Annotated in this window: 106 protein-coding genes, 9 tRNA genes, 1 other RNA gene and 1 pseudogene (1 of these 117 running past the window's edge); 54 read left to right on the top strand and 63 right to left on the bottom strand. The window is 41.9% G+C overall.

What is annotated here, in order from left to right; genetic code table 11:
* Positions 1 to 1915 carry the 5' portion of a ribonucleoside-diphosphate reductase subunit alpha gene (locus FTV41_RS06270; protein WP_179993619.1) on the bottom strand. It extends 908 nt beyond the left edge of the window, so only the first 1915 of its 2823 coding nucleotides appear in the window; its start codon is at positions 1913 to 1915; the stop codon falls past the left edge of the window.
* 588 nt (positions 1916 to 2503) lie between these two features.
* Between FTV41_RS06270 and bfmR the strand changes: the two genes are divergently transcribed.
* A complete protein-coding gene (bfmR, locus tag FTV41_RS06265; protein ID WP_070152993.1) occupies positions 2504 to 3220 on the top strand; it encodes a response regulator transcription factor BfmR in 717 nt (238 codons plus the stop codon).
* 62 nt (positions 3221 to 3282) lie between these two features.
* Positions 3283 to 4950: a sensor histidine kinase BfmS gene (gene bfmS, locus FTV41_RS06260; RefSeq protein ID WP_208011914.1), complete on the top strand. Its 1668-nt coding sequence runs from the start codon at positions 3283 to 3285 to the stop codon at positions 4948 to 4950.
* A gap of 91 nt (positions 4951 to 5041) precedes the next feature.
* On the opposite strand, the gene putP is transcribed toward bfmS, so the two are convergent.
* The 5 genes from putP to FTV41_RS06235 all read right to left on the bottom strand — a co-directional run bounded on the left by putP (position 5042) and on the right by FTV41_RS06235 (position 9873).
* Positions 5042 to 6544: a sodium/proline symporter PutP gene (gene putP / locus FTV41_RS06255; protein WP_179989220.1), complete on the bottom strand. Its 1503-nt coding sequence runs from the start codon at positions 6542 to 6544 to the stop codon at positions 5042 to 5044.
* Positions 6545 to 6765: 221 nt separating this feature from the next.
* Positions 6766 to 7623: an SPFH domain-containing protein gene (locus tag FTV41_RS06250; RefSeq protein ID WP_004972306.1), complete on the bottom strand. Its 858-nt coding sequence runs from the start codon at positions 7621 to 7623 to the stop codon at positions 6766 to 6768.
* Between the two features lies 1 nt (position 7624).
* Entirely contained in the window at positions 7625 to 8110 is a 486-nt protein-coding gene (locus FTV41_RS06245; RefSeq protein ID WP_096902094.1) for an NfeD family protein, read from the bottom strand.
* A 129-nt stretch (positions 8111 to 8239) separates the two neighbouring features.
* Positions 8240 to 9157 carry a patatin-like phospholipase family protein gene (locus FTV41_RS06240; protein ID WP_096902052.1) on the bottom strand — a complete coding sequence of 306 codons (918 nt, stop codon included), beginning with the start codon at positions 9155 to 9157 and terminating at the stop codon, positions 8240 to 8242.
* 62 nt (positions 9158 to 9219) lie between these two features.
* Positions 9220 to 9873: a 1-acyl-sn-glycerol-3-phosphate acyltransferase gene (locus FTV41_RS06235; RefSeq protein WP_004972299.1), complete on the bottom strand. Its 654-nt coding sequence runs from the start codon at positions 9871 to 9873 to the stop codon at positions 9220 to 9222.
* Between the two features lie 227 nt (positions 9874 to 10100).
* Between FTV41_RS06235 and FTV41_RS06230 the strand changes: the two genes are divergently transcribed.
* Complete coding sequence (locus FTV41_RS06230) at positions 10101 to 11384, top strand: MFS transporter (RefSeq protein WP_179996290.1); 1284 nt, start codon at positions 10101 to 10103, stop codon at positions 11382 to 11384.
* Positions 11385 to 11654: 270 nt separating this feature from the next.
* On the opposite strand, the gene FTV41_RS06225 is transcribed toward FTV41_RS06230, so the two are convergent.
* Positions 11655 to 12332, bottom strand: a complete 678-nt coding sequence (locus FTV41_RS06225) for a YetF domain-containing protein (RefSeq protein WP_131260696.1) — start codon at positions 12330 to 12332, stop codon at positions 11655 to 11657.
* Positions 12333 to 12481: 149 nt separating this feature from the next.
* On the opposite strand from FTV41_RS06225, the pseudogene FTV41_RS06220 reads away from it, so the two are divergent.
* Positions 12482 to 12870 (top strand): annotated as a pseudogene (locus tag FTV41_RS06220) (endonuclease domain-containing protein).
* 148 nt (positions 12871 to 13018) lie between these two features.
* Here FTV41_RS06220 and FTV41_RS06215 read toward each other — a convergent pair.
* Together FTV41_RS06215 and FTV41_RS06210 are read right to left on the bottom strand one after the other, a co-directional pair.
* Positions 13019 to 13594: a hypothetical protein gene (locus tag FTV41_RS06215; protein WP_136144609.1), complete on the bottom strand. Its 576-nt coding sequence runs from the start codon at positions 13592 to 13594 to the stop codon at positions 13019 to 13021.
* Between the two features lie 64 nt (positions 13595 to 13658).
* Positions 13659 to 16553: a valine--tRNA ligase gene (locus FTV41_RS06210; protein ID WP_179996289.1), complete on the bottom strand. Its 2895-nt coding sequence runs from the start codon at positions 16551 to 16553 to the stop codon at positions 13659 to 13661.
* 251 nt (positions 16554 to 16804) lie between these two features.
* Between FTV41_RS06210 and FTV41_RS06205 the strand changes: the two genes are divergently transcribed.
* The 3 genes from FTV41_RS06205 (at position 16805) to FTV41_RS06195 (ending at position 19172) form a co-directional block, all read left to right on the top strand.
* Positions 16805 to 17473, top strand: coding sequence for a hypothetical protein (locus FTV41_RS06205; RefSeq protein ID WP_004972289.1), 669 nt, complete (start codon positions 16805 to 16807; stop codon positions 17471 to 17473).
* A 42-nt stretch (positions 17474 to 17515) separates the two neighbouring features.
* A complete protein-coding gene (locus FTV41_RS06200; protein ID WP_096902729.1) occupies positions 17516 to 18322 on the top strand; it encodes an SDR family NAD(P)-dependent oxidoreductase in 807 nt (268 codons plus the stop codon).
* 115 nt (positions 18323 to 18437) lie between these two features.
* Positions 18438 to 19172, top strand: a complete 735-nt coding sequence (locus FTV41_RS06195) for a hypothetical protein (RefSeq protein ID WP_096902728.1) — start codon at positions 18438 to 18440, stop codon at positions 19170 to 19172.
* Positions 19173 to 19199: 27 nt separating this feature from the next.
* Here FTV41_RS06195 and FTV41_RS06190 read toward each other — a convergent pair whose 3' ends face one another.
* The 8 genes from FTV41_RS06190 to sdsA form a co-directional block, all read right to left on the bottom strand.
* A complete protein-coding gene (locus tag FTV41_RS06190; protein ID WP_131260693.1) occupies positions 19200 to 19661 on the bottom strand; it encodes a YbjQ family protein in 462 nt (153 codons plus the stop codon).
* Positions 19662 to 19692: 31 nt separating this feature from the next.
* Entirely contained in the window at positions 19693 to 20049 is a 357-nt protein-coding gene (locus tag FTV41_RS06185; RefSeq protein WP_004972285.1) for a YbjQ family protein, read from the bottom strand.
* 141 nt (positions 20050 to 20190) lie between these two features.
* Positions 20191 to 21636, bottom strand: a complete 1446-nt coding sequence (gene adeK / locus FTV41_RS06180) for a multidrug efflux RND transporter AdeIJK outer membrane channel subunit AdeK (protein WP_179996311.1) — start codon at positions 21634 to 21636, stop codon at positions 20191 to 20193.
* Positions 21636 to 24815, bottom strand: a complete 3180-nt coding sequence (locus tag FTV41_RS06175) for an efflux RND transporter permease subunit (RefSeq protein WP_179996288.1) — start codon at positions 24813 to 24815, stop codon at positions 21636 to 21638. Before FTV41_RS06175 ends, adeK begins: the two co-directional genes overlap by 1 nt.
* Before the next feature lie 13 nt (positions 24816 to 24828).
* A complete protein-coding gene (locus FTV41_RS06170; protein ID WP_179996287.1) occupies positions 24829 to 26073 on the bottom strand; it encodes an efflux RND transporter periplasmic adaptor subunit in 1245 nt (414 codons plus the stop codon).
* Between the two features lie 21 nt (positions 26074 to 26094).
* Entirely contained in the window at positions 26095 to 26712 is a 618-nt protein-coding gene (locus FTV41_RS06165) for a phosphatase PAP2 family protein (protein ID WP_004972280.1), read from the bottom strand.
* Positions 26713 to 26854: 142 nt separating this feature from the next.
* Positions 26855 to 28915 carry a site-specific recombinase gene (locus tag FTV41_RS06160; protein ID WP_179996286.1) on the bottom strand — a complete coding sequence of 687 codons (2061 nt, stop codon included), beginning with the start codon at positions 28913 to 28915 and terminating at the stop codon, positions 26855 to 26857.
* A 12-nt stretch (positions 28916 to 28927) separates the two neighbouring features.
* Positions 28928 to 29905, bottom strand: a complete 978-nt coding sequence (gene sdsA, locus FTV41_RS06155; RefSeq protein WP_104853134.1) for an All-trans-nonaprenyl-diphosphate synthase — start codon at positions 29903 to 29905, stop codon at positions 28928 to 28930.
* Positions 29906 to 30377: 472 nt separating this feature from the next.
* Between sdsA and rplU the strand changes: the two genes are divergently transcribed.
* The 7 genes from rplU to FTV41_RS06120 all read left to right on the top strand — a co-directional run bounded on the left by rplU (position 30378) and on the right by FTV41_RS06120 (position 36547).
* Positions 30378 to 30689 carry a 50S ribosomal protein L21 gene (rplU, locus tag FTV41_RS06150; RefSeq protein ID WP_004972275.1) on the top strand — a complete coding sequence of 104 codons (312 nt, stop codon included), beginning with the start codon at positions 30378 to 30380 and terminating at the stop codon, positions 30687 to 30689.
* Positions 30690 to 30708: 19 nt separating this feature from the next.
* On the top strand, positions 30709 to 30963 hold the full coding sequence (rpmA, locus tag FTV41_RS06145) for a 50S ribosomal protein L27 (protein WP_004760935.1): 255 nt from the start codon (positions 30709 to 30711) through the stop codon (positions 30961 to 30963).
* Positions 30964 to 31193: 230 nt separating this feature from the next.
* Positions 31194 to 31892, top strand: a complete 699-nt coding sequence (gene lolA / locus FTV41_RS06140; protein ID WP_096902723.1) for an outer membrane lipoprotein chaperone LolA — start codon at positions 31194 to 31196, stop codon at positions 31890 to 31892.
* A gap of 459 nt (positions 31893 to 32351) precedes the next feature.
* Positions 32352 to 33149 (top strand): RsiV family protein, encoded by a 798-nt coding sequence (locus tag FTV41_RS06135; RefSeq protein ID WP_131260689.1) that lies wholly within the window; start codon positions 32352 to 32354, stop codon positions 33147 to 33149.
* A 120-nt stretch (positions 33150 to 33269) separates the two neighbouring features.
* On the top strand, positions 33270 to 34541 hold the full coding sequence (gene serS, locus FTV41_RS06130) for a serine--tRNA ligase (RefSeq protein ID WP_179996285.1): 1272 nt from the start codon (positions 33270 to 33272) through the stop codon (positions 34539 to 34541).
* Positions 34542 to 34604: 63 nt separating this feature from the next.
* Entirely contained in the window at positions 34605 to 35975 is a 1371-nt protein-coding gene (gene cysG / locus FTV41_RS06125) for a siroheme synthase CysG (RefSeq protein WP_004972262.1), read from the top strand.
* A 92-nt stretch (positions 35976 to 36067) separates the two neighbouring features.
* Positions 36068 to 36547, top strand: coding sequence for a tRNA (cytidine(34)-2'-O)-methyltransferase (locus FTV41_RS06120; RefSeq protein WP_136144597.1), 480 nt, complete (start codon positions 36068 to 36070; stop codon positions 36545 to 36547).
* Between the two features lie 194 nt (positions 36548 to 36741).
* Here FTV41_RS06120 and FTV41_RS06115 read toward each other — a convergent pair whose 3' ends face one another.
* From FTV41_RS06115 to rpoD, 6 genes are all read right to left on the bottom strand, one after another.
* The gene (locus FTV41_RS06115; protein ID WP_004972258.1) at positions 36742 to 38136 is read right to left on the bottom strand and encodes an APC family permease; all 1395 of its coding nucleotides are present in this window, start codon (positions 38134 to 38136) and stop codon (positions 36742 to 36744) included.
* Positions 38137 to 38403: 267 nt separating this feature from the next.
* Complete coding sequence (locus FTV41_RS06110) at positions 38404 to 39588, bottom strand: iron-containing alcohol dehydrogenase (RefSeq protein ID WP_096901030.1); 1185 nt, start codon at positions 39586 to 39588, stop codon at positions 38404 to 38406.
* 1 nt (position 39589) lies between these two features.
* A complete protein-coding gene (locus FTV41_RS06105) occupies positions 39590 to 40123 on the bottom strand; it encodes a hypothetical protein (protein ID WP_026438100.1) in 534 nt (177 codons plus the stop codon).
* 75 nt (positions 40124 to 40198) lie between these two features.
* A complete protein-coding gene (gene lipB, locus FTV41_RS06100; RefSeq protein WP_179996284.1) occupies positions 40199 to 40855 on the bottom strand; it encodes a lipoyl(octanoyl) transferase LipB in 657 nt (218 codons plus the stop codon).
* 152 nt (positions 40856 to 41007) lie between these two features.
* Entirely contained in the window at positions 41008 to 41301 is a 294-nt protein-coding gene (locus FTV41_RS06095; protein ID WP_004972250.1) for a YbeD family protein, read from the bottom strand.
* Positions 41302 to 41414: 113 nt separating this feature from the next.
* Positions 41415 to 43301 carry an RNA polymerase sigma factor RpoD gene (gene rpoD / locus FTV41_RS06090; protein WP_004972247.1) on the bottom strand — a complete coding sequence of 629 codons (1887 nt, stop codon included), beginning with the start codon at positions 43299 to 43301 and terminating at the stop codon, positions 41415 to 41417.
* Positions 43302 to 43674: 373 nt separating this feature from the next.
* Between rpoD and FTV41_RS06085 the strand changes: the two genes are divergently transcribed.
* Together FTV41_RS06085 and FTV41_RS06080 are read left to right on the top strand one after the other, a co-directional pair.
* Complete coding sequence (locus FTV41_RS06085; RefSeq protein ID WP_004972246.1) at positions 43675 to 43884, top strand: PA3496 family putative envelope integrity protein; 210 nt, start codon at positions 43675 to 43677, stop codon at positions 43882 to 43884.
* A gap of 68 nt (positions 43885 to 43952) precedes the next feature.
* Entirely contained in the window at positions 43953 to 44477 is a 525-nt protein-coding gene (locus FTV41_RS06080) for a YecA family protein (RefSeq protein ID WP_004972244.1), read from the top strand.
* A gap of 105 nt (positions 44478 to 44582) precedes the next feature.
* On the opposite strand, the gene FTV41_RS06075 is transcribed toward FTV41_RS06080, so the two are convergent.
* The 5 genes from FTV41_RS06075 to FTV41_RS06055 all read right to left on the bottom strand — a co-directional run bounded on the left by FTV41_RS06075 (position 44583) and on the right by FTV41_RS06055 (position 48068).
* Positions 44583 to 45125 (bottom strand): hypothetical protein, encoded by a 543-nt coding sequence (locus FTV41_RS06075; protein ID WP_096901027.1) that lies wholly within the window; start codon positions 45123 to 45125, stop codon positions 44583 to 44585.
* Between the two features lie 225 nt (positions 45126 to 45350).
* Complete coding sequence (locus FTV41_RS06070) at positions 45351 to 45767, bottom strand: ABZJ_00895 family protein (RefSeq protein ID WP_004972241.1); 417 nt, start codon at positions 45765 to 45767, stop codon at positions 45351 to 45353.
* A 48-nt stretch (positions 45768 to 45815) separates the two neighbouring features.
* Positions 45816 to 46430, bottom strand: a complete 615-nt coding sequence (locus tag FTV41_RS06065) for a DedA family protein (RefSeq protein WP_179996283.1) — start codon at positions 46428 to 46430, stop codon at positions 45816 to 45818.
* Between the two features lie 75 nt (positions 46431 to 46505).
* Positions 46506 to 46793: a hypothetical protein gene (locus FTV41_RS06060; protein ID WP_179996282.1), complete on the bottom strand. Its 288-nt coding sequence runs from the start codon at positions 46791 to 46793 to the stop codon at positions 46506 to 46508.
* Between the two features lie 342 nt (positions 46794 to 47135).
* Complete coding sequence (locus tag FTV41_RS06055; RefSeq protein ID WP_104853141.1) at positions 47136 to 48068, bottom strand: rhodanese-related sulfurtransferase; 933 nt, start codon at positions 48066 to 48068, stop codon at positions 47136 to 47138.
* A gap of 217 nt (positions 48069 to 48285) precedes the next feature.
* Here FTV41_RS06055 and FTV41_RS06050 point away from each other — a divergent pair, with 217 nt between their 5' ends.
* On the top strand, positions 48286 to 48771 hold the full coding sequence (locus FTV41_RS06050) for a DUF1289 domain-containing protein (protein WP_154320979.1): 486 nt from the start codon (positions 48286 to 48288) through the stop codon (positions 48769 to 48771).
* 95 nt (positions 48772 to 48866) lie between these two features.
* Here the strand turns inward: FTV41_RS06050 and panD are convergent, their stop codons facing one another.
* The 11 genes from panD to FTV41_RS05995 form a co-directional block, all read right to left on the bottom strand.
* Complete coding sequence (gene panD / locus FTV41_RS06045) at positions 48867 to 49247, bottom strand: aspartate 1-decarboxylase (protein ID WP_004972232.1); 381 nt, start codon at positions 49245 to 49247, stop codon at positions 48867 to 48869.
* Between the two features lie 146 nt (positions 49248 to 49393).
* Positions 49394 to 49975 carry an aminoacyl-tRNA hydrolase gene (gene pth / locus FTV41_RS06040; RefSeq protein ID WP_179996281.1) on the bottom strand — a complete coding sequence of 194 codons (582 nt, stop codon included), beginning with the start codon at positions 49973 to 49975 and terminating at the stop codon, positions 49394 to 49396.
* Between the two features lie 18 nt (positions 49976 to 49993).
* Positions 49994 to 50290: a 50S ribosomal protein L25 gene (gene rplY, locus FTV41_RS06035; RefSeq protein ID WP_168418024.1), complete on the bottom strand. Its 297-nt coding sequence runs from the start codon at positions 50288 to 50290 to the stop codon at positions 49994 to 49996.
* Positions 50291 to 50391: 101 nt separating this feature from the next.
* Entirely contained in the window at positions 50392 to 51345 is a 954-nt protein-coding gene (locus FTV41_RS06030; protein WP_004972226.1) for a ribose-phosphate pyrophosphokinase, read from the bottom strand.
* Positions 51346 to 51381: 36 nt separating this feature from the next.
* Positions 51382 to 51456 (bottom strand) — tRNA-Gln (locus tag FTV41_RS06025).
* 93 nt (positions 51457 to 51549) lie between these two features.
* A tRNA-Gln gene (locus FTV41_RS06020) sits at positions 51550 to 51624 on the bottom strand.
* 19 nt (positions 51625 to 51643) lie between these two features.
* Positions 51644 to 51718 (bottom strand) — tRNA-Gln (locus FTV41_RS06015).
* 27 nt (positions 51719 to 51745) lie between these two features.
* Positions 51746 to 51820 (bottom strand) — tRNA-Gln (locus tag FTV41_RS06010).
* Positions 51819 to 52649 carry a 4-(cytidine 5'-diphospho)-2-C-methyl-D-erythritol kinase gene (gene ispE / locus FTV41_RS06005; protein WP_131260682.1) on the bottom strand — a complete coding sequence of 277 codons (831 nt, stop codon included), beginning with the start codon at positions 52647 to 52649 and terminating at the stop codon, positions 51819 to 51821. The genes FTV41_RS06010 and ispE overlap by 2 nt, the downstream gene beginning before the upstream one ends.
* A 19-nt stretch (positions 52650 to 52668) precedes the next feature.
* On the bottom strand, positions 52669 to 53247 hold the full coding sequence (gene lolB, locus FTV41_RS06000) for a lipoprotein insertase outer membrane protein LolB (RefSeq protein WP_154320977.1): 579 nt from the start codon (positions 53245 to 53247) through the stop codon (positions 52669 to 52671).
* A gap of 8 nt (positions 53248 to 53255) precedes the next feature.
* A complete protein-coding gene (locus tag FTV41_RS05995; RefSeq protein ID WP_179989237.1) occupies positions 53256 to 54968 on the bottom strand; it encodes a tetratricopeptide repeat protein in 1713 nt (570 codons plus the stop codon).
* Between the two features lie 78 nt (positions 54969 to 55046).
* Between FTV41_RS05995 and hemA the strand changes: the two genes are divergently transcribed.
* The gene (hemA, locus tag FTV41_RS05990) at positions 55047 to 56321 is read left to right on the top strand and encodes a glutamyl-tRNA reductase (protein WP_179996280.1); all 1275 of its coding nucleotides are present in this window, start codon (positions 55047 to 55049) and stop codon (positions 56319 to 56321) included.
* A 63-nt stretch (positions 56322 to 56384) separates the two neighbouring features.
* Here hemA and FTV41_RS05985 read toward each other — a convergent pair whose 3' ends face one another.
* On the bottom strand, positions 56385 to 58340 hold the full coding sequence (locus tag FTV41_RS05985; RefSeq protein WP_131260678.1) for a DNA primase: 1956 nt from the start codon (positions 58338 to 58340) through the stop codon (positions 56385 to 56387).
* A gap of 198 nt (positions 58341 to 58538) precedes the next feature.
* On the bottom strand, positions 58539 to 59519 hold the full coding sequence (locus tag FTV41_RS05980; RefSeq protein ID WP_154320974.1) for an outer membrane protein assembly factor BamD: 981 nt from the start codon (positions 59517 to 59519) through the stop codon (positions 58539 to 58541).
* A 71-nt stretch (positions 59520 to 59590) separates the two neighbouring features.
* On the opposite strand from FTV41_RS05980, the gene rluD reads away from it, so the two are divergent.
* From rluD to FTV41_RS05965, 3 genes are all read left to right on the top strand, one after another.
* A complete protein-coding gene (gene rluD, locus FTV41_RS05975; RefSeq protein WP_004972212.1) occupies positions 59591 to 60643 on the top strand; it encodes a 23S rRNA pseudouridine(1911/1915/1917) synthase RluD in 1053 nt (350 codons plus the stop codon).
* 71 nt (positions 60644 to 60714) lie between these two features.
* Entirely contained in the window at positions 60715 to 61458 is a 744-nt protein-coding gene (gene pgeF / locus FTV41_RS05970; protein WP_167845845.1) for a peptidoglycan editing factor PgeF, read from the top strand.
* 39 nt (positions 61459 to 61497) lie between these two features.
* Positions 61498 to 62067 carry a flavodoxin family protein gene (locus FTV41_RS05965; protein ID WP_004972210.1) on the top strand — a complete coding sequence of 190 codons (570 nt, stop codon included), beginning with the start codon at positions 61498 to 61500 and terminating at the stop codon, positions 62065 to 62067.
* A 78-nt stretch (positions 62068 to 62145) separates the two neighbouring features.
* On the opposite strand, the gene smpB is transcribed toward FTV41_RS05965, so the two are convergent.
* On the bottom strand, positions 62146 to 62622 hold the full coding sequence (smpB, locus tag FTV41_RS05960) for an SsrA-binding protein SmpB (protein WP_004972209.1): 477 nt from the start codon (positions 62620 to 62622) through the stop codon (positions 62146 to 62148).
* A 179-nt stretch (positions 62623 to 62801) separates the two neighbouring features.
* Here smpB and coaD point away from each other — a divergent pair, with 179 nt between their 5' ends.
* The 4 genes from coaD (at position 62802) to FTV41_RS05940 (ending at position 64113) form a co-directional block, all read left to right on the top strand.
* Positions 62802 to 63293, top strand: coding sequence for a pantetheine-phosphate adenylyltransferase (gene coaD / locus FTV41_RS05955; protein WP_004972207.1), 492 nt, complete (start codon positions 62802 to 62804; stop codon positions 63291 to 63293).
* 1 nt (position 63294) lies between these two features.
* Complete coding sequence (locus tag FTV41_RS05950; RefSeq protein WP_004972206.1) at positions 63295 to 63558, top strand: YfhL family 4Fe-4S dicluster ferredoxin; 264 nt, start codon at positions 63295 to 63297, stop codon at positions 63556 to 63558.
* A gap of 27 nt (positions 63559 to 63585) precedes the next feature.
* An RNA gene (rnpB, locus tag FTV41_RS05945) (RNase P RNA component class A) lies at positions 63586 to 63963 on the top strand.
* A 73-nt stretch (positions 63964 to 64036) separates the two neighbouring features.
* A tRNA-Met gene (locus FTV41_RS05940) sits at positions 64037 to 64113 on the top strand.
* Positions 64114 to 64152: 39 nt separating this feature from the next.
* Here FTV41_RS05940 and FTV41_RS05935 read toward each other — a convergent pair.
* Positions 64153 to 64566: a hypothetical protein gene (locus tag FTV41_RS05935; RefSeq protein ID WP_179996279.1), complete on the bottom strand. Its 414-nt coding sequence runs from the start codon at positions 64564 to 64566 to the stop codon at positions 64153 to 64155.
* 193 nt (positions 64567 to 64759) lie between these two features.
* Between FTV41_RS05935 and FTV41_RS05930 the strand changes: the two genes are divergently transcribed.
* Positions 64760 to 64836, top strand: a tRNA-Met gene (locus FTV41_RS05930).
* Positions 64837 to 64979: 143 nt separating this feature from the next.
* Here FTV41_RS05930 and FTV41_RS05925 read toward each other — a convergent pair.
* The 3 genes from FTV41_RS05925 to gltA form a co-directional block, all read right to left on the bottom strand.
* Positions 64980 to 66605, bottom strand: a complete 1626-nt coding sequence (locus FTV41_RS05925) for an NAD+ synthase (RefSeq protein ID WP_004972204.1) — start codon at positions 66603 to 66605, stop codon at positions 64980 to 64982.
* Between the two features lie 355 nt (positions 66606 to 66960).
* Entirely contained in the window at positions 66961 to 67476 is a 516-nt protein-coding gene (locus FTV41_RS05920) for a hypothetical protein (protein WP_004972203.1), read from the bottom strand.
* A 196-nt stretch (positions 67477 to 67672) separates the two neighbouring features.
* Positions 67673 to 68947 carry a citrate synthase gene (gene gltA, locus FTV41_RS05915; RefSeq protein WP_004972202.1) on the bottom strand — a complete coding sequence of 425 codons (1275 nt, stop codon included), beginning with the start codon at positions 68945 to 68947 and terminating at the stop codon, positions 67673 to 67675.
* 1154 nt (positions 68948 to 70101) lie between these two features.
* Here gltA and sdhC point away from each other — a divergent pair.
* The 9 genes from sdhC (at position 70102) to sucD (ending at position 82179) form a co-directional block, all read left to right on the top strand.
* Positions 70102 to 70500, top strand: coding sequence for a succinate dehydrogenase, cytochrome b556 subunit (sdhC, locus tag FTV41_RS05910; RefSeq protein ID WP_026438062.1), 399 nt, complete (start codon positions 70102 to 70104; stop codon positions 70498 to 70500).
* Positions 70500 to 70865 carry a succinate dehydrogenase, hydrophobic membrane anchor protein gene (gene sdhD / locus FTV41_RS05905; protein ID WP_004972200.1) on the top strand — a complete coding sequence of 122 codons (366 nt, stop codon included), beginning with the start codon at positions 70500 to 70502 and terminating at the stop codon, positions 70863 to 70865. Before sdhC ends, sdhD begins: the two co-directional genes overlap by 1 nt.
* Before the next feature lie 12 nt (positions 70866 to 70877).
* The gene (locus FTV41_RS05900; protein ID WP_004972199.1) at positions 70878 to 72776 is read left to right on the top strand and encodes an FAD-binding protein; all 1899 of its coding nucleotides are present in this window, start codon (positions 70878 to 70880) and stop codon (positions 72774 to 72776) included.
* A gap of 14 nt (positions 72777 to 72790) precedes the next feature.
* Positions 72791 to 73501 (top strand): succinate dehydrogenase iron-sulfur subunit, encoded by a 711-nt coding sequence (locus tag FTV41_RS05895; protein WP_004972196.1) that lies wholly within the window; start codon positions 72791 to 72793, stop codon positions 73499 to 73501.
* An 883-nt stretch (positions 73502 to 74384) separates the two neighbouring features.
* Positions 74385 to 77207 (top strand): 2-oxoglutarate dehydrogenase E1 component, encoded by a 2823-nt coding sequence (locus tag FTV41_RS05890; RefSeq protein ID WP_179996278.1) that lies wholly within the window; start codon positions 74385 to 74387, stop codon positions 77205 to 77207.
* 16 nt (positions 77208 to 77223) lie between these two features.
* A complete protein-coding gene (gene odhB / locus FTV41_RS05885; RefSeq protein WP_004972191.1) occupies positions 77224 to 78438 on the top strand; it encodes a 2-oxoglutarate dehydrogenase complex dihydrolipoyllysine-residue succinyltransferase in 1215 nt (404 codons plus the stop codon).
* 60 nt (positions 78439 to 78498) lie between these two features.
* Complete coding sequence (lpdA, locus tag FTV41_RS05880; protein ID WP_131260672.1) at positions 78499 to 79932, top strand: dihydrolipoyl dehydrogenase; 1434 nt, start codon at positions 78499 to 78501, stop codon at positions 79930 to 79932.
* A 174-nt stretch (positions 79933 to 80106) separates the two neighbouring features.
* On the top strand, positions 80107 to 81273 hold the full coding sequence (gene sucC, locus FTV41_RS05875) for an ADP-forming succinate--CoA ligase subunit beta (RefSeq protein WP_168418044.1): 1167 nt from the start codon (positions 80107 to 80109) through the stop codon (positions 81271 to 81273).
* A gap of 12 nt (positions 81274 to 81285) precedes the next feature.
* Complete coding sequence (sucD, locus tag FTV41_RS05870) at positions 81286 to 82179, top strand: succinate--CoA ligase subunit alpha (RefSeq protein WP_179996277.1); 894 nt, start codon at positions 81286 to 81288, stop codon at positions 82177 to 82179.
* A gap of 593 nt (positions 82180 to 82772) precedes the next feature.
* Here the strand turns inward: sucD and trpS are convergent.
* A complete protein-coding gene (trpS, locus tag FTV41_RS05865) occupies positions 82773 to 83786 on the bottom strand; it encodes a tryptophan--tRNA ligase (protein WP_004972183.1) in 1014 nt (337 codons plus the stop codon).
* Between the two features lie 206 nt (positions 83787 to 83992).
* Between trpS and FTV41_RS05860 the strand changes: the two genes are divergently transcribed.
* The 3 genes from FTV41_RS05860 to FTV41_RS05850 all read left to right on the top strand — a co-directional run bounded on the left by FTV41_RS05860 (position 83993) and on the right by FTV41_RS05850 (position 86279).
* Positions 83993 to 84919 (top strand): DUF808 domain-containing protein, encoded by a 927-nt coding sequence (locus FTV41_RS05860; protein ID WP_004972181.1) that lies wholly within the window; start codon positions 83993 to 83995, stop codon positions 84917 to 84919.
* A gap of 34 nt (positions 84920 to 84953) precedes the next feature.
* The gene (locus FTV41_RS05855; RefSeq protein ID WP_179996276.1) at positions 84954 to 85859 is read left to right on the top strand and encodes a neutral zinc metallopeptidase; all 906 of its coding nucleotides are present in this window, start codon (positions 84954 to 84956) and stop codon (positions 85857 to 85859) included.
* Between the two features lie 84 nt (positions 85860 to 85943).
* Positions 85944 to 86279: an MGMT family protein gene (locus FTV41_RS05850; RefSeq protein ID WP_004972177.1), complete on the top strand. Its 336-nt coding sequence runs from the start codon at positions 85944 to 85946 to the stop codon at positions 86277 to 86279.
* Positions 86280 to 86434: 155 nt separating this feature from the next.
* Here the strand turns inward: FTV41_RS05850 and FTV41_RS05845 are convergent, their stop codons facing one another.
* Both FTV41_RS05845 and FTV41_RS05840 read right to left on the bottom strand, forming a co-directional pair.
* Entirely contained in the window at positions 86435 to 86875 is a 441-nt protein-coding gene (locus FTV41_RS05845; protein ID WP_004972175.1) for a universal stress protein, read from the bottom strand.
* A 189-nt stretch (positions 86876 to 87064) separates the two neighbouring features.
* Complete coding sequence (locus tag FTV41_RS05840) at positions 87065 to 87703, bottom strand: CatB-related O-acetyltransferase (protein WP_179996275.1); 639 nt, start codon at positions 87701 to 87703, stop codon at positions 87065 to 87067.
* A gap of 244 nt (positions 87704 to 87947) precedes the next feature.
* Here FTV41_RS05840 and FTV41_RS05835 point away from each other — a divergent pair, with 244 nt between their 5' ends.
* The gene (locus FTV41_RS05835; protein ID WP_171486376.1) at positions 87948 to 88097 is read left to right on the top strand and encodes a hypothetical protein; all 150 of its coding nucleotides are present in this window, start codon (positions 87948 to 87950) and stop codon (positions 88095 to 88097) included.
* Positions 88094 to 88831, top strand: a complete 738-nt coding sequence (locus FTV41_RS05830; RefSeq protein ID WP_179996274.1) for a hypothetical protein — start codon at positions 88094 to 88096, stop codon at positions 88829 to 88831. Before FTV41_RS05835 ends, FTV41_RS05830 begins: the two co-directional genes overlap by 4 nt.
* Before the next feature lie 11 nt (positions 88832 to 88842).
* On the opposite strand, the gene FTV41_RS05825 is transcribed toward FTV41_RS05830, so the two are convergent.
* From FTV41_RS05825 to carA, 4 genes are all read right to left on the bottom strand, one after another.
* On the bottom strand, positions 88843 to 89151 hold the full coding sequence (locus tag FTV41_RS05825; protein ID WP_257221921.1) for a hypothetical protein: 309 nt from the start codon (positions 89149 to 89151) through the stop codon (positions 88843 to 88845).
* A gap of 113 nt (positions 89152 to 89264) precedes the next feature.
* A complete protein-coding gene (greA, locus tag FTV41_RS05820; RefSeq protein ID WP_004972169.1) occupies positions 89265 to 89741 on the bottom strand; it encodes a transcription elongation factor GreA in 477 nt (158 codons plus the stop codon).
* 82 nt (positions 89742 to 89823) lie between these two features.
* The gene (gene carB / locus FTV41_RS05815) at positions 89824 to 93054 is read right to left on the bottom strand and encodes a carbamoyl-phosphate synthase large subunit (RefSeq protein WP_004972166.1); all 3231 of its coding nucleotides are present in this window, start codon (positions 93052 to 93054) and stop codon (positions 89824 to 89826) included.
* Positions 93055 to 93069: 15 nt separating this feature from the next.
* Complete coding sequence (gene carA, locus FTV41_RS05810; protein WP_096901001.1) at positions 93070 to 94209, bottom strand: glutamine-hydrolyzing carbamoyl-phosphate synthase small subunit; 1140 nt, start codon at positions 94207 to 94209, stop codon at positions 93070 to 93072.
* 323 nt (positions 94210 to 94532) lie between these two features.
* Between carA and FTV41_RS05805 the strand changes: the two genes are divergently transcribed.
* Positions 94533 to 95015 (top strand): hypothetical protein, encoded by a 483-nt coding sequence (locus FTV41_RS05805; protein ID WP_004972162.1) that lies wholly within the window; start codon positions 94533 to 94535, stop codon positions 95013 to 95015.
* A 125-nt stretch (positions 95016 to 95140) separates the two neighbouring features.
* On the opposite strand, the gene FTV41_RS05800 is transcribed toward FTV41_RS05805, so the two are convergent.
* Positions 95141 to 95680, bottom strand: a complete 540-nt coding sequence (locus FTV41_RS05800) for a DOMON-like domain-containing protein (protein WP_179996273.1) — start codon at positions 95678 to 95680, stop codon at positions 95141 to 95143.
* A 6-nt stretch (positions 95681 to 95686) separates the two neighbouring features.
* The gene (gene yhbY, locus FTV41_RS05795) at positions 95687 to 96010 is read right to left on the bottom strand and encodes a ribosome assembly RNA-binding protein YhbY (RefSeq protein ID WP_004972158.1); all 324 of its coding nucleotides are present in this window, start codon (positions 96008 to 96010) and stop codon (positions 95687 to 95689) included.
* A gap of 297 nt (positions 96011 to 96307) precedes the next feature.
* Here yhbY and rlmE point away from each other — a divergent pair, with 297 nt between their 5' ends.
* The 4 genes from rlmE to FTV41_RS05775 all read left to right on the top strand — a co-directional run bounded on the left by rlmE (position 96308) and on the right by FTV41_RS05775 (position 100418).
* Positions 96308 to 96958, top strand: coding sequence for a 23S rRNA (uridine(2552)-2'-O)-methyltransferase RlmE (rlmE, locus tag FTV41_RS05790; protein ID WP_004972157.1), 651 nt, complete (start codon positions 96308 to 96310; stop codon positions 96956 to 96958).
* A gap of 136 nt (positions 96959 to 97094) precedes the next feature.
* Positions 97095 to 98984: an ATP-dependent zinc metalloprotease FtsH gene (gene ftsH / locus FTV41_RS05785; RefSeq protein WP_004972155.1), complete on the top strand. Its 1890-nt coding sequence runs from the start codon at positions 97095 to 97097 to the stop codon at positions 98982 to 98984.
* Between the two features lie 174 nt (positions 98985 to 99158).
* Complete coding sequence (gene folP, locus FTV41_RS05780; RefSeq protein ID WP_218945154.1) at positions 99159 to 100013, top strand: dihydropteroate synthase; 855 nt, start codon at positions 99159 to 99161, stop codon at positions 100011 to 100013.
* Between the two features lie 90 nt (positions 100014 to 100103).
* Positions 100104 to 100418, top strand: a complete 315-nt coding sequence (locus tag FTV41_RS05775; RefSeq protein WP_131260668.1) for a DUF5713 family protein — start codon at positions 100104 to 100106, stop codon at positions 100416 to 100418.
* A gap of 25 nt (positions 100419 to 100443) precedes the next feature.
* On the opposite strand, the gene FTV41_RS05770 is transcribed toward FTV41_RS05775, so the two are convergent.
* Together FTV41_RS05770 and FTV41_RS05765 are read right to left on the bottom strand one after the other, a co-directional pair.
* The gene (locus tag FTV41_RS05770; protein ID WP_167845853.1) at positions 100444 to 100869 is read right to left on the bottom strand and encodes a hypothetical protein; all 426 of its coding nucleotides are present in this window, start codon (positions 100867 to 100869) and stop codon (positions 100444 to 100446) included.
* A 119-nt stretch (positions 100870 to 100988) separates the two neighbouring features.
* Positions 100989 to 101074, bottom strand: a tRNA-Leu gene (locus FTV41_RS05765).
* A gap of 209 nt (positions 101075 to 101283) precedes the next feature.
* On the opposite strand from FTV41_RS05765, the gene FTV41_RS05760 reads away from it, so the two are divergent.
* Complete coding sequence (locus FTV41_RS05760) at positions 101284 to 103056, top strand: alkaline phosphatase (protein ID WP_179988553.1); 1773 nt, start codon at positions 101284 to 101286, stop codon at positions 103054 to 103056.
* Positions 103057 to 103126: 70 nt separating this feature from the next.
* Here FTV41_RS05760 and FTV41_RS05755 read toward each other — a convergent pair whose 3' ends face one another.
* The 3 genes from FTV41_RS05755 to FTV41_RS05745 form a co-directional block, all read right to left on the bottom strand.
* Entirely contained in the window at positions 103127 to 103858 is a 732-nt protein-coding gene (locus FTV41_RS05755) for a hypothetical protein (protein ID WP_179988554.1), read from the bottom strand.
* A gap of 109 nt (positions 103859 to 103967) precedes the next feature.
* Positions 103968 to 104053, bottom strand: a tRNA-Leu gene (locus tag FTV41_RS05750).
* 15 nt (positions 104054 to 104068) lie between these two features.
* A tRNA-Cys gene (locus FTV41_RS05745) sits at positions 104069 to 104142 on the bottom strand.
* 152 nt (positions 104143 to 104294) lie between these two features.
* Between FTV41_RS05745 and folD the strand changes: the two genes are divergently transcribed.
* The 3 genes from folD (at position 104295) to FTV41_RS05730 (ending at position 106082) form a co-directional block, all read left to right on the top strand.
* On the top strand, positions 104295 to 105143 hold the full coding sequence (gene folD, locus FTV41_RS05740) for a bifunctional methylenetetrahydrofolate dehydrogenase/methenyltetrahydrofolate cyclohydrolase FolD (RefSeq protein ID WP_179996272.1): 849 nt from the start codon (positions 104295 to 104297) through the stop codon (positions 105141 to 105143).
* Positions 105144 to 105234: 91 nt separating this feature from the next.
* On the top strand, positions 105235 to 105417 hold the full coding sequence (locus tag FTV41_RS05735; RefSeq protein WP_096900994.1) for a hypothetical protein: 183 nt from the start codon (positions 105235 to 105237) through the stop codon (positions 105415 to 105417).
* Entirely contained in the window at positions 105414 to 106082 is a 669-nt protein-coding gene (locus tag FTV41_RS05730) for a methyltransferase (RefSeq protein ID WP_004972140.1), read from the top strand. Before FTV41_RS05735 ends, FTV41_RS05730 begins: the two co-directional genes overlap by 4 nt.
* A 39-nt stretch (positions 106083 to 106121) precedes the next feature.
* On the opposite strand, the gene FTV41_RS05725 is transcribed toward FTV41_RS05730, so the two are convergent.
* Together FTV41_RS05725 and FTV41_RS05720 are read right to left on the bottom strand one after the other, a co-directional pair.
* Positions 106122 to 106556, bottom strand: a complete 435-nt coding sequence (locus FTV41_RS05725; RefSeq protein ID WP_026438295.1) for a hypothetical protein — start codon at positions 106554 to 106556, stop codon at positions 106122 to 106124.
* A gap of 293 nt (positions 106557 to 106849) precedes the next feature.
* Entirely contained in the window at positions 106850 to 108679 is a 1830-nt protein-coding gene (locus tag FTV41_RS05720; protein WP_004972137.1) for a phosphoenolpyruvate carboxykinase (GTP), read from the bottom strand.
* A gap of 416 nt (positions 108680 to 109095) precedes the next feature.
* Between FTV41_RS05720 and FTV41_RS05715 the strand changes: the two genes are divergently transcribed.
* The 5 genes from FTV41_RS05715 to FTV41_RS05695 all read left to right on the top strand — a co-directional run bounded on the left by FTV41_RS05715 (position 109096) and on the right by FTV41_RS05695 (position 114368).
* Complete coding sequence (locus FTV41_RS05715) at positions 109096 to 110034, top strand: diacylglycerol kinase family protein (RefSeq protein WP_179996271.1); 939 nt, start codon at positions 109096 to 109098, stop codon at positions 110032 to 110034.
* Positions 110015 to 110788: a metallophosphoesterase gene (locus tag FTV41_RS05710; protein WP_179996270.1), complete on the top strand. Its 774-nt coding sequence runs from the start codon at positions 110015 to 110017 to the stop codon at positions 110786 to 110788. Before FTV41_RS05715 ends, FTV41_RS05710 begins: the two co-directional genes overlap by 20 nt.
* Before the next feature lie 185 nt (positions 110789 to 110973).
* Positions 110974 to 111264: a co-chaperone GroES gene (groES, locus tag FTV41_RS05705; RefSeq protein WP_004972131.1), complete on the top strand. Its 291-nt coding sequence runs from the start codon at positions 110974 to 110976 to the stop codon at positions 111262 to 111264.
* Positions 111265 to 111323: 59 nt separating this feature from the next.
* On the top strand, positions 111324 to 112958 hold the full coding sequence (groL, locus tag FTV41_RS05700; RefSeq protein WP_179996269.1) for a chaperonin GroEL: 1635 nt from the start codon (positions 111324 to 111326) through the stop codon (positions 112956 to 112958).
* Positions 112959 to 113216: 258 nt separating this feature from the next.
* Positions 113217 to 114368, top strand: coding sequence for a LuxR C-terminal-related transcriptional regulator (locus FTV41_RS05695; RefSeq protein ID WP_179996268.1), 1152 nt, complete (start codon positions 113217 to 113219; stop codon positions 114366 to 114368).
* 35 nt (positions 114369 to 114403) lie between these two features.
* On the opposite strand, the gene FTV41_RS05690 is transcribed toward FTV41_RS05695, so the two are convergent.
* A complete protein-coding gene (locus FTV41_RS05690) occupies positions 114404 to 115267 on the bottom strand; it encodes a hypothetical protein (protein ID WP_179996267.1) in 864 nt (287 codons plus the stop codon).
* Positions 115268 to 115343 lie beyond the last annotated feature (76 nt).

Here is a 115343-nt window from a genome sequence, read left to right as displayed (position 1 = left end):
TCATTTCATAAAGTGCATCTTGGAAGCCCATGATGCCCATGCCTACAGGACGATGTTTCAAGTTTGAATTACGTGCTTGTGGTACAGCGTAGTAGTTGATGTCGATGACGTTGTCGAGCATACGTACTGCAGTTTTAATAGTACGTGCCAATTTCTCACGGTCTAACACACCACCTTGAACGTGTTGTACAAGGTTGATAGAACCCAAGTTACATACCGCGATTTCATCTTGGTTCGTATTTAGGGTAATTTCAGTACACAAGTTAGATGAGTGCACTACACCAACGTGTTGTTGCGGTGAACGTAGGTTACATACGTCTTTGAATGTGATCCACGGGTGACCTGTTTCAAACAGCATTGACAACATTTTGCGCCATAAGTCCTTCGCACGAAGTTTCTTATGTAGCATGTTAGTTTCTTTGGCAATGCTTTCGTAATATGCATAACGCTCGGCAAAAGCTTCGCCTGTCAAGTCGTGCAAGTCTGGTGTTTCAGACGGCGTGAACAATGTCCATTCTGCATCTTCAAAGACACGTTGTATGAACAAGTCAGGCACCCAGTTGGCTGTGTTCATGTCATGGGTACGACGACGGTCATCCCCTGTGTTTTTACGCAGCTCGAGGAATTCTTCGATGTCTAAGTGCCAAGTTTCTAAGTAGGCACATACCGCACCTTTACGCTTACCACCTTGGTTGACCGCAACAGCAGTATCGTTCGCTACTTTTAGGAACGGAACAACACCTTGAGATTTACCGTTAGTTCCTTTGATGTATGAGTTCAAGGCACGTACTGGCGTCCAGTCATTGCCTAAACCACCTGCCCATTTAGACAGCATCGCATTGTCACGCATCGCGCCATAAATGTTGTAAAGGTCATCGGAAATTGTAGTTAAGTAACAGCTTGATAACTGTGGACGTAGCGTACCTGAGTTAAACAGGGTAGGCGTAGATGCCATGTAGTCGAAGCTAGACAATAAGTTATAGAACTCAATTGCACGAGCTTCACGGTCATCTTCATTGAGCGCCAGACCCATTGACACACGCATGAAGAACAATTGTGGAAGTTCAAAGCGTACGCCATTTGAGTGAATGAAATAACGGTCAAATAAAGTTTGCAGACCTAGATAGGTAAACTGGTTTGAGCGCTCAGGTTGAATCGCTGCAGCAAGTTTGGCAAGGTCAAACTCAAGTAAGTCTGCAGAAAGCAAATCAAGCTCAACACCTTTTTTCAGGAAAGTTTCTAATGCTTCGCCTTCAGGTGTATCTGTTGCTAAACCTAAAAACTCTAAACCTGTTGCCACCAAGTCATTACGCAATAAACGCGCAGTCACATAAGTATAGTTCGGCTCTTGCTCAATACGGGTACGGGTCGCCATCATCATGGTGGTTGAGATGTCAGACTCTTTTACACCGTTGTAGAGGTTTTTCACGGTTTCATCAATGATGGCATCTACATCAATGCCTTCTAAACCTTCTGCCGCTTTATTCACGGTTGCTTTTAAAGCACCTAAATCTAGTGGTTTAAGCTGACCGTTTGCGTCGGTCACTTGTAAAGTCGGGTGATGGTTTTCACCTGCTTGCTTACGTGCTTCTGAGCGTTGTTCACGGTAGATGACATAAGCACGAGCAACTTTTTGCTCGCCTGTACGCATAAGCGCAAGTTCAACTTGGTCTTGAATTTCTTCAATGTGAATGGTTCCGCCAGACGGTAAACGGCGGTTGAATGTGTTCAACACCATTTCAGTCAGTTGTTCGATCCGATCATGAATGCGGCTTGAATCGGCGCTTTGTTGACCTTCTACAGCCAGAAACGCTTTGCCAATTGCAACTGCAATTTTTTCAGCATCGAAAGCGGCAACATCACCAGTGCGTTTAATCACTTGTAATTGACCGGGGGTTGATGTGATTACGCTCATGTCAGCATAGCTCCATTGTCATCTATTGTTATGTTTATGGACCATTTAAACTGGGCAAAATTTAGGCCACAGCGTTTGAGGAATAAACACAAGACTTAGTGGTTTAAAATTGAATTGAACACAAGATACGGGAAAATTGAGGGTAGATCAATATTGACTTTTTTTTAAATTTTGACTTTTTCTGAATTAAAATTTATCTCAAAAATACCGAATTTTGTCCTATTGGCTATAAGCCTTATCAGACAAGGGCATAGCATAGCAAAGCTCGGAAAAACTGCTTATAGATAACCTTGTGGATAACTTGGAAAGTTAGGAGATAATTTTTCTAAATCAAGCAAGGGCTTGATCTAGTGCAAAAAATACCCATTTTGTAACTTAATATTTCTTAAATGTGCCCAAAAATCACTAAAACTAGAAAAATACTATAAATTCAATGCTTAATAAAAATACAACAAAATACTACGCAGATGTATCATTTTGGTGAACAGTATCTTGTTTACAATGTAAACGTGTGTATATTGCAAACTATATCAAGCCCTATCTCTCAGATTTTAAAAGGATAGGTTGAATCCAATAAAGGGACAGACTATGAGTCAAGAAGAAAAGTTAACAAAAATTTTAATTGTTGAAGATGATGAACGTCTTGCACGACTTACGCAGGAATACTTAATTCGTAATGGTTTAGAAGTTGGGGTAGAACCAGATGGCAACCGCGCGATTCGCCGTATTATTGCCGAGCAACCAGATCTTGTGGTGCTCGATGTGATGTTACCAGGTGCCGATGGTTTAACTATTTGCCGTGAAGTTCGTCCACATTATCACCAACCGATTTTGATGTTGACTGCACGTACCGAAGATATGGATCAGGTGCTAGGTTTGGAAATGGGTGCCGATGACTATGTTGCAAAACCTGTGCAGCCGCGCGTATTGTTGGCGCGTATTCGTGCTTTATTACGCCGTACCGACAATGTGACTGAAGATGAAGTCGCACAGCGCATTGAATTTGATGATTTAGTGATTGATAACGGTGGCCGTTCTGTGACTTTAAATGGTGAATTGGTTGATTTCACCAGCGCAGAATATGACTTATTATGGTTATTGGCTTCGAATGCAGGGCGTATTTTATCTCGTGAAGATATTTTTGAGCGTCTGCGCGGCATTGAATATGATGGTCAAGACCGTTCAATTGATGTGCGTATTTCGCGTATTCGTCCAAAAATTGGCGATGATCCTGAAAATCCAAAACGTATTAAAACGGTACGCAGTAAAGGTTATTTGTTCGTTAAAGAAACCAACGGCATGTAATACGCTTTTTTCTGAGTTTAATACCGACTCAAATATAAAATAAGTCACATAGGACGGGTTTTGTGCTTAAACACAGTATATTCTTGCGCATCTATGCAGGATTGGTGATCTTAGTTGCGGTAGTTGCCATTTTGGCTTACTTATTGGTGCAAATCATCAACTATCAGCGTGCGCAAGAATATCGTGAGTCTTTAACTGATGGTATGGCTTATATTATTAGTGAAGGGATTGCACGACAACAAAACGAACAGCAAAAGAAAGACTGGATTTCTGATGCATCGGATTTGCTAGAATTGCCCATGTATTATGTGCAGGCAGACAAAGTAGATTTGTCGCGCACAGAGCTTCGACGGATTAAAGAACGTAAAGCCGCTGTGCGCTTTGATGCCAAAAATATGATTGCCTATATTATTTTGGGCATGAAAGATGATCCAAGTCATTATTTATATATCAAGGCAGATAAAATCACAGAACGGCAAATGAAAGCATTGCCGATTTTTGTTTTAGATTATTTGGTGTATTACCCAGGTCAGGAAAAAGAATATCTGGCCAAAATTCAGCAGCACTTTTCTTATCCAGTCAATATTAAAAATATTCAGGAACTTCCACTCGATTCAGAACAGATTGGTAGTTTAAGACTCGATCAAAGCATTATTTTATATCGTGACAATGCCACTGTGCGTGGTACAACCATCTCGATTGTGTCACCGATGCCAAACTCCCCCTCAGAAGTTTTGGTTTTAGGGCCTGTACCGTTATTTGACTGGATGCCATTCCAGTTGGCAGCAGGTATTACCTTGCTCAGTATGTTTATGTTGAGTTTAGGGGTTTACGGTCTGATCTTGCCTATGCAGCGTAAAATTCGCCAAGTGAACTATGCCTTAGACCGTACCAAATCGGGCGATTTAAACATGCGTTTGCCTGTAGATGGCACAGATGAAATGGCAAGTTTAGCATCGAGCTATAACAGCATGTCCGACCATATTCAGCGTTTGATTGAGGCGCAGCGTGAACTGATGCGTGCTGTTTCGCATGAGCTGCGCACGCCTGTGGCACGTATCCGTTTTGGTATGGAAATGCTGGCAGAAGAAGATGATTATGAATACCGCTTACAGCAAGTCGAAATGATTGATAAAGATATCGAGGCTTTAAACACCTTGATTGATGAGATCCTGACCTATGCCAAGCTTGAACAGGGCATGCCATCTTTAGAGATTGAAAAAATTGTTTTGGTTGAAGTGCTAGAGCAGGTGGTTACGGAAACCGAAGCGCTGAAAACTCAAAAAGATATTCAGTTGCTTGCACCACCTGTAACGTTGGAAGTGGAAGCTGAACGCCGTTACCTGCACCGTGTGGTACAGAATTTGGTGGGCAATGCAGTCCGTTACTGTGAGCATAAAATTTTGATCAGTGGCGGCATTAACGAGCAAGGCATGGCCTATGTTTGTGTGGAAGATGATGGGCCAGGGATTCCTGAACAAGACCGTGCACGTGTATTTGAAGTCTTTGCCCGTTTGGATGACAGCCGTACCCGCGCTTCAGGTGGTTACGGTTTAGGATTACCTATTGTGAGCCGCATTGCTTATTGGTTTGGTGGGAAGGTTGAAGTCGATCAGAGTCCGAACTTGGGCGGTGCACGTTTTACGATGGTTTGGCCGGCCAAACGGTTTCGTAAGCCAAGAAAAAAAGCCGCAGCAGAGAAAGAAAAAACCACCGATTCATTGACTTGATTTGAGTGCATCAAAACTAATTTTAGACATAAAAAAACCAGTGCAATTCAAGGCACTGGTTTTTTTTATTGCTTTTTTATCTCTATGCAGATCAATCTACAGCTGATTGCGATTCTTTATATTGCTGATCGGCCTGTTCAAAACGGTCTGTCACTTCATGACTTGGTGCTTTGCCCAATAAACTCACCACCACAATCGCAATCCAAGAACACACAAAACCTGGAATAATTTCATAAATACCCGTATCTGCCCAAAGGTTTTTCCAAAGTATCACCATTAGTGCGCCAACAACCATCCCCGCCAATGCACCATTTAAAGTCATGCGTTTCCAGAACAAAGACAGAATAATCAGCGGGCCAAATGCTGCACCGAAGCCTGCCCAAGCATAAGAAACCAATCCCAAGACTTTCGATTCAGGATTACCCGCCATACAAATAGCAAGCAGTGCAATCATGAGAACCATGCCACGTCCGACCCAGACCAATTCATTTTGTGAAGCATTTTTGCGTAAGAAAGATTTGTAAAAATCTTCAGTTAAAGTACTTGAGCAGACCAAAAGTTGACAGCTTAGGGTACTCATCACAGCAGCTAAAATTGCCGCCAGTACCACACCTGCTACCCACGGGTTAAACAGAATTTTGGTAAGTTCCATAAATACTGTTTCAGGGTTGGCATTGACCACACCTGCCAGTTCAGGATGTTGTTGGAAGTAGGCGATACCAAAAAAGCCCGCAGCCACCGCACCGCCTAAACATAAGGTCATCCATGTCATGCCAATACGACGTGCATTCGGAATAGACTTGACTGAATCAACTGCCATAAAACGCACTAAAATATGTGGCTGTCCAAAATAGCCTAAGCCCCATGCCATGAGGGAAATGATCGCGACCCAGCTTAAATCTCCGACTAAATTCAGCGCCTGCGGACGAGCCGCTTCTAAAGCAAGTGTGACTTGGCTTAGGTCAGAAAAGCTGAGTAGGGTAATGATAGGGGTCAGCAAGAGCGCAAAAATCATCAAGCCAGCCTGAATGGTGTCCGTCCAGCTGACTGCCAAGAAACCACCAATAAACACATAGCTGATGGTGGCAATAGCACTAATCCACAATGCAGTGCTATAAGGCAGATCAAACATACTTTCAAATAAGCGCGCACCTGCAACCATGCCCGAAGCACAATAAATCGCAAAGAAAATTAGAATTACGCAGGCAGATACAATCCTTAAAATTTTTCTTTGATCATTAAAACGGTTAGAAAAATAATCAGGCAAAGTCAGTGCATTGTGCTGTACTTCGGTGTGTACTCGTAAACGACCTGCCACCAAAAGCCAGTTTAGCCATGCGCCAATAATCAGACCAACGGCAATCCACATTTCAGACAAACCTGAAAGATAAATGGCACCGGGTAAGCCCATCAGCAACCAGCCACTCATATCGGATGCGCCTGCAGAAAGTGCAGTGACAAAACTGCCAAGGCGACGACCACCTAAAATGTAGTCCGAGAAATTTCGAGTCGCGCGATAAGCTAATAAACCAATGACAATCATGGCGACAATATAAAACAGGAAAGTAATAATGGTGGGGTTGAGTGCGCTCATACAGTATCCATTTGGGTTTTGGACAGTCGATGAAAATACAGACTGCTGCTAGACGTGAGTCACTCAATTTTGTGAGTGCAGAGATCTCATCTGCGGTGCTGATTTCATCAAGAAACGCGAAATTTAACCATACATTAAAAAATATTTCAGATTTTTTTCTGAATGGGCATAAAATAGGCAGCTTGAAAGCTGCCTATCATCTTGATGTTTATCTGATTTGCTTATGGATTATTGCGACCCATAACACCACGAATGGTATTCAGGACATCTGCAGGTAAGACCACAGTTTTGGCATTGTTGGATTTCGCCATATCTTGCATGGCTTTTACATATTGCTCACCCAATAAGTACGCCACAGGAATTTCTTTATCACCTACCGCAGAGCTGACCATTTCAATGGCACGTTGAGAAGATTCTGCCAATACAACTTGCGCTTCTGCATCACGACGTGAAGCTTCCAAACGACCATCGGCTTCTAAAATAGCCGCTTGTTTTTCACCATCGGCTTTGGTTACGGTAGCACGACGCTGACGTTCTGCTGCAGCTTGTTCTTCCATAGCTGCCTGCATGGTATGCGATGGTTTAATATCCTGAATTTCTACAGTTTTAAGGGTAATTCCCCAGTCTGAAATATCATCAGAAATGGCTGCTTTGAGTTTGGCTTTGATGTGATCGCGCGAAGACAAGGCATCATCCAAATCCATTTCACCCACAATAGAACGCAATGAGGTTTGAACAAGGTTTTGAATCGCCCAAGTATAGTTTTCAATGCCATACACTGCTTTTTCAGGAGTCGTGAGATTAATGTACGCTACCGCATTCATGAGCAGAACTGCGTTGTCACGGGTAATGACTTCCTGAGATGGAATATCTAATACAATATCTTTGGTGGTGACTTTATAGGCCACTTCATCGACATAAGGAATGACGAAGTTAAGTCCCGGTGCAAGTGTGGTGTGGTATTTACCCAGACGTTGCACAATCCACTTATAACCTTGCGGAACAATTCGCACGCCTTTAAAAATGGTAATTCCAACAAAGGCTAAAATCGCTAAAACAATAATAGATCCACCAGACATTTTAATTTCTCACTTTTTCGTTGTCATGTGCGCTGTGATGCGGCTGCACCACCAAATCATTACCCAAAATATCAATCACGCGAATACGATCTCCCACTTGCACAGGGCTTGTGGTGCGGCAGTTCCATTCGTCTGAACCAAGTACGGGCATCGGGAAACGGACTTTAATTTGATCATGTTCCAAGTTGGTTTGAATAACCATGCCAATTTGTCCAATAGTGGCTTCGCGTGACAAGCCTGCTTTGGTTTTATCGGTAGATAAGGGTTTGATAAATTTAAACCACGCCAAGGTACACAGTACCGACAAGATAATCCACATCACCAATTGGGTGGTGGTACCCATCATGGGGAACATCCAGTATAAAATACCGACCATGACTGCCCCAATACCAAACCATAAAGCGGCAAACGCAGGCAAGACCAGTTCTGAAAGCATTAACAGAACGCCTAGTACAAACCAGTGCCAAGGTTCAAGAACGAATTCCATACATCTACTCGCGTATTTTTACGATTGGTTAATTCTAATTGCTTAGAGAAACGCATCGACTTAAAAAGATGCGCTCTCATCACTTTAACAGATCAATAAGTTTATGAATATTAAAAAAATCACTGAATCCTAAAATTTCGGACGCGGTGCAGGTTTCAGCGCGGCAGGTGATTTTTTAAAGTTATTGATGGCTTGCAGAATTGCTTTGACCTGTAATTGTGCGGCTTTTTCACCTTCTAAAATGGTTTGGTTACTGGCTTTTAAATCTAGAGTACCAATATGTCCAACTTTAGGTTGAATCACGATATTGGCCTGCGCCAATTCCTGATTGATGCTTTGCTGCCCCATAATATTGAGGGTTTGATCGAGTAAGCCCCACATGCTGACAGGTTGATTGCCTGTCGGACGTGCAGAAATATCCACTGCAATGACTAAGTCGGCACCCATCGCTTTAGCCGTCTGTACGGGAATTGGGCTGACCAAGCCGCCATCCACATATTGTGTTCCGCCAATGGTGGCAGGTACAAAAACATTCGGAATACTGCAAGAGGCACGTACGGCTTGACCAGCATTGCCTTTAATAAAGTCGGCTTTACGTCCATTATCTAAACGTGTGGCAACGGCAGCAAAACGAATTGGAAATTTTTCAATCGGTTTATTTGCCACGTGTTGATTGACAAAGTCTTGTAACTTTTGACCTGCAATAAAACCCTGACGGTTTAAGGTTAAATCACGAATGTCGGATTCTTTAAAGGTTAGGGCAATATGTTGGAGCTGATAAGGACTTTTACCACTGGCGTATAAACTGCCGACAAAGCTGCCTGCACTGGTGCCTGTGACAATTTTTGGTTTAATCCCGTGAGACTCTAAAACTTTAATGACGCCAATATGTGCAAAACCTTTAGCACCACCGCCACCCAGCGCCAGTGCAATTACAGGTTCACGTGCTTGGATAGGTGTGGTGCTTGGCGGTGTTTTTGTTGTTTTGTCGCAGCCAGCCAAAGTTAGAGCTAGTACGCCCACTAAAGAATAACGAATCAGTTGCATATCAAATCTAAATTTAGATCAAAGAATATTGCGCCCATCTGAACAAAAAATAGAAACTTTGACTAGCCCTTTTTCAAAAGCTTTTGTAACGGTTTTGCCAACCAATGTGGATTTTTAGCCGAAAACTTGCCGTGATATTGCGTATAAATTGCATCTAAATCTTGAGCATAATCGCCCGTAGGATGAAACACGCCCAAAATATGAATGGTTTTGTGTGCATAATCAAAAGAGAACATCACAATTGGGATATTGGCGCCGTAGGCAATATGGTAAAAGCCACTGCGGATATTTTCGGCTTGTTTACGTGTGCCTTCGGGCGCCATACCAATCCAGATTTTTTCTTTTTTTCGTACAATCTCAATAATATCTTGGGTATGTCCTTGAGGAGAATGGCGCACCACAGGAATTACCCCAATCCAGTTTAAAAGTGGCTTGAGTGGGGTTTCAAATAAAGTGTGCTTACCAAAAATAGTAATTTGAATACCTAAACCGAGTAGGGCGGTAAAACCATGCCACGCATCAATATTTGACGTATGCGGTGAGATAATAGCAACTGCTTTGGGCAAGTTGGGAAATTCGCCCACCATTTGCCAGCCTTGCGCCAAAAAAATATTTTTAAATAAAGCACGACTGCTGGCTGTTCCACGTTGTGGCACTTGGTCGGGTAACTGTGGAAATTGCCGTGCACTGCGTGCAAAAGGATTGGTGATTTTCATGAATGCGATGTCATCCTGACGTGCGTGATTAACAACAATAAATACCCAATATCATGACGCATGAATCTAAATCTATTCAAGATATTAGACTTTCGCTTTGTCTGATTCATTGGCAAAATAGTCGAAATCTGAATGTGAAAGTGATGAAAAATAACAATCCATTATTCAAAATTTTAGTGTAGTACTGCGTTTTTTTGATCTTTTGCCCATATCTAAATTGAGATGCTATGCCCAATTTGCGCCAAACTTATTTGTTGTTATTTTCTCTGTATTGGGCGCAGGGCTTGCCTGTTGGTTTTATGACCCATGCCTTGCCTGTGATTTTACGTGCGCAAGGTGTGTCTTTGGCACATATTGGCGGTTTCGGTTTGTTAATGCTGCCATGGTCAATCAAAGTGTTTTGGGCACCTTTGGTGGATCGCTTTGGACATTCATATTTTGGGCATTATCGTAGCTGGATTTTGCCGTGCCAGTGGCTGAGTGTTTTGGTGCTGATTGGGCTGTCCTTTTTACCGATTGAGTCCTTAAATCATCCTATATATTTGTGGGTGTTTTTTGTGGCTTTGCTCGGTATGAACTTGGTCGGTGCAACCCAAGATATTGCCACCGATGGTTTGGCGGTCAATATTTTACAAGCCAAACAGCAACATTGGGGTAATACCTTTCAGGTGGTTGGTTCACGACTGGGCTTTATTGTGGGTGGTGGTGCAATTCTGTGGGCATTGGATTGGCTAGATTGGCAAAAAACTTTCTTAATTTTAGCGGGATTGGTGTTTTTAAATACCTTGCCAATTTTAATGTTTAAAGAGCCACAACATGCTGCTAAACAAGTGCTTGTTCAAGCTCAAAGTAAAATGTCATTTCACGCACGTCTTGCTGCGATTCGTGAATATCTGCGCTATTTTGTGGAAACGCCTGTACTGTACGCATGGCTATGGGTGTTACTCAGCTTTAAAATTGCCGATGGTTTGGCTGGCCCTTTATTAAAACCTTTAATGGTAGATTTAGGCTTAAGCTTTTCTCAAATTGGCATTTATGTGACCATGTTGGGAGCAATGGCCGCTTTGTTGGGTGCTGGCATCGCAGGGTTGATGCTGAAATGGTGGTCTAGAGCGCATGCCCTCATCATTTTTTCTGTGCTTAAAATTTTGAGTTTAGTGGCCTATGCTTATTTGGCTGAATTGTATGAACAGCAAGTTGATGTGGCACACTGGCTGATTTATAGCATTAATGCTGCGGAAGATTTTTGCTCTGCCATGTTACTTGTAGTGATGCTAACCTTGATTATGCAGTACAGTCGTAAACAATATGCAGGGACTGATTTTACATTTCAGGTTGCGATTATGGCGACTGTGAGCGGGGTACTTTATACCCTGAGTGGAATCTTAGGCGATGCTTTAGGCTACGCGAATTATTTACTGTTGATTTGTATTGTTGCGATTCTATGCTTTGTACTGATCTGGAAATGGGCAAAGCTTGCGAAAAGCGTTCAATCATCAGCACTTGAATAACAAGGTAGATCATCAAGACAGGATGACAGACCTAAACCACGTTAAAAAGTCATTGCGTGGAAAAAATAAAAGCGACCTTTAAAGAGTCGCTGGAGTATAAAAGGTATCCACATTAAAGCCAATACCGACCTCGTTTTTGTATTTTCAAAAATTATTATTTGCGCTTTCAGTGCTTCTCTTCGGCAGCGCAGGCAGTATAACGTTAAATTATGACAATCCTGCGACAATTTAAGTCGCATAGAGGTGTGTTGCAGCTAAAATCAACATATTCTAGCTGCGATATGCAGTATTGATTGCCAGTGTCCATTGTTGGTGATTACAACGCGGACAGACTTCATTGGCGTGTTCAAGTAAACGGACATGCCCACAATACATGCAGGCATAATACGTGTTTGGAGTTGTGCGGTTCACGGGTTGGTAAGCTTTAGGGAATAAGGGTAAACCATAGCGTGTGGCACCGCCATGAAAAAACAACATGCTGAATTTTCCATCACTTTCTAGTAAGCCAACACGTACTTGCCCTAAATGCTCCACGCCTTGTTGGCGCATTTCGGCAAAGAATTCATCATGCGACATTTTACCGTACTTAATTTTTTCTAAGACCAATTCACCATCTTCTACAATATATAGCGATTTACCTTCAATCAAATCTTCAAAGGGTTGGTATTTCATCATGAGCCATGTGGTCAGGCGATACATCCCAATCACCACTGTCATCACCACCAAGGCATGTACCAAGGGTAAATCTTCAGTGAACATAGGGTCGCCCGCAATAGAACCGAGCGATAAAATAATGGCCAATTCAAAAATAGAAAGCTGGCGTACTCCGCGTTTTCCTGTGAGGCGTAAAAATAGAATAATCATGCCAAACATGAGTGCAGCACGAATCATTAATTCTGCAACAAATGTCCATGTGGTGTCGTGAATGAAGATGGTGAACCAATCCATAGATTGTCTATTTTGTTATTTTGATGCTTGATACTATGCTTAAATTGAGTGGGTAAAATAGTGGTTTTGAGTAAAGAACTGCAATTATTTTAGTGGTTTAGAAACATAGAAATTTGTTATATTGCCTAAAAACTATAAATACAAAAATAATGAATCAGAAGATGAATTCACAACTATTACAATTTGCCAAATCTATGCGTCATGCTGCTACGGATGCTGAAAATTTGCTGTGGCAACTACTTAGTGCAAACGCTTTATGGTGCTCAAATTTAGACGTCCGTAGATGATTGAACCGTATATTGTAGATTTTTACTGTCATGAGATTGGCTTGGTCATTGAGTTGAATGGCGGTCAGCACAATACGGAAAATGGTCAGGCTTATGATGTCGAGCGCACTCAGTTTTTAGAGACTTTGGGCTTAACTGTCGTGCAGTATTGGAATTCTGATGTGTTGGGAAGGGTGGATGTGGTGTTGGAGGATTTGTGGCAGGTGTGTTCTGAATTGAAAAATACCTCTTTTATTAAAGAGGTATTTTGAAAATTATCGACGATTGCTTGATTCAAAATCTACACGGGGATCAGCACTTTCCGTAGTTACTCTGTAATTTGACGGTAAATTAACAGAATCTTTAACCCATGTAGGTCTAGGACGGCTAGAAGCTGTTAGGGTTGTTAAAGTATTTTGATTATTTCTTGATGTAGAGTTTTGAGAGTTCTGTGTATGTCTGGACATTGCATTCTCCCGTTAACCATAAAATTAATAGATATAGACATAATATGCTAAAAATAGCTGCTGCACAATTAATCTCTGAATAAGCTTTTTCTAAAGCAATAACTTTGTCTTCAAGCATTTGGGCATTTCGAGAAATTAAATCCTGATAAATTTCTCCCATATACCACAGGCATGTTCTTTCGTCATTATCCATAAAAGTGTTAATTAAATTGGTGTCATCCAACGGAACTTTTTCTAGTGCAGAAAGACTAAGTACTTTTGCAATTTTATACCAACAGCTTAGAATTGCTATAAACAAGATTACACATAAAATATATAAAATCCATTTAGTTAATGAAGTGCAAGCATAAGCAGTAAAAGTTTCTAACTTGGTTAGTGCTGCTGAGTAGGCAACTATCACAATACCAACCATTGTTGAATATTTAATTGCTTTATCATCCAGTGATTTACTTCTATCGATCTCTAGTTGATATTCATGCTTGGAAACTTCAAATAGAATTTTATATTTATTGATGTCATCTTGGCTCATATTGAAAAACAAAGGGCTGAATAATCAGCCCTTTATACACAAATTAGATCAAGCTAACAACACATTAAAGCGCTGCAATCTGCTCCATATTCGCTTTAATTTTCGCTAACTGATCAGCAAACTCAGCAAGTTTCACTTTCTCGCCTTCAACCACAGCCGCAGGGGCTTTCGCCACAAAACCTTCATTTGCAAGTTTAGTTGCAATTTGGTCATGCTGCTTTTGAACCTTGTCTAAGTCTTTTTGTAGACGACCCAATTCTGCTTTCGGGTCAATCAAACCCTTCATTGGAACGAATACAGACACGTGACCGACTACAGAAGAAGAAGACAATGGTGGTTGTTCACCATCTGCCAAGAAGGTAATGCTTTCAACTTTCGCCAATGCTTTAAACAACGGTTCAATACGAGAAATTTGTGCTTTTTCTGCTTCAGTCGTGTTCTGTAAAAGTACAGGCAATAAACGTGCATTACCTAGACCCATTTCACCACGAATGTTACGCACCGCACCAATCAAACCTTGTAGCCATTGCATATCTGCTTCGGCTTGTTCGTTGATTTTGGCTTCATCTGCAACAGGGTAGTTTGCCAACATAATGGTTTCGCCACCCAAGCCAATCATTGGCGCAAGGGTTTGCCAAATTTCTTCAGTTAAGTACGGCATGATTGGATGAGCAAGACGTAAAGAAGCTTCCATCACCGCAAGCAATACACGACGAACTTCGGCTTTGCGTTCTTCAGAAACAGACTCATCATTCAGAACAGGTTTGGTTAGCTCTACATACCAGTCGCAGTATTCATTCCAAATAAAGTCATAAATCGCTTGCGCAGCCAAGTCTAAACGGTAAGTTGCAAACGCTTGATGAACAGCTTGCTCTGCCTTTTGTAAACGGCTCACAATCCACTGTTCAGGCAATTCCCAAAGGTCTTGACGTGCCTCTTGACCAACCGTTTGACCTTCAACATTCATCAATACAAAACGGGTAGCATTCCAAATTTTGTTGGCAAAGTTACGATAACCTTCCACACGTTTCATATCAAACTTGATGTCACGACCTGTATTTGCCAATGCGCAGAAGGTAAAACGAACCGCGTCTGTGCCATAAGCCTGAATCCCTTCTGGGAATTCTTTGCGGGTCGATTTTTCAATTTTCGCTGCTTGTTTCGGGTTCATCAAACCCGTCGTACGTTTCTGTACTAAAGTTTCAAGATCTACACCGTCAATCAAGTCTAATGGGTCAAGCACGTTGCCCTTAGACTTCGACATTTTTTGACCTTCGCTGTCACGTACCAAACCGTGAACGTAAACTGTTTTGAACGGTACTTGTGGCGTGCCATCTTCATTCTTCATGAAGTGCATGGTCATCATGATCATACGCGCCACCCAGAAGAAGATGATGTCAAAACCTGTCACCAATACATCAGTGGAGTGGAAGGTATTTAAGAAGTAGTTTTCTGCATCTTTCTTGGCATCACCCGTCCAACCTAAGGTCGAGAATGTCCATAGTGCAGAGGAGAACCATGTATCCAGTACGTCTTCGTCTTGGTTTAATTGAACATCGGCAGGGATATTATTTTTCGTACGAACTTCTTCTTCGTTACGACCTACATAAACATTGCCTTCAGCATCGTACCAAGCAGGAATACGGTGACCCCACCACAATTGACGCGAGATACACCAGTCTTGAATGTTGTTCATCCACGCCATATACATATTGCTGTATTGCTCAGGCACGAACTTGATGCGACCATCTTGCACCGCTTCAATTGCAGGTTGCGCTAACGGTGCAATTTTCACATACCATTGGTCAGTCAATAATGGCTCAACAATTACGCCCGAACGGTCACCGCGAGGTGGTTTCAAGGTGTACGGTTGGATTTGATCTAACCAACCTTCGCTTTCCGCTTGTTCAACTAATTTTTTACGTGCTTCAAAACGCTCTAAACCAATGTAGTCTGCAGGTGCAGGAATGGTTTTAGAAATTTGTTCGCCTGCTTTCGCAATATATTCAAACTCAGCCAATACTTCAGCATTTTTGTTGAAGATATTGATGATTGGCAATTCGCAGCGTTTACCCACTTCATAGTCATTGAAGTCGTGTGCAGGGGTAATTTTTACACAACCTGTACCGAATTCTTTATCGACATACTCATCTTTTACGATTGGAACGGCACGACCTGTAATTGGGAGGATGATGTTTTGACCAACAAGGTGCGAGTAACGCTCATCATCAAGGGCAACCGCAACCGCAGTATCACCCAGCAATGTTTCAGGACGAGTGGTTGCCACTACAATGTGATCTTTACCATCGTGAGTGCGTAGTGATTTATCTTCAAAGAAATATTTGAAGTGCCACAATGAACCTTGTTCTTCTTTATCCGACTCAACTTCTAAGTCAGAAAGGGCAGTTTGTAATTTTGGATCCCAGTTTACAAGGCGTTTGCCGCGGTAAATTAAACCTTCTTCGTGTAATTTCACGAAAACTTCTTTCACCGCATTCGATAAGCCTTCGTCCATAGTGAAGCGTTCACGTGACCAATCTACCGAAGAACCTAAACGGCGGATTTGACGGGTAATGTTACCGCCAGATTGTTCTTTCCATTCCCAGACTTTTTCGATGAATTTTTCACGACCTAAGTCATGGCGGCTGATATTTTGCGCGCCCAATTGACGCTCTACTACCATTTGTGTGGCAATACCCGCGTGGTCTGTACCCGGTTGCCATAAAGTATTTTTACCCGACATACGGTTAAAGCGCGTGAGGGCATCCATAATGGCGTTGTTAAAACCATGACCCATGTGCAAGCTACCTGTGACGTTTGGCGGCGGAATCATGATACAGAATGATTCGCCTTTTTCAGACGGCTTAAAGTAGCCGTTTTCTTCCCAAGTCTTGTACCATTTTTTCTCGATCTCGGTAGGATCGTAGGTTGTAGCAATATTTTGCGCTGAATCAGTCATAGTAAGAACAGGTTAAAAGTGAATAAAAAATTGCAACTATTGTAGCAAAAAAATTGCCCGCTAAGCGAGATTCAACTCAGCCAAACTTATCGCAATTGGCAGTTGGGCAAACTCATCGTATGATGGGCGACAAGTATGATAAAAACTTCAAGTTCTCCGTTGCCTGTAACACTGTTTTAAACTGGGTTTAAGCAATGGATTTTAAAATAGATGAAAACACATCAATATGGTCAAAATAGGCAAGTTCAGTTATGACTTATGCTGTATCTTTAAAATTAAAACCAGAAACATATCAAAGATTTCAACACATTCATCAACAACTCAATGCAGGTGAATCGGAAAGTTTATCTAAAGCTTTGGGGGCGGTACTGACCGATATTTCTTGTGAAATTATTGAGCAACTTTTTGGTGAATTGTCACGTTCTAGTCATTCACTGGATGGTGAATCTGAAAAAATTATTCAGCAAGTCATACAAACCATGCAAAAATATATGCCATGGTCGGTGTCGTTTTTTGGCAATGAACGCTTAACGCCTATGGTGAATTATCTGGCAAGCATGATGTATCAGCAGGAAGGGCAAGGTTTTGTGACTTATCCTGTCGATAGTATTGTTATGAAAGAAACGTTGGGTTGTATTGAGCAAATTCGGCAGGGCAACAGTGCATGTATTGCGCCTGCATTTAAAGGGTTTACTCAAATTATTGATCAGGGCGTAGGTTATTTAATTCGTGATCCGAAAAAAATGCTGAAATTTAATTTGGTGGTCGATAAAACTTTAAACGGCGTGATTCATTTGACTACGCAACTGGGGTATAAACGCCTAGAAAAAATGGGTGCGCAATTCGATTTGGAAAGTGCAGAGATATATTTAAACCATTTTCTTGGGTTTTTGCAGCATCCTGCAAAACCTAAGACTTAAATTTTGATGACTTAAATTTTTAAATAACGCGGACAAACGGTTATGGCAAAACGGGAAAACTTGGAACATAAAGTGGTGTGGATTACAGGTGCATCTTCTGGCATTGGTAAGGCATTGGCAAAAGAGTGTGCTTTACAAGGTGCACAAGTGATTTTAACCGCACGTCGTTATGAAGAACTTGAAAAAGTACGCGTGAGTTTGCTGAATCCTGAACGTCATCTTTCTGTATGTGCAGATATTACCAATGAAAGTCAGGTGTTACATGCGTATGAACAAGTTTTGGCACGTAAAGGACGCATTGACTGGCTAATTAATAATGCAGGTTTAAGTCAGCGCGCTTTAATTGCTGATACGACCATGCAGACTGAACGCACCATTATGGAAGTGGATTATTTTTCTCAGGTCTTTCTGACCAAAACTGTCTTGCCGACCTTTTTACAGCAAAAACATGGTCGCATTATTTTTGTATCTAGTGTTGCAGCATTATTGGGTACGCAATATCGCGCGTCATATTCTGCAGCGAAAAGTGCCATTCACATGTGGGCGAATAGTTTGCGTGCCGAAGTAGCGGAGCAGGGCGTACAGGTTTCAGTTGTTTTCCCAGGATTTGTGAATACCAAGGTGTCTTTTAATGCGTTGAATGGTGAAGGCAAACCACAAGGACATCAAGATGAAGCCATTGAAAATGGTTTAGATGCCGATGTTTTTGCTAAAAATACAGTTAAAGCACTCATGGCAGGCGATGAATATATCGTGGTCGGGGGCGCTAAAGAAAAACTGGGCGTGTTGGTGTCGCGTTTATCGCCAAGTACTTTATATAAAATGATTCGTAAAACCAAAGTGAAGTAATTTTTAATCAAAGTGACTTCAAAATAAAATAATAAAAACAAAAAGAAGGATGAGCCATGCGTTTAATAATGAAAGGTTTTTTTTTATCAGCGCGTGGCTTTTCGCTTTCTTAGGGATGACTCAAACGACATTTGCCAAATTACAAACAAACGATGATTCGTTGTGTAAACAACCTGAATATATTGAAAAGATTTTACGACAGCACACAAATACAACCACAGTGAATGAGGACTTTTTGGCTTGTGCAGATTTCCCCAATGTTACTGAACAAACTTTAATTGCTTATGCTGAAACTCAGACAAAAGATGATCAACCTGTAGATGATTATCAGCTGACTTTTTTAACCGTAAATAGTAAAACGCAAAAGCTTCATTCAATCTATCACGTGAAAGAGCTTTTGCCTTCAGATGCAATTGAACTGCGTTCTATCCATTTAGATTTGGCGCCGTATCAAGTTTCTGAAAGCTTAAGGGCAATTGGTTTAAGAAGGAATTATGCAGGACGTTCAAGTGCCAATCCTTTTTCGGCGCAAGTACTCGATTTATATGATTTACAACATAACAAGAAAATTTTAAACGGCTTAATCGTAGCGCGCTATCAGGCAGAAACCGATACACGTTGTAATGCCAAAGTAATAGAAAGCAAAGCTATTTTAATGATCTTGCGAAATACAACTCGACAATATTTTGATATGCAATTACGTGATCGTATTCAACATTATGAAATGTCGGGCGATTTAGAAAATTGCAAAGAAACTAAACGAGTGTCTACTCAACAGCGTTTCACTTTAAAATTTGATGGTCGGCAATATCAAATTCCTCAGCCTTATCGAGATCAGTATTTATACTAAATTCTTTACAAACGCTGAAAGATGTACTCAGCGTTTTGCAGAGAATTGACTAACGCTATTTTGAACCGCCGTTCCATAAGCAAAGACTTCGACCATGCCGCCTTGCATCCCCAATTCTGTGGTGCTTAAACGCAGCCCCATAATATGATTTGCGCCCATTTTTTCAGCTTCTAATTTTAAACGGACGATGGCTTCACGACGCGCCCGCTCGACAATACTTTCATAACTGGTCAAGCGCCCGCCAAAGAAGTTCTGAATATTGGCAATCACAAACTTAAAATAATCATGAGAAATGACCACATTGCTGTGTATCAATTGCCCAAAATTGGGACTGGTCTGGAAGCGGTTATTATCAAGCTGAATATAACTTAAACGCAGTTCTTGCTCGGCTAAATATTTGAAATGTTTGCGTTCGTTGTGTCGCCCAAAACCAAAGCCTACGGCAAATAAAATCGCAAAGACAACAATTTGCAGAATTAAATTATCCATGTGATGTTATTCCTGTTCAATAATCTTTGCTTTAGTGTGATGCTGGAAATGGGTCTGGAAGTTTAGGAATATCTGCCTCGACCACCACTGCTGTACCATAAACAAACAATTCCGAAGCACCTTGAGCGATATTTGAAGTAGAAAAGCGAATCCCAACAATAGCATTGGCACCTAAACCACGTGCTTTAGCAATCATACGATCCATCGCTTCTTGGCGTGATTCTTCTAGTAATTCGGTATAAGCCGTTAATTCACCACCGACAATATTTTTGAGTCCTGCCAAGAAGTCACGCCCCACATGCTTACTGCGTACGGTGCTGCCATAGACCACATCAATTTGCCGTGAAATACGATGACCTGGTACAGATTCAAGATTACTAAGCAACATAAGATTCTAATATTTAAAAACAAGACGTATTGAAGATATGAAATGTGCTTGCAAAAAGCAATAAAAAAGCCCACCGAAGTGAGCTGATTTAGTCTTTATATCTGAGCTGTTAAGCAGCAAATTTAAGGTAGACGCAAAGACTTATTGCACTTTACGTTCTGCCGATGATGCAGGTTGTGATGTGGCATCTGAAGTGTTGGCTTTCACACCGCCACCCAAAGATTTATACAACTCCACCTGATTGTTCAAATTGGCTTGTTCCAACAACAATAAACCTTGTTCTGCTGCATAAGACGTACGCTGTGCATCCAACACGGTTAAATAGTTGTCAATGCCTGCGCGGAAGCGTGCATTAGATAATTTATAAGTGGTATTGGTCGCATCAACCAAGCGTTTTTGTGCCGCTAAACGATCACCAATATTTTGACGAACTGCCAAAGCATCATTCACTTCACGGAATGCAGACTGAATTGATTTTTCATAGTCAGCCAAAGCAATTTGTTGATCCGTTTCTGAAATTTTGATGTTGGCTTGGCGTGTGCCCCAATCAAAAATTGGCAAGTCGATGCTCGGGCCCACTGCCCAAACAAAACTGCCTGATTTAAACAAATCACTCAAGTCAGTTGATGCATAGCCTGCATTGCCCGTGAGGCTAATGCTTGGGAATAAACGTGCTTTTGCTGCACCAATATTGGCACCCGCAGCCGATAGTCGATACTCTGCAGTACGAATATCAGGACGGTTATTCAGCAAGTCACTTGGTAAGCCAGCGCCAATTGCGGTAGTTTTGGTAATGTGCGTCACACGCTGCGTTGGCAATAACGCACTTGGAACTTGTTCGCCCACCAACAAGTTCAGCAAGTTTTGTGCTTGCGCGACTTGGGTTTTGTAGTTGGCGACATCATTACGTGCAGTTTCAACTGAAATTTGTGCCTGACGGACAGGTAATTCACTATCAATGCCGACATCAAAACGCTTTTTGTTGAGGTTATAAGACTCAAGCTGTGTTTTTAAGGTTTGGTCTGCCAGTTTTAAATTGGCATTGGCAAAAGAATAGTTGAGCCATGCTTGCGCCACCTGACCAATCAAGGCAATTTGTGTGGCATCACGCGAGCTTTGAGTTGCCAAGAAGTTATCTAATGCATTGTCTTTTAAGCTGCGTACACGACCCCAAAAATCTAGTTCGTAGGCAGTTACACCTAAACCAACGTTATAGCGTGTGTGTGTGCCTAAAGCAGTACCTTGGTCTTGACGCAGTACGCCACCGCTAGCACCAATGGTAGGTAACTGGTTGTTTTCGGTAATTTGATAGGCTTGTTGGGCACGTTGGATATTCAGCGTCGCTGTGCGTAAATCACGGTTATTGTTCAATGCCATATCCAAAACTTGTAATAAGCGTTGATCGGCAAAGAAATCTTTATAACCTTGTTCAGCCACTGAAGTACCCGATGCAGCAGCAGTATAGCTGCTTGGAATACTTGCCTGAGCGACGGGCTCTGGCCCACGCATGCTTTGACAGGCTGTCAAAGCAAGCGCAAGGGCAGAAACCGCAATGCCACGGCCTGTAAGAGACCATAAGTTTTGCATCACGATACATGCTCCTGTTGATTTTGTTGTTTTGGTTTGTATTTAAAGATACTTCTGATCCAAACGTAGAACACTGGAATAAAGAAGATCCCTAACAAGGTTGAGCTAATTACACCGCCCAAGACTCCATAACCGACTGAATGTTGGCTACCTGCACCTGCACCAGATGAAAGAGCAAGTGGCAATACACCAAAACCGAAGGCAAGGGTGGTCATAATAATTGGACGTAAACGCATTTTTGCAGCATGCAAAGTGGCTTCAAATAGGTCTTCACCTTTTTCTTGTAGCTCTTTGGCAAATTCTACAATCAAAATGGCGTTTTTCGCAGACAAACCAATCACAGCAATAATTGCCACTTGGAAGTAAATGTTGTTGGATAGGTTCGGGTTTTTGAACAAGATCATGCCCCCGAAGGTAAGCAATAATGCTCCGACAATACCCAACGGTACCACCAACAGCACCGAGAATGGAATAGACCAGCTTTCATACAAGGCTGCCAAACACAAGAATACAATCAGTAATGACAGTGCATAGAGGAATGGTGCCTGATCGCCAGATTCACGCTCTTCAAGTGATAAACCTGTCCATTCATAGTCAAAGCCGTTTAAGCCCATAGATGGTAGTTTTGCGACAATTTCTTCCATCGCTTGCATGGCTTCACCAGAGCTGACACCTGGCGCAGGCGCACCCTGAATGTTCTTGGCAGATACGCCGTTATAGCGTTCCAAACGAGGTGAACCATAAGTCCATTCGCCTGTTGCAAAGGCTGAGAATGGCACCATTTCACCACGGTTGTTGCGGACATACCACTTGTTCAGGTCTTCAGGCATCATGCGTGAATCAGATTCGGCTTGCACATAGACTTTTTTCACGCGACCACGGTCAATAAAGTCATTGATGTACGAACCACCCCAAGCCATGCCCATGGTGCTGTTGATTTCAGCAATGCTGACACCTGCCGCACCTGCTTGCGCTTGGTCAATAATAATACGGTACTGTGGTGTATCTTCTTGACCATTTGGACGTACGCCCATTAAGCGAGGGTCTTTAGACGCTTCACCCAACACAATATTACGTGCCATGGTGAGTTTTTCATGACCATTGCCCGCAGCATCTTTCAGTTGCAAGTTAAAGCCTGAGCTGACACCTAATTCTGGCATCGCAGGAAGCTGTAATGGCATGATGTAAGTGGCATCTTTCACAATCATGTTCAGTGCCATACCACGCTGGATAATTGCACCAACTTGAGATTCAGGGCTTGTACGCTCACTCCAGTCTTTTAACTTAATGAACGCCATACCTGCGTTTTGACCAACGCCTGAGAAAGAGAAGCCTGAAACACTAAATACCGACTGCACATGCTCTTTTTCATTTTCTCTGAAAAAGTTGGTCATGCTGGTCATGGTGGCGTCAGTACGTTCCAAAGTTGCATTTGGTGGGAGTTGTACCAATGTCATCACCACGCCCTGATCTTCATCAGGCAAGAATGATGATGGTAGTTTTTGGAACACTAACACAATAATGCCCAGTACCACTGCATATAAAACCCCCGAGAAGATTTTATGATGCGTCATGCGGTTAACACCACCTTGATATTTAACCGAGAGCTTATCGAAACTGCGGTTAAACCAGCGGAAGAAACGCGCAAAAATACCGTTGCTTTCAGGCTTGTTTGGATCGTGTTGTTTAAGAATCGTGGCACATAGGGCAGGGGTAAAGGTCAACGCTACGACCAGTGACAACACCATTGCAGTCACAAGCGTAATGGAGAATTGACGATAAATAACGCCTGTAGTCCCACCAAAGAATGCCATAGGTACGAATACCGCAGACAATACCGAGGTAATTCCGATCAGTGCGCCTGAAATCTGTTTCATCGACTTTTCAGTCGCCGCCACAGGGTCAAGATGTTCTTCGACCATGACACGTTCTACGTTTTCCACCACGACAATTGCGTCATCGACCAATAGACCAATCGCCAGTACCATGGCAAACATGGTCAGGGTGTTAATCGAGAAGCCAAACATGTTGATCACGGCAAAGGTACCCAGTACCACCACAGGTACGGCCATAGTTGGAATAATTGTGGCGCGCCAGTTCTGCAAGAACAGGAACATCACAATAAAGACCAAAATGATCGCTTCAATTAAGGTTTTAACAACACTCTTAATCGAAAGTTCAATAAATGGCGTGGTATCAAAAGCCAACTCATCCTTTAAACCCGCAGGGTAGTTAGGACGTAATTGCTTGAGGCGTTCTTCCACAGCAGCAGCAGTATCTAGGGCGTTAGCACCTGTAGATAATTTAATTGCGACACCGCCCGCAGGCTTGCCGTTGTATTTAGAAATAAACTGATAGTTGTCTGCACCAAGTTCAATTCGTGCCACATCACCCAAGCGCACTTGAGCGCCTGAAGCGGTATTTTTTAGAAAAATATTGCTGAATTGTTCAGGTGTTTGCAGCAAGCTTTGCGCAGTTACTGTAGCATTCAAAGTCTGACCTTGAATTGCAGGTGCGCCGCCCAATTGACCTACCGCAACCTGTGCGTTTTGGGTACGAATCGCTTGAGCAATATCACTTGGTGTGACTTGCAAGCTCGCCATTTTGGCAGGGTCCATCCAAATACGCATCGCGTATGAGCCACCAAAGACTTGTACTTCACCCACACCTGCAACACGGCTCAGCGGTTCAGAAATGTTAGAGTTAACATAGTCTTTAATATCATCGGCAGACAGGCTTTCATCAGGTGAATAAAAAGCGAGAACCTGTAAGAAGCTCGCTCCTGATTTGGTCACTTTCACGCCTTGACGTTGCACATCATCAGGCAAGAGCGCCGTAGCAGATTGCAATTTGTTCTGTACTTGAACCTGTGCAATATCTGGGTCGATACCTTGTTCAAAGTTTAACGTAATGGATGCAGAACCGTTCCCCGCACTGTTGGATGAAATATAGCGCAGACCATCCAAGCCGTTCATTTGTTGTTCAATAATTTGCGTTACTGTGTTTTCCACAGTTTCAGCAGATGCACCCGGATAGGTTGCAGCAATGGTGACCGTTGGCGGTGCAATGGTCGGATATTGGGCAATTGGCATATTGGTGAGGGTAATAATCCCCGCCAACATGATTACCAATGAAATCACCCATGCAAAAATGGGGCGATGAATAAAAAAGTGAGCCATTAACGTCTACTCCTTATGTATTTGAAGTAGCTTTTGATTCAGTTGCTTGGGCTTCTGAGGCTGGTTTGGCATCCCCCGATTTTGCTGGTGCAGCAGCGCCTTGCGGTTGATACGGCTTAGCGACCACTTGCTGTTCAGGTTTTACTTTGGCAATACCTTCGACAATCACTTTATCGCCAGTTTGCAAACCTTCAGTCACAATCCAGTTGCTGCCTTGCGTACCAACTGTGGTCACAGGACGCGGTTCAACAATACCTTTGGCATTCACAATCATTGCCATTGCCTGACCTGTTGGGGTACGGCTAATCGCAGCTTGTGGAATTAAGATTGCGTTAGGAATCACACCTTGCACAATTTGCGCAGTGGCAAACATACCCGGCAATAATAAATGATTTGAATTTGGGAACACGGCGCGTAAAGTCACGGTGCCTGTTTCTGGGTTCACGCTGGCATCAGAAAAAGCCAAACGACCTTCAACAGGGTAGTTGCTGCCATCTTCAAGTTTTAATTTTACTTTGGTGTTGTTGCTGCTATTTAAACTACCTTGACTCAATTGCTGACGTAAACGTAGTAACTCTGCGCTGGACTGATTGATGTCTACATAAATTGGGTCTAAGCGTTGAATCGTCACCAACGGTTCCGCCTGACTAGCCGTAACCAATGCACCTGCAGTCACAGTAGAGCGGTTAGTTTGCCCTGAAATTGGGGCACGTACAGTCGAATAGCCTAGGTTAATTTCGGCATTGCGTACTTCTGCTTGAGTCGCAGCAACATCGGCTTCGGCAAGTTTTACCTGTGCCACAATGTCATCATATTCTTGTTTAGAGATTGCATTGCTGCCTACCAACTGACGGTAACGACCTTCTTTAATGCGTAACACATTCAATTGCGCTTGCTGGCGGGTGAGTGCTGCACGGCTACTGTCTAGACTGGCACGGTTGGTACGTGAGTCAATTTCATAAAGCGCCTGACCCTCACGCACGTAGCTGCCTTCGGTAAATAAACGTTTCAGAACCACACCACTGGTTTGTGGGCGAACTTCTGAAATTTCAAAGGCTGTGGTACGTCCAGACAGTTCTACAGACTGTTCCACGCTTTGTGGCTGTGCCACCAGTACGCCAACCTCAGTCGGTGGCATTTGCTGAGCTGCACCTGCTTGCTGTGCATCTTTTGGATCTTTGCTACAACCCACAAGTGCTAAACTTGTGGCTAATGCGCAAGCAGTCAGGGCAGGAGCCCAAAGCTTTGCAGACATCATTCTTTCACCTCTATTAGATTTTTATCTAAACTTATGTATTGGTTTGTCTTGCAGATATTGAGCGCAAAACAGATACCACAATGTGATCCAAATAAAACTTATGCTCCAACCAGAGAGGACATCTGAAGGATAGTGCACTCCCAGATACACACGGGAAATGCCCATCAGCAACATCCATAACCACGCGCACACAGACAAAATTTTATGCGCTGGATGTTGCAAACTCAGGTAAATCACCAAACAACCTAAAGTTGCAGCATAAAAACTATGAGCGCTTGGAAATGATGCGCCAAAAGTTTCCACCAAATGCAATGCTTCAGGCGGGCGAGGTCGCGCGAATAGGTATTTGAGCAGCCATGAAAGCGCAATACTTACGACCAGTCCTACACTGATAAAAACAATTTTTGTGTATTTTTTATACCATGCCAAATAGAAACACCATAGGCAGGTTAAAAATAATACAAATGGCATGCCACCTAATACAGAAAGTGTGATTGCCAATTGATTCAAATGTGCGGTGCGCTGGGTACTTAAAAACTCCACACTGGCAACATCAAATTGTTGCCAACTTGGAATGTTTAGCACTAACACACTGATTATAAATAGTAAACTACCGAGATAAAGCAGTATTTTAGGCATGCTAAAAATCCCTGTAAGTTTAACCGATTTGAGCACGGTTGATGAATGGAATAAAGTGTACTAGTCAGTACACTTTATTTCAAGCCAATGTAAATGAGAAGAATTTCTTTTTTTGTTACTTTGTGCGCAATGTAAATGTGCACTAAATTTTAGCATTTCGTTCAGTATTTGAGGATGCATCGTCATCCACTGTAATTGGTTGTTTCGGTGGCCAAAAGAAATCACTTGGACGGGTTAAGAAGTGAGTCAGCACCAATTTTGCCAAAGGTTTCCACTGTTCAAAACGTACCCGACGCGCACGCAATGCCACAATAATGGTTAAAGTAAAGCTGACAAATAAGTTGGTTAAACCAATTAGCAGTACGCCTAAAAAGGACACAATAATCAGGCCAATTTCAGGTGAGCCATTAATATTCATTAAACCCTGAATAAAGTTGGCAGAAGCGAAGGCAATGTGGCGAATATCAATCGGTAAACCCAAAATATAACCCAGTGTGGCGGTACTGCCGAGCATAATCCCGAACAGGAAATTACCTGCCAAAGCCCCTAAGTTTCGTTCTATATAATTGGAAAATATATTGAGACGTTCTTGCCCGAGTAGCTTTTTTAAATGCAGATGGGCTTTTAGGCGTGGCCCGACTTTACGATACACGGCCATGTTATCGAAATAACCTGCAATCAAACCAGACAGAAATAAAAATACCCCTGCAATGGCGGCATGTGGAATGGCAAGTGAAGTAAACGGATTCAAGTCGTGCAGCATATTGGATGCTTTGGCATGTGACATCAACGGTTCATGCAACATGGCATCCCAACTAAAAGCAATTAAGGCTGCGACTGGAATGGCAATCGAGATATTGCCCAAAATGGCGACGAACTGCGTGCGGATAATATTAATAATTAAGGCAGCAAGTTCGGCAATTTGTGCCATTTTAGAGCCTTTACGATGCTGTACCGTAGAAGCCAATGCTGCAGCAGTCATTGCGGGTTGTTTGGTGGCAACAGTAAAGTGCAAGACATGAATCAGCATAAAACCAAATGAATAAATCATGCTGTTGATGATGGCCTGCATCATCGGAGCGAGCACTAAACGCGAGGCGAGGGTTTTTAAAGTCGCCATCGTGGCAATTAAAACACCTGCACCTGCCGCAGCTTTATACATGCCCCAAAAGCCGTCTTTGTCGGTACTTACATAATGCTCACCCGTTTTACTAGCATTTTCAGTGACTTGTAAGGCAATTAACTCACTGTTTTCTGCAAGCAAGGAGCGTACACTGCGTTCGCTATACAATGCCGCAGTTACATCTACCAGTAATTGTCCTGCCGAAACATAACGGACTTTGTCTTGCGCCACGATTAAATTCAGCAACAGTTCAATCCGCTCTAAACATTGTTCAAGTAAAGACAATAAGTAGGTCAGACTGATGCTGACGCCAGTTCGTTTGGTGGCACGACGAATTTTACTGCTGACATCATGACATTGGTCAATCATCACCAAAGCTTGAGAGGCATCGGGTGGTTGAATGGCACTGATTTGATCGTGTTGTTGATCGGCAACTTTATAAAGCTGAATAAACTCGTTGATTTCGCGGTTTTGTGCCAAAAAAGGTGAATCATATTCACTTAGTTCAGGATAGGCACTAATAAATTCAGGATATAAACCAATGCCGCTGACCCGATATGACAGCACTGTTAGAGCTTTAATAATTTCACTGCGAATCAGGCGTTTTTGTGTTTGTCCGCCATGTCCGCGATTCAGTAAAGTAAATAATTGCTGCCATTCGGTATCTTCAATATTGTCGAGCCAGTATTTATCACTACGTAGTGGAAAAACTCGACGGACTAAATCTTGCAGTTGGCTTTCATCATTAATCAGCGGTAAAAAGTGCGCGCCCAAACGCTGAAACAACTGATTCCAAAAACCATCGAGCGATAAAATTCCCGTGTCGGCATATAAACTGGTTTGTTTGTATTGATTGATTAGACGTAAAACAAAATGTTGCAAGGTTGAGCTGGCATCGGGTGTCAGCAGCAAGGCTTGTAAGAAAGCTTGAAACTTTTGATGAGTTTCTTCTAAATCTTGAGTGTCACTTGGACGGATACGATTGACCAGTTCAATCAGCAGATTTTCATCCAGAACAGCTTTTGGTGTATCCAGCTGTTCTTGCATTTTTCTAAATAAATCGTTGAGTTTTATATGCATAAGCTGCTTAAATTATTGAATGCGATGTAAAGCCAATAAGGCTAAATTCTTTAAGGCCTGACGATACTCCGAGTCTGGCAGTGCTTCTAAAGCGGCAATAGCGGCTTCTGTTTCTTCTGTGGCACGTTGGCGGCAATAATCGAGAGCGCCAGAGGACTGCACAATGGCAATAACCTGATCGAGGTCAGAAGTACCACCTGTCGCAATACTGCGACGAATAATTTGGTGTTGTTCGCCAGTGGTATTTCTTAATGCAGAGATTAAAGGCAAAGTTGGTTTGCCTTCCATTAAATCATCGCCAATATTTTTACCTAATGTTTCAGCGTCTGACGTGTAATCTAAAATATCATCAATAATTTGGAAGGCATTGCCAAAGTGTCCTGCAAATAAACGCAACGGCTCGCGGTACTGTGGCGTGCCTGTTAAAATTGCTGCACCTTCAGTGGCAAGTTCAAATAAACGTGAAGTTTTGCCGTGAATAATGTCTAAATAAATTTGTTCTGTAGTGTCAGGTTGATGCTGTGCCTGTAATTGTAAAACTTCACCTTCGGCAATTTCACAAGTCCCTGTAGAAAAGTCTTTTAGCAATACCAAATCGTTTAAATCGACCAATAAGTCAAAGGCGCGGGAGATTAAAAAGTCACCGACTAAAACCGCTGTTTGGTTATTCCAAGTGGCGTTAGCAGTAGGTCGACCACGACGTAAACCAGACTCATCCACCACATCATCATGCACCAAAGTTGCGGTATGCAGCATTTCAATAATTGCAGCCAGTTTACGTTGACGCTCTAAATCTTCTGCACCACAAGCTTTGGCAGCAAGTAAGCACATAATTGGACGCATGCGCTTACCGCCAGCTTCGACCACATGCTTACTAACCGCCATCACTAACGCGACTTTAGAGGTAATCCCTTCATTAATAAATGTATCCATCGCGGCAAAATCAGAAGCAACAGGGGCGAGAATGTCTTGCTTAAAGTCGATGGTCATGTGAAGAGAAACCTCAATAATATTGAATGACAACTTAGTTGAATCAGTTGTAACTTATGTTACAGCCAAGAAAACTGCTTAAGTCTGCGAAAATAACGCAATGAATGCAATAGTTAGGCACCTGCCAAATGCTGTAATTGTTAATTCTACTAGAAAACGAAGTCAATAACTTTGTGGGTAAATTCAGTTATTTGCTCAAGTTGGGCATGATTTTAACAAGCACAGCAGTTTACGCCAACACAATCTGTCTGTATTGATTGATCCATTGAATATGGATGAGGCTGCAGAAAGTCATTTACGCGGCTGGGTATTAAATAATCAACCTTGTTGTGCAATAATTGCCGTAAATGGCTTGTTGTTTGTGCGAATATCGCTTAAAATCTTTGCCCTTGAATAACCCCCAGTGGCGTTCGTTTTAAGATCGATATATCCCTTTATCGGCACGACGACACGGGCATGTTTGGAGTACATTATGTACGCAGTAATCCAAAGCGGTGGTAAACAGCACCGTGTTGTTGAGGGTGAAACCCTTAAAGTTGAATTATTGAAAGCTGAAACTGGCGCAACTATTACGTTTGATGACGTATTAATGGTTGTAAACGGTGACAACGTTCAAATCGGTGCTCCAGTTGTTGCTGGCGCTAAAGTAACTGCAGAAGTGGTTGGTCATGGTCGTCACGACAAAATCCGTATTGTTAAAATGCGTCGTCGTAAACACTACCGTAAGCAACAAGGTCACCGTCAATGGTTTACCGAGTTGAAAATTACTGGTATTGCAGGCTAATCACTAGGAGTAAATAGACATGGCAACTAAAAAAGCCGGTGGATCGACTAAGAACGGTCGTGATTCGAATCCTAAGATGTTAGGTGTTAAAGTTTACGGTGGTCAAACTGTAACTGCTGGTAACATCATCGTTCGTCAACGTGGTACAGAATTCCACGCTGGTGCAAACGTAGGTATGGGCCGTGACCATACTTTATTTGCTACTGCTGACGGCGTAGTAAAATTCGAAGTGAAAGGTCAATTTGGCCGTCGCTACGTATCTGTTGAAGCGTAAGCTGAAATAGTGAAAAAACCCACAAGTGATTGTGGGTTTTTTTATGCTTGTATGATGGAAAATTAGGGTCAAAGGATAACTTTTAGTTCTTCATCATGATGGATAAATTTCTACATTTTATATTAATAAGCATACAAAACTTCTTATTTTCTATCATATTAGCGCCAGAAATTGGTTTAAGATGGGACATCCAAAACATTGCGATTGAGCAAATATAAAAAGGTGAATCTATGAATATGCTTCGTAAAACGATGTGTGCTGTGGCATTGGGTGCAACCACTTTAGCGCCAATCATGAGTACTACAGTGTTTGCTGCGCCAGTGGCAGCATCGGAGCAACAAGCGACAGCAAACCTTGTTAAACAATTGAATGGTATTAAAAGTTTTACCGCCAATTTTGAGCAAACCACAAAAGTTAGCAACAATGGCAAGGCTTTGCCAAACCGTGGTTTATCGGCACAGCACATGAACCAGAATTTTAAAGGGGTTATGAAAGTTGAGCGTCCAGGTAAATTCTTTTGGGAAACCACCAGTCCAGCCAAACAAACAATTGTGACTACGGGTAAAACCGTATGGATTTATGACCCAGACTTACAACAAGCTGTACGCCAAAGCCTAGATGATCAAGTGGCAAATACGCCTGCGTTGTTGCTTTCGGGCAATACCAATCAAATCATGCAGTCGTATCGTGTGACCCAGCCGAATAAGTCAAAGACTTATTACACCTTATACCCAAAAAGTGATGATGGCGTATTTCAGAGTTTAACCATTAGTTTTGGTGCGCGTAACGCGCCAACCTTAATGATTTTACAGGACTCATTGGGACAAACCACGCATGTGCGCTTTAATAATGTAAAAGTCAATGCGGCGATACCAGCCTCAACTTTTAATTTTACTCCACCAAAAGGCACGGACATTATTGATCAATAATTGAATGTTTTCATACATTCTTTTAAAAGCATAATTTGTTATTCCTTATCCTAGCCTTCTCCCACAGGGAGAAGGTTTTCAGCTTCAGCATAGCGGAAATTTATTTGAATATTCTTCCCGAGAAATCCACAATTTCTGTGGATAAATCTTGGGATAATTCACATTTTGCAGTATGCAGGATATAGACTGAGTCATCACAGATCATCATTTTGCACTAATGATGTGTTATCAATATTTTGATTTATAATGAAAAAATAAAAATAATCATACAAAAATATGAGCATTAATTTTAAGCAACTTTATCCCCCGATTATTCCGTTACACAACTGCTCTAGGATTGAACAGCGAGAGTTATCTATAGTCTTGACTAATTCAATTGAAGCAATTTTATCGCAAGATTTGTGCAGGTTTGCATTTCTAATCATTGGACTTTATGAATCGTGGTAGAAGGGGAATTTAATGCAATATTTAAAATCACAGGTGTTTTTGGGTGCTGTCGCTTTAAGTTCGGTTCTGTTGTTGACTGCATGTCAGCCAAAGAGTGAGGCAACTTCTAAAACCGAAACTGAGCAAGCTGCGCCTGCATCTGTCACAGCCGAGATTCCTGTGATTCAAGCTAAAGTGGTGGCGCTTAAATTGCCACAACAGCAAATTTGTGATGAAGAAGGCTGTACTGCTTACGATATTCAGACAGTAAAAACCAATGTGGCGTGGATTGATGAATATTTTATGCAGCGTTTGCAAAAGGCAGACCCAATTGCATTTTCTGAAGCTGCGGCATCAACTGCAACGCCAAAGGTAGAAGAAACCGATCCTATGCGACTGAGTCAGAGTTCGAGCTATGTGCGTTATATCGGGCAACATGCCAATTTAGCGACGTTTAGTTTGCAAAGCTATAGTTACCCTGCGGGTGCAGCACATGGTATTCATCACCAAGAATTTGTGACTTTTGATTTAAAACAGAAAAAGCGTTTGGCGTTGCAAGATATTATGCTGCCCAATACGGAAGCCAAAATGACAGAAGAATTATTTAACCATAATTATAACTGGCTAGATGAACATGATATTTCCCGTGAAAAGTTTAAACTGAGCGATAATTTTTATTATGGCGCCAATGGTTTGGTCTTTGTCTACCCGTTGTATGAATTGGCATCTTATGCAGAAGGTATGCCTGAGTTGATTCTGCCTTACTACGCGACAGAAAAATTAATAAAGTCTGAATATTTGCCAAGTTTGCCGCAGTATCCTAGCCAATAAAATTGCACAAAAATACGCAGAGATTGCTGTAATAAGGTGCAGCCGTGAATCGGGTTACTGTATTTTTTAACCCGAAGCGCTTACACTATAGCCAGTTTTTTTCTTATTCCAAGATTGGCTATGATTGACCCGAAATTACTCAGAAATAATATTGAGGCTGTAAATTTAGCCTTGGCAAAACGTGGTGTGCAATTAGATGTGGCAGAGTGGGCAGCACTTGAAGCACGTCGTAAAGAATTGCAATCTAAAACCGAAGCATTACAGGCAGAGCGTAATTCGGGCGCAAAACAAGTCGGTCAGATTAAAAAAGCAGGTGGTGATGCTTCTGAAATTATGGCTCGCATGGCTGCTATTGGCGATGAAATCAAAGCCGCTGAAGTGGCTTTGGCAGAGTTACAAGATGAGTTAGAAGCTAAATCATTGTCTATTCCAAACTTGCCAGATGAGTCTGTGCCTGAAGGTAAAGATGAAGCTGATAATGTGGAAGTATTGAAATGGGGCACACCACGCCAGTTTGATTTTGAAATTAAAGATCATACCGACCTTGGCGAAATGATGGGTGGTTTGGAATTTGAAACTGCAACCAAATTAACAGGTTCTCGTTTTAGCGTTCTGAAAGGGCCATTGGCGCGTTTACAACGTGCGATTACACAGTTCATGTTAGATACGCATACTGTTCAAAATGGTTATACCGAAGCGTATGTACCGTATTTGGTCAATGCAGATTCATTGCGTGGTACTGGTCAGCTGCCTAAATTTGAAGAAGATTTGTTCAAGCTACAAGGTGAAAAAGAACACTATCTAATTCCAACTGCCGAAGTTCCAGTAACCAACTTTGTGCGTGATGAAATCATTGATCCTGAACGCTTGCCATTAAAATATGCCGCTCATACCCCTTGTTTCCGCAGCGAAGCAGGTTCTTATGGTCGCGATACTCGTGGTTTAATCCGCCAACACCAATTTGATAAAGTCGAAATGGTGCAGATTGTAAAACCAGAAACCTCAATGCAGGCTTTAGAAGAATTGACTGGACATGCAGAAGGTATTTTGCAGGCACTTGGTTTACCGTACCGTAAAATTATTCTATGTGGTGGCGATATGGGCTTTGGCGCAACCAAAACCTATGACTTAGAAGTTTGGGTGCCAAGTCAAAACACTTACCGTGAAATTTCATCATGCTCAAACATGGGGGATTTCCAAGCGCGTCGTATGAAAGCACGCTACCGTGCCGACCAAAAGAAAACTGAATTTGTGCATACATTAAACGGTTCAGGTTTGGCGGTAGGACGTACTTTATTGGCTGTTATGGAAAACTATCAACGTGCCGATGGTTCGATTGAAATTCCTGCAGTATTACGTCCGTACATGGGCGGTTTAGAGTTTATTGACTAAGTTGAGTGCAGGTCGACTTAGGATGAAATTGCTTACAATCAGATTTAAATATTGAGGTTTAGTGTGGATATTTTTCCAATCTCGTTAAAGTTGCAGCAGCAACCTTGTCTGATTGTGGGCGGTGGGCATATTGCTTATCGCAAAGCGGTGTTACTGGCTAAAGCGGGCGCAAAAGTTGATGTGCTTGCCCCTGAAATTGATGTCAATTTATTGCAACTGGTGCAACAAAGTCAGGGGCAGTATGTACAGGATGTTTTTAGTCCATCTACTGCGTTACGTCACTATCGTTTGGTGATTGCTGCAACGGATAACAATTTGGTCAATCAGCAAGTTTTTGCAGCTTGCGAAGCCGAAAATGTGCTGGTCAATAGTGTTGATGATCCACCACATTGCCGTTTTATGGTGCCTGCCATCATTGACCGTTCGCCTTTGGTGATTTCAGTCGCGAGTAATGGCACATCGCCTGTATTGTCACGTCAAATTCGTACACAACTGGAAAGTACCATTCCGCATGGTATGGGCAAACTGGCAGAGTTTTCAGGTCAGTGGCGTGCCGCAGTAAAACAGAAAATTGTAAATCCAGATGAGCGCCGTATTTTTTGGGAGGAGCTATATGCCAGTCCTCTTAAAGAACAGGTGTTCAACGACAATCTTGACGCTGCAAACCAAAGTATCCAACAGGCTTTAGCGGAATGGCAAACACCGAAAGGCGAGGTGTATTTGGTTGGTGCAGGGCCAGGTGATCCTGAGTTACTGACCTTAAAAGCCTTGCGTTTAATGCAGCAAGCCGATGTGGTGATTTATGATCGTTTGGTGTCTGCACCTATTTTAGAATTGTGTCGCCGTGATGCCGAAAAAGTCTATGTCGGAAAAGCACGTTCTAACCATGCTGTACCGCAAGAAGGCATCAATGCATTATTGGTGAAATATGCACAAGCAGGTAAGCGAGTTTGCCGTTTAAAAGGTGGCGATCCGTTTATTTTTGGGCGTGGCGGTGAAGAAATTCAAGAATTGTATGAAGCAGGTGTGTCATTTCAGGTCGTACCGGGCATCACCGCAGCCTCGGGCTGTTCGGCTTATGCAGGTATTCCACTGACTCATCGAGATTATGCGCAAAGTGTGCGTTTTCTTACTGGACATTTAAAAGAAGGTTCGCCTGAATTGCCGTGGTCAGAATTGGTGTATGAACAGCAAACTTTGGTGCTGTATATGGGCTTGGTTGGCTTAGAAAGCATTTGTGAAAAACTGATTGCACATGGACAACGGGCGGATATGCCTGTCGCCTTAATTTCTAAAGGCACGACACCTGAACAAAAAGTGGTGGTGGGGACGTTGGCGGATATTGCCAGTAAAGTCGCACAGCATCACATTCAGGCACCTACCTTGACCATTATTGGTGAAGTGGTCAATTTACGTGAACAGTTGAAATGGTAATGAATCTCCCCCAACCCCTCTTTTAAAAAGAGGGGAGTTCCCACATTTTCTAAAGGGAGCTGAGGAGGGATTGTGAAAAGTAGAGAAAATTTGTGATCCACGTTGTTTTATATGAGCCTGAAATTCCAGCCAATACAGGCAATATCATTCGTTTGTGTGCCAATACAGGTGCGCAATTGCATTTGATTAAGCCATTGGGTTTTGAGCTGGATGATAAAAAGCTGAAACGTGCAGGTTTGGATTATCACGAATGGGCACGTATGCAAATTTGGGACAATCTTGAGCAATGCTTGGCTAATTTAGACAGCAAAGGCGTGGGGTTAGATGCGATTTATCCATTGACCACCAAAGGCACAGAAACACCACATACTTCGGATTTAAACCGACCTGTTGCCTTGTTGATGGGGCCTGAAACACGTGGTTTGCCAGAAGCAGTACGCATGTTGTTTCCGCAGCAGCACTGGATTCGTTTACCCATGGCAGAAAACTCACGCAGTTTAAACTTGTCTAATGCAACGGCTGTGATTGTGTATGAGGCATGGCGTCAGCAAGGTTTTAAAGCATTGCTCTAATTTGAGCATCAATTCATTTCAAATTTAATGCGATCTTTAGCATCAATGCGTACAATTGATAGATAAAAAGCTGAGACAAAACTGTACTCAGCTTTTTTGTTTTCGCTATTTTGCTGATTTAACGCTGCAATCCATTTGAGGCATAAGAAAAGGCGCATAAAGCGCCTGATCTTAAAGTTGTGATGCTATTTGTCTTAGCGATCATCAAACTCATTGTGCTGCGGAGCAGGGTGTTTAAAGCCTTTGGTTTTATAACCGAGGTATAAAACCCCAAACATTGCCCACCATAAGCCATACTTCAATGAAGTTTCATCGACTTCGAGCCATAAAGCAAAGACTGCAATAAAGCCGCACAACGGTACGATCACAAAATTGAGAAGGTCTTTAAAGCCTTTGGTACGACCATCACGTAGCGCGTAACGTGAAATCACCGATAAATTCACAAAGCTAAATGCGGTGAGGGCACCAAAACTGATTAATGAAATGACAAAATCCAAGTTCATAAAACCAGCAGTTAACGCCACAGCACCTACAATTAAAATATTGTATGAAGGTGTATAGCTACGTGGGCTGATATGACCAAAGATTTTTTTGTTAATCACGCCATCACGACCCATCACGTACATTAAACGCGAAACGCCTGCATGAGCCGAAATACCAGATGCCATTACCGTTACAATAGCAAAGGCAAGCACATAAGACTGGAACAGCGAGCCGCCGACCAAGAGCAGAATTTCTGGCTGCGTTTCTGCAATATTTTTAAAGTAGCTGCCCGGTTCATTTGGGAAGAAAATCTGCATGAAATAGGTGCTGACAATAAAAATTACACCCGCAATTAGCGCAGTTAAGAACATTGCCTTCGGTAAGGTTTTTTCAGTGTCTTTGGTTTCTTCTGCAAGTGAGCTGAGTGAGTCAAAACCTGTAAATGAGAAGCAGAGTAGGGTTGCACCTGTAATCAATGCGCCTACCGAAGTAAGTTCATTCCAGAAAGGTTCTAAGCTCCATAACTGATAACGTTGCTCGGCAGTAATTGGACCATCGGCATTGAAGCCTGCCTGAAGTTTGGTGTACATCATCCATGTAAATACGCCAATGACCACCAACTGTACCAAAACGATCATACTGTTAAAGTTGGCGACAAAACGCGCGCCACGCAAGTTGACACCCGTCATAAATGCCGTGAGTACCACCACCCAAATCCAGTGATTCACATCAGGGAATAAGGCTTCCAGATAAATCACCGCCAAGATGATGTTGACCATTGGCGAGAGTAAATAATCTAGCCAAGATGACCAACCCACCATAAAACCAACGTTGGGATGAATCGATTTTTGTGCATAGGTATACGCCGACCCAGAAGAAGGATAACGACGAATCATGTGACCATAACTTAAAGAAGTTAAAAGAATGGCAACCAGTGCAAAAATATAAGATGTGGGTACGTGAAAATGACTTTCTTCCGATACTAAGCCGAAAGTGTCGAATAACGTCATCGGTTGAATGTAGGCTAAACCAATAATAATAATGTGCCAGAGTCCTAGCGTTTTTTGCAGTTTAGCTGCCGATTGAGTCCCAGAGATATTTGTCAACGGCGTTATCCTCTTAATCGTTGATCAAGGATCAGTCATGTTTGTTCAGGATTGTTTGAGACGAACAATCCCCCCTACATAAAAAGTAAAAACGCGCCAATCTACTCCATAATGACGCGCTTTGTCAGTATCTTTGCTTTCTTTTTTAGCAGAAAAAACGCCATATTGATGAAAAAACATCAGACGCAGCAGTCTACCAATGAAAAGCCCGATGTTTAGAAAAACATCAGGCTAGATTTTCGGCTATGTTCGCCTATTTTGTAGGAATTACCAAGCCTTTTTTAAGATAGCTTTGAGTTCTTCTAAATTGGCTTCTTTCGGGTTGTAAATAATCGAACCATCGTTCAGGGCTTTTTCAGCGACTTCATCTAATTGTGCTTCGCTGACTTTACCAGTTTCTTGTAAAGTGCGTGGCAATTTGGTCAGTGCATATAAGCGGTCACGAATAGCTAAGAGTGTCGCAATGGTTTTATCGGCACGTAAATGTGCAGGGGTTTGCGCATAGACGTCTGCGCCTGCCAACGGTAATAGCAGCTCGGCAATTTTATCGGCATTGACGTCTTTGTTGTATTCCAACACGTATGGCAAGAATAAATTCATGCACAGTCCATGTGGCAAATGTGCCACAGCACCCAACGCATGACCTAGGGAATGCACTAAACCAACCATGGAATTTGAAAATGCAATGCCCGCCATAGTAGATGCTTGTGCCAGTTCCAAACGGCCTTGTTCATCGCTTGGGTTGTCTAATACATTGAACAGGTTATTGCTGATTTTTTTAATTGCTGCAGTAGCATAAGCATCAGAAATTGGGTTGGCTGCCATGCAACTATAAGCTTCAATGGCGTGCGTCATGGCATCCATAGCCGTCATTGCCGTTAAATGTGGTGGCAAAGTTTGCGTCATACGTGAGTCTAAAATGGCTGCATGTGGCATTAAGTAATACGATGCAAATGGCATTTTGACGTTCTTTTCGGTGTCGGATACCACCGCAACCATAGTCACTTCTGAACCTGTGCCTGATGTGGTTGGAATCACAAAAAAAGGTTTCAGTGGACGTGGTAAGTTATGCGCACCTGAATATTGCAATAAGTCATCACCACCTTCACTGACTAAAATATTGGTGGCTTTAGAGGTGTCAATGACTGAACCGCCACCCACCGCGATAATGGCATCACAGTTGTTTTCGCGGTACAACTGCGCAGCACGGCGAACTGTCGCCACACTTGAATCTTGCGGGACATCATCAAAAACATAGCCAATCACGGCATCGGTAGATTCAAAAGCCGCTTCAATCGGTGCAAGCAAATTGTTGGAACGCACGCCTTTGTCGGTAATGATCATTGGGCGCTGCGAACCGAGTGTCGCCAATTCAAACGGAATATGTTCAAGCGCTGCATGACCTGCAATGACTTTGACTGGGCAAAAAAATTCGTAATAAGGCTTCGCCATGTTATGCACTCCGTTTGAAATAAGATTGGGCAACTTTTAGATAGATATTGGCTGCACCTGATAGTTTTTCTTTTAAGCTGAGTTCAGTCGGATATTGTTTTACCGCCAGTTCTGCCAGTAATTTAGGCAAGATCAGTGCTTCCATTTTGTTCAGGCAACGTACCAAGCGAATTGCATAAGACACATCACCATCGGCAATCATGCGGTCATGCGCAAAGGCCTGTGCGGTACTTTCCTGAAATGAAAACACTAAAAATGCATGATTTAAGTGTTTAAAGGTAATGGTTAAATCGGGTTTTTGTGCCGTATTCTGTAACAGTTCTAATTGATGATCTGCAGTGACTTTGGCAACAAAGGCTGGACCATTCGGAAAAACTTTCATAGACAACACAAAGTTGCTGGGAAATTTGGCAACTTCTTGTTTAATTTCTTCATCGACCTGACTTGCCATGACTAAACCTCTGCCAATCACATCCATCATGAGTTTGACATAGGCCAGTTGCAAAGCGGGTTTCACAGATTTAGTTGAAATCACGCGCTGAATCCCTGTGTTATAAATCATTATTTAGAGTAAATACTCTATTTTATTTCTTATTGAAAAGAAAGCCATTTATACGTGAATGACTTGAACGTCATTAAAGTAACCGCTGTTTTGTAAAGTTTCAATGATATCTGCGCAGAAGTTTTCAAAATGTGGATAGTCATTGACTAAATCCATCACACGTACCATTTCCAAACCTGCATAGCCGCAAGGGTTGATACTTTGAAAACCAGTCAAGTCACAATCAATATTAAGGGCTAAACCATGATAACTACGGCCTTTACGAATTTTAAAACCAAGTGAGCCAATTTTCCGTTCATTGACATATACCCCCGGTGCATCGGCTTTGGCATAGGCTTCAATGCCGTATTTTTTAAGCAGCTCAATCATCAAGTTTTCAGCATAAGATACCAAAGTACGGACATTCCAGCCTAAACGGTTCAGGTCAAACATGAAGTAGGCGACCAATTGGCCTGGGCCATGCCATGTGACTTGACCACCACGATCAGTCTGTACCACAGGAATATCTGTCGCCATTAAAATATGTTCGGCTTTGCCTGCTTGCCCTTGGGTCAGTACATTCGGATGTTGCAAAATCCAGAGTTGGTCAGGGCTGTCTGCATCACGTTGTTCAGTCCAGTCTTTCATTTCCTGAAAGCGAGCTTGATAGTCAATCAGGTCATGATATTGACGAATAATCAGGTTTGGCCGTTGTGCAGTATCCACAGTGATGCAGTCCTATCCATAAAAGCAAGAAATTGATTTTATTATACGAAAATGTGGCGGCTGTAGGGGATTTGTGGATTGAATAAGATTTTGGCAGCGCAGAAACAAAAAACACGCCCGAAAGCGTGTTATTTGAAAATCAATCTACAAAATTACAATGCAGTTTTAATCAGTGGGCAAGCTGCCAAATCTGCATAAATGGCATGCACTTGTTCCAATTCTTCAAAACGCAATTGTGCTGTAATTGAATGATACTTGCCTGTGCGTGATGGGGTAATGCTGATGCTTTGTGCATCAAACTCAGGGAAGTGCTTCACTAAAATTTCAAGCACAGCAATACGCAGTTCATCACCCGCGTCACCAATGAGTTTAATTGGGTAATCCATTGGAAACACCCAAAGATGCTCTTGTAGTTCACGAGATGGGGTACGGTTGAATAACGTCATAAGCGTGTGTCTCTATCTCTATATCAAACGCCTGCATAGGGCAGGCGTTTTTTGTCTTGTTGAATAAATGAGGCTGAATTTAAAAATTTCAATAGCTCATTTATGCAGCAATCTTAGTCATTTTCCAAGAACGAGCGTAAGTGTTCAGAACGAGAAGGGTGACGAAGTTTACGTAAGGCTTTGGCTTCAATCTGACGGATACGTTCACGGGTCACATCAAACTGCTTCCCAACTTCTTCCAAAGTATGATCGGTTGGCATATCAATACCAAAACGCATTTTCAGAACTTTGGCTTCACGTTCAGTCAAGTTTTCAAGCACTTCACGGGTCGCTTCTTTTAAGCCTTCAGAGGTTGCCGCATCAACAGGTGAGGTGATGTTGCTGTCCTCAATGAAGTCACCCAAATGTGAATCTTCATCATCACCAATTGGCGTTTCCATAGAAATCGGCTCTTTGGCAATTTTCAGAACTTTACGAACTTTAACTTCATCCATTTCCAAGCGTTCGCCTAATTCTTCTGGAGTCGGTTCACGACCCATTTCCTGAAGCAATTGACGCGATACACGGTTGATCTTGTTAATCGTTTCGATCATGTGTACTGGAATACGAATGGTACGCGCTTGGTCGGCAATAGAACGGGTAATCGCCTGACGAATCCACCATGTTGCATAAGTCGAGAACTTATAACCACGACGGTATTCGAACTTGTCTACCGCTTTCATCAAGCCGATGTTACCTTCCTGAATCAAGTCTAGGAATTGTAAACCACGGTTGGTGTATTTTTTTGCAATCGAAATAACCAGACGCAAGTTGGCTTCAACCATTTCTTTCTTCGCACGACGGGCTTTGGCTTCGCCTACTGCCATACGCTTAGAAATTTCTTTGATGCCTTTAACATCTAAGCCTAACTCTTTTTCAATGTCGGCAATTTTTTGTTGGAACGCCAAAATATCTGGACGTACTTTTTCCAAATAGCCTTTTTGGTCGGCAGGTGCTTTGGCAATGTGCTCGTCTAACCAAGCAAAGTTAGATTCCTGACCTGGGAATGAGGTACGGAATTGAGTACGATCCATACGACCACGACGCACCGCATAACGCATCACTTCACGTTCAGCAGTACGAATTTGTTCATGTGTACCACGAATCATTTCCGAAATAATATCGAATAAACGTGGCGTAAATTTAAACATCATGAATACAGTCGCTAAAGCTTCTAAAGCCTCTTGAGCTTCGGCACTTTCACGACCATGTTTTTCAATGGCAGCAATTTTTGCAAGATAAGCCTGTTCCAATTCACCAAAACGCATTCTTGCAATTTCTGGGTCTGGACCTGAATCTGCTTCAGATTCTTCTTCGGCTTCAGCTTCTTCTTCCTCATCGTCATCATCAAGTTTGACGTCTTTGGTTGGTTTGTTGCTGGTGTCTTCTTCTTTGTCTAAATCGGCTTCGTCTTCTAAAACTTCTGGAATTTCTTCATCGGTTTCAGGGTCTAAATAACCTGATAAAATATCGGCAAGGCGACGTTCGCCTGCTTCATAATCTTTATATTCTTGCAGTACCACTTGCACTGCGTTTGGCCAGTAGGCAATCGAGTGAAGTACATCGCGAATCCCTTCTTCAATACGTTTCGCAATGCTAATTTCACCTTCACGCGTTAACAGCTCAACCGTACCCATTTCACGCATATACATACGCACAGGGTCTGTGGTGCGACCAGGCTCATTTTCTACAGAGGCAAGTACCGCTGCAGCTTCTTCTTCAGCAACTTCGTCGGCAGCTTCCGCATTATCCTCGAACATTGCATCATCAGATTCAGGCGCACGTTCATGCACAGGAATACCGACGTCTTGAAGCATTTGAATAATGTCTTCAATCTGCTCGCTTTCTGTGATTGAGTCCGGGAGATGATCGTTAACCTCAGCGTAAGTTAGGTAACCTTGCTCTTTGCCTCGGCTAATCAGAGCCGCTACTTGCGAAGTAGGGGAATTCATATCGCTCATCTTTGCTTACTCTTCGTTGAATCTGTGGCAGTGAAAAACCGTGCATGATAGCACAATTCGCTTTAAATAGGGGGTGAATTGATCAATCAAGCATGATTTTAAAATGATGTTTGAATGAAGAATGTGATAGGAATATGGGGCTTCATTACTGTTTTTCAAGTCAATTTCCTTTTTGCCCGCAAAATATTTTTATGATTGGGGCGAATCTCAAATAATGATACTAACTTGTTCATAAATACACAAATTTGCCGCAATGTTGCAAGCTGTCTATGTTGCAGTTTTTTGAAAAAAATAAATAAAACTTGACAATATTTATAAAGGCAGATAAATAGCGGCTAGACCCTTCACATTTTTTCATTCTGAGGTAGTTTTAGTGTCTTCTACAGATTTTGAACTAGATGATAACTACGGTGATGATGATGTTAATTTCGATGAGGCATCAAACAAAATAAGCGCGAAAGAATCTTTAGAAAAGCGCCGTTTGATTGATGATTTACTCGCACAACGTCGTTTGGAACGTGAGCTCAAAGATTTTGATTATGATTTTGACGATGACGACGATTTTGACGATGAAGATGACTAAAATCAGGTACTGTATCTGGCATTGAAAATGCTATGCTACACCCCTAAATTGACACCGATGGATTTGAAATGACTGCTTTAGATTTAGACCTGTTAAGTGAATATCTAGATGGTGACCAAAACGAGTATGGTCTAGACTTCGCTGCAACGCATGGTTTCTTGTGTGCCATTGCAGTTGGACCTCAATTTGACCCATGGTTAAATGAATTGTTTGAAGGCAACCAAAAGAAAGTGCCTGCTGAAATTATTGCGCAAATTCAGGCTTGGTTAGAAAGCATTCGCCAAAGTTTAGCCAATGAAGAAGGCATTGAGTTTCCATTTGAAATTGAAGAAGCAGAAGTTGATTCAAGTTTGGGTGATTGGAGCGTTGGCTTTGTCGATGCGATGTTCTTAAACGAAGAAGCATGGTTTACGCCTGAATTTGAAGAGCAATTGGTTGATTTAACTTTGCCAATGATGGTGTTTAGCGGCATTGATGAAGAAGATCCACAAATGGAATCTTTCCGTCGCAATGGTCAGTTAATGGACGAAATTGCAGAAGAAATTCCTGAAAACCTGAATGAATTATATTTGATGTACCACACGCCTGATTAATGGCTTGGTTTACATATTGTGTAATATGTAATCCTCATAAAAAAAACGCACTGCGCAAATCGCAGTGCGTTTTTTATTATGGCGCTTCAATGATCATGTTACCAATTAGCGTGTCGCACGATCCCAAGCATCTTTGACAGCAAATTTAGCTTGTTCCCACGTTAAGCGTGAACTGCCTTTAATTTGCTCCCATTTGCTTCTTAGATCGGGCTCAACATCTTCGAAACGTGTGTGCGTATCATAATGTGGGCGGTTTTCATAACCAATGCGATAGGCATTTTGATAGTCACGATCATAATCTAAATCATGATAATGGTTGCGTGTTTCTGTAAAGTAGGTTGTATTTAAGCTATTGGTACGCCAGTAAGCTTCTTCTTCGGTAGGGTTCACAACTTCTGCTGCACCTTTACCTGCCAAACCACCCACTACAGCGCCTACAGCACCACCGACCACAGCACCTACTGGACCACCCAGCGCACCTACTGTTGCACCAGTAGCCGCACCGCCAACAGCACCTAAACCAGTACCGACAGGGTGTGCACCAGGTTCTCCTGTAATTGGATCGGCATTTAAGCGATCACGTTCTTCTTTTGGTAAGTTCTTAACCACATCACGGTCAATTTTTTCATTGCGTTCAAAATCTGACATTCGAATCACCTTTTTATCTTTGTATGCGTTATAGCGTTCCTATATTCATAAATCGCTATGAATAGGCTTAATCTACGCTGCTACAATGTAGGCTTATAGCCTATTCAGAATGCATTTCAGTTACAGCGCATGTCAGACGTAAATTTATGTGTGATATATCAGCCTGATGTTGATTTTAAGTGTTTGATGTTGCGGTTCAGTGTGAAATACGTACTTTAGGTAAGCTTATAAGTACTTTTTTTGATAATAACGGTTCGCATACCAACCATAGGCAACATGAAAAACTGCACCATGAATCGCAATCAAACACAGCATCACCACCGCAGCCAGTGCTAGTCCTGCTTTATCTGCAGCTTTTAAAATGGCTTCTGCATTCGGATTCATCAGCACCAAGAAAAACACAAAGAAGCTACCAATAATAATTGCCACCGCACTTGAGCCCCAAACCAGTTGAATTTTTTCATCACTGCTCGGTAAGCGTTGTTCTTTTTTGACAAAATGTCCTGCGCTAATGAATGCTGCGGCAATTAATGCAGGGAGCAAGGTCAAGCCACCTAAGTTCAGACCAAAAATCAATACGGTAATGAGTAAGACCAGCGTAATACTGTAAACCGCAGCAAAAAATAATAAATATGGTTTCATGTCTGATTTTCCCCAAAAAATTGATTCAATTGCGCAGCAACACAAGCATTAGTCACGCATTTTACGGCGATGCCTACGGTATAAAATAATTGCGATGACTAAGAGCACCAAGCCTATAATGACATGGCTGACCTGACTGAAAATTTGCTGCATCAATTGTTGGTTTTCACCAAAATAATAACCCACGCAAGCTAAAAAAGTGGTCCAAATAATTGTGCCTAAACCACTATAAAACATAAATTTCCAAAATGGCATGTGGCTCATGCCTGCAGGAATACTGATGAGAGAACGAATAGCGGGAATCATGCGCCCAAAAAATACAATCCGATGTCCATATTGTTCAAACCAATGCAGGGAGTTTCGGACGTCTTGTTCTTTAATCCATAGATATTTACCGTAGCGATTGACCCAGTGGTAAATACTTTCATGTTTGCAGCGATAACCTACCCAATATAACACTGCCGCCGCGACCAATGAGCCGATACAGCCTGCAATGATGACACCCAATAGCAGTAATTGCCCTTGCGATGCAGAATAGCCTGCAGAGGGCATAATAATTTCAGAAGGAACGGGTGGAAAAACATTATCCAGAAACATTAACAGGGCAATACCAAGGTAGCCCAGTTGTTCCATAATGGAAATAATCCATTCAGTTAAGTTCATGCAAGTTGTGCTTTAGAAAAGTGCTTCTATCCTAAGCAGTACTGGACGAACAGTAAAGTCTTGCGCAATCTAGACTTAATCCAGCTCTGCATGGGTCAGGGTATAGATATATACACGTCTTAAGCTATATGCCACAAGTATAGGAATGGCACAGAGCAGGGCGTAATTCAAGAAATGCGCTTGCAGATGGTAGCCCACAAATGCTGCAATAATACCGCCTAAAATTGCACCTAAAGCCACAATAAAAGTATGTGACTCATGTTCCAAACCATCTTGCATTGTTGTGCTATGCGCAGCAGTCACAGATTTTACAGGCGTAAAACGTAGTGTGTGCATTGAATTTGAAATTGTTGTTTTAGGCATAGCGTCACTCCTGATTGCGGCATATAAATTTAGGAATACATAACGATCCTTGAATTTTGGGTTATGGGAGATGTTGAGTTTGTGCTAAACATCTGCACCAATATAGCCACAGATTTTGTGGCTTATTTTGATTGAATGCTATCACCCAATCTGGGGATATTGCGCAATGCTTGGTAAACAAGCGTTGTATTTTTATGTTCTATGTAATCTTGCGTGAAGCATATATGTAGACATAAAAAATCCCCATACTGGATGAGGACTTTTTCAATATGATTAGAGTGGTCGATACAACATCAACATGGCTTTTGTTAGACCTTGTTGATGTGTATGAGCCTGTACGGATTACAGACGTTTACGTTTAGCTGCGGCAATTTGTGATTGGCGCATACGGAAACCTTCTTTTTGTTTCTCACTGGTTTTATCAATACAGTACACACAAGATACACCGTGTTCATAGCTTGGTAATTCAACTTCTTCAGGCAGTAATGGCCAACCGCAAGCATGACATTTGGTGTTTTGACCTTCTTGCATACCATGTGTCACCGCAGTACGGCCATCAAATACGAAACATTCACCTTCCCATAAGCTTTCATCGGCTGGTGTTTCTTCTAAGTATTTAAGTACGCCACCTTTTAAGTGATAAACCTCGGTAAAACCTTCTTGCAACAATAATGACGTCGATTTTTCACAACGAATCCCGCCTGTGCAGAACATCGCAATTTTTTTATCTTTATGCTGTTCTAGGTTTTGTTTCACATATTCTGGAAATTCACGGAAAGTTTCGGTTTTCGGGTCAATTGCGCCCTTAAACGTTCCTGCTTTGTATTCATAGTCATTACGGGTATCAATCAGAATGACATCGTCACGAGCAATCAGTTCATTCCATTCTTTCGGGTCTAGGTAGTGACCGACTAAATCACGTGGTTTTACTTCTACACCCAAAGTCACAATTTCTTTTTTCAGCTTGATTTTCATTTTACGGAATGGCTTTTCAGAGCTGTGCGACTCTTTATATTCCATTGTAGTAAAGCCTTCATTCAACAGAAATTGGTGAACTTGATCAATCGCGGCACGATCACCCGCTACAGTTCCATTAATGCCTTCACCTGCCACAATAAGAGTACCGCAAAGGTTGATTGAATTTACCAAATCTAATAAGCGTTGTTGAAGATCGGCAGGATCTGCAACTTCTTTGAATTGATAAAGTGCGGCAACAACCCAAGTCGTGGTCGCTGGCTGTTCTACAGGTGCAAGCTGTTCTACAGTAGCGTTCATGGAGTACTCCAATAGATGAAAGACAAAAATTTAAGGCGCATATTCTAACCTGCTTTGTGTGAATATGCGAGAAAACCGAGTGCGGTACATGGTTTTAAAGCACGACACAACATTTTAAAAATGTAGCAGAACGGGGTATGATGCCACTCGTTTCAAAGAAGAATGTTGTGTTTATGTTGATGCGCCAACAGGTGTTGTTAAATATTGGAGTGTTGTGTTGAGTAAGGATCGTCAAATTGCCACTTTAACCCCGTGTGCAGGTCGTTGTTCTACGGTGTTTGGTGATGCTGTCTGTCGAGGTTGCCGTCGCTTTAACCATGAAGTGATTCGATGGAACAGCTATACGCCTGAACAACACACTGCCGTTTGGCGTCGTTTAGATGCACAGCTCGATCAGATTTTAGTGCCTATGTTGCCGTTTGCCGACCTGCGTCATGTTGAGGGGTTTATCCGCTCTAAGCGTGTGCGTTTACGAGATGATGCTTCAAAAGGGCGTAAGCTGTACCATGCACTGAAAATTTGTGAAAAAAATCGACATTTTACCGATGAAAGTGGCTTGGGCATTCACTACAAAGAAGTGCGACCTTTGTGGCAGGAATTTGAGCGTCGCGTGTTGGCGCTTGCAACCGCAAGTTATGATTTTGCATTTTTAAGGGCTGATGGTATTAGCCATAGCTTATTGCATAGCTTGCACGATGACTAATTTGTAATTCTTGCGATTAAACACTAGAAAGACTTTTATTGAGCCATAAAAAAACTCGCAAAATTTGCGAGTTTTTTATTTTATACAGGAATGGCTTAAGCCACTTGTACAGGAATACAGTTTGCAGTGTGGCTCACGGTATTGTCTGGGTTTGCATAGACCAAACGTGGTTCGTGCGCATTGGCTTCTGCTTCAGTGAAGTCACCAAAGGTTGCAATAATAATAATATCGCCTACATCGGCTTGGTGTGCAGCACCACCATTGACTGAAATGATGCCTGAGTTGTCTTCACCACGAATTGCATAAGTTGTGAAGCGCTTACCATTGGTCACGTTCCATACGTGGATTTCTTCATATTCACGAATGCCAGCCAAATCCATGAGTGTTCCGTCAATTGCACATGAACCTTCGTAGTGAAGTTCTGCATGAGTTACAAAAGCACGGTGGATTTTGCATTTTAATAAACGAGATAGCATGGTGAGCGTCTCCTTAGTGGACCTAAGATTTTATCTTATGGTTGAATTCAAACACTGCTTGCTGGATGTCAGTTCCGAGCAGAAAGCGCATTTTGCTCTGAAAATTGCGACATGGCAAGTGTGATTGTTCAACAATTGTGGATTCATCAGTTCGGTTTATAGGCATTGATTTGATTCATGGCTTGTTGTACTTCGCCATTGACCAGTAACTTGATACGACCTAATGCATGTGCAAGTGCATCATCCATTAAAGTTTGCTCGCTACTTGGTGCTTTGCTCAGTACATGACCAGACACGCGTTCTTTTGAACCCGGATGCCCAATACCAATGCGTAAACGATGAAAAATTGGACCTGTATGCGGTACGATGTCACGCAAACCGTTATGACCACCATGACCACCACCCGTTTTTAGGCGGATGATCCCTGGGTTCATGTCCAGTTCATCATGAGCAATCAGCATAGCTTCAGGCGCAATTTGATAGAATTTGGCGAAGGGAACAACACTTTGACCAGAACGGTTCATAAAGGTTGTGGGTAATAACAGACGAACGTCTTGACCTTCGATATTACCGCGACCGCTGATCCCGTGAAATTTAGGATCGGTTTTTAATGTAATGCCATATTGATCTGCAAGGCGTTCTACAAACCAGAAACCTGCATTATGGCGGGTTTGGGCATACTCTTTACCAGGGTTGCCCAAACCAACAATCAGTGAAATATTAGCCACTAATTACACCGTAAACACTTATGCGCGTTTGAAGTCAGCGTGCATAGGTGTGTTTTTAGCAGGGTGACGTTGTAAAGCTTGGATTTTAACGCTTTCAACTTTGTCGCCTACTTTGATTTCTACAACTTCTTCAAAGAAAGCGTTGCTTTCTAAAGCTTTTACAAGCTCACGAAGTTCTAAAGTAACAGCTACTGGCTCAGCGTCGCCACCATAAATGATAGCTGGAACTAATGCAGCGTGACGAAGGCGGCGGCTCGCACCTTTCCCTTGGTTAGCTGCTTCACGCGCTTGAGCGTTTAATACGAAGTTTGCCATGATAGACATCCTTATTTTGAGTTTAAATAAACTAGATCTGCGACCAATCTAGTGATAGAAAACCCTGCCAAGTGGCAGGGCTTTGAAAATTTAGCGCTCTATTATAGATAAGAATCGAACATTGCGCTAATAGATTCTTCGTTGTTAATACGGCGAATTGTTTCTGCAACCATACTTGCTACAGATACTTGGCGAATTTTACCAAGTGCTTGAGCTTCTTCTGAAAGAGGAATGGTGTCTGTAACAACCAGTTCATCAATCACAGAATTTTTCAGGTTTTCAATCGCTTTGCCTGAAAGTACAGGGTGGGTAGCATAAGCAACAACACGACGTGCACCAAAAGTTTTAAGTGCATCGGCAGCTTTGCATAATGTACCTGCAGTATCCACCATGTCATCTACAATGACACAGTCACGATCTTTTACATCACCAATCAAATGCATCACTTGTGATTCATTCGCTTTTTGACGACGTTTATCGATAATTGCAAGATCGATATCACCCATTTGTTTTGCAACAGCGCGCGCACGAACCACACCACCAACGTCTGGTGAAACTACCATGAGATTGTCGTGTGACTGTTGACGCAGGTCAGCCAATAGCGCAGGCGTACCATAAATGTTGTCTACAGGGATGTCGAAGAAACCTTGAATTTGGTCTGCGTGCAAGTCAATCATCACTACACGGTCAATCCCTACAGTGGTGAGCATATCTGCAACCACTTTAGCGGTAATTGGAACACGTGTAGAACGAGGACGACGGTCTTGGCGGGCATAACCGAAGTAAGGAATAACGGCAGTAATACGACCTGCACTTGCACGACGCAACGCGTCAGCCATCACCAAGATTTCCATGAGGTTGTCATTGGTTGGCGCACAAGTAGGTTGTACGATAAATACGTCTTTACCACGGACATTCTCGGTAATCTCTACAGCAATCTCACCATCAGAGAAGGTAGAAACTGATGCAGCACCTAAAGGAATGTGCAAGTGGCTTACGACTTTTTGAGCGAATTGTGGATGCGCGGTTCCACTAAAAACGACAAGATTGGGCATGAAGCACCCTTGGCGGTTGGTGTATGTAAGAATAGATGGCAGGGGTAGCTGGATTCGAACCAACGGATGCCGATATCAAAAACCGGTGCCTTACCACTTGGCGATACCCCTAATGCGGCAGAACTTTAATATTTTTACTGCGTTCTGTCAAGGTAAATTAACAGGATAGCGGTAATATTGGGGGTTCTGTCTAATGCGAGAAAATGGCAGGGGTAGCTGGATTCGAACCAACGGATGCCGATATCAAAAACCGGTGCCTTACCACTTGGCGATACCCCTAGATTTGATCACTGTAAGATGGCAGGGGTAGCTGGATTCGAACCAACGGATGCCGATATCAAAAACCGGTGCCTTACCACTTGGCGATACCCCTAATACAGTAATCTACAGGTGAAAGAGATGGCAGGGGTAGCTGGATTCGAACCAACGGATGCCGATATCAAAAACCGGTGCCTTACCACTTGGCGATACCCCTATTGTACTGTGAAATGTCGTAATGGAGATTCATCTAAGCTGTTCACAACGTACGCAGTACATGGTGAGTGTGCCAAAATGTCGTCTACATTCATTTCTGCAGTCACTTCAGTAAAGACACAAGCACCTGTACCTGTAAGCTTTGCTTGACCAAATTGGTCTAAATAACGCATTGCTTCATCAACTTCGGGGTATAAATTTCGTGCCACAGGCTCAAAATTATTTCCAAAGTCAGATGGCTTTATCTGATAGCCGCAGAATTTAGTGGGCTTCGTGTTTCTTGTCAATGTTTTTTGTGAAAAAAGTAGTTGAGTGCTGATAAAACAGTCAGGTTTTAACACAATATATTGTTTTGGGGCTAAGTCTATGAATGTTAACTGTTCACCAATGCCTTCTGCCCATGCATTACGACCATGCACAAAGATCGGTACATCTGCTCCGAGCTGTAAACCAAGTTCAGCTAGTTTTTGAGTATCCAAGCCACATTGCCAAAGTTGATTGACTACAATTAAGGTGGTTGCGGCATTGGATGAACCTCCGCCAAGCCCTGCACCCATAGGGATGTGCTTCTCAATTTTAATATTTAAACCTGTGGCTTGTTTCGCGTAGGGTTTTAAAATTTGCGTGGCTTTGTAAATCAGGTTTTGCTCTAAATTGACACTGTTTAAACCCTGAATTTGAATGCTTTGAGTATCATTGACTTCAAATTCTAGCCAGTCGTATAAATCAATCAGTTGAAAAATAGTCTGCAATTCATGGTAGCCGTTGTCACGACGCCCAGTAATGTGCAAAAACAGATTTAATTTGGCAGGTGAGGGTACACGAATCATGGCGAAGCTTGGCAAGTGATTAACGATTTTGGATGAGCATTGTAATACGGTTTTCTTGCCCTGATTCAAGTGCTTGTTTCAAAATCAGACGGTTTGGCAAACTGGCACTGTCGTTATAGCTCAAATCGACCGTCCAACCATCTTCAATAAATTGAGTCGGGCGCTGTTGGGGGTCTTTTTGAATTTGGGCATTGACCGTTGCAGGTCGGGCTTGTACCCAATCGACCAAGTGGGTGATGGGCGCTTGCCAACCTGTGGCTTGTTCTAACAGTTCTTCAGGACTTTCGGCATAAATTATCCCTGTTTTGGCACTGTTGAGGGTGACTTGTCCTGGTTGTCCGCTAATTTGCGTTTTACCAACGCCCAAAATGCCGCTCAGTTCAATATCAAACTGCTGTTGCTGCTGTACCCAAGTAAAAAAGGCACTGCCAGATTGCTGCGGAGTGCGCACACCAATTTTGCCTTGTAGGTTAAACTGATTTTCGGCTTCAACTTGCTGTGAAACATGGGCAGGAGATTGCACAAAAGGCTGACAACCTGTGATGAACAGACTGGTACTGACAAACAGGGTAAGACCTAATTTTGAGAATAAACGCATAAAATCACTTAACTCTTTTTAACGGGCTGCGCTAACAATAGCGAATTTAATTGTTGCAATTGCGGATCATTCGGATGATTTTGTTGTAATTGTTGTAACACTTGGCTGAATTTTTGAATATCTCCTTGCATATACAACGATTTTGCATAACGTGAGCCAATCGCGGCACTATGACTCAGCGCGTAGGCTTTTTCCAAAGCCTGTGCCGAAGCAGTGTAGTCATTTTGCAAATAGCTGACATAACCTAAAGTATCTAAAATAGAGGCTTGTTCAGGTGCAAACTCAAGTGCTTGCTCTACATAGCGACGCGCTTCATCCAAACGACGATTTTGCAGTGCAAGAGTATAGGCGTAGGCATTTAAATAGGTTGGGCTGTTCGGCTCAATTTCCAGTAACTTGGTGAGCAGTTGATCCAGTTTGTCTTTTTCCTGATGTGCATCCAATAGTAAGACTTCTGAATAGATCAGGTCAGGATCATCGGGCAGGTTTTTGATGGCTTCATCTAACAAACGCAGTGCTGCTTTTTTATTGTCCATGCGTTTTAAAATATCGGCCTGTGCCTGATATAAAAAACTGGCGTGCTGCGGATAGTTGACCCGTTCCTGCGTTAAAAAGCGCAGGGCATCGTTCAGTTTATCTTGCTGGGCAAAAATACTGATCATGTTGCGACGTGAAACCGTATAAAGGCTACCATCGACCAAACGATAATAGGCTTTGGCTGTTTCAAAGTGCTGTTTACGCTCGGCATTGACTGCCAAATAGAAATAGGCTTCGTTTTGATATTGGGCTGAATAGCGCAACTCTACTAAATATTTTTCGGCTTTTTCGTATTGTTTCAAGTCAATACTGGTCAAACCTGCAATAAATAAGGCTTCATCTTCCGTAGGCCATTTTTTTAAAATAGCTTCTAGCTTTGTTAGCGCCAAAGTTGCTTCATTTTTTTTGACCAAATATTTGGCTTCGGCTAAACGGACTTCAAAATTATTTTTGTGTTTACGGCTGGATTTTGCATACCAAGCTGCCGTTTCTTCTTCATTGCCAAGTACGCTCAACAAATTGGCTTTCATTAAAATATAGCCAGTGACTTTCGGGCGTTTGCGCAACGCTCTGTTAATGGTGTCGAGCGCGGCTTGATATTGTCCATTTTGCGCTTTTAAACCTGCAATCAATACCAAAATAGATGGATTGTCTTTGGCTTTGCTGGTGCGCAGGGCTTGAATCAGAAATTCACGGTCTTCTACAGATTCAGGGGAAATTCCCGCCAAAATTTGTTCTAAGTCAGCCGTGGCATCAATATTTAGAATTTTATCTAAGGTTTCTGCAGCCAAGTCATATTCATGCGCTTTGAGTGCAATGTGCGCCAAATAAAACAGTGCAGGGACATCGGATGGTTCTTGTACCACCCAATGTGTTGCAATATCTAATGCGGCACGTAGGTCATTTTGTTCAATGGCAATATTCAGGGCGCGTTGTTTAATGGAAGTCGAATTGTTCTTAATTGCCAAGACCGTGTAGTTGTGTAATGCAGTTGGAATATCGCCATAAGCCAAGGCAAATTCTGCCACCATGGTTTGTTTTACCGCATTATAATTTGAATTTGCATGATAAATTTCTTCAGATGCTCTAAGATGAGCAACTGAAGCCATGCTACCGACCAGTAAGAATGTGGTAGAATATTGCTTAATTGTCGCGCCGTATGGTCGGCTATTTGTTTGACGCAATTTTTCTTGATCCAAGTAATGCTTTTTATGACACCGTTATTGCACAATAGCATAAATTTAGCGAAATGATGATCTGATATGTCTTTCTTTGCATTGGGTGTCAACCATCAAACCGCCTCTGTAGAGTTGCGCGAGCAAATTGCATTTAACCCAGAAAAGTTAAGTGCCTTACTTGCTGAGCAAAGCCAACATCCCGAACTGAATGATTTGGTGGTGGTGTCTACCTGCAACCGTACCGAAGTCTACGCCATGTCTGAACATCCAGAACAGGTGTTGGATTGGCTTGCACACGTCAATGGTATTGATGCGAAGCAATTGAGTCGTCATGTTTATCGTTATGAAAATGCACAGGCGGTGTCGCATTTAATGCGCGTAGCCAGTGGGCTAGATTCACTCATGTTGGGTGAGCCGCAAATTTTAGGTCAGGTCAAAACTGCGCTGTCTTTAGCCAAAGACTCACATACGGTTTCGCAACAACTCAACCGAATTTTTGAATATGCGTTTTATGCTGCCAAACGGGTACGTTCAGAAACTGCCGTAGGCAGCCATGCCGTGTCTATGGGTTATGCGGTAGCGCAACTGGCGTTACAAGTATTTAGCCATCCTGAAAAACTAACAGTGATGGTGGTGGCTGCAGGCGAAATGAATAGCCTTGTGGCGAAGCATTTGGCCGAGATGGGCGTCGCTAAAATTTTAATTGGTAACCGTACCCGCGCTCGTGCCGAAGCTTTGGCACAAGAAATTGCGCATCGGGTTGAAGTTGAAATTATTGAATTTGATCAGTTAGCGGCCAATTTACACCGCGCTGATGTAATTTCAAGCTGTACGGGTAGTTTGCATCAGGTGATTGCTTATCCTGAAGTAAAAGCAGCGTTAAAGAAACGTCGCTATCAGCAAATGTTGTTGGTCGATTTGGCCGTACCACGTGATATTGATCCTAAAATTGAAAACTTGGATGGCGTGTATTTGTACGGGGTCGATGACCTGCAAAGCGTGATTGATGAAAACTTGGCGCAGCGTCGTCAGGCGGCTGTGGAAGCAGAGCTAATGGTCAATCAGCTTGTGACTGAGTTGGTGACCCATCAAAAAGTTCAGCAAGCAGGTGCGACCATTCATGCTTACCGTGAACATGGCGAAAGCTTGCGTCAGGAAGAATTAAATTTGGCGATGGCGCGTATTGCCAAAGGTGAAGATGCTGCACAGGTTCTGCAGGAATTTTCCTATCGTTTAACCCAAAAACTGCTGCATCCAACTTCTATTTTATTGCGTGAAGCAGCCAAAGGTGATGAGCCTGAATGTTTTGAGTTTATGCAGGAAAATTTAGCAGCGACTGCCAAACATCGTCGCAAATAAGCAAGATTAACGTGATTCACAAAAAAGATTTTTGATGATACAAACTTAATCTAATCAGATCGCTTATTCCTCTAACAAGGTCAGCGATCTTTTTTTATCAATTTCATAAATTTGATGTTTCAATCGCTTCATTTCTTCAATACTGCTGAATTTTTTGGAGCGAATTTTTTGCTGTAAACAGTCGTATTGCAATTTGGTCGAAAAATCCTGCGCCAATTTATCGACGTGTTCAGGAGAAGTCGTGTAATCACTGACATTGGCTTGTTGTAAAATGCGCTGTAATTCATAGTGATACGCTGAGCATGCACCCAAAATATAATATTTGGCTTGTTCAGGATCATCGGGTAGATCATCAAAAATAGTATTTAAAATATTTAAGATTTGGTGTAGCAGATGATCATTTGGAATCAGCGCACGTAACGGTTCAAAGTGAATATACAAATACGGGTGATTGATTAGAATCGCAATCACATATTCTTCGGCATCGACTTTGGTGCTAAAACTCAAAGATGCATCGTTATTGGTCTGTGCCTGCCATTTACGGTTAAAGCCTAACTTTTCACGGAAAAACTGTTGCAGCAAATAGCGATAAGAACCCGTTTTGGGCAAAAGTTCGGTCAACTGCCGCAGTTCACCCATGACCTGACTTTTGCCTTCAGGGGTACTGATATTATGGTTTTGGGTGAGATGCGCAAAGACAAAATCTGATAGCAAAGGTGCTTGATCTAATAAACGTCGGAAATTTTCGATGCCTTCACGACGAATAAGTGAGTCAGGGTCGTGCTCATTGGGTAAAACAAAGAACTTCAGTTCACGTCCATCATTGAGCAAAGGCAGTGCAATTTCCAGTGTACGACGTGCGGCTTTTTGACCTGCGGCATCGCCATCAAACGCGATGGTAATGCGGTTGTTTTGGCGGAATAGAATGTTTAAATGATCGGTATTACTGGCTGTACCGAGTGTCGCTACAGCACCATGAATGCCGTATTGCTGCAAGGCAATCACATCCATATAGCCTTCGACCATTAAATAATCTTGGGCTTTTTGTTTGCGTCCTTCATATAAACCATAGAGCAATTGGTTTTTATGAAACACTTCCGAATCGGGCGAGTTGATGTATTTGGGTTTGATTTCATCATTAAGTGCGCGACCACCAAAGCCGACCACACGTCCTTTGCTGTCACGGATTGGAAAAATCACCCGATCACGTAATAAATCGAAGTCACGTCCCTTGTCACTGGTACGAATTAAGCCTAGCAGTTTTAAACCTGCAATGTCTTGCGGAAAGGCTTTTTCTAAATGCTGCCAATCTTCGGGTGCGTAACCCAAGCGCCAAAACTGCAAGGTTTGTGCGGTTAAACCACGTTTTTGAAAATACTGTTGCGCGGCAGGGCTGTGCGGCAATTGCTGCTCATAATATTGCGCTATATTTTCTAGCAAGTCGTATAAGTTGCCTTCTTGTGCAGGTGTGTCCTGCATGGTGTCCCATTGCTCAAAACCTGCAAACGGGTCGGCATTGTTTTGAAATTCCGAGTTTGCGTATTCAGCACTTTGAAACTCGGCAAAAGGATCAAAGTCGATGCCAGAAGCTTCAAAAGTATGTTCGCTTGATGTGGTTTGAGCTGCAGAAGTTTCATTCTGGTCTTTTGCTGTTGGCTTGGGTTGAGCTATCGGTGTTGGCTTTTTGGCTTCACGTTTATAAGAGAGTTTTTTATTGTCGTGCTGATCTTTTGGGAGTTCGATGCCTGTTTGACTGGCCAAGTCTTTCATGACATCTACAAAATTGCGGTTATCAATATCCATTAAAAAACGGATGGCGTTACCATTTGCCTGACAGCCAAAGCAATGATAATACTGCTTGTCACGGTAAACGTGAAAAGACGGGGTTTTTTCCTGATGGAACGGGCAGCAGCCCGAATAGGTACGACCAGTTTTTTTTAATTTCACGCGCTGACTAATCAGATCGACAATATCAGTGCGATCTAAAATTTGATCAATCGTGTGCTGTGGAATGGCCATACGGTTTTGTCTGTTATCTCTTGGTAGTGAAAGGTTCGCCGAACAGGTTGAATACATCAGACTGTGCTGATTGACTCAATGAGTATTCTCTTTTGTATCTTTTTCTAGGACAGGAAACAAGCCCATAAAAGAACAAAGGGCAAGTATCATAACTTGCCCTTTGCATTTTTCAAAACTGAAAAATCAGTCGGAATGGTTTTATTCAGTGCTGTCGTTTTGAGATTTTGGACGATCGAGCAAGCCAAAACTCAAACGGTTGGTGAGGCTGCGTGATGGCTCTGCTTGTGCTTTAGTATCTGACTGTTGTGTTTCAGTGCTGCTTTGCGCTTCACGTCCGAAAATACCCAAAGTTGCACGGTTAATCCAGCTTGCGTCATGACGGGCAGCACGTAAATTCACGCTACCATCTGCTTTAACCAAATTTGGATAGTTCAGTTTCAACACATCAATATATTGCTGAGCTGTGGCTTGATCGCCCAGTTTGCCATAACCATAAGCCACCGTTGCCAACGCTTCTGGAATTTGCGGAGTTTGCGGATAATGCTCAACTACCCACAATGAACGCTCTACTGCAGCCACCCATGCTTTACGTTTAATGTTATAACGTGCCGCATTCATTTCGGCTTCCGCCAGTTCCTGACCAATAAACTGCATGCGCTGTGCAGCATCTACCGCATAAGTGCTTGATGGATAGCGACGGATAAAATCGACAAAGTTTTGATAGGCCAGTTTTAAATAGCTAACATCACGGTGTGATTGCTTGAGCGAGGTATAACGCAACAAACCATCATAGTTTTGTTCCATATTCGCCACACCACGTACATAGTAGGCATAATCGGCTTTAGGATGCTGCGGGTTCATGCGGATAAAACGATCTGCAACAGCAATTGCGCCTTCATAATCTTTTTGCTGGAATTTTGCATACAACAATTCAAGCTGCGCTTGCTGCGCATAATCACCCGTTGGATAATAGGTTTCTAAAGCTTCAAGATGCTTAACGGCATCGGTGTATTGACCACGATCCAGTGCTTTTTCTGCTTTTTCAATATAAACCTGTTCGCTAGATTGCGGACCAGTATCGACCACTTCTTTTTTTGGATTGCTGCTACAGCCCACAATTGCAGACGCAACGCCGAGTGAAAGAGCAAGCATTGTTATTTTATAACGTGGTAGCGACATAAAAATTCCTCTGTTAATACGGGCAATGAGCTACAATTGCGCTATTAAACCACTTTTGTCTGAATGAGCAAATGAGTCAAGCACAATCTACCCATTCCAATTTACCTGAAACTGAGTTCAATTTACTTGAAGATGCTGAGGATGCAGATAACCATACTTCAGACTCAACTGCAACACGTTTATCGTTGCAATTTCAATTGGATGACAGCCACTTAGGACTACGCATCGACCAAGTTGCAGCCATCATTTGGAGTGAATTTTCACGTGAAAAGCTAAAACAGTGGCTCAAAGACGGTCATTTGTTGGTAAATGGTAACACGGTCAAACCTAAATATAAGTGTGAAGGTGATGAGCTTCTTACCCTAGAAGTCGAGCTTGAAGCGCAAACCCGCAGCCTGCCTGAAGATATTCCACTGGATATTATTTATGAAGATGATGACATCATGGTGATTAATAAACCTGTGGGCATGGTGGTGCATCCGGGGGCGGGAAATAGCTCTGGAACTCTGGTAAATGCCTTGCTGCATCATTATCCAAAATCGGCAGAGTTAACTCGTGCAGGTTTGGTGCATCGTATTGATAAAGATACTTCGGGTTTGCTGGTGGTTGCCAAAAATCTGGAAGCACAGTTTGCCTTGACCAAGCAACTGGCGAAAAAGTCAGTTTATCGTTTATACGACTTGGTGGTGTACGGCAACATGATTGCGGGAGGCACTGTCGATGAGCCGATTAAACGCCATCCTGTAGATCGAGTGAAAATGGCTGTTTTGCCGGGCGGCAAAGACGCCGTCACACATTACAATGTTAAAGAACGCTTTCAGCATTTCACTCGTGTTCAGGCGCGTTTGGAAACTGGACGTACTCATCAAATTCGTGTGCATCTAAGTTATATTGGTTATGGTTTGGTTGGCGATCCTGTTTATACGCCACGTGTACGTGTGCCAGCAGGCGCATCGGCATTATTAAACGATACCTTGCGTAACTTTAAACGTCAGGCCTTACATGCCGTCAAACTCGGTTTGGTGCATCCACGTACTCAAGAAGAAATGATGTTTGAAGCGCCGTGGCCTGAAGACTTTAAACAATTGGTAGACGTGTTACGCAGTGAAAATGCTGCCTATTAATTGTTGCATAGACAGCATTAACAAGATCAACTCAGATACGGCAATGCCAGAAAACGACTAAGGATAGATTTATGCAATTTGTTCAAGGATTACCTGCAGGTGTGTATGTTGGGCAAACCCGCATACAACATGTGCAAGCTTTAGCGACAGACTGTGCCGATGTATCTGGTTTTAATCTGGCGCTGCATGTGCAGGATGATGCATGGCGTGTGCAGCAGCATCGTATGAGTTTACTGGCAGAGTTTGCTGAATATGGGGTCGATAAAATGACGTGGATGACGCAAACACATAGCGTGTTGTGTCAGACCATTAATGAGCAAATCACTTGTGAAGCTTTAGAAGGCGATGGTTTGGTCACTCAGCGTAAAGCGCATGCTTTAATGATGATGACCGCAGACTGTTTACCTGTGGTTTTGGGCAATGCCGAAGGCACTGAGGTTGCGAATCTGCATGCAGGCTGGCGTGGTCTTGCCAACGGTATTATCGAAAACACCATCGTCGAAATGCAAAGTGCTCCAACATGGGCGTGGTTGGGTGCGGCTATTAGTCAGCCGTGTTTTGAAGTTGGGGCTGAGGTGAAACAGGCATTTTGCGATAAATATCCTGAATTAGACACGGCTTTTATTGCAGGGCAGCAGCAAGGTAAATATCTTGCTGACTTGTATGCGATCGCGCGTTTTATTTTGCAGCAGCATGGTGTTACAACGGTCTTGGGCGGTGATCAGTGCTCGTATCAACAAGCCGATGATTACTATTCTTACCGCCGTCAAGCACGTACAGGACGTATGGCAACATTCGTGTTTATGCAGGCTTAGTGTTAAACTTGACTTAATTATTTGGTTTTAAACATTCTCATGTCAGTGACTCATTCAACATCTTCTTGCGCTGCTATTCGTGTGGCGGTGGTTTATCACAGTCCTTATGGTCATACTGCTAAGGTGGCACAGCATATTGCACAAGGTGCTGCGCAAATGGATGCTCAGGTGACTTTGATGGATGTGGCTGAAATTGAATGGGATAGCCTAGATCAAGCCGATATTATCATTATGGGCTGTCCAACTTATATGGGCAGCATTACTTCGGCTTTAAAACAGTTTATGGAGCAATCGTCTAAGCGTTGGTTGGCCAGAACTTGGCAGGGCAAACTGGCGGCAGGTTTTACCAATGGCGGTGGTTTAAGTGGCGATAAACTGGCGGTGCTGCAACAAATTAATTTATTTGCGATGCAGCATGGCATGTTGTGGTCAGGTTTACCGTTTATGCCGACAGGGCGTAGTCCACACGATATTAACCGCATGTCGAGCTTTTTGGGTTTAATGACGCAGTCTGATAATGCCAGTGTTGAAGTTACGCCACCCGAAGGTGATTTGGAAACTGCAGTCAAATTTGGTAAATATTTGGTGGAATTAAAACTTAAAGACTAAGCATTTTTAGTTTTAAAACTTCCATAAAAAATGCTCGATGTTGATCTCGAGCATTTTTTATGGGCGGAATGTGCAAAATTATTTGTGCATCAAACGTGCTTTATCACGCTGCCAATCGCGGTCTTTTTCAGAAGCGCGTTTATCGTGCAATTGTTTACCTTTCACTAAAGCAATTTCAAGCTTCGCTAAAGGGCCTTTCCAATAACATGCTAAAGGTACGCAAGAATAACCTTTTTGATTGACTGCACCCATCAACTTTTCAATTTCACGTCGTGAAAGTAAGAGTTTGCGGGTACGGGTCGCTTCAGGCACTACATGCGTTGAAGCCGACAAGAGTGGTTGAATTTGTGCACCAAATAAAAAGGCTTCATTGTCACGAAACAGGATATAACTTTCGGTAATAGTCATACGTCCTGCACGCAAAGATTTGACTTCCCAACCTTGCAAAGAAAGTCCTGCTTCAAATTTTTCTTCAATAAAATAATCGTGGCGTGCACGTTTATTCTGTGCAATTGTTCCGCCCGTATTTTTTTTAACTACAGTTAGCTTCGCCATATTCAATTACTTCCAAACTTATGACTATTGTGCCTCAAACCAAGGCTTGCTGACAAATCAAAATCATCACAACTGTTGGCTAAACTGCTTTGATATTTCATAATTTGGTAGACTTTAGTTCACTAAAATTTTTTGTATTTGTTAAACTAACTTTGACAAAACCAACTAGAGCATAATGGATGTCTAAAACTCGCGTAATTTATCCGGGCACCTTTGACCCGATTACTAATGGTCATATTGACTTGGTGACACGTGCTGCAAAAATGTTTGATGAAGTCGTGGTCGCAATTGCCATTGGACATCATAAAAATCCAATTTTTACTTTGGAAGAACGTGTGGAATTGGCACAGGCATCTTTAAAGCATTTGCCTAATGTTGAATTTGTCGGATTTGATGGTTTATTGGTTAATTTTTTCCGTGAGCAAAATGCGACTGCAGTTTTGCGTGGTTTGCGTGCTGTTTCAGATTTTGAATACGAATTTCAGTTGGCAAATATGAACCGTCAATTAGATGCGAAATATGAAGCGGTATTTCTGACTCCTTCAGAGCAATATTCATTTATTTCTTCTACATTAGTTCGTGAAATTGCACGCTTAAAAGGTGATGTGACTAAATTTGTTGCACCTGTTGTGGTCGAAGCCTTTGAGCGTAAATTACGACAAGGTTGGTAGCGTGTCTTTATATATTACCGATGAATGTATTAACTGTGATGTCTGTGAACCTGTATGCCCAAATGAGGCAATTTATATGGGTGAGCTGATTTATGAGATTAATCCAGCATTATGTACTGAATGTGTAGGACATCACGAGCAGCCGCAGTGTCAGTTATTTTGCCCAGTCGATTGTATTCCGCTCGATCCAGAGCATGTAGAAACACAGGAACAATTGCTGGAAAAATATAAAAAACTGATTGCTCAAAAAAGCGCAAGCAATTAACTTATAATTTTGCTAAGATGCGCCTTCGAAGTGAACCAGACGATCGCTGCTGTGGAGGTCTCCGTGACTGAAACAGGGGAGGAAAGTCCGGGCTTCATAGGGCAGGGTGCCAGGTAACGCCTGGGCGGCGTGAGCCGACGGAAAGTGCAGCAGAGAGTAGACCGCCTTCGTATGGTTTCTTTTTCGGAAGAAATTGAAGGTAAGGGTGAAAGGGTGCGGTAAGAGCGCACCGCATGGCTGGTAACAGTTCATGGCATGGTAAACCCCACCAGAAGCAAGACCAAATAGGAATCCTGAGGTACGGCCCGTACTGGATTCGGGTAGGTCGCTTGAGCGTATGAGTGATTGTACGCCTAGAGGAATGATCGTTCTCGACAGAACCCGGCTTATCGGTTCACTTCACCAAATTTTAAGCAATTGATGCGTGATAAGGCTTGACGTTACCTAGATTACAGCAGATAATGCGCGCACAGTTTTTGGCTATGTAGCTCAGTTGGTTAGAGCACCGCACTCATAATGCGGGGGTCACAGGTTCAAGTCCCGTCATAGCCACCATTTTTCAGACCACGTTCACTAACGTGGTCTTTTTTTTGTTTAAAATTTGTCTGTGCAATCTATTTGAGCTGTATCCAGTTGAATCTGCATTTGTAGGTTTTGAATCTGTTGCCAATTGGCTTGTTGATCAGAGTGAGCAAAAATTTTGGCATCGACCTGATTTAATTTTTTTAGCGAAATGTGTTGTGATGCACAATAACGCCCTACAGCACGCTCATAAGCCAGTTGTTGCTGCGCTGCAGCATTGAGTTGATGTGCCGTTAAAATCTTTTGCTGCCCTTTGGCATAAGCAACCAAGACACGTCGGTCTGCGATGCTATAACTCATTTTAGAATTAATAAATTGCGCAACATCACGCCGTACACCGTTGTAATCTACAAAAATAGGTGAAACCAAAGCGCAGGAACTTAAGCCAACAACAAGGCTATTCAGTATTATAGACTTCAAGATCATGGTTGAATTTATTCTCTTTTTTCTGTGTGACTTGATATAGATTTTGCTGCAAATATTTAAGAATCTCCGTAAGAAAATAGTAATTTGATTAAAATTAAACAAATTGCACTGTTTTTGCTTAAACTGTGAGCGTTTGTAAATTAAAATACTTGACGATGCAGGGCTAAGTTTAGATAATGCGCACACAGTTTATGGCTATGTAGCTCAGTTGGTTAGAGCACCGCACTCATAATGCGGGGGTCACAGGTTCAAGTCCCGTCATAGCCACCATTTTTATAGACTAAGCTCTCAGCTTGGTCTTTTTTTATGTCAAAATTTTAGGCTACTTTTTGCAGCATTGGTTTAATGGCAGGTACAAAAAAACCAAGCCGTAGCTTGGTTTTTTATATCTTTGTTTAAGCAATGCTTTAGCGTTAAATCCCTGCTTTCCAACCATTAACGAGCGGATAGCGACGTTCACGACCAAAAGCGCGTGAACTAATACGTGGTCCTAATGCACCTTGGCGACGCTTGTACTCGTTGCGATCAACCAATTGAATGACTTTCTCGACCATCGCGCGTTCAAAGCCTTTGCTAATGATGTCTTCTTGGCTCTGATCTTCTTCAATATACGCATACAAAATCGCATCGAGCACTTCGTATGGTGGTAAAGAATCTTGGTCTTTTTGGTCAGGACGTAATTCTGCTGAAGGTGGGCGCGTGATCACACGCTCAGGAATCACAGGAGTATCGGCAATACTGTTACGGTATTTAGCCAGTTCAAACACAATGGTTTTGTACACATCTTTGAGTACCGCATAACCACCGACCATATCGCCATAAAGCGTGCAATAGCCAACTGCTAACTCAGATTTGTTACCTGTAGAAAGCACGAGGTTACCAAACTTATTCGACAGACCCATTAAGATTGTGCCGCGGGCACGGGCTTGTAGATTTTCTTCTGTGGTATCGCTAGGGCTGTTACCAAAGAAAGGATACAGCGTTTGCATAAAGCTATTTACGATCGGATGAATTTCGGCAATACCAAAAGTCACGCCTAAAGTTTTGGCTTGCTCTGCAGCATCTTCCACACTAATTTGCGCGGTATAAGTGTACGGCATCATTACCGCTTGTACCTTATCTGCACCAATTGCATCAACCGCAATAGCAAGAGTGAGCGCTGAATCAATTCCGCCCGACAAGCCAAGAATTACACCAGGGAAGCCAGAGCGTTGCACGTAGTCACGGGTTGCGAGCACTAAACCTTGATAGATTTCTGCAAGGGTGTCTAAAGCTGGGCTAATTTCGGCAGTTTTAAAGTGCTTCTGTGCAGCGTCATATTCTGCGTAGAATAAACCTTCTTGGTAGGTTGGGGCTTGTAATGCAACATTGCCTGCTTGGTTAATCACAAAGCTCGTACCATCGAAGATTAAATCATCTTGACCGCCAACTTGGTTTACATACACCACATTGAGATGTAATTGTTTTGCCAGTTCGGTCATGGTCTGTACACGATGCTGCGGTTTACCCACTTCATAAGGCGATGCGTTCAAGACCAATGCAGTTTCTACATTCAACTGTGCCAATTGCTGCACGGTTGGCAAAGACCATAAATCTTCGCAAATCAAAACGCCAAATTTATGACCAAGGTATTCAAAAACTAAGTGTTGATGACCTTCATCAAAATAGCGTTTTTCATCAAATACAGCATAATTTGGTAAATTTTGCTTGTTGTAAATACCTAAGATGTTGCCATCTTTCATGACGGCAGCCGAGTTAAAGCGCTGACCATCTTCAGTTTCATTGACAAAGCCGAAAACTAAAACAATATCTTTAATTTCACGTAATTGTTCAAATGCTTGTTGTGTGCGTTGATTCAAGCTTGGGCGCAGTAATAAATCTTCTGCAGGGTAGCCCAAAATTGAAAGTTCAGGAAAAATAATCAAATCTGCATGTTGTTTTTTCGCTTCATTTGCTTGTTCAAGCATTTTTTGCGCGTTTGCTTCGAGATTGCCAATGTGTGGAGAGAACTGTGCAAGGGCAATTTTAAAAGATTTCATTTAAATTAAGTCCTATTCCTATAGGTGTAGAATACACGTAAGTGGCTGATGATTATTGTTATAAAAATTTCAGCGTAGTGTATTGTGGATTAAACGACTGCCGAAAGGCACAAATAAAAACCATTTATTATCTAACAGATAAAGATCTTATTTTGCAGTGCAAAAATGGAGACTTTTGCTATTTTATCTTAATTTAGAATAGATGCTAGCATCGAATACACTTTATTGTCTTGTCTGCAAGAATATCATTGAAATGTGACAGAATTTTTATGCTATTTATTTGAAAAGCATTATATTTTTAGGTTGTATGATGCATGTGTTTTTCGTGAAATAAGCATGTACCAAGATGAGTGAGCTAAGTCGAGCGGTGCGGGCTGTTTAAAATAATATTGTCTATTTTTTTAAGAAAAATATCTTTGGCAATTTCACCTTGTTGCTCAATGTTGTAAGCAAAAAAAGGTTTCGCTTCAATTAAGCGATAATGATATGGATTGTAACGCTTAAAACTCAAAAAATACGCGGTTTGCAATACCGCACCACGCAGTAAGACATTGATGTGATGTTGATGCTGTAAAATGTGCGCCATCTCATGAATAAAGATCGCTTGATAGCCACGGTGTGCTTGGCTGTAGTCGGCTAGATAATGCCGATTACGCACATGAATATAGCCACAGGGGGCCATAAAAATGTGCTGTGGCTGCCAAGGCAAATAAGGATGGTTCATGACTTTGACTTGGCTGTAGTCAATCAGATTGCCAAACACAGATTGGCACAACTGTATTTCCATTGCAGTTAGGCTTCGACATCTAAACTGATCTAGTTTGAGCAGTCGCATCAATAAGCTGAGAATGAATAAATGCAGTTGTAGCATGGAAATGAGTCGTAAGTGGCAGACATCAAAAATATAGCCTAAATCCGCAATGATCTAAATTTTATTTTACGTTTTGGTTGTGGTTTAGGACAAACCAAACAGAAATGAGTTTGGTGAGCTAAATAAAAGCAATAAAAAAACCACCCGAAGGTGGTTTTTTTGTCGTGTCGTTTTACACGCTACAACGCAGACCGAATTAACGGTTGATGTCGCGTTGAGTGTGGCCAGTGTAAAGCTGACGAGGACGACCGATTTTGTAAGGACCGCTGTGCATTTCTAACCAGTGGCTGATCCAACCAACTGTACGTGCAAGTGCGAAAATTACAGTAAACATTTCTGTTGGGATACCAATCGCTTTAAGGATGATACCTGAGTAGAAGTCTACGTTAGGGTATAAGTTACGCTTGATGAAGTATTCATCAGATAACGCAATACGCTCAAGTTCCATTGCAAGAGCGAGTTGTGGATCGTTGATACCTAAGTCGTTAAGTACTTCGTCACAAGTTTGCTTCATTACAGTTGCACGTGGGTCATGGTTTTTATAAACGCGGTGACCAAAGCCCATAAGTTTAACTTCTTTAGTCTTCACTTTTTCCATGAACTCAGCAACGTGTTCTACAGAGCCGATTTCATCAAGCATCTTAAGAACAGCTTCGTTCGCACCACCGTGAGCAGGACCCCAAAGTGCAGAAATACCTGCAGAGATACATGCGTATGGGTTAGCGCCAGTAGAACCAGCTAAACGTACAGTTGAAGTAGACGCGTTTTGTTCGTGGTCAGCGTGAAGCGTGAAAATACGATCCATTGCGCGAGCGTGAACAGGGTTTACTTTGTAATCACGGTCTGCTGGTGTAGCAAACATCATGTACAAGAAGTTTTCTGCGTAGCTTAAGTCGTTACGTGGGTAAACAAATGGTTGACCAACAGTGTACTTGTAGCTCCAAGCCGCTAAAGTAGGAATCTTCGCGATTAAACGAATCGCTGTGATTTCACGGTGGTTAACATCTTCGATGTCTAAGTTGTTGTGATAGAACGCAGATAACGCACCAACAACACCTACCATGATTGCCATAGGGTGAGCGTCACGACGGAAACCGTTATAGAAACGTTTTACTTGGTCGTGAACCATAGTGTGGTTACGAACTTTAGCGTCAAAATCAGCTTTTTGTTCTGCAGTTGGAAGCTCGCCATTTAATAATAAGTAGCAAGTTTCTAAGTAGTCAGCTTTAGTCGCTAATTGGTCAATTGGGTAACCACGGTGTAAAAGAATACCTTTGTTACCATCAATGAACGTAATTTTAGACTCGCAAGACGCTGTTGCCATAAAACCAGGATCAAAAGTAAAGTGACCTGCCGCCAACACATCCTTAACGTCAATTACATCTGGGCCTAATGTGCCGCTGTAAATTGGTAATTCAATTTCTTTTCCATCAAGCTGTAATACGGCTTTTTTGCCAGTTGCTTCAGACATTCAATAGATCTCCTGTCCTGGTGAATGTTGATCTGACTCGAAGTATCAATCTTTTAATGCGCAAGTCAGACGGATTAAAAATTAGCTCTAAGATTAGAGAGTACTGAAATTTTGTCAATTATACTTATGGATTAAGCAGACGACTGTTTATAGAAAAAGCCGAAAAAATTCCAGTAAAAAAATCAATAAAATCACAGCACAGCCGCCGTATCATAAGTCAAAATTTGTCGGATGTGCAGAAAAAAATCATCAATACGGATTAATTGTAAGCAATTTTAAATACTAGTTTTGATGTGCTATTTCTTTAGCAGGATTCAGTCCAATACTTAAATTTATCTAATTCTCATAACTTACACGTTTTTACATACATGGTAGGGTGGTCAGATTGTTTGTAATAGGCAGTAAGTCTGGTATTTAAATTCGATATTGATTGATCAAAAAATGACTGATTAAACTCCTGAAAATAGCCATAACCCATCATATTTTGAGTGGGAAATGATGAAATCTTTGTGAATAAAGCGCGGTTATTTATCCATACAGATACAAAAAATACTGGATAAGTCATTCATTCGCATGATGATTATCATTTTTAATATTTATTTAGGTGTGGTGTTTAAAGTAAATATAAGTTGTATAAATAGATTGAGGTATGTGCCGACATTAAAGTTTAATCCATGATCAGGTGTACCTTGACCAAAGCAAAGTGATGGGCTGTCTGGATCTAAGAGTCTTGTGTTGTGGTTGTAAATTGCTGCAAACAGTGGAGTACACACATATATAGTGCTGCTACTTATATATAAGTATGTGAAAACCCGAAGAACATCTGAAAAACAAAGTACAAATTTATCTTTAGTCTAAATATTCTAAAGCCACTGATTGTGTCATCAAGAGTTTTCACTTTAATAATTTATTTAAAAACATAGATTTATGTTTGATTGTGTGGTTGTGGATGGTAATTGGTTTGTCTTTATACTTGTTAATGATTCTTATTTAAGGGTTTTTTAGCCAAAAAGCCGAGTAGAGTTGTTTGTATTTTAACAGTTGACGTTTTATAATTCAGTGTCGTTTTAAGGTTAGGCATGAATTTGCCTAACAATGCCAGCTTTCCTTCGAATTTATTCCAACAAACTCCGGATGGAGTTTTTACTTACAGGATGCCCGCTGTGAAAAGCAACAGACCTGTCAATTTGTCCATGGGTCAAGTTTTAGAAGTAAACTTAAAATCGCCCGTGGCTATTGCATCAATTCTACACCGTCTTTCTGGTGTCATCGTATTTTTACTCGTACCAGTACTTTTATGGTTGTTAGACAAGTCTTTGTCTTCACCTGAAGGTTTTGCTCAAGTTCAAGAAATTTTTAACGGTTTCTTTGTGCGCTTTATCGTATGGGTATTTGTAGCCGGCTTAATCTATCACTTCATTGCTGGTGTTAAGCACTTACTTGCTGACCTTGGTTTTGCAGAAGAACTGCAAAGTGGTCGCATTGCAGCTACTATTTCATTGATCTTGTCTGCTATCGGTATCGTTGCAGCATTTGTATGGATTGTAATCTAATGAAAAGTGCTACAGGTTTAACGGGTTCAGGTTCTCGCGATTGGTTTATCCAACGTATTAGTGCTGTTGTTCTTGCTGTTTATACCGTTGTGGTATTTGGTTGGATTCTTCTTAACGGTGGATTCAACTTTGAACAGTGGTACGGCTTTATGATGACATTACCAATGAAGATTATGTCTTTATTGGCAGTCTTATCTCTTGTTGCACATGCTTGGATCGGTATGTGGCAAGTATTCACTGACTATGTGACTACTCGTCAAATGGGTCCTTCAGCTTCAGGTTTACGCCTAGTGCTGACTTCAGCAGTGATTATTGCTGTTTTTGCATACGCAATCTGGGCAATCCAGATTTTCTGGGCGAATTGATAGGAAAATATCATGGGCGCGATTAACCCTAAAGAAGATTATACAAATATTCCACACCAATTCTTTGACGCAGTCATTGTTGGTGGTGGTGGTTCAGGTATGCGTGCATCTTACCAACTTGCTCAAGCAGGTTTGAAAGTTGCGGTATTGACTAAAGTATTCCCTACACGCTCACACACTGTTGCAGCGCAGGGTGGTATTGGTGCATCTCTTGGTAACATGCAAGAAGATAACTGGCACTACCACTTTTACGACACGGTAAAAGGTTCTGACTGGTTGGGCGACCAAGACGCGATTGAATTCATGACGCGTGAAGCGCCACAAGTGGTTTATGAATTAGAACACTTGGGTATGCCATTTGACCGTAACGCAGACGGTACAATTTACCAACGTCCATTCGGTGGTCACTCTGCAAACTACGGTGAAAAAGCAGTTCCACGTGCATGTGCTGCAGCTGACCGTACAGGTCACGCACTTCTTCACACGCTTTATCAAAGCAACGTGAAAATGGGTACTCAATTCTTCGTAGAATGGATTGCTCTTGATTTGATCCGTAACGAAGCTGGCGATGTACTAGGTGTGACTGCAATTGACCAAGAAACAGGTAAAATCGCAGTATTCCAAGCGAAAGCGACATTGTTTGCTACAGGTGGTGCAGGTCGTGTGTACCGTGCATCTACAAACGCATATATCAACACTGGTGACGGTCTTGGTATGGCTGCGCGTGCAGGTATTCCATTACAAGATATGGAATTCTGGCAGTTCCACCCAACAGGTGTTGCGGGCGCGGGCGTATTGTTAACGGAAGGCTGTCGTGGTGAGGGTGGTATCCTTCGTAACGATTCAGGCGAACCGTTCATGGAGCGTTATGCACCAACTTTGAAAGACTTGGCGCCACGTGACTTCGTATCACGTTCTATGGACCAAGAAATTAAAGAAGGTCGTGGTTGTGGTCCAAACAAAGACTACATCTTGCTTGATATGACGCACTTAGGTGCAGACACAATCATGAAGCGTCTTCCATCTGTATTTGAGATTGGTAAGAAATTCGCGAACGTTGACTGTACTAAAGAGCCAATTCCTGTTGTGCCTACAATCCATTACCAAATGGGTGGTATTCCAACCAATATTCATGGTCAAGTGGTTGTTCCAGAAAGCCGTGAAACTCAAGAGTTGGTTGCGAACTACAACGCAGAAACTGATACATATACAACCAACGCGGGTGACCGTGACTTTGCTAAACCAGTAAAAGGTTTCTATGCAATTGGTGAGTGTTCATGTGTATCTGTACACGGTGCAAACCGTTTAGGTACAAACTCATTGCTTGACTTGGTTGTATTTGGTAAGGCTGCTGGTCAACACATCATTGAGTATGTGACTAAGCAACATGATGGTGAGTACGAACCACTTCCAACAACTGTACTTGAAAATACTGTGAACCGTATTCGTAAACTTGACGAATCGACTTCAGGTGAAAACGCTCAAGAAGTTGCTGATGCAATTCGTAACATCGTTCAAGACCACGCAGGTGTATTCCGTACTTCAGCATTGCTTGATGAAGGTGTGAAACAAATTCTTGCGCTTGAGCCACGTGTTCGCAACATTCATTTGAAAGACAAATCTAAAGTATTCAACACTGCACGTGTAGAAGCATTAGAAGTTGAAAACTTGTATGAAGTTGCTAAAGCGACACTAATCTCAGCTGCTGCACGTAAAGAATGTCGTGGTGCGCATACGGTTGTAGACTTTGAGTTACCACCAGATCACCCAACTTATTCTTATGGTCGTCGTGATGATGAGTGGATGAAGCATACTTTATGGTTCTCTACAGATAACCGTCTTGAGTACAAACCAGTACGTTACAAGCCGCTTACTGTAGCTGCTATTCCACCTAAACCACGTACATTCTAATTGGGAGAAGTAAGATGAGTAGAGGTACTCGTACATTTAATATCTACCGCTACGATCCTGATAAGGATAAAGCACCGTACATGCAAACTTTTAAGCTTGAATTGACTGATAAGCACCGTATGTTGCTTGATGCACTTCTTGAATTGAAAGTACAAGACGAATCTTTGACATTCCGTCGTTCATGTCGTGAAGGTATTTGTGGTTCTGATGGTGTAAACATCAATGGTAAAAACGGTTTAGCGTGTCTTTGGAACCTAAACGATTTACCAGAAGTGATCACAATTCGTCCACTTCCGGGTCTTCCTGTAATTAAAGACTTGGTTGTAGACATGAATCAGTTCTACGATCAGTATAACAAGATTCATCCGTTCTTGATCAACAACCAACCTGCGCCACCAAAAGAGCGTTTACAATCTCAAGAAGAGCGTGAGCATCTTGATGGTTTGTATGAATGTATTCTTTGTGCATGTTGTTCAACTTCATGCCCATCATTCTGGTGGAACCCAGACAAGTTCTTGGGTCCTTCAGCGTTGTTGAATGCATATCGTTTCATTATCGATTCGCGTGATACTGCAACTCAAGAGCGTTTGGCTCGTCTTGACGATCCATTCTCTTTGTTCCGTTGTAAAGGTATTATGAACTGTGTATCTGTATGTCCTAAAGGCTTGAACCCAACTAAAGCAATCGGTCACATCCGTAACATGCTTTTAGATATGGCTGGCTAATAGACTGCGTGATCAGTTGAAAAAAGCACACCTAGGTGTGCTTTTTTTTGTGCCAAAATTACGATAAAAGTCGTGTGATAAGTTGCTTGTTTTTGATGAGTACATAAATGAAAAATGTTGCATGCAAAGAAGTGATTAAAAAGTGAGTATTTGATATTTTTTAGGTATAACTGTTGGATAAATAGACAAAAACAGCATTTAGCCGACTAAAGTTGCACACAATTGTAATCCAGTGCTGCTATTTTGTTGTAAAGCATGGGCAAATGCCAAGTTTAGCTGCAATATTTATTTTTAGATGTTATCATGTAACGTGTAAGTGAGAGGGCAGATTGAGAGATGTGCTCTCTTTTATTTTATCTGAAATAGCGGTGTTGGACTTTGGTCTAAATTGCATCTGTTTTTTAAATAAAGCACCATATGTTAGATGAAAATAGAATCAGTGTATTTCGCCAATTTATAGGAGGTATGTGTCAAAAAAATCAATTGCATTTCTGAGATCATGTTACGATTAACAAATGACTATATCTGAAAAATGTTGAATTTTCGTACATTTTATCAACACTTTAAGTGCAAATGATGTGTTATTAAATCAGGACTATTGCAGAAAAGTCGTATTAGAAAAGCTAAGACTGAGCACTTATTTTTTCTAAAACGATTTTGCAAAAAATTGCTCGGCTTGGGTCGAGTATATAAATGAGTGATGATGCCAATGAGGGCGTTATGATTCATAAATGACATTGGGTTTTCCTAATGTAGTGATAACGCCTCATGACATATGTCAACTGGGGACTAATGTCATGTTACCAATTTGACATTATCAATCATGGGTTTTGCTTAAAAAGCATCCTGGAAAATGTTTTTGCAATAGGAAATGGGTCCACAAATGCAAGAAGTTGCTGACGCACTGCGTCTTGACACTGAACTTTCCGCTGATAGTGCAGCGTATATTGAAGAACTTTACGAGCATTATTTGACGTCACCGGAATCAGTCGGTGCTGATTGGCGCGAATATTTCGATAAATTCCCGAAGGGTGATCAACCACACAGTAATGTACGTGAGCAATTCCTTTTATTAGGTCGTAATTCAAATCGCGTTCAAGCCATTGTTCAAGGTTCAGTGAGTTCTGAACATGAACAACGTCAAATTGGCGTGTTGCAACTGATTGCTGCTTACCGTAACCGTGGTCACCAAAAAGCAAAATTAGATCCACTAGGTTTGGCAAAACGTGAAGACGTGCCAGATCTTGATCTTGCTGCACATGGTTTAACCAAGTCTGATTTAGATACTGTTTTCCATACAGGTAATTTGGAAATTGGTAAGTCTGAAGCAACACTAGGCGAAATGGTTGATGCCATGCAGGCGATCTACTGCGGTTCAATTGGTGCAGAATACATGCACATTGTTGATACCAAAGAAAGACGCTGGATTCAACAACGCTTAGAAAGCGCACGTGGTAAGTTCACATTTACTGCAGATCAAAAGAAACACGTTCTTGAACGCTTAACAGCAGCTGAGGGTCTAGAAAAATATCTAGGTAATAAATACGTTGGTGCGAAACGCTTTGGTGTAGAAGGCGGTGAATCATTTATCCCTATGGTGAATGAAATCATTCAACGTGCGGGTGCTGTTGGCTGTAAAGAAGTCGTGATTGGCATGCCACACCGTGGTCGTTTGAACCTGCTTGTGAACATCATGGGTAAAAACCCTGCAGACCTATTTGGTGAGTTCGAAGGTAAGAGCTTGCATAAAAAAGGTTCTGGCGACGTAAAATATCACCAAGGTTTCTCATCTAACGTGATGACTCCGGGTGGTGAAGTGCACTTGGCACTTGCGTTTAACCCATCGCACTTAGAAATTGTTGGACCTGTGGTTGAAGGTTCTGTACGTGCGCGCCAAGTACGTCGTAAAGACATTGGTGGTGATGATGTATTGCCATTAATCGTTCACGGTGATGCCGCATTTGCAGGTCAAGGTGTTAACCAAGAAACCTTCCAAATGTCACAAACTCGCGGTTATACCGTAGGTGGTACAGTTCACATTGTGATTAACAACCAAGTTGGTTTCACAACATCTGACCCACGTGACGCACGTTCTACTGAATACTGTACTGACATTGCAAAAATGATTCAGGCGCCAATTTTCCACGTGAATGGCGATGATCCTGAAGCGGTGATTTTTGTATCTCAATTGGCACACGATTTCCGTCATACATTCCGTAAAGACGTTGTGATTGATTTGTTCTGCTACCGTCGTCGTGGTCACAACGAAGCGGATGAACCTGCAGCAACTCAGCCAATGATGTATCAAGTGATCAACAAAAAGACCACTACACGTACTTTGTATGCTGACCAATTGGTGCAAGAAGGTGTGTTGGATCGTGCAGCAGCAGATCAAATGATTGAAGATTACCGCGCAGATTTAGAAGCGGGTAATCACGTTGCGAACGCATTGGTACTTGAGCCAAATACTAAAATGTTTGTAGATTGGTCGCCATACTTGGGTCACGACTATACAGACGTTTGGGATACAACTTTCCCTATCGAGCGTTTGAAAGAACTTGGTCAAACCATGCGTAAACTTCCAGAAGGTTTCGTGATGCAGCGCCAAGTTGCCAAAGTGATTGACGATCGCTTGAAAATGCAAACAGGTGAAATGCCACTAAACTGGGGTGCAGCTGAAACTTTAGCTTACGCATCTTTGTTGGATGAGGGTTACCTTGTTCGTTTGACTGGTGAAGACGTTGGTCGTGGTACTTTCTCGCACCGTCATGCAAAACTGCATAACCAAGTCGATGGTAAAACTTATATTCCACTTTGCCACATCAAAGAGAACCAACCACGCGTTGCAATCTACGACTCATTATTGTCTGAAATGGCAGTATTGGCATTCGAATATGGTTATGCAACGACACTTCCAAAGAGCTTGATCATTTGGGAAGCACAATTTGGTGACTTCGCAAACTGTGCTCAAGTGGTGATTGACCAGTTCATCTCATCTGGCGAAACCAAATGGGAGCGTGTATGTGGTTTAACGATGCTTCTTCCACACGGTTTTGAAGGTCAAGGTCCTGAGCACTCATCTGCACGTTTAGAGCGTTTCTTACAGCTTTGTGCGGAAGAAAACATGCAAGTGATGACACCAACAACACCTGCACAGATTTTCCACGCTTTACGTCGTCAGGCGATTCGTCCAATCCGTAAGCCAATGATCATCATGTCGCCGAAGTCTTTACTTCGTCACAAGTTAGCAGTATCTAACCTTGATGAGCTTGCAACTGGTACATTCCAGACTGTGATTGATGAAATTGACAACATCAACAAATCAGACGTGACGCGTTTGGTATTGTGTGGTGGTAAAGTGTATTACGACTTGCTTGAAAAGCGTCGTGAATTAGAATTGAACAATACTGCAATTGTTCGTATTGAACAGTTGTACCCATATCCAGAACAACGTCTTGCTGAAGTTCTTGCTTCTTATCTAAACGTAAAAGAATTAGTTTGGACTCAAGAAGAGCCGAAGAACCAAGGTGCTTGGTTATTCATCGCGCCACGTTTATATGATGACGTAATGAAAACTGGTAAACAGATTCGCATTAGTTATGCGGGTCGTGAAGCATCTGCAGCACCAGCGTGTGGTTCACCATATTTGCATGCAAAACAACAAGCTCAGCTCATCAATGACGCGCTTGCGATCGTAGCTGAATAACAGGAGATTCGAAGTAATGGCAACCGAAATTAAAGCACCGGTATTTCCAGAGTCAGTTGCAGACGGTACGATTGCAACTTGGCACAAACAACCAGGTGAAGCAGTTTCACGTGATGAAGTGATCTGTGATATTGAAACCGATAAAGTTGTTTTGGAAGTAGTCGCTCCTGCTGATGGCACAATCTCTGCAATCATCAAAAACGAAGGCGATACAGTTCTTTCTGACGAAGTAATTGCTCAATTTGAAGCGGGTGCTGTTTCTGGCGCTGCTCAAACTCAAGCAGTTCAGTCTGAAGCACAAGTAGAGCAAGCTGCGGCGAAAACTGAAGCAGGCGCTGCGCCAGTTGTTGAGCGTGCACAACCAGTTGCTGACCAAGCACCAGCAGTACGTAAAGCGTTGACTGAAACAGGTATCAATGCTGCAGACGTTTCTGGTACAGGTCGTGGTGGTCGTATCACTAAAGAAGATGTTGCAAATCATCAAGCTAAACCTGCTGCTGCAGCTGCGCCATTAAGCGTTGCGGTAGGTGAGCGTATCGAGAAACGTGTTCCTATGACACGTTTACGTAAGCGTGTTGCAGAGCGTTTACTTGCAGCGACTCAAGAAACTGCAATGTTGACAACATTCAACGAAGTGAACATGAAGCCAATCATGGAAATGCGTGCACAATACAAAGACGCATTTGAAAAACGTCATGGTGCACGTTTAGGCTTTATGTCTTTCTTCGTGAAAGCTGCAACTGAAGCATTGAAACGTTACCCAGCAGTAAACGCTTCTATTGATGGCGAAGACATCGTATATCACGGTTACTACGACATCGGTGTTGCGGTTTCTTCTGACCGTGGTTTAGTGGTTCCTGTATTACGTGATACAGACCGCATGAACTACGCTGAAGTAGAAAACGGTATTCGTGACTATGCTTATAAAGCACGTGACGGTAAGCTAGGTATTGAAGATATGACTGGCGGTACATTCACCATTACTAACGGTGGTACTTTCGGTTCATTGTTATCTACACCAATTCTAAACACGCCACAAACTGCAATTTTGGGCATGCACAAAATCCAAGAGCGTCCTATGGCGGTAAATGGTCAAGTTGAAATCTTGCCAATGATGTACTTAGCGCTTTCTTATGACCACCGTTTAATTGATGGTAAAGAAGCTGTAGGTTTCCTTGTAACAATCAAAGAATTGTTAGAAGAGCCAGCTAAACTCATCCTTGACCTTTAATTCTAAAGAATAAATCAGTGGGCTTGGAGCGATCCTCTAAGCCCATTTTTGGAGATAAAAATGTCTCAACAATTTGATCTTGTTGTTATTGGCGGTGGCCCAGGTGGTTATGAAGCGGCAATTCGTGCGGCTCAACTTGGCTTTAAAGTTGCGTGTATCGAAAAACGTATTCACAAAGGTAAACCATCTTTGGGTGGTACATGCTTAAACGTGGGTTGTATCCCATCTAAAGCATTACTCGATTCTTCACATCGTTATGAAGATACGGTTCATCACTTGGCTGATCATGGTATCACTACAGGTGAAGTACAGTTTGACCTTGCGAAGCTATTAGCACGTAAAGACAAAATCGTTGACCAATTAACTGGCGGTATTGATCAGTTATTAAAAGGTAACGGTGTTGAGTGGTTAAAAGGTACGGGTAAATTGCTTGCAGGTAAAAAAGTTGAGTTCGTTTCTCATGAAGGCGAAACTCAAGTTTTAGAGCCTAAGTATGTGATTCTTGCGACTGGTTCAGTTCCTGTAAATATTCCTGTTGCTCCTGTAGATCAAGACATTATTGTTGATTCTACTGGTGCATTAGAATTCCCAGAAGTGCCTAAGCGTTTAGGTGTGATTGGTGCAGGCGTAATTGGTCTTGAACTTGGTTCAGTATGGCGTCGTCTAGGTGCAGAAGTTGTTGTATTTGAAGCAATGGATGCATTCTTACCAATGGCTGACAAAGCTTTGGCAAAAGACTACCAGAAACTATTGACTAAGCAAGGTATGGATATCCGTATCGGTGCGAAAGTTTCAGGTACTGAAGTTAATGGTCGTGAAGTGACTGTTAAATATACCCAAGGCGGCGAAGAAAAAGAACAAACTTTCGATAAATTGATCGTTTGTGTAGGTCGTCGTGCTTATGCTGAAGGTTTATTGGCAGATGACTGCGGTATTAAACTGACTGAACGTGGCTTAGTTGAAGTAAACGATTGGTGTGCAACTTCTGTTGAAGGTGTATATGCAATTGGTGACTTGGTACGTGGTCCAATGCTTGCACACAAAGCAATGGAAGAAGGCGTAATGGCAGTTGAACGTATTCACGGTCATGCTGCACAAGTTAACTATGACACAATCATTTCAGTAATCTACACACACCCTGAAGCGGCGTGGGTTGGTTTAACTGAAGAGCAAGCGAAAGAAAAAGGCCACGAAGTGAAAACTGGTCAATTCGGTTTCGCGGTAAATGGTCGTGCTTTAGCTGCAGGCGAAGGTGCTGGTTTCGTGAAGTTTGTTGCAGATGCAAAAACAGATCGTTTATTGGGTATGCACGTGATTGGCCCTGCTGCGTCTGACATCGTTCACCAAGGTATGATTGCACTTGAGTTTGTATCTTCAGTTGAAGATTTACAATTAATGACATTTGGTCACCCAACCTTCTCTGAAGTGGTGCATGAAGCCGCTTTAGCTGTAGATGGGCGTGCGATTCACGCGATTCAGCGTAAACGCAAATAAAACTAAAAAGAGCGGCTTAGGCCGCTCTTTTTGCATTTGATGGTTGTATTTATGGGAATAATCATCTAAAAGTAAAGAGCATAGGAAAAACACCACACAAGGAAAGCAATATTAAAACTTCGGTTTGATATTAGTGGTGATAACTGAATAAAAGAAGTAGTAAAAGGTTAGTCAATGAATCTACATGAGTATCAAGCAAAAGCGCTATTAAAAAAATATGGTATGCCAGTACAAGAAGGCATTTTGGCAACTACAGCCGTAGAAGCCGTGCAAGCTTTCGAGCAACTGGGCGGTAAATTTGCGGTGATGAAAGCTCAGGTGCATGCAGGTGGTCGCGGTAAAGCGGGTGGTGTAAAAGTGGTGAAATCTGCACAGGAAGCTGCAGACTATGCCAATGAAATTATTGGTACACGCTTGGTCACTTATCAAACTGATGCTTATGGTCAGCCGGTAAACAGTATTTTGGTTGCAGAAGATGTCTATCCTGTAGAGCGTGAACTGTATTTGGGTGCAGTGGTAGATCGTTCTAGCCGTCGTGTCACCTTTATGGCATCTACCGAAGGTGGGGTTGAAATTGAAAAAGTCGCAGAAGAAACCCCTGAAAAAATTATTAAAGTAGAAGTCGATCCATTGGTGGGGTTATTGCCATTTCAGGCGCGAGAAGTTGCTTTCGCCTTAAAACTAAAAGATAGCCAAATCACTCAGTTTGTAAAAATTATGACTGCGGCTTATCAGGCATTTATTGATAATGATTTTGCATTGTTTGAAATTAATCCACTTTCAGTGCGCGAAAATGGTGAGATTTTATGTGTCGATGCTAAAGTCGGAATTGACTCTAATGCGTTGTACCGTTTACCTGAGGTATTGGCGCTGCGAGATAAGTCACAAGAAAATGAGCGTGAATTGCGTGCTTCAGAATTTGACCTGAACTATGTAGCTTTGGAAGGCAACATTGGCTGTATGGTCAATGGTGCGGGCTTGGCAATGGCAACGATGGATATTATTAAGTTGTATGGTGGCCAGCCTGCGAACTTCTTAGATGTAGGTGGTGGTGCAACCAAAGAGCGTGTGATTGAAGCCTTTAAAATTATTTTGGCAGATCACTCAGTCAAAGGCGTGTTAATCAATATTTTTGGTGGAATTGTACGTTGTGACATGATTGCAGAAGCAATTATTGCAGCGGTTCAAGAGGTAAATGTTACTGTGCCTGTGGTGGTTCGTTTAGAAGGAAACAACTCAGAGCTAGGTGCTAAATTACTAGATGAATCAGGATTAAAACTTATTTCTGCAAATGGCTTGTCCGATGCTGCAGAAAAAATTGTTGCTGCAGTGAAAGCTTAAGGAGAATCAGGCATGAGCGTATTAATTGATAAAAACACCAAAGTATTGGTACAAGGTTTCACTGGTAAAAATGGTACTTTTCACTCAGCACAAGCACTTGATTATGGAACTAAAGTGGTGGGTGGGGTAACGCCAGGAAAAGGTGGTCAAACACATTTAGAATTACCCGTGTTTAACACTATGAAAGAAGCGGTACGTGAAACAGCTGCAGATGCATCCGTGATTTATGTACCAGCACCATTTGTTCTAGATTCGATTGTGGAAGCTGTAGATTCAGGCGTAGGTTTAATTGTCGTGATTACAGAAGGCGTGCCAACCATCGACATGCTCAAGGCTAAGCGCTATTTGGAAACCAATAGCAATGGAACACGTTTAGTTGGGCCGAATTGTCCAGGCGTGATTACACCAGGCGAATGTAAAATTGGCATTATGCCAGGACATATTCATCAACCAGGCCGTATTGGAATTATTTCACGTTCAGGTACGCTGACGTATGAAGCGGTAGCTCAAACTACAAAACTTGGACTTGGACAATCGACTTGTATTGGTATTGGAGGGGATCCAATTCCAGGAATGAATCAGATTGATGCTTTAAAATTATTCCAAGATGACCCAGATACTGATGCCATTATTATGATTGGTGAGATTGGCGGAACGGCAGAAGAAGAGGCTGCTGAATATATTCAGTCCAATGTCAGCAAACCTGTAGTGGGTTATATTGCAGGTGTGACTGCACCAAAAGGCAAGCGTATGGGGCATGCGGGTGCAATTATTTCAGGCGGTAAAGGCACAGCAGAAGAAAAGTTTGCTGCCTTTGAGCGTGCTGGAATTGCTTATACGCGTAGCCCTGCTGAATTGGGTTCTACCATGTGGCAAGTCTTAAAAGATCAGGATTTGCTTAAATAAGTCAAATTTTGAAGAGCTTGATTTTATTCTGCGCTCAATCCCCAATATTGGGGATTTTTTTATGCTGAAAAATTAGCCACATTTGAGAGATAAAGTATATGATAAGAGTTAATTTGGTATTGCTTTGTTGCATAAATATGTAAGCATCTGATTTAAATAAATTTAATTTTGTATCAAAAAATAATCAAAACTTTTAAATCATATAGTTATGAAATCTTTGTGCGACAAAGCCGTTCAAGTAGTTTTTGCATCTAGGGAAATGATTTTTATTGTTGTACAAGCTGTATAAACAGCTGATTCAAATAAAAAAAATACGCAATGATTGGGGTGATCATTGCGTATGAAAACGAATCTGCTTTCACAGCTTCGATAACGGAGAAATGTTATGAAATTAGGATTGCTCCTAAAGCATGTAAGTATACTAAACTGAGAATGAATACTATTCCGCAGTATTCAGGTTACGTGATGTTAAATCACGTAAGTAATAAGTGTTTTTTGTGAGTCGAGTCAGCTTGTGTTGATTTTTCACTCAAATAAAAAGTCTCTTATTCATGTGAATAAGAGACTTTAAAATATTTGTATCTACAAAATGCTTAGAAGCGGAATACACCCAAGCCAGCTTTCACTTCATCTAAAGTTTGCTGGGTAATATCACGGCATTTGTCGGTGCCTGTTTTCAAAATATCCATAATGTAGTCAGGATCTTTAGCAAGTTCGATACGACGTTCACGGATCGGCCCAATCAATTCTTTTAGAATGCCTTCCAAACGCTTTTTCACCGTACCATCGCCCAAACCACCACGACGATAATGCGCTTTCAGTTCTTCAAGTTCTTCTTTGTTGGTATCGAAGGCATCTAAATAAGTAAATACTACGTTGCCTTCAACCTGACCTGGGTCTTCGATACGCAGGTGATTTGGGTCGGTGTACATTGCATTGACAGCTTTTTTAATGTCTTTGTCTGTGGCATCTAACACAATGGTATTGCCCAGTGATTTTGACATTTTCGCTTTACCATCAAAACCAGGTAAACGTCCGACATTTGACAACAATGCCTGACATTCAGGTAGCAAGTCATGACCAATTTGACGATTCACCCGACGCACAATTTCATTGGTCTGTTCAATCATTGGAATTTGGTCTTCACCTACAGGAACGACCGTTGCTTTAAATGCAGTAATATCGGCTGCTTGAGCTACAGGGTAGCACAGGAAACCTGCAGGAATATCACGCTCAAAACCACGCATCTGAATTTCAGATTTAATGGTTGGGTTACGCTCCAAACGTGCCACAGTCACGAAGTTTAAATACAACATGGTGAGTTCGTTTAATGCAGGCAGGCAAGATTGCACGCAAATGGTGGTTTTTGTTGGATCAATCCCCACCGCTAAATAATCGGTTGCTACCTCAATAATATTACGACGGACTTTTTCAAAGTTATCGGCGTTATCGGTCAGAGCTTGAGCATCGGCAAGTAACAGATGTTGATGATGTGAGTCTTGTAAACCTACACGTGAACGTAAAGAACCCACAAAGTGACCTAAATGTAGTTGTCCAGTTGGACGATCGCCTGTCAAAATCACAGGACGATTATCTTGATTACTCATTTTTTATTCCAAGTCGTATCTACGACATCTATGTACCGATGAATTGCTACATTGTAAGGCATAACATTTTTCAATGTCACTTCCTTAAGTGAGTTGAATAGAATTTACTGTAAAAAATTTTGCTGTAAAAATTAATGAAGTAAATACAGACCCTATATAAATTCAGTTTTAAAATAACTTGAAAATCATATAAGGATAACAACGCAATGGCGAGCAGCTTATTACTTTTATTAGATGACATTGCAACAGTTTTAGATGATGTGGCAGTTATGAGCAAAATGGCTGCAAAAAAAACCGCAGGGGTTTTGGGCGATGATTTGGCGTTGAATGCGCAGCAAGTCAGTGGTGTACGTGCAGAGCGTGAGTTGCCTGTGGTATGGCGTGTGGCTAAAGGTTCATTCATCAATAAGCTAATTTTAGTACCGCTCGCGTTATTAATTAGTGTCGTTGCGCCGTGGTTAATCAATCCTTTATTGGTGGTTGGTGGTCTATTTTTAAGTTATGAAGGTGTGGAAAAAATCATGCACACCTTACAACACAAAAAAGCCCAAACGGCTAAAGAAGCGCAACTTGAGCTAATTCAAACTGAGCAAGACCTTGCGGCTTATGAAACCGAAAAAATTAAAGGTGCTGTGCGTACTGACTTTATTTTATCGGCGGAAATTGTGGTGATTTCTTTGGGGACTGTAGCTGCGGCAGGCTTTCTAACCAAAGTGACAGTATTAAGTTTAATTGCGATTGCCATGACGGTGGGTGTCTATGGGTTCGTTGCGTTAATTGTCAAAATTGATGACATTGGTTTATACCTCACAGAACAAGCTGCCAATTTTAAACAACGTATTGGGAGTGGTTTACTGGCATTTGCTCCAATTTTAATGAAGACTTTATCTGTGGTGGGTACTGCAGCGATGTTCTTGGTTGGTGGAGGAATTATCAATCATGCTATTCCTTTTGTGCACCATTTCACAGAAGATACGGTAGAGTATGTACAAGACATCCCAACGATGGGCAGTATTGTAGGTTCAGTCACGCCAATGTTGATGAACCTTGTCGTGGGTATTTTGGCAGGCATCTTGGTGGTGATTGTGGTCGCACTTGTTCAAAAAGTGTGGTCAAAGTCTAAATCGGCTTAATCTATTATCAGAGTTTAAGAGAAGGATAAGAATAATGCGTTGGAAAGGTCGTCGAGTTAGCACGAATGTAGAAGACCGCCGTGGTGGCGGTGGAGCAAAAGCGGGCGGTATCAGTATTTTGGGCTTAGTGGTGGCCTTTGTTGCATGGAAGTTCTTTGGCATCGATCCGCAATCGGCTTATCAAGCGACCAAGCAAGTCACCTCACATGCGCAAAGTGCTGAAACTAAAGGTTTAGATAATCCAACTCTTGAACAACAAGAGGCAATTGAGTTTGTGGGCACTGTTTTGGCCGATACAGAAGATACGTGGTCACAAGTGTTTCAGCAGCAGTTAAATAGCCAATATATACCACCTAAACTGGTGTTATTTACAGGTGTGGTCAATTCTGGCTGTGGTACGGCACAATCGGCAATGGGGCCATTTTATTGTCCAGCCGATCATAAAGTATATATTGATACTTCATTCTTCCAAGCCATGCGTCAGCAAATGGGTATTGGTGGTGAACAAAATCAGACTGAATTAAGCCGAGATGATCAGGCAGGTGATTTTGCCCAAGCCTACGTGGTGGCACATGAAGTTGGGCATCATATTCAGACCGTTTTAGGAATTTCAGAGCAAGTTCATAAAGCACGTCAGCAAGTCAGTGAAGTACAGGGCAACCAGCTTTCGGTGCGTCAGGAATTGCAAGCGGACTGTTTATCGGGAGTGTGGGCGCATCATAACCATCAACGTACTCAATTCCTCGAACAAGGTGATATTGAAGAAGCAATGGATGCGGCACATAAAATTGGCGATGACTATTTACAAAAACGTGCACGTGGGCAAGTCGTGCCTGATAGCTTTACGCATGGTACCAGTGCACAGCGCGTACAATGGTTCCAGACTGGCTTAAAATCAGGCTTGATCAGTGATTGTGATACATTCAATGCCGCAATTTAACTGACTTAAAAATCAAGTTTTATAAACAAAAGGAGTGCTGCCAGTCGCTCCTTTTTTATAGGCTAAATGAATGCGAGTGGATAGATGCAAACAACGTTAAGCCGTAAACCGAGTGATGAATTAGCACACATGATTTTGAACGTGGTGTGTTTGATTCCAGCAGGTCAGGTTGCGACCTATGGGCAAGTGGCACGCCTAGCGGGTCTGCCCAAACATGCACGTTTGGTCGGTTATGTCCTCAGGCATTTATCGGCAGAACATACTGTGCCGTGGCATCGGGTGATTAATGCGCAAGGAAAAATTAGCCTAAGCAAACTAAACGCCCAAGGAGAAAATATACAAACTTTAAAATTACAGGAAGAAGGGATTGTGGTAATTGCAGAGAAGGTGAATTTAAAACAATACCAATGGCAGAATTAAACTGAGCTGCTAAATCGAGCGTTTAATATTGAGATATGGTGATACTGAGAAAATTTGCTGAATAGAGTGCTGCAAATAAAAATTTTAGAACAAACAAAGAAATTTAAATGAGAGGGGAAGTTCCTCACTTCCGTAGAAATGAGGAACACGCAATCTTATTGACGTACAACCAATACAGGTGTTGTACCTTCACTTAGGATGCTTTGCGCAACGCTACCTAAGAATAATTTTTTCAAGCCAGTGCGGCCATGTGAACCAATCACGATAAGGTCAGCATTTAAGTCTTTTGCAGCATTGGTAATTTCGCGTGCAATTACTTGACCTTCAAGTAGTTTAGTTTCAGCTTCAACACCTTGTTCAGTGAATTTTTGCTTTGCTTCTTCTAAAGTTTTTACGATAGAAGCGCGAGCGCGTTCAATCAAGTCATTGGTTTGGTTTGCAGTGATGTATTCTGCAGCAATATACGGGTCAAGTGTAAGTACTTGTACCACAGTGATTTTACTACCAAATGCTTTTGCAAGTTCAGCAGCTTTTGCAACAGCGGCAAAAGAAGTTTCAGAACCGTCCACTGGTACGAGGATGTTTTGGTAAGCCATGAGTGTTTCTCCTTATTGTAATTTCAATACTTTAATAAAATATTCGCTCTGAGTCCTGTCTTATCTTACGCTGAATTCATATAGAATAAAACCCAGTAATTTCATAAAGATAATTGAGTGCTGTAAGTCCTTATTTCACCTTAATTTAGCATGAAATTATGAAGCTGTGCTTTCAATTCAACTAAAGTTTTAGTCATTTTTTGTTTGCGTGTTTGTCAAAAAATCGATCAGTTGATTGACATCATTACTCTGCAATTGTTCGCGGATTTTCAGTAAATATTTTTCATCAAAATCATACAGTTTTAGCGCCAAAAGTTGAGCAATCTCTGTTTCACTAAAGCGGTATTTAATTACTTTGGCAGGCACACCTGCCACAATAGCGTAAGGCGGTACATCTTGCGTAACCACTGCACCTGTCGCCACAATTGCACCTTCGCCTAGTTCAACACCTTGCATAATCATGGCGCGACTGCCAATCCAGCAGCCATCGCCAATTGTGGTATCACCTGCCGCAACAAAACTGCGAGTATCAAACGGAAAAGCCGAAACCCAGTCACTGCGATGCAATTGATTGCCACCCATCATAATCACGCATTCCGCACCAAAACAGACAAAATTGCCAATAAAGAGCTGATCAATAGGTTTTTCTGCTGTTGCAGGTTTGTCATGTAAATAACGCACCACACAACGTTCAAAACCCTGATCCCAATAGGCTGAATAATAAGAGTAATTGCCTTTGATGTGGATGTTGGGGTTTTTCACAGTTTTGGAGATGAACTCAAATTCGCACCAGTGTTTAACAGGGGAATTAATCAGCGTTTCGGACATGGTGTATGTGTAAAAAATTAATGAAATAGAATTATATATGAGTTACTTTTGATTTCTTATAATATTCATCCTGACAGAAGCTTGGTGGGCAGAGAAGTTAATGTTTGTCTAAAATGAGTTTGAGGAAAAAATAGCAGATGAAATAAAAAGAATCATTCATACCTTTACTTTGGTAATCCCCCCTAAAAAAATAATAGGATTTAAAAGTAGAATTTTCCCTTAAGATACAAGCTAGAGATTCTGCATGAAAACACCTGTATTTAGGGGTTACATGGATCAAATTTCAGGTGTTGTGAATTATGTGAATCAAACATTTAGTTTGTTTGCTGATGTGGAGGAAGTGCAGCCAAAAAAAATTGCTCAAATAAATTTTAAGGATAATCGTAACTTATGAGTGCTTTTAACACTAACCGTTACACACTAGCGCTTACGGCTATTATTGTTTACGCCTGTGGGATGCTGTACTGGGTTTTTGCCGATGCCAATTTTGATGGCATGAAATGGTTAACCATTTGGTTCTTTAGCAGTACTTTATTTTTTGGTTTTTGGTCTGGACATGTGCTTAGTACGACACCAATAGAAGAGCTTAAGGCTGAAAAGAAGGGCTATCTTTGGGGACATATCCAATTAGGTGTCATATTGGTTATGGTCATTGCCATGTCAACAGGTTTAAATAAAAAGGTCGCTATTCTTTTTTTGGATATAGAGGGTTATGTCAGTGAACTCAAACAAGCAAAAGTGATTATGAAGGGGGGAGTAAAAGCTAATTTAAATAGGTTTTCAGGAACTGGTGTTTTCCCAGTAATGGATGTTAATAATGCTGATATAGAGGCAACCCCTGTTTGTAATCTAATCTTAAAAGATAAATGCCAATACGGTTATATGATGGATCAAGGTTTTGATATTCAATATATTGATGATTTGAAATATCCATTGAAATATAGATATTTGATCTTCAAAATCAAATCACCCGACTTTTATAGAGGAATTGATTATCACGTTGCATTATATAAAACCAATCAACGCTATGTGTGGTATCTGATCTTTTTTACTATTATACCTGCATTAATCTTTGTATTTTTAATTCCATATCTTCTGTTTTTAAATCAACACCGTAAAATCAATTGACTAACGTTTAGTCAGTCTAGATAGTTCAACCACCAAAAGGCAACTTTAATTGATAAATAATAATTCTTCAAAAGAGGTTGCTTTAGTGATTTAAAGCTTAAAGTATCTATCTTAAAAAAATTCCACAAATACATAAAAACATTTTTAACACTGTTTGGAAATAAGAATCCCCAAATAGCAAAAAAGAGTGATGATGCCAATACGATACTGACAGGACTGGTTTGTGTATTGATAAAGAGTCCCCAGACTGGAATCAAAATCAGTCCTAACACAGCCCCAGAAAGCGCATAAACAAATGCATGAATGATGCGATTTTCCATCTTATTTTCCTCTATTTTTATCGCAGTATAATCTATAAGCTCGGCTGTATGATTTATAGGCAATAAAAAACCCCTCAAAGAGGGGCATCGCGTGTAGTCATCTTTATTAAAACTTAAAGATATTCTACATTCACAATTTCATATTCCACTTCGCCTTGCGGAGTGACAATTTTGGCTTCATCGCCTTCATTTTTGCCCAACAAACCGCGTGCAATAGGCGAATTCACTGAAATTTTATTGATTTTAAAATCAGCTTCATCATCACCTACAATTTTGTAGGTTTTTTGCTCTTCGGTGTCTAGGTTTTCAATGGTCACAGTCACACCAAAAACCACACGTCCGTTTTGTTCCAATTCTTTAACATCAATTACTTGGCAAGCGCCTAATTTACCTTCGATGTCTTGGATACGACCTTCGCAGAAACCTTGCTGTTCACGTGCGGCATGGTATTCAGCATTTTCTTTTAAATCGCCATGTTCACGCGCTTCTGCAATCGCTGCAGTAATACGTGGACGTTCAACCGATTTAAGTTGTTGTAATTCTTGCTCTAAAGCGTGTTTACCTTCAGGCGTCATAGGATAACGTTGCATGTTGTCCCTCTTTAAAAATATTGAAGTCTATAAATGAAAAAAGCCCGCCACCCGAAAGGTGACGGGACTTTATTGATATGTATTAACCTACAGTAAGATCTTGCAGGCGATATACATCCATTGGTAATTTAATCGCTAAGGCTTGGCATACAGCATCTGCGCCATTCAAGGTCGTGGTGTAATACACTTTACCTTGCAGTGCAGAACGACGGATTGAGAATGAATCCTGCTGAGCTTGTTTGCCTTCAGAAGTATTGATGATGAGGTGAATCTCACCATTTTTCAAGCGGTCTACAATGTGTGGGCGACCTTCAGTCACTTTATTCACACGTTCACACTCAATACCTGCATCGGTGATGACTTTATGCGTACCACCCGTTGCAACAAGTTTGAAGCCAAAATCAGCCAATTGTTTTGCAATACGCGCCACATGCGGTTTATCTGACTCACGTACAGATAAGAATGCATGTTTTACTTCGCCTTCAGTTGGGATTCCTGGTAAGCGATCATTCGAGCCTAACACAGCTTTATAGAATGCTTCACCAAAAGTTTTGCCCACACCCATCACTTCACCTGTAGATTTCATCTCAGGCCCAAGCACAGGGTCTACACCAGGGAACTTGTTGAATGGGAACACAGCTTCTTTCACAGAGAAGTGTTGCGGAATAATTTCTTTAGTAAAGCCTTGTGCTTCTAAAGATTGACCTGCCATACAACGTGCTGCAACTTTAGCCAATGATTCGCCAATACACTTAGAAACGAACGGAACAGTACGTGATGCACGTGGGTTCACTTCCAAGATATAAACGTCATTGCCTTTCACTGCAAACTGTACGTTCATTAGACCAATAACGCCCAACTCTTTTGCCATTGCAACAGTTTGACGACGCATTTCGTCCTGTACTTCATCTGACAATGAATAAGGTGGAATTGAACATGCTGAGTCGCCAGAGTGAATACCTGCTTGTTCGATGTGCTGCATAATACCGCCAATCACCACATCTTTACCGTCAGATACGCAGTCTACGTCAACTTCAATCGCATCATCCAAGAAACGGTCTAACAGTACAGGTGCATCGTTAGATGCTTGAACTGCATCACGCAAGTAGCGTTTCAATTCTTCTTCGTTATACACGATTTCCATTGCACGACCACCCAATACATAAGATGGACGAACAACGAGCGGGTAACCCACTTTCGCTGCTTCTGCGATACCTTCTTCAGCAGATTTTACAATGCTGTTGTTAGGTTGACGCAATTGCAGACGTTGAATCATTTGCTGGAAACGCTCACGGTCTTCTGCGCGGTCAATCGCATCTGGTGATGTACCAATAATTGGCGCACCTGCTTCTTCTAAAGCGCGTGCCAATTTCAATGGAGTTTGACCACCGTACTGTACGATAATGCCTTTTGGCTTTTCAGTACGTACGATTTCAAGTACATCTTCCAAAGTAATTGGTTCAAAGTACAAACGGTCTGAAGTGTCGTAATCGGTAGATACTGTTTCAGGGTTACAGTTCACCATGATGGTCTCAAAACCATCTTCACGCATTGCAAGCGCAGCGTGTACACAGCAGTAATCGAATTCGATACCTTGACCAATACGGTTTGGACCACCGCCAATCACCATGATCTTGTCTTTCGCTGAAGGATTTGATTCACACTCTTCATCGTAAGTTGAATACATATATGCTGTGTCAGATTCAAACTCTGCAGCACAGGTATCCACACGTTTATAAACTGGGGTTACGCCCAAGTTCCAACGGTGTTTACGGAATTGCTTTTGTGAAATACCCATCAAGTTCGCAATACGTAGGTCAGATAAACCTTTACGTTTGAACGAACGGATGTTGTCAGCGTTTAGATCACCAAAACCTAAAGTTTTGATTTCATTTTCAGTGTTCACGATGTCTTGAATTTGAATTAAGAACCAACGGTCAATTTTGGTCGCTTCAAAAACTTCGTCCAAGCTAAAGCCATGACGGAATGCGTCAGCCACGTACCAAATACGCTCAGGACCTGGAACTTTCAATTCAACTAAAATCTTGTCGCGTGCGCCTTCAGCACCCACTTCAATTTGTTCGTCAAAACCACAAGCGCCAGTTTCTAAACCACGAAGGGCTTTGTTTACAGATTCTTGGAAGTTACGACCAATCGCCATGACTTCACCTACAGATTTCATCTGCGTGGTTAAAGTCGCGTCTGCTTGAGGGAACTTTTCAAAGTTGAAACGTGGAACTTTAGTTACAACGTAGTCAATTGATGGTTCAAATGCCGCAGGAGTGGTACCGCCTGTGATGTCATTTTTCAGTTCATCAAGGGTATAACCCACAGCCAATTTCGCTGCAACTTTTGCAATTGGGAAACCAGTGGCTTTAGATGCAAGTGCAGATGAACGAGATACACGTGGGTTCATCTCAATCACAACCATACGACCAGTATTCGGGCAAATACCGAACTGAACGTTAGAACCACCTGTTTCTACACCAATTTCACGAAGTACCGCTAAAGATGCATTACGCATCAATTGGTATTCTTTGTCCGTCAAAGTTTGCGCAGGAGCAACGGTGATTGAGTCACCAGTGTGCACGCCCATTGGGTCAAAGTTTTCGATTGAACATACGATGATACAGTTGTCGTTTTTATCACGTACAACTTCCATCTCATATTCTTTCCAACCAATAAGTGATTCATCAATCAATAATTGTTTGGTTGGAGAAAGATCGAAACCGCGTTCACAGATTTCAAGGAATTCTTCTTTGTTATATGCGATACCGCCACCAGAACCACCCATGGTGAATGATGGACGAATAATCACAGGGAAGCCAAAGCGAGATTGAATCTCAAGTGCTTCTTCCATAGATTCAGCAATTGCTGCTTTTGGACACTCAAGACCAATTTTGCGCATTGCTTCATCAAACAATTTACGGTCTTCGGCTTTTTCAATCGCGTCTTTGGTTGCACCAATTAATTCAACATTGTATTTGGCTAAAATACCGTTGGCATCTAATGCAAGCGCACAGTTCAATGCAGTTTGACCACCCATGGTCGGAAGTACTGCATCTGGACGTTCTTTTTCAATGATTGCTGCAACAGTCTGCCAAGTGATTGGCTCGATATAAGTTGCATCTGCCATTGCAGGGTCAGTCATGATGGTCGCAGGGTTCGAGTTTACCAAAATAACGCGGTAACCTTCTTCACGCAGCGCTTTACATGCTTGAGCACCAGAATAGTCAAACTCACAAGCCTGACCAATAACAATAGGACCAGCACCAATAATTAAGATGCTTTTAATATCCGTACGTTTAGGCATTATTTCGCTCCTTAATTACTTCTTAGCGGCTTCAATAAGTTCGATGAAATGATCGAACAAGAGTGCGCAGTCATGTGGACCTGAACTTGCTTCTGGGTGACCTTGGAAGCTAAATGCAGGCTTGTCTGTACGATGAATACCTTGGTTTGTGCCATCGAACAATGAACGATGCGTTGAACATACATTGCTTGGTAAGGTGCTTTCATCTACCGCGAAGCCGTGGTTCTGAGAAGTAATCATCACTGTACCAGTTTCTAAGTTCTGTACAGGATGGTTTGCGCCGTGGTGACCGTGCGGCATTTTCATTGTTTTTGCACCTGATGCAAGTGCAAGAATTTGGTGACCTAAACAGATACCAAATACAGGAATATTCGTGGTTTCTACAATTGTTTTTACAGCTTCAATTGCGTAGTCACATGCAGCAGGATCGCCAGGGCCATTTGACAAGAAAATGCCATCTGGGTTTAACGCAAGGACTTTTTCAGCAGGGGTTTGTGCAGGAACAACGGTTAATTTGCAACCGCGGTCTGCGAGCATACGCAGGATGTTGGTTTTGACACCGTAATCGTATGCAACCACATGATATTTAAGTTCAGGTTGAGTAAAGCCTTTGCCAAGTTCCCATGAACCTTCAGTCCATTCAAAACCTTCAGGGTCGCAGCATACTTTTGCAAGATCCAAGCCGTTTAAGCCGCCAAATGCACGTGCTTTTGCAATTGCTTCTTCTTCAGTGATATTTTCACCAGCAAGAATACAACCGTTTTGCGCACCTTTGGAACGTAAAATACGGGTCAATTTACGGGTATCAATATCGGCAATTGCAACAACATTGTGTTGTTGTAAGTATTCGCCTAAAGATTGAGTAGAACGGAAGTTACTGTGTAATAAAGGCAAATCACGGATAATTAAACCGTTTGCCCATACTTTATGAATTCGACCTGACTCAACATCTTCATCATTGCAACCAGTGTTCCCAATATGTGGGTAAGTTAAAGTCACAAGTTGTTGTGCATAACTCGGGTCGGTCAAAATTTCTTGATAGCCAGTCATGGCAGTGTTAAAAACGACTTCACCAGTCGTGCTTCCCGTTGCACCGATAGACGTACCTTTAAAGATTGTACCGTCGGCGAGGGCTAAAATGGCGGGGGTGCTCAAACCAAAGCTCCTGAACTAAAACCACAAAAATAGGGCTGTAAAAAAGCGAGTAGACGAAAAAAAAGGAAGGTCAATATTTAAACCTACCCTCCTATGTCTGCTCGCTTGAACTTAACATTGCATTATACGCATGAACTCGCCAAAAGTCCATTGTGAATCTAACGAATATGTAAGATAAAAGACTTGCTTTTTTTGCTAGGTTTATGTTTTAGCGTGTAGTCCAAATGTAAGCAATCTACGATTGTTAGACAATCCAAAACCCATTTTAGTCTAAATTGCCTTATGCTTAATTTATAAACAACAACGACCTTGGGTAAAAGCGAATGACTGAACAAGATAAATCAGCCACTGAACCACAAAACAGTGCAATCAAAGCAGTAAGTGAAGGCGCTGAAAAGCTTGAAAAAGTAACGCATGATGCCAAAGAGCAGGTGCTTGATGTGGTTGCAGAAACGCAAGAAAAACTTCAAGCCGAAGCAAAACAACTCAATGCCAGCGTGCAAGAGCAATTGGGTCAGTTAAAGCAAGATGTGTTGCAAAAAATTGAAGCTTTAAAAGCACAATTTGGCAGTTCACCTAAAGATTTGGGCGAATTAAAAGACTTTGTAAAAACTGAATTTAGCGCAATTATTGAAGATCTTTCTAAACTTGGTAAAGAGTTGAAAGAAGATGTCAGCAGCATTTCAGTAAAACACAAAGATCAATTGGCTGAAACTTTTAAGCGTTCTAAAGAGCACACACTAGAAGCGTGGAAAAAAGTAAATCCATCAAAAACTGAAACTAATGATGAAACTGATCAAGCATAATCCAGTTTAATCTGTTGCTGATTCAGCCATAAAAAAAAGTGAGGTCATGCGCCTCACTTTTTTATTTAAATTTCTTGCTCAAACCAAAAACTAGTTGTTTCAATCTAAACTACTATTAATCACAGTTAGAACTGATGTAGCCAATCGCGCTTATTGTGAAAATCGGCGGCAGGGCTGCTGTGTTGCATGGCATAAAATTGCTCGCCTTGACTGGTTTTGAGCACAGCCGTCAGCCCAATAAACAAATCTGTCCATTTCAGTTTATGTTTCAGCATAAATTCGGTTAAATCCAAACTGACATTTAAACCGTAATGCGTACGTTTTAGCTGATTCAACTCAATATCATAAGCGGCCACAGGTGGCATTTGCTCAGGATAACGATATTCTTCAAAGGCATAGGCTTGCCAAGCTTGAGAAGGGGAGAGATTGATTTCACGATAAAAATCTTCGCCCTGAACGCCAATGAAAATTTCAAAGCAGGTCTGTTTCCACAAAAAGTCCTGACGTGGATGTGAAGCTACCAATGCAGGCCATTCGACCCATTGATTCGGATCACGCAGCCAATAACCTACATTTAAGCTAAACGGACTTTGTTGTTCAATTGCACCGACCAAAGAAATCGCTTGAAACTGACGATCAAAGGCGCTGAGTTCGTAACTTGCCATATAAGCTTAGTTAGACAAATGAGCGTGACGAACTAAATTTGACAACTTGGCATTTTGTTTTGCTGCTTTTTTATAAAGTAAAGCAATTTTACCAATTGTTTGTACCACTTCAGAACCTGTTGCTGCAGCAATTTCAGTAATTACAGCTGCACGTACTTCACGGTCTTCACCACCAATTTTAACTTTAATCAATTCGTGATCGTTTAAAGCACGGTTGGTTTCTTCAATTACATTTTCAGTCAAACCTTGACCGCCAACCATCACTACAGGGTTAAGTGCATGACCAATTTGACGTAAACGCTTGCGTTCCTGAATAGAGAGAGCCGCCATAAAGATAACCTAATTTTAAAAACGGCTTAGTATAACAAAAGCCAATTTGAAACGCTGTAAATTCTATGCAAATAATCCGCGATCTTGCAGCAGTACAAAAATATCAAAATTGAACATTTGCTTAGGTTTATCCATTAGTGATGAGTGTGGTTTTTTATGCCACAGTACAGAAATAAGCGATGGATTTAATAGAAAAAACTTGTCAGTTATTGGCATTTAGATACAGATGTCTACTGCAAGCTTGCTAATTTTCACGTACAATCGCAATTTAGATGGCTATTCGTTACTAAGAGAGTTATGGCAACACGCATTACCAACCAAAAGTTATCCAAAAGTAGTCGTGCGTGGATGAGAGAGCACCTAGATGATCCCTTTGTGAAAAGAGCGCAAAAAGAAGGGTATCGTGCACGTGCTGCATACAAACTACTTGAGATTCAAGAAAAATATAAACTGATCAAACCCGGTATGACGGTGGTGGACTTAGGTGCAGCACCAGGCAGTTGGTCGCAAATCGCAGGGAAACTTGTCGGCGACAAAGGTTTGGTGATCGCTTCCGATATTTTGGAAATGGACGCATTACCAGATGTGACCTTTTTACAAGGTGACTTCCGCGAAGAAGAAGTGTTCGAAAAATTGTTAAATATTTTAAACGGACGCACGGTAGACGTTGTAATTTCCGATATGGCCCCCAATACATCAGGTAATAAAGCTGTAGATCAACCGCGTCAAATTTACTTATGCGAGTTGGCGCTCGATTTTGCCAACCGTGTATTGGGACCCAATGGCCAGTTTGTGGTCAAAGTGTTCCAAGGTTCGGGGTTTGACGAATTTCGTAAACAGGTCGTGGACAGTTTTGATGTTCTAAAGACAGCAAAACCCGCTGCTTCACGGGCGCGTTCCAAAGAAGTATTCCTTATTGGACAAGGACGTAAAAAAGCGTCTAAATAAAGTTTACTTGCCAAGCCGTTAAAAATTGTGCATTTTGTACGTTTTTAATGAATTGTCTAGCTGATCTTCAGCTTTTTGAATGAAAGGTCACCCAGTAACGGGCATGATCAAATTAGATTGATATGGGAATAAAGCTTTGAGCGATCTCTTCAAGAATGCCGTATTGTGGCTGATTATACTTGGTGTGCTGATTCTAATTTTCAGCAACATCAATAACAGTGAAAAGCCAACTGCAATGAACTATTCAGAGTTCGTTACAGCGGTGAATGCTGGTCAAATTAAGCAAGTCACAATTGATGGCGAAAGAATTAGTGGCGAAAAAGTCAACGGCTCGTCCTTTGAAAGCATTCGTCCAGCAGTTCAAGATCCTGAACTGATGCCGAATCTGATTAAAAACAACGTTGTTGTTGAAGGTACTGCACCTCAACGTCAAGGTTTGTTAATGCAACTATTGATCGCAAGTTTCCCTGTACTTTTAATCATTTTGTTATTCATGTTCTTTATGCGCAACATGGGTGGCGGTGCAGGTGGTAAAAACGGCCCGATGAGCTTTGGTAAATCTAAAGCCAAAATGTTGTCTGAAGACCAAATTAAAGTCACATTTGCCGATGTAGCAGGTTGTGACGAAGCAAAACAAGAAGTGGTTGAAATTGTAGATTTCTTAAAAGACCCTGCTAAATTCAAGCGTTTAGGTGCAACTATTCCTAAAGGTGTGTTGATGGTAGGTCCACCGGGTACAGGTAAAACCTTATTGGCCAAAGCCATTGCAGGCGAAGCCAAAGTTCCATTCTTCAGCATTTCTGGTTCTGACTTCGTTGAAATGTTCGTGGGTGTAGGTGCTTCTCGTGTTCGTGATATGTTTGAGCAAGCTAAACGCCATGCACCATGTATCATCTTTATTGATGAGATTGATGCGGTAGGTCGTCACCGTGGTTCAGGTACAGGTGGTGGTCACGATGAACGTGAGCAAACACTTAACCAAATGCTTGTTGAAATGGATGGTTTTGAAGGCAATGAAGGCATTATTGTTATCGCTGCGACAAACCGTGCCGATGTACTGGATAAAGCTTTATTGCGTCCAGGTCGTTTTGACCGTCAAGTAATGGTTGGCTTGCCAGACATTAAAGGTCGTGAGCAAATTCTGAATGTTCACTTGAAAAAACTGCCTTCAGTTACAGGTGTAGATGTCAAAGTCTTGGCACGTGGTACACCAGGCTTCTCTGGTGCGCAATTGGCGAACCTTGTGAATGAAGCTGCATTGTTTGCTGCCCGTCGTAATAAAAATACGGTGGATATGCACGACTTTGAAGATGCTAAAGATAAGTTGTATATGGGCCCTGAACGTAAGTCGATGGTGCTGCGTGAAGAAGAACGTCGTGCAACGGCTTATCATGAAGCAGGTCATGCGATTGTTGCTGAAATGCTGCCGGGTACAGACCCTGTGCATAAAGTAACGATTATGCCGCGTGGCTGGGCATTGGGTGTGACATGGCAATTGCCTGAACATGACCAAACTAGCCATTATAAAGACAAAATGCTGAACGACTTGTCTATCTTGTTTGGTGGTCGTATTGCAGAAGAAGTCTTTATTAATCAAATGTCGACAGGTGCATCGAATGACTTTGAGCGTGCGACTAAATTAGCACGTGCGATGGTGACCAAATACGGTATGTCTGACAAGTTAGGCGTAATGGTCTATGAAGATGATACACAACAATCATTCATGGGTAGTTTAGGCAGCCGTACCATTTCTGAAGCCACCCAGCAACAAGTGGATGCTGAAGTTCGTCGTATTATTGATGAGCAATATAAAGTTGCCCGCGATATTTTGGAAAATAACCAAGACATTGCCCACGCAATGGTAAAAGCATTGTTGGAATGGGAAACCATTGATCGTGACCAAATCCGTGACATTATGGAAGGTCGTGAGCCACAGCCACCGAAGGTGTATATTGCAGACAATCCTGTGATTGATGTAACACCAACCGATGGTCCAAGCACACCGCCACCATTACCAGCGAGCTAATCAGTTCACATAATGTTAAAAAGAGTCTTTGTATAAAGGCTCTTTTTTTATTCGTGTGGTTTATGCGCCGTTGCAACAGGAATATTGGTAATGTTGAAGCGCACTGAAAAGAATTCAACATCTTCAAAATTAGCCTTGTTAAAATAAGCTTTTCAAATTGAAAGGAAGACCAGCATGCAGCTGATGCCATTACCCAAGCGCGTATTGCAATGTGGACGTTTGCGTTTAGATTTATCTCAGCCGCATGTGATGGGAATTCTAAATGTGACACCAGACTCGTTTAGTGATGGTGGGCGACATAATGAAAAAGATGCTGCTGTGGCGCGTGCTTTGGAAATGATGGCAGAAGGTGCAACCGTGATTGATATTGGCGGCGAATCAACACGTCCAGGAGCTAGTCCTGTGAGTGTAGAAGAAGAAATTCGTCGTGTGGTTCCTGTGGTAGAAGCCTTATCTGCTTATGATGTGGTACTTTCGATTGATACGTCACAGCCCGAAGTGATTCGTGCTGCCGTAGCTGCAGGGGCGCATATCTGGAATGATGTACGTGCGCTGACCCGCCCCAATGCGTTGCACACAGCCGCTGAGTTAAATATTCCCGTGATTATTATGCACATGCGTGGTGAACCGACTACCATGAACAATTTAGATCAATATGATGATGTCACAGCAGATGTGATTGCAGAATTGCAGCAACGTGTCGCTGATGCTTTGGCGGAAGGGGTCAAGCCTGAAAATATCATGATTGATCCGGGTTTTGGTTTTGCTAAAAATGCACAACAGAACTTGAAATTGTTAAATGAGTTGTATCAACTGAATGGTATGGGGTATCCAATTTTATCGGCATTGTCTCGTAAACGCTTTATTGGTGAAGCTTTGGGTGGGGCAGAGCCAACACAGCGTGCAGTTGGTTCTGTAGCGGCACATTTACTCAGTATTCAGCAAGGTGCTTGTATGGTGCGTGCGCATGATGTGAAAGCCATGTCTGACGCCATTAAAGTCTGGCAAGCAATGCAGTTGGCAAATTAATCGCAGTATGCAAATTGGGGCGAAGCTAGAATTAAAGCCTTGCTTATGCTATATAGGCACGCTTGAATCTCTGTATTTTTGAGTGCCTGTATGTTTGCAGATTTACTTCTCCCGATGTTTGATGATGAGTTTTATCCTGATATTTTAGTTGCTGAGTTAAAACAACTGATTCAACAGTTTGCAAAACACGTGTCTAAATCCAATTTATCTGAAACGGATATTTATCATTTTGCAGATCAGACCGTGCAAGCCATTAATAAAATGAAACCACAATTTGAAGATCTGGATTCAGATTTGGACGATACCGCAGCAGATTATATTGCTGAGGCGATGATGATGGTGCTGCAAGATCAAGGCTATTTCGAGATTGAAATGGAAGAGTTGATTGCAACGAGAGAGTGGTGATAGGTCACTCTCTTTCAGCTTTAATTTATGGGTGATTCAATAAATCATCTAAAACATCATCCAAATGGCAACTTTGCTGTGTATGTAGTTCTGCAATTTCCCGAACATTCAACGTATATAGCCCATTATGTTCATTCGGCTGTGCAATTAAATTGACCCAAAACTTTGTATTTTGTTGCAGCAAAGTTTTGAGTTGCTTTTCTTCTTCAGGATTTTGGAAATTTAATAAATATAAATTGTTGCCTAAGCTGCAACGACGTAATTGTAATTCTTGATTTTTATATTGCAATGTTCCTGCAAAAACATCATAAAATTCTGCATCAGTTTCAATTGGGTTTACGGATTCGGTTGCTGACTCAAGGCTGGGATTTTGTGCATGGCTTGCAAAACTGAGCAAGCAGCATAAACAGATCACCCATTTGAAAGAGAAGATAAAGCGTTGTAGAGACATTTCAAATCATCGGCACATAAGTGTTATCGTTTTCAATATTATATTTTTTAGGCATAAAAAAACCAGCTTAATGCTGGAGTTCTTTATTTGCACCATTTGAATGATTTGATTCATTAAAATGGTGCCCGAGGCCAGACTCGAACTGGCACGCTTTGAGGGCGGGGGATTTTAAATCCCCTGTGTCTACCGATTTCACCACTCGGGCATGTGCGCAATAATAGAGGACGAAATAAATCTTGGCAAGTAAATTTATTTACAATTGCTTTCTTTTCAATCAATTCAACTTATTAGCTTGAAAAAAGTTCGGTTTGCAGTATATTTCTGCTGTTTGTCATCAATATTTCATGAATTTGAGATCAAAGCGAAATCATAAATTTCTATGTTGAGCGCTCAAGAAAAATAAAAGGAATATTCATGAACATTCGCTTAACTCGCCGAGAGCTGATTCAAAAAAGTTTGGCTGGTTTTGGGGCGTTGTCATTGCCAGTCGCATTAACTGCATGTGGTGATGACAATGAAAATACAGCAGAAAATGCATTAAAGGTGCAGTTTTTGCATGGTGTCGCCAGTGGTGATCCGCTGCATGATCGTATCATTTTATGGACACGTGTAACGCCAAGTGACATGGCAGCATGCATTGAAGTGGTTTGGGAAATTGCCAGCGATGAGGCGTTTAAGCAATTGGTAAATACTGGCAAAGTACAAACCAGCGCAGCGCAAGATTTTACTGTTAAAGTGGACGCAGATCGTTTACAGGCAGGGACTAAATATTATTACCGTTTCCGCTTTGGTAATACGGTTTCTGCTATAGGACAGACCAAAACCTTGCCACAACGCAGCGATCAAGTGAAATTTGCGGTCTGTTCTTGCTCGAACTATCCCGCAGGTTATTTTCATGTGTATAAAGAAATTGCACAGGAAAACAATCTGGATGTGATTATTCACTTGGGTGATTATATTTATGAATATGGACAAGGTGGCTACGCGACTGACGATGCAAAACAGTTAGGACGTACCTTTGCTGCAGACAATGATAAAGAAATTATCAAGTTAGATGATTATCGTAAACGTTATGCTTTATATCGTACCGATGCTGATTTGCAGACTGCTCACCAACGCCATCCATTTATTGTCATTTGGGATGACCATGAACTCAGTAATGATACTTGGGAAGCGGGTGCAGATAATCATCAAGAAGGTGAAGGCAGCTTTATAGAACGTAAAATTGCCGCATTACAGGCTTATTTCGAGTGGATGCCAATTCGTCCAGTTGCAGAAAATGATCATTTGAATATTTATCGCCAGTTTGATTTTGGTGGTTTGGTGAATTTGATGATGCTGGATACGCGTATTTTGGCGCGTCATAAGCAATTAGATTATGCTAACTATATGACGGCAGAAGGTATTGATGCTGCTAAATTTCAGGCAGATTTATTTAGTGATCAACGCACATTGATGGGTGGAGTTCAACGAGAATGGTTGCAAAAGCAGTTGGGGCAGTCTAAGGCTACTTGGAATGTTTTGGCTCAACAAGTGTTGATGGCGAAAATACTGATTCCACAAGAACTGTTATTGCCTTTAGCGAAAATCACCAATGGTGATCAGCAACCTGAAACACTTGCACAAATGAAGCAGAAAATTACAGAATTGGTCACGCTGAAATTGCGTTTAAAAGCGAATGATCCAACTTTGACAGCAGTAGATAAGGCACGTTTGTATGCGGTTGCACCTTATAACCTCGATGCTTGGGATGGTTATGCCTACGAGCGAGAAGTTGTGTATGGGACATTGCAGCAACTTGGGAAAAAAGCAGTGGTGTTGGCAGGTGATACTCACAATGCTTGGGCTGCAACCTTGCATACACATGAAACAAATCATAAGGTTGGGTTGGAATTCGCGACCAGCTCGGTATCATCGCCCGGAATTGAGTATTACTTAAATGTGCCTGCAGACGAAATGGCAGCGTTGGAATATGCCTTTCAAGAACTGATTGATGAACTGGATTATTGCAACTTAAATCAACGTGGTTATTTAACGGTGACTTTTGATCGTGCGCAAGTGGTTGCAGATTGGAAGTTTATAGATACGGTTAAGGCACGTGAATACAAACTCGATGATACGCGTGGTCATCAACAGAAGTATGGTGTAGACTTAAAACCAATCATTGATGTCGCTAAAACTGCTTAAAATTGGTGTGATATTTACAGAAAACCGAGTCTAAGTTGCTCGGTTTTTTTTGATGATTAAGCGGAGGTTTTTAATCGAGTTTATCTTGAATATAACTGTCTAAATCTATGTATTTAATGCTTTTACATAAATTGTGTTCAACCTGCATCAGTTGTTGATGTAACTGAATTGCATGTTGATATTGCTGATTCAATTGGGCAAAACGAGGGCTATTTTTATTGGAAAAATACATCCGATATTGAATTTTAGCAGCTTGACGATATGACCAATACGCAGCACGGCGAAATTGCGTTAAGCAATATTTTTGTTCAAGGCTTATGTGGTCACGGAACATATTCTCTTTATAGAAACGTACAAAACCAAAACTGATGCAGAAAAAGAATAAAATCCCTTGCAGAATTGCACTCTGAAAATAGGCGAAATTTACCGCTTGTAGCAGAATCAATACTGCTATTTTTATGGTGGCATGTTGCTGTAGTTGATACCACGATGCCGAACTGTGTTTAATTTGATACAACACATAAGGTAGAAGCAGCATAAAACCTAACATGATGGCTAAAATCGCCAATGCCTTGGCTTGAAAGGCATCGTACTGCGTTACAAAGTTTTGAATCCCGTGCGCCAGACTGATTGAAATAGGAATAAAAATCAGGCAGGCCAAGACCCATGGAATCATTTCTTTCCAATCATCCAGCATGCCTTTGCTTTGAATAAAACCATAAAACAAAATATTTCTTTTAAATGCAGCAGGGTATTGTTGTTGCAATTGCTGCAAATCAAGAAGCGCTTGTTTAGGGTTCATAGAGGCATCATTGAATATTGAATAAAGAGGGGAAAACCTAAAATTTAGGCATAAAAAAACCAGCTTAATGCTGGGTTCTTTATTTGCACCATTTTAATCTATTTTAAAATGGTGCCCGAGGCCAGACTCGAACTGGCACGCTTTGAGGGCGGGGGATTTTAAATCCCCTGTGTCTACCGATTTCACCACTCGGGCATAGTTTTACAAGATTGGAGGCGGAGGTCGGAATCGAACCGGCGTCCACGGAGTTGCAGTCCGCTGCATGACCACTCTGCCACCCCGCCGCGTCTTGTGATGCGTATATTAGCAAGCTCTGAAAAAAAAACAATACTATTAAATGAGCAGATGCACATTAATTCGACATATAGAATAAAATAGTCTAAATAATCATGTATTATTTGCAAAATTGATTCATATCAACATTTGGAGATGTGCCGTGGCATTAATTTTAGACGGTCGTGCATTGGCAAAACAAATTGAAGCTGATCTGTTAACACGTGTAGAAGCGTTAAAAGCAAAATCAGGTCGTACCCCAATTCTAGCGACTATTTTGGTCGGTGATGACGGTGCATCTGCAACTTATGTACGCATGAAGGGCAATGCTTGCCGTCGTGTGGGCATGGATTCTTTAAAAGTAGAATTGCCAACAGAAACCACCACAGAACAATTATTGGCAGAAATTGAAAAATTGAATGCCAATCCTGATGTGCATGGTATTTTGTTGCAACACCCAGTTCCTGCGCAAATTGATGAGCGTGTTTGTTTTGATGCGATTTCACTTGCAAAAGACGTAGATGGTGTGACCTGTTTAGGTTATGGTCGTATGGCAATGGGCGAAGCTGCATATGGTTCTGCAACACCTGCAGGCATTATGACCATTCTTAAAGAAAAAAAAATTGAAATTGCAGGCAAACATGCCGTTGTTGTGGGGCGTTCGGCAATTTTAGGTAAACCAATGGCTGCGATGCTTCTTGAAGCCAATGCAACAGTAACCATTTGCCATTCACGTACCCAAGATCTTGCAAGTTTTGTGAAACAAGCGGACATTATTGTTGGTGCGGTTGGTAAAGCTGAATTGATTCAAAAAGACTGGATCAAACCAGGCGCTGTGGTTGTTGATGCAGGCTTCCATCCACGTGATGGCGGTGGTGTTGGAGATATCCAATTGCAAGGCATTGAAGAGATTGCTTCTGCATATACGCCTGTACCAGGTGGCGTTGGCCCAATGACGATTACAACTTTGATTCGTCAAACGGTTGAAGCGGCTGAGAAAGCGTTAGGTTGATGAAGACCTCTCCCTAACCCTCTCTTGCGCTTCAATTTAAAAGCAGTGCTTTAAATTTTGCTCAGGAGAGGGGAAATTCATTGTGAAAATAATGGATGCTCCTTCTCTTGCGCCGTATACGGCTCAGGGAGAAGGCTGGGATGAGGGCTTAAAAATTCTCTCCCTAACTCTCCTAAAAAAGAGTGGGGAATTCATTGTAAAAATAATGAATGCCCCCTCTCCTTTAAAAAAGCAGAGGGAACTTTTTAAATTAGAACGAATAAAAATCCAATGAGCTGTACCTTTCAATTTCCTAAAGCCCCTGAACATCTTTTAGATGCTTTACATGATGTAATTCCAAATTGTGAATTACTGGCACAGCAATTGCCTGAAACGCCTATTTCACTTTGGCTTATTCCACCAGTATTTCCTACCGACAAGCTAGATGATGAAGTGATTCGTCGTATTTGGAATGATACGCCGTACTGGATTTTCTGTTGGGCTTCAGGACTTGCAATGGCGCAATGGTTATTGGCAGAACCGCAGCAAGTAAAAAATAAAGTCGTTTTAGACTTTGGTGCAGGTTCGGGCGTGGTGGCGATTGCTGCAAAAATGGCAGGTGCCAAACGGGTAATTTGTTGTGATATTGACCCCATTAGCCTTGCAGCCTGTCGAGCCAATGCTGAATTGAATGATGTGGTGCTTGAATATTTAGATGATCTATACAAAGCAGAACAAGTGGATGTATTGTTGGCTGCCGATGTACTTTATGATCAATGCAATCGCTTTTTTTTAGATGAGTTCTTAAAGTTCGCCCCAGAAGTTTGGGTGGCAGACAGCCGAGTGAAAAACTTTAGTCATCCACAATATATAAAAATAGATGAACGCAGCGCGACCACATGGCCAGATTTGGATGAAGCCAAAGAGTTCCGTAATGTGAGTTTTTATAAGACGCGATAACTCATCACGTCTTATAGGAAGCCAGTTTTGTGGCGCGAATTAATTGCAGCTATAACGCACAATGCGCAGTGTGCTTGGGCGAGCATCTAAGGCCTGACGTGTAGCATAGTTTTCACTGCTATGTAGCTCAGGTGTGTTCGATAAGCCAATAGAGGTGCGGCTTTGCCCAAGTTGGCGACCATACGGGTCTTGTTGGTTGGCTGCAGGATTCACCACTTCATTAATACTTAAAATCCGCAATTGATAAGTTTTATGCGCACCAAGTTCTTTTTGGCAGGCACGCTGTAATTTACTTTCATCGCGCTGTTGGTTTTGACGTCCTGCAAGCGTATAAGCCAATACGGCAGTGCGATCAGTTTTGCTTTCGACTTTATAGCCAACAAAACTATTCTCGTTTTGCTCTGGCAAACTTTGACAAGCGGATAAACCTAACCCAAGTCCCGTCATAGCCAAAATAATCATTGTATTCTTCATGGTTTTATTCATGATCATGTCTCATGTTTTGATGTCATTTCATTCTTGTTTTAAGTATGCCATAGCTGAGTGGACAAAGCATGGCTTTGTTGGTGATGTGGTAGGCTGTCTATATTGGGGGTGATAAGTGTGTTTTGATGATGTCATGTTTTTACCTTGAATCTTCGTATTATTTAGTATTTACACATCAGCGGGGGATGTTGAAGCTGGAATGTTGATGTTTTTAGCAACTAAAATATTAGGGCAATAAAAAAGGTCACCGAAGTGACCTTTTCTTAGCAATCAGCGTTGAATTACGCAGATTTAACCGCTTCAAGTAAAGCAGCTTGACGTGCTTTCAATGCAGCAGGTAGGCGCTCACCAAGTTTGTTGAATAACTCAGTGTGGCTTTCTAACTCTTTGATCCATTGTTCTTTGTCTTGCGCTGTTACAGTTTCAAATTGCTCTTTAGAGAAATCTAAACCAGTCCAGTTCAATTGCTCATACGTTGGAACAAAACCAATTGGAGTTTCAACAGCTTCTGCACGACCTTCGCAACGATCAATGATCCACTCAAGTACACGCATGTTTTGACCAAAACCAGGCCATACGAAGTTGCCTTCTGCATCACGACGGAACCAGTTTACGTTGTAGATACCTGGTAATTTGTTGCCTGCAGCTTTTGCTTTTTCGCCAACTTTCTCACCCATTTCTAACCAGTGAGAGAAGTAGTCTGCCATGTTGTAACCAGCAAATGGAAGCATTGCAAATGGGTCGCGGCGTACAATACCTTGTTGACCAACGGCTGCTGCAGTAGTTTCAGAACCCATAGTTGCAGCTTTATATACGCCATCTACCCAGTCAAATGCTTCTGAAATTAGAGGCACTGTGTCTGCACGACGACCACCGAAGATGAACGCTGAAATTGGAACACCTGCTGGATTTTCCCAGTCAGCATCAATAGAAGGACATTGACCCGCTGCAACAGTGAAGCGCGCATTTGGATGAGCTGCTTTTTCTGCGCCAGTATGTGGTTGACCTTTCCAGTTGGTTAAGTTTGCAGGAACTTCTTTAGATAGACCTTCCCACCATACTTCGCCGTTGTCAGTCACAGCAACGTTGGTATAAATCACGTCTTTGTGCAGAGTTGCCATACAGTTCGGGTTAGTCTTGGTGTTTGTACCAGGAGCAACACCGAAGAAACCAGCTTCAGGGTTAATTGCATATAAGCGACCATCTTCACCTGGTTTGATCCAAGCAATATCGTCACCTACAGTTTCAATTTTCCAGCCTTCATAACCTGCAGGTGGAATTAACATCGCAAAGTTGGTTTTACCACATGCAGAAGGGAATGCTGCTGCGATGTAGTGTTTTTCGCCTTGTGGGTTGGTCACGCCTAAAATAAGCATGTGTTCAGCTAACCAGCCTTGTTCACGACCCATTGCAGAAGCAATACGAAGCGCTAAGCATTTTTTACCCAATAATGCGTTACCGCCATAACCAGAACCATACGACCAGATTTCACGAGTTTCTGGATAATGTACGATGTATTTTTCTTTGTTACATGGCCAAGCAACGTCTTTCTCGCCTTCAGCCAATGGTGCGCCCACAGTGTGTACGCAAGGAACAAATTCGCCATCTGTGCCCAATACGTCATAAACAGCTTTACCCATACGAGCCATTTTAGACATGCTGACAGCAACATAAGGAGAGTCAGTTAATTCAATACCGATGTGCGCAATGTGGCTACCTAATGGGCCCATAGAGAATGGAACCACATACATGGTACGACCAGCCATTGAGCCGTCGAATAAACCGTTTAATTTAGCGCGCATTTCAGCTGGCGCTTCCCAGTTGTTTGTCGCACCAGCATCTTCTTTGTTTTCAGAGCAGATGTAAGTACGGTCTTCAACACGAGCAACGTCAGAAGGATCAGAGTTTGCAAGGTACGAACCAGGGTGTTTTTCTTGGTTTAATGCTTGCATGGTGCCGTTAGCGATCATCAAGTCAATGAGACGTTGATATTCTTCAGCGCTACCGTCACACCATTCAATTTTTGCTGGTTTCGTTAACTTTGCAATTTCTTCAACCCATGCAATAAGCTTAGGGTGACGAACGAATTCTGGTGCGTTCACTTGGGTCATGGTGAGGCCTATCTTAAATGTGTACAAATGATGTACAAAGTACAATCTGAACAACGGGATACATCGTTCAGATGAAATATGAAAAAAAGTGGCTGTATTAAAGCACAAAATCATAAAAAAAATAAGACTTAGGCATGATTTGGCTTTCTGATTAAAATGTTTGGATAAATTAATAATACTGTATATGAAACATATACTTACATGTTTTTGTTGCTATATTTTTCACTATTTAAATATTTGATGGGCATTATTTATTTAAATTATTTTTATATAATTCAATATGTTGAGTCTGTATTTTTTGATCGGTTTGTCATTGATTTAATGAATGGTCATCATTTGAATTTTACATAAAGCTGCTTTTCATTCCGCATCAATTGGTCGAAATTAGAGCAAAAGCTTTAAAATGATTGAAGAAAATGTCGACAACATTACAGCCTTTATCGCTTATTTATAATCAAAAATCTGGATTTCATGCCACACAGCAAGAAGGTGTCTATGAAGAGTTGCTGCATGTTTTGTCACAGCATGGTTTTGAAATCCAATTGTTTGAAATGGGCGATATCGCCAATTTTGATCAACTGATGCAACAGGTATTAGCACGGCATCAAGCAGCGCATTTAAGCGGTGTAGTGGTTGCAGCAGGTGGTGATGGTACTTTAAATGCAGTGGCGGCTAAACTGAAAGGCACTCACATTCCGATGGGTATTTTGCCTTTAGGCACGTTTAATTACGTGGCGCGTTTATTGAATATTCCACTGGATTTAATTGAAGCCGCACAGGTCATTGCCACAGGCACGACGCGAGCTGTGCATGTGGCACAAATCAATCAACATATTTATTTAAACAATGCCAGTTTGGGTTTGTATCCTTTATTCATTCAAAAGCGCGAGCGTTATAACCAATATTTAGGACGTTTACCTTTGCATGCCTATACTTCAGGTTTGGATGTGCTGATTCGTGACCGTAAAGAGTTAAAATTAAAAATTGCAATCGATGGCACACTTTATCCCTTAAAAACCCCGTTGATTTTCTTTGGCAATAATCAATTGCAATTATCTGAAATGAATTTACGTATTGCGCAAGCGGCAGAACAGGGCAAAGTTGCGGGTGTCGTGGTTGCCAAAAGCGATAAGCTGACTTTATTTAAAATTTTATGGCAAATGATTCAGGGCAAACTAGATCAAGCCAGTGATGTTTATAGTTTTGCTGCAGATCAGGTGGTAATTCACAGTACACAGACGCAGCTGACCGTGGCGATAGATGGGGAAATTGTCAAAATGCGTCCGCCATTACATATTTCGGTGCAGAAGAATGCACTCAACATTAAGGTGCCGCATGTTATTGCATCTGTCTGATTTGCATTTCGGCACCGAAAATATCGCGTGTATGCAGGCGATTCAACAGTTGTGTGCATCATTGCAGCCTGAAGCGGTAGTGGTGAGCGGCGATTTAACTCAACGCGCACGTTATGCACAATTTTATGCCTGTAAGCATTTTTTAGACAGTTTAGATGTGCCGTATTTGGTGGTGCCAGGTAATCACGATATTCCGCTGTATCATCTCTGGAAAAGATTTTTGAGTCCATTCGCCCGTTATCAGCTGTTTTTTGGACGCATGGAAAGTGTGTTGGAAACGCAACATTTTTATCTGATAGGCGTAAATAGTATTCGGCGCCGTTTTCACACGCGTGGGCACATTTCTTTAGATCAAATTCAGGAGATTGATGCTTTGCTGCAAACCGCGCCAAGTAATAAGTTTAAAATTTTGGTGGCGCATCAACCATTTTATACACCACCAGATGATCGCCACGGCATTAAAGATTGCCCAGTGTTGGGACGAATTGCCTTAGAGCAGTGGAGTAAAAATGGTTTATATGCCTTGTTGCATGGACATTTACATCAACCCGCAGTATATGACTTAAATCAAATTTATGCCTTAGGCGCAGCGCATCCTGTGCTGGATATTCATGCGGGTACTGCAATTTCGTATCGTTTGCATCAAGGTATGCCGAATAGCTTAAATGTATTGTGTAACAATGGTGATGTGCAGCATTACATTTTCGATGCCACACAAAAGCAATTTGTATTGTGGCAACAAAATGCAGAATAAATCACCGATCTAGCCAACTTGTCTAAAAAAACAACAAAAAATGAAAAATTTTTAGCTTTTCCCCTTGAAGCGTTTTTTTCCATCCCCACAACTGTGTCATCTAAAATTTATTTTGATGATGACCAAAGGAATAAATAAGTCGTCATCAGGAATCTGTACATAGACCTAGTCTGATGGAGTTATTTATGAGCAACATTCGTCCATTACATGACCGCGTAGTTATTCGTCGTGTTGAAGAAGAAACAAAAACAGCTGGCGGTATCTTGCTTCCAGGTTCTGCAGCAGAAAAACCAGCGCAAGGTGAAGTGATTGCAGTAGGTAATGGTCAAATTACAGACAATGGCGTACGCGCTTTAGACGTAAAAGTGGGCGACAAAGTCTTGTTTGGTACTTATGCAGGCACAACAGTTAAAGTAGACGGTGAAGAACTTCTAATTATGAAAGAGTCTGACATTTTAGCGGTACTTGAAGGCTAATTTCAGAACTCATATTCAAAGCAAATTTGAACATTATTTAAAAATATTTGGAGTTAGACATGTCAGCTAAAGACGTAAAATTTGGTGATTCAGCTCGCACAAAAATGATTGCAGGCGTGAACGTACTTGCAGATGCTGTGAAAGTAACTTTAGGCCCTAAGGGCCGTAACGTAGTGATTGACCGTTCTTTTGGTGCACCGCACATCACTAAAGACGGTGTATCTGTTGCTAAAGAAATCACCCTAAAAGATAAATTTGAAAACATGGGTGCACAGTTGGTTCGTGAAGTGTCAAGTAAAACCAACGACATCGCAGGTGACGGTACAACAACTGCAACTGTACTTGCACAAGCCATTTTAAATGAAGGCATCAAATCTGTAACTGCGGGCATGAACCCAATGGATTTGAAACGTGGTATCGACATTGCTGTAAAAGCAGTGGTTGAAAACATTAAAGCGACGGCTAAACCTGCATCAGATACTAAAGCGATTGAACAAGTTGGTTCGATTTCTGCTAACTCTGATACGACTGTAGGTAAGTTAATTGCAGAAGCAATGGAGCGTGTGGGCAAAGAAGGCGTGATTACCGTTGAAGAAGGTTCAGGCTTTGAAGACTCACTAGACGTTGTAGAAGGTATGCAGTTTGATCGTGGTTATATCTCACCATACTTTGCAAACAAACAAGATACTTTAACTGCTGAACTTGAAAACCCATTCATTTTGTTGGTAGACAAAAAAGTGGGCAACATTCGTGAATTAATCACAGTTTTAGAAGCAGTTGCGAAAACAGGTAAGCCATTATTGATTATCGCTGAAGATGTAGAAGGCGAAGCGTTGGCAACACTTGTTGTAAACAACATGCGCGGTATTATTAAAGTATGTGCGGTGAAAGCACCTGGTTTTGGTGATCGTCGTAAAGCAATGCTTCAAGATATCGCGATCTTGACAGGTGCAACTGTGATTTCTGAAGAAATTGGTATGTCTTTGGAGCAAACTTCACTAGAGCACTTGGGTACTGCACACAAAGTAACAGTATCTAAAGAAAACACCGTGATTGTGGATGGTGCAGGTAATGCAGGTCAAATTGCTGAGCGTGTACAACAAATCCGTGCGCAAATTGAAGAATCAACTTCAGAATACGACAAAGAAAAACTTCAGGAACGTGTTGCTAAGTTAGCGGGCGGTGTTGCAGTGATCAAAATTGGTGCGGCAACTGAAGTTGAAATGAAAGAGAAAAAAGACCGTGTAGATGACGCACTTCACGCAACTCGTGCTGCGGTTGAAGAAGGTGTTGTTGCAGGTGGTGGTGTTGCGTTAGTACGCGCAGCGAAAGCACTTGACGGTGTAACTGGTGCAAATGACGATCAAAATGTCGGAATTAACATTTTACGTCGTGCAATTGAAGCGCCTCTTCGTCAAATTGTGGCAAACGCAGGCGATGAGCCATCTGTAGTGATCAATGCAGTGAAGAGCGGTGAAGGTAACTACGGTTATAACGCTGCAACTTCTGAATATGGCGATATGCTTGAAATGGGTATTCTTGACCCTGCAAAAGTAACACGTTCTGCGCTTGAGCATGCTGCATCTGTTGCGGGCTTAATGTTGACGACTGAATGTATGATCACTGAAATCCCAGAAGAAAAACCAGCAATGCCTGACATGGGCGGAATGGGTGGTATGGGCGGCATGATGTAATTATCAGCGTACCCAAACTTCAAAAACCTCGTATCGTCAGATACGGGGTTTTTTTATGACGTGGTTTTTATAATTCAGAGTTTGCACGTATGAAAAAGCAAAACTGCCTAGCCATTTTCCATTTATTTATTAAATGCGTGATATGTATTTAAACTGCTTTTTTTGTGAATAAAACCCACTATGCTACTTGGAATAATAAGAAAAACAAATGATTAAATAAGTGTAATGCAGGCTGGAGTAGGCATAAAGGGGATAAAAATGGATAACCGAGAACACGAAATTATAGGCAGTATTTATGATGCCGCTGTAGATGTGAATTTATGGCCGCAAGTAATTGAAAAAATTGTTCAATATACAGACAGTAAAACCGCCATTTTTACTGCCTTAGATCAATTTAGCCCAAGTTACGATTTTTTATTTAGTCACAATATTCCAGATGAAGCTTTGCATGCCTATCGTGATGAGCGGATTCGCGTGATTGACATGCAGTTACACCGAGTATTGTGGGAAAATTTAGGTGTGGGGCAAGTAGCGAGCTCGGATTTATCGCATTATGGGGAAAACCCTGAAAGTGATGAATATATCTTTTATGAACGGTGTTTGAATCCGACGGGAATTAGTTATATCTCGGCTGTTTTGCTTGATCAAGGATCACATCGCTGGGCGGTTTTAGGGTTACACCGTGCGCCTGATGCAGCGCCGTATCAACAAAAAGAGTTAGATTTTTTAAAGCAATTGGGGGTGCATTTGCGCCGTGCTTTACAAATCCATCGTCAGTTTAGTTTGGTTAAACAAGAAAATTTAAGTTTGTATAGTGTGCTCGATCATTTAAAAACAGGTGTAATTTTGCTTGATCATCAGCTGAGTTTGACTTATTCAAACCCTTTAGCTCAAAGCATGATTGAACACGATTCATGTTTAGATTTGGATTTGTATAATCGCTTAAAAACCCATGCTTATGATCAAAGTCGTTTAGATCAATTATTACATTCAGCGTTGTTGGGACAGTCGGCATTAAACGCAGATGTAGGCGGTGTATTGTCTTTGTCAGATGCGAAAGGACAACAATTAATGCTGACTATCGTACCTTGTTCTAAATTAAAAAATATGCAGCATCAAAATGCAGGACAACATCAAATTGCGGTATTTCTGACCGATAAGCATCAGCACTATGCCTTGTCACAAGCCTATTTGCAGCAAGCTTATCAATTGTCTAAACGCGAGTTTGAGCTGTGTGAGTTGTTGTTGAATGGTTGTAAGTTAGAAAAAATTGCGGAACATTGTGGAGTTACGCTCAGTTCCGTGCGCACTTATTTTAAAAATATTTATGAAAAAACCCAATGCAACTCGCAAATTGAACTCATGCATTTGTTGATGGGCTGCACCATACATTTTGAGCATATTGGTTAAAGCTGCCTAAATTTGCTTAGGCAGCTTTATCGTGTTTAATTACTACGTTGAAGAGTAACAGGATCTTCACCTTGAGGATGTAAGGTCAAGCTTGTACCTGAAATACTATAAGTTGCATTGACTTTGCTGTTATCCCAAGGATCATGCAATCCACCACAGTCATTGGTGTCATATAAAATTTCTGTTGCGGAGAGTGTATTGCCAGTAAGGCTGTATTTGCCATATTCGATGCCTGGCCAGCCACACTCATCGCCACCTTCTGTGTCTAAGAAGAAATAAAAACCTGTGTCAAAGAAAGCAAACAAATGAGTTTGATTGAGTTGCAAAGTGCCAACTAAGCCTGTGGATTGTTTGACCTTGTTGAAAGTATAAATACTATTACTACCCACGTCAGTCAGTACTAAATTTGTACCGTTATAATTTAAGCGGAAATGACCATTATTGTCTGGGTGGGAAAGCCCGTAGTCACCATTGGTATCTTCTGAGATGAGTGGCATGAGAGTGCTGTCAATTGAGTTCCAATTGAGTCGGCCCATTTCAATACCTGCATGCCCAGTTTCATCCGTTATATCTGCTTCACCAATAACGTACTGTCCAGTAGGTAAAATATGTAATATAACAGCAGTGCTTTCAGTACGCCCAATTTCCCAAGTGCCTGCAATATCTTTATAGAAAGTGGCTTGGAAGTTTTCTGCAGCTTTTTCAGGTGTCACGATTCGATCTAGTGGGATATCGGTTTTAGGGATCACTTCATTGACAAACGTAGTTGAAAACTCTGCGGGTGTTTGCTCGAAATTCATATTCACAGCGGTTAAGGCTGTTTGAGTGTCTGCAGTAATTTCAATTCCTGAACCGTACCGGGTTTGTCGGAGACCAACTTTCTTGAGAGAATGTTCCAATGACAAAACCAAAATATACCCCTGAAATCAGAGAAAGAGCGGTTCAATTATTGATTGAATCTGAAAAAGATTATCC

The sequence above is a fragment of the Acinetobacter sp. YH16051 genome (assembly GCF_013417135.1).
In the GTDB taxonomy this organism is placed as follows: domain Bacteria; phylum Pseudomonadota; class Gammaproteobacteria; order Pseudomonadales; family Moraxellaceae; genus Acinetobacter; species Acinetobacter towneri.
Note: the sequence above shows the minus strand (reverse complement) of the source record. Positions and strands in the feature narration are given on the sequence as shown.

What these genes read in the sequence shown, in the direction of transcription:
- bfmR (WP_070152993.1), top strand. Translation starts at nt 2,504, where the DNA reads ATGAGTCAAGAAGAAAAGTTAACAAAAATTTTAATTGTTGAAGATGAT.
- putP (WP_179989220.1), bottom strand. Translation starts at nt 6,544, where the DNA reads ATGAGCGCACTCAACCCCACCATTATTACTTTCCTGTTTTATATTGTC.
- FTV41_RS06250 (WP_004972306.1), bottom strand. Translation starts at nt 7,623, where the DNA reads ATGTCTGGTGGATCTATTATTGTTTTAGCGATTTTAGCCTTTGTTGGA.
- FTV41_RS06245 (WP_096902094.1), bottom strand. Translation starts at nt 8,110, where the DNA reads ATGGAATTCGTTCTTGAACCTTGGCACTGGTTTGTACTAGGCGTTCTG.
- FTV41_RS06240 (WP_096902052.1), bottom strand. Translation starts at nt 9,157, where the DNA reads ATGCAACTGATTCGTTATTCTTTAGTGGGCGTACTAGCTCTAACTTTG.
- FTV41_RS06235 (WP_004972299.1), bottom strand. Translation starts at nt 9,873, where the DNA reads ATGAAAATCACCAATCCTTTTGCACGCAGTGCACGGCAATTTCCACAG.
- FTV41_RS06230 (WP_179996290.1), top strand. Translation starts at nt 10,101, where the DNA reads ATGCCCAATTTGCGCCAAACTTATTTGTTGTTATTTTCTCTGTATTGG.
- FTV41_RS06225 (WP_131260696.1), bottom strand. Translation starts at nt 12,332, where the DNA reads ATGGATTGGTTCACCATCTTCATTCACGACACCACATGGACATTTGTT.
- FTV41_RS06215 (WP_136144609.1), bottom strand. Translation starts at nt 13,594, where the DNA reads ATGAGCCAAGATGACATCAATAAATATAAAATTCTATTTGAAGTTTCC.
- FTV41_RS06210 (WP_179996289.1), bottom strand. Translation starts at nt 16,553, where the DNA reads ATGACTGATTCAGCGCAAAATATTGCTACAACCTACGATCCTACCGAG.
- FTV41_RS06205 (WP_004972289.1), top strand. Translation starts at nt 16,805, where the DNA reads ATGACTTATGCTGTATCTTTAAAATTAAAACCAGAAACATATCAAAGA.
- FTV41_RS06200 (WP_096902729.1), top strand. Translation starts at nt 17,516, where the DNA reads ATGGCAAAACGGGAAAACTTGGAACATAAAGTGGTGTGGATTACAGGT.
- FTV41_RS06195 (WP_096902728.1), top strand. Translation starts at nt 18,438, where the DNA reads ATGACTCAAACGACATTTGCCAAATTACAAACAAACGATGATTCGTTG.
- FTV41_RS06190 (WP_131260693.1), bottom strand. Translation starts at nt 19,661, where the DNA reads ATGGATAATTTAATTCTGCAAATTGTTGTCTTTGCGATTTTATTTGCC.
- FTV41_RS06185 (WP_004972285.1), bottom strand. Translation starts at nt 20,049, where the DNA reads ATGTTGCTTAGTAATCTTGAATCTGTACCAGGTCATCGTATTTCACGG.
- adeK (WP_179996311.1), bottom strand. Translation starts at nt 21,636, where the DNA reads ATGCAAAACTTATGGTCTCTTACAGGCCGTGGCATTGCGGTTTCTGCC.
- FTV41_RS06175 (WP_179996288.1), bottom strand. Translation starts at nt 24,815, where the DNA reads ATGGCTCACTTTTTTATTCATCGCCCCATTTTTGCATGGGTGATTTCA.
- FTV41_RS06170 (WP_179996287.1), bottom strand. Translation starts at nt 26,073, where the DNA reads ATGATGTCTGCAAAGCTTTGGGCTCCTGCCCTGACTGCTTGCGCATTA.
- FTV41_RS06165 (WP_004972280.1), bottom strand. Translation starts at nt 26,712, where the DNA reads ATGCCTAAAATACTGCTTTATCTCGGTAGTTTACTATTTATAATCAGT.
- FTV41_RS06160 (WP_179996286.1), bottom strand. Translation starts at nt 28,915, where the DNA reads ATGCATATAAAACTCAACGATTTATTTAGAAAAATGCAAGAACAGCTG.
- sdsA (WP_104853134.1), bottom strand. Translation starts at nt 29,905, where the DNA reads ATGACCATCGACTTTAAGCAAGACATTCTCGCCCCTGTTGCTTCTGAT.
- rplU (WP_004972275.1), top strand. Translation starts at nt 30,378, where the DNA reads ATGTACGCAGTAATCCAAAGCGGTGGTAAACAGCACCGTGTTGTTGAG.
- rpmA (WP_004760935.1), top strand. Translation starts at nt 30,709, where the DNA reads ATGGCAACTAAAAAAGCCGGTGGATCGACTAAGAACGGTCGTGATTCG.
- lolA (WP_096902723.1), top strand. Translation starts at nt 31,194, where the DNA reads ATGAATATGCTTCGTAAAACGATGTGTGCTGTGGCATTGGGTGCAACC.
- FTV41_RS06135 (WP_131260689.1), top strand. Translation starts at nt 32,352, where the DNA reads ATGCAATATTTAAAATCACAGGTGTTTTTGGGTGCTGTCGCTTTAAGT.
- serS (WP_179996285.1), top strand. Translation starts at nt 33,270, where the DNA reads ATGATTGACCCGAAATTACTCAGAAATAATATTGAGGCTGTAAATTTA.
- FTV41_RS06110 (WP_096901030.1), bottom strand. Translation starts at nt 39,588, where the DNA reads ATGGCGAAGCCTTATTACGAATTTTTTTGCCCAGTCAAAGTCATTGCA.
- FTV41_RS06095 (WP_004972250.1), bottom strand. Translation starts at nt 41,301, where the DNA reads ATGACGTTATTCAACCGTACCCCATCTCGTGAACTACAAGAGCATCTT.
- rpoD (WP_004972247.1), bottom strand. Translation starts at nt 43,301, where the DNA reads ATGAGCGATATGAATTCCCCTACTTCGCAAGTAGCGGCTCTGATTAGC.
- FTV41_RS06080 (WP_004972244.1), top strand. Translation starts at nt 43,953, where the DNA reads ATGACTGCTTTAGATTTAGACCTGTTAAGTGAATATCTAGATGGTGAC.
- FTV41_RS06075 (WP_096901027.1), bottom strand. Translation starts at nt 45,125, where the DNA reads ATGTCAGATTTTGAACGCAATGAAAAAATTGACCGTGATGTGGTTAAG.
- FTV41_RS06070 (WP_004972241.1), bottom strand. Translation starts at nt 45,767, where the DNA reads ATGAAACCATATTTATTATTTTTTGCTGCGGTTTACAGTATTACGCTG.
- FTV41_RS06065 (WP_179996283.1), bottom strand. Translation starts at nt 46,430, where the DNA reads ATGAACTTAACTGAATGGATTATTTCCATTATGGAACAACTGGGCTAC.
- FTV41_RS06060 (WP_179996282.1), bottom strand. Translation starts at nt 46,793, where the DNA reads ATGCCTAAAACAACAATTTCAAATTCAATGCACACACTACGTTTTACG.
- FTV41_RS06055 (WP_104853141.1), bottom strand. Translation starts at nt 48,068, where the DNA reads ATGAACGCTACTGTAGAACAGCTTGCACCTGTAGAACAGCCAGCGACC.
- panD (WP_004972232.1), bottom strand. Translation starts at nt 49,247, where the DNA reads ATGCTATCTCGTTTATTAAAATGCAAAATCCACCGTGCTTTTGTAACT.
- rplY (WP_168418024.1), bottom strand. Translation starts at nt 50,290, where the DNA reads ATGGCAAACTTCGTATTAAACGCTCAAGCGCGTGAAGCAGCTAACCAA.
- FTV41_RS06030 (WP_004972226.1), bottom strand. Translation starts at nt 51,345, where the DNA reads ATGCCCAATCTTGTCGTTTTTAGTGGAACCGCGCATCCACAATTCGCT.
- ispE (WP_131260682.1), bottom strand. Translation starts at nt 52,649, where the DNA reads ATGATTCGTGTACCCTCACCTGCCAAATTAAATCTGTTTTTGCACATT.
- lolB (WP_154320977.1), bottom strand. Translation starts at nt 53,247, where the DNA reads ATGCGTTTATTCTCAAAATTAGGTCTTACCCTGTTTGTCAGTACCAGT.
- hemA (WP_179996280.1), top strand. Translation starts at nt 55,047, where the DNA reads ATGTCTTTCTTTGCATTGGGTGTCAACCATCAAACCGCCTCTGTAGAG.
- FTV41_RS05985 (WP_131260678.1), bottom strand. Translation starts at nt 58,340, where the DNA reads ATGGCCATTCCACAGCACACGATTGATCAAATTTTAGATCGCACTGAT.
- FTV41_RS05980 (WP_154320974.1), bottom strand. Translation starts at nt 59,519, where the DNA reads ATGTCGCTACCACGTTATAAAATAACAATGCTTGCTCTTTCACTCGGC.
- rluD (WP_004972212.1), top strand. Translation starts at nt 59,591, where the DNA reads ATGAGTCAAGCACAATCTACCCATTCCAATTTACCTGAAACTGAGTTC.
- pgeF (WP_167845845.1), top strand. Translation starts at nt 60,715, where the DNA reads ATGCAATTTGTTCAAGGATTACCTGCAGGTGTGTATGTTGGGCAAACC.
- FTV41_RS05965 (WP_004972210.1), top strand. Translation starts at nt 61,498, where the DNA reads ATGTCAGTGACTCATTCAACATCTTCTTGCGCTGCTATTCGTGTGGCG.
- smpB (WP_004972209.1), bottom strand. Translation starts at nt 62,622, where the DNA reads ATGGCGAAGCTAACTGTAGTTAAAAAAAATACGGGCGGAACAATTGCA.
- coaD (WP_004972207.1), top strand. Translation starts at nt 62,802, where the DNA reads ATGTCTAAAACTCGCGTAATTTATCCGGGCACCTTTGACCCGATTACT.
- FTV41_RS05935 (WP_179996279.1), bottom strand. Translation starts at nt 64,566, where the DNA reads ATGATCTTGAAGTCTATAATACTGAATAGCCTTGTTGTTGGCTTAAGT.
- FTV41_RS05925 (WP_004972204.1), bottom strand. Translation starts at nt 66,605, where the DNA reads ATGAAATCTTTTAAAATTGCCCTTGCACAGTTCTCTCCACACATTGGC.
- FTV41_RS05920 (WP_004972203.1), bottom strand. Translation starts at nt 67,476, where the DNA reads ATGCTACAACTGCATTTATTCATTCTCAGCTTATTGATGCGACTGCTC.
- gltA (WP_004972202.1), bottom strand. Translation starts at nt 68,947, where the DNA reads ATGTCTGAAGCAACTGGCAAAAAAGCCGTATTACAGCTTGATGGAAAA.
- sdhC (WP_026438062.1), top strand. Translation starts at nt 70,102, where the DNA reads ATGCCCGCTGTGAAAAGCAACAGACCTGTCAATTTGTCCATGGGTCAA.
- sdhD (WP_004972200.1), top strand. Translation starts at nt 70,500, where the DNA reads ATGAAAAGTGCTACAGGTTTAACGGGTTCAGGTTCTCGCGATTGGTTT.
- FTV41_RS05900 (WP_004972199.1), top strand. Translation starts at nt 70,878, where the DNA reads ATGGGCGCGATTAACCCTAAAGAAGATTATACAAATATTCCACACCAA.
- FTV41_RS05895 (WP_004972196.1), top strand. Translation starts at nt 72,791, where the DNA reads ATGAGTAGAGGTACTCGTACATTTAATATCTACCGCTACGATCCTGAT.
- FTV41_RS05890 (WP_179996278.1), top strand. Translation starts at nt 74,385, where the DNA reads ATGCAAGAAGTTGCTGACGCACTGCGTCTTGACACTGAACTTTCCGCT.
- odhB (WP_004972191.1), top strand. Translation starts at nt 77,224, where the DNA reads ATGGCAACCGAAATTAAAGCACCGGTATTTCCAGAGTCAGTTGCAGAC.
- lpdA (WP_131260672.1), top strand. Translation starts at nt 78,499, where the DNA reads ATGTCTCAACAATTTGATCTTGTTGTTATTGGCGGTGGCCCAGGTGGT.
- sucC (WP_168418044.1), top strand. Translation starts at nt 80,107, where the DNA reads ATGAATCTACATGAGTATCAAGCAAAAGCGCTATTAAAAAAATATGGT.
- sucD (WP_179996277.1), top strand. Translation starts at nt 81,286, where the DNA reads ATGAGCGTATTAATTGATAAAAACACCAAAGTATTGGTACAAGGTTTC.
- trpS (WP_004972183.1), bottom strand. Translation starts at nt 83,786, where the DNA reads ATGAGTAATCAAGATAATCGTCCTGTGATTTTGACAGGCGATCGTCCA.
- FTV41_RS05860 (WP_004972181.1), top strand. Translation starts at nt 83,993, where the DNA reads ATGGCGAGCAGCTTATTACTTTTATTAGATGACATTGCAACAGTTTTA.
- FTV41_RS05855 (WP_179996276.1), top strand. Translation starts at nt 84,954, where the DNA reads ATGCGTTGGAAAGGTCGTCGAGTTAGCACGAATGTAGAAGACCGCCGT.
- FTV41_RS05850 (WP_004972177.1), top strand. Translation starts at nt 85,944, where the DNA reads ATGCAAACAACGTTAAGCCGTAAACCGAGTGATGAATTAGCACACATG.
- FTV41_RS05845 (WP_004972175.1), bottom strand. Translation starts at nt 86,875, where the DNA reads ATGGCTTACCAAAACATCCTCGTACCAGTGGACGGTTCTGAAACTTCT.
- FTV41_RS05840 (WP_179996275.1), bottom strand. Translation starts at nt 87,703, where the DNA reads ATGTCCGAAACGCTGATTAATTCCCCTGTTAAACACTGGTGCGAATTT.
- FTV41_RS05835 (WP_171486376.1), top strand. Translation starts at nt 87,948, where the DNA reads ATGAAAACACCTGTATTTAGGGGTTACATGGATCAAATTTCAGGTGTT.
- FTV41_RS05830 (WP_179996274.1), top strand. Translation starts at nt 88,094, where the DNA reads ATGAGTGCTTTTAACACTAACCGTTACACACTAGCGCTTACGGCTATT.
- FTV41_RS05825 (WP_257221921.1), bottom strand. Translation starts at nt 89,151, where the DNA reads ATGGAAAATCGCATCATTCATGCATTTGTTTATGCGCTTTCTGGGGCT.
- greA (WP_004972169.1), bottom strand. Translation starts at nt 89,741, where the DNA reads ATGCAACGTTATCCTATGACGCCTGAAGGTAAACACGCTTTAGAGCAA.
- carB (WP_004972166.1), bottom strand. Translation starts at nt 93,054, where the DNA reads ATGCCTAAACGTACGGATATTAAAAGCATCTTAATTATTGGTGCTGGT.
- FTV41_RS05805 (WP_004972162.1), top strand. Translation starts at nt 94,533, where the DNA reads ATGACTGAACAAGATAAATCAGCCACTGAACCACAAAACAGTGCAATC.
- FTV41_RS05800 (WP_179996273.1), bottom strand. Translation starts at nt 95,680, where the DNA reads ATGGCAAGTTACGAACTCAGCGCCTTTGATCGTCAGTTTCAAGCGATT.
- yhbY (WP_004972158.1), bottom strand. Translation starts at nt 96,010, where the DNA reads ATGGCGGCTCTCTCTATTCAGGAACGCAAGCGTTTACGTCAAATTGGT.
- rlmE (WP_004972157.1), top strand. Translation starts at nt 96,308, where the DNA reads ATGGCAACACGCATTACCAACCAAAAGTTATCCAAAAGTAGTCGTGCG.
- folP (WP_218945154.1), top strand. Translation starts at nt 99,159, where the DNA reads ATGCAGCTGATGCCATTACCCAAGCGCGTATTGCAATGTGGACGTTTG.
- FTV41_RS05775 (WP_131260668.1), top strand. Translation starts at nt 100,104, where the DNA reads ATGTTTGCAGATTTACTTCTCCCGATGTTTGATGATGAGTTTTATCCT.
- FTV41_RS05770 (WP_167845853.1), bottom strand. Translation starts at nt 100,869, where the DNA reads ATGTCTCTACAACGCTTTATCTTCTCTTTCAAATGGGTGATCTGTTTA.
- FTV41_RS05760 (WP_179988553.1), top strand. Translation starts at nt 101,284, where the DNA reads ATGAACATTCGCTTAACTCGCCGAGAGCTGATTCAAAAAAGTTTGGCT.
- FTV41_RS05755 (WP_179988554.1), bottom strand. Translation starts at nt 103,858, where the DNA reads ATGAACCCTAAACAAGCGCTTCTTGATTTGCAGCAATTGCAACAACAA.
- FTV41_RS05735 (WP_096900994.1), top strand. Translation starts at nt 105,235, where the DNA reads ATGGATGCTCCTTCTCTTGCGCCGTATACGGCTCAGGGAGAAGGCTGG.
- FTV41_RS05730 (WP_004972140.1), top strand. Translation starts at nt 105,414, where the DNA reads ATGAGCTGTACCTTTCAATTTCCTAAAGCCCCTGAACATCTTTTAGAT.
- FTV41_RS05725 (WP_026438295.1), bottom strand. Translation starts at nt 106,556, where the DNA reads ATGAAGAATACAATGATTATTTTGGCTATGACGGGACTTGGGTTAGGT.
- FTV41_RS05720 (WP_004972137.1), bottom strand. Translation starts at nt 108,679, where the DNA reads ATGACCCAAGTGAACGCACCAGAATTCGTTCGTCACCCTAAGCTTATT.
- FTV41_RS05715 (WP_179996271.1), top strand. Translation starts at nt 109,096, where the DNA reads ATGTCGACAACATTACAGCCTTTATCGCTTATTTATAATCAAAAATCT.
- FTV41_RS05710 (WP_179996270.1), top strand. Translation starts at nt 110,015, where the DNA reads ATGTTATTGCATCTGTCTGATTTGCATTTCGGCACCGAAAATATCGCG.
- groES (WP_004972131.1), top strand. Translation starts at nt 110,974, where the DNA reads ATGAGCAACATTCGTCCATTACATGACCGCGTAGTTATTCGTCGTGTT.
- groL (WP_179996269.1), top strand. Translation starts at nt 111,324, where the DNA reads ATGTCAGCTAAAGACGTAAAATTTGGTGATTCAGCTCGCACAAAAATG.
- FTV41_RS05695 (WP_179996268.1), top strand. Translation starts at nt 113,217, where the DNA reads ATGGATAACCGAGAACACGAAATTATAGGCAGTATTTATGATGCCGCT.